Genomic DNA, 115,343 nt, shown 5'->3' on the forward strand with positions numbered 1-115,343 from the left:
CACCTTCTCGCCGGAGATCAAGAAGCTGGCCAACAGCTTCCTGAACAAGCCGGTGCTGATCGAGGTCGCGCGCAGCAACGCCACCGCCGACAAGGTCACCCAGACCGTGTACAAGGTCGAGGAAGACCTCAAGCGCGACGTGGTCGAGCACATCATCCGCGAGCGCGGCCTGAAGCAGGTGATCGTGTTCTCGAACACCAAGATCGGCGCCTCGCGCCTATCGCGCCACCTGGAGCAGAAGGGCATCAAGGCCTCGGCGATCCACGGCGACAAGACCCAGCAGGAACGCATGGCGGCGCTGGACGCCTTCAAGGGCGGCGCGGTCGAAGTGCTGGTGGCGACCGACGTCGCCGCGCGCGGCCTCGACATCTCGGACCTGCCCTGCGTGATCAACTACGACCTGCCGTACAACGCCGAGGACTACGTGCACCGCATCGGCCGCACCGGCCGCGCCGGCGCCTCGGGCGACGCCCTGTCGGTGTACTCGGACAAGGACGAGCGCCTGCTGGCCGACATCGAGAAGCTGATCAAGCAAACCATCCCGCGCGGCGAACTGGCGGGCTTCGTGGCGCCGTCGAGCCGTGGGCGCGAGGGTGCGCGTGAAGGGTCGCGCGACGGCGGCCGTGAATCCGGACGCGAGTTCGGCGGCGAACGCCGCGGCCGCCGCGACGAGGCGGGCGGACGTGGTTCGGAGCGCGGCGAGCGTCCGGCACGTGGCGGCTACAACAATGGCTACAGCCCGACGCCGCGCCGCGAGAAGGTCGATCCGTGGTTCCTCAAGCCCTACGAGCCGTCGACCGCCGCGCGTCGCGAGACCGTCACCGCGCCGGCGGCGCCGGCCAAGCAGGGCAAGCAGAAGCTGGCCTTCCTGCTCGGTGGCGGGCCGCGTACCACGGCCTGACGGCTGCATTTCCGTAGGGTGGGCGGGTCCCCCGCCCACGCGGTGATAGTTGGGAGTTGAGAAGCCGCACGGGAAGCATCACCGTGATTCGAATCCCGATTCCGGTTCGGGCGTAATCAGGCGGCGCGGCGCCCGTGCAGCGCCGCATGCACCCGATCCAGCAGCTCCTGGTGGTCGTAGGGCTTGGCCAGCACCTCCAGCGCCTGCCCTTTCGAGCCGCGCGCCGGCAATTCGTCCATATACCCCGTCGTCACCAGTACCGGCATGCTTGGCGTGGTCGCGTGCACCTGCTCGATCAGCTGCAGCCCGTTCATCCCGCCCGGCATGATGACGTCGGTGAACAGCAGGTCGACCGATTCCCGTTGCAACAGCGCCAGCGCGGTCTCGCCGCTGGGCGCCGACACCACCTCGTAGTCGGCCGCGGCCAGCATGGCTTCGGCCAGTTCGCGCACGTCGGGGTTGTCTTCCACCACCAGGATGCGGCACTTGCGGCCGGCGGCGTCGGCCAGGCTGGCGAGGTCCGTGCCGCCGTCCTCGTCGCGGGCTTCGTGGCGCGCCACCGGGAACATCATGCGCACCCGCGTGCCCTGGCCAGGCTCGCTGTCGATCTCGAGCCGGCCCTGCGACTGCTGCACGAAGCCGTGCACCATCGCCAGGCCCAGGCCCGTGCCCAGGCCCTTGGTGGTGAAGAAGGGTTCGGTGGCGCGCTTGGCGACGTCCGGCGTCATGCCTTCGCCCTCGTCGGCGATGCAGACCGACACATAGTCGCCCGGCGGCAGCCGGTTGGCCCCGCGCCGCGCTTCGCTCACGACCGAGGTGCCCACCGTCACCACGCCGCCCTGCGGCATGGCGTCGCGCGCATTGATGACGACGTTCAGCAGCGCCATCTCGAGGTAGGTCGGGTCGAGCGAGCAGGTCGGCAGGCCGGGGCGCAAATCGAGCCGCAGCTCGACTTCCTTGCCGAGCGTGCGCACCAGCATGTCGGAAAACTCCATCACCAGGCTGTTCAGGCTGATCGGCTTCTGCTCGAGGCGCTGCTTACGCGCGAAGCTGAGCAGTTGCTGGGTGAGCTTGCCGGCCTGCATGGTGGCGCGCTGGGCGCGCCGGATCGGTTCGGCGGCGGGGGTCTTGCCGGCCGTGAGGTTGGCCAGTTCCAGGTTGCCGTTGATGACCTGCAGCAGGTTGTTGAAATCGTGGGCCATGCCGGCCGAGAGCTGGCCGATCGCTTCCATCTTCTGCGCCTGCAGGTTCGATTCCAGCGCGCTGCGGCGTTCGGTGATGTCCATCTGCGAGGCGAAGAAGTAGAGCAGCTTGCCGTGCTGGTCGAAGATGGGGCCGATGAACAGGGCGTTCCAGAACGCTTCGCCGTAGGCCTTGTAGTTGAGCAGGTCGACCGAGACGGCGCGCTGTTCCTCGAGGGCCTTGCGCACCTCGGCGACGGTGGCGCGATCGGAATCGGGGCCCTGCAGGAAGCGGCAGTTGCGCCCCAGGACTTCTTCTTCCTTGTAGCCGGTGAGGTCGAGGAAGGCGCCGTTGACGAACACGATCGGGTTGTCTTCCTGGTTGGGGTCGGTGACCACCATCGGCATGCGCGTCATCTCGACGGCGGCGAAGAAGATGTTGCCGCGGTCGTCGAGGCCGGGCGCGCCGATGTAGCTGGCCTGCCAGTGGTTGATGCCGGGGCCGCCGGTCGGCGTGACGGAATTGCCCTCGACCTCGCCGCGCGCGTGCACGCCGGCGCTCTGGCCGTCGCCCTGCACGTCGAGCGGGCTGTCGAGGTGTTCGTCCTTGTCCTGTCCGGTTGCCATTGGGGAATCCTGGGAAGCGCCGCCCGCCGCGCAATAGCGACGGGGCTGTCACGCTTTCACTTTACCCGGACGCCGCCTTGTACTCCGTTCGTGACTTCACACAGCCTGCTGGGCTCGTGGCGGATCAAGGCGACTGCGGCGGCGCGGCGTCGAAGATGGCGATGTCGGTGATGCCGATGCCGAGGGTGCGCACGTCGCCCATCCCGGTCAGCGCACGCGGCGACGCCGCTTGCGGCACCGTGATCGCCAGGCCGCGCCGGGCGCCGTCGGTCCGCACGCGGAACTGCACTTCCTGGGGAGATGGGCCGACCCGGAAGCTGCGGGTCTCGCTCCCCACCTGCAGGGTGAAGGGCAGGGCGGTGTTGGGGCCGAAGGCCTGCACCCGCATCACGAGCAGCGCCTCCCGCGGCAGCGGCCGGCTGAAATCCAGCTCGACCCGGCCGGCATCCGACCAGCGGCCCCAGGGCTCGGCGTAGGACAGGCCGCGCGCCGCGCTCACCAGGCCGCCGAAGGGCTGGGCCATGGCGAAGCTGCCTACTAGCGGGGCGCGGTTGCGCGGCAGGCGCACCAGCGCAAAGCCGGGGCCGGTCTTCCACGGCGTCACGCCGGCCGGCAGCGGGTGCTCGCCGATCACCAGCAGCCAGCGCTTGCGCACCGGCAGCTGGTAGTCCTGGATCGGCGCGCCAGGTTCCAGCTCGAGCATGCCGGAGTCGGGGGCGTCGACGTGGAACTGGGCGCGCATCAATTCGAGGATGCCGGTGGCGGCGACCGTGATGTCGTTGCGCTCGCTGGCCGGAACCTGCTGGTGGGCGAAGCGGCCGCCATGGTCGGCCGGCCAGCCGCCGCGCAGCTGGCCGAGGAAGGCGTCGCTCGCGCGCGCGCCCTGGAACAGCAGCAGCGGCAGCGCCAGGAACAGGTAGATGCGCGCCGCATGGCTGCTGCCGCGCGCCCACAGGATCAGCGCCACCGCGCTCACCAGCACCAGCAGCTGGCCGGCGCCGCCCTGCAGGCTGACGCCGGCCAGTTCCGGCGCGTCGACCGGGCTGACCACATAGGTCGGCAGGCGCCAGACGGCGAAGGCGAGCACGCCCAGCAGGCCGGCGGCGACCAGCCAGGCGGTGCGGCGCGCGCTGGACGGCAGCGGCGCGCCCGGGCGCACCAGCACCACCGCCGCCAGCGTGAACAGCAGCGGCAGCACGAAGTTGTAGTAGCGCAGGTGCAGGCGCAGCGCCTCCGCCGGGTTCATGGCCGAGATCGACGCGGTGAACGCGACCGTCAGGCCCGCGGCCGAGCCCAGCATCAGGAAGGTCCACAGCTGCAGGCGCGCCAGCGGCGCATCCGTCCGCCGCAGGGCCGCATGGCTGAGCAGCAGGTGCAGCAACATCGCCAGCGGCAGGCTGGCCAGCACGGTCAGCGCCATCAGGTGGCCGCGGAAGTTGATGAAGGCCGGCGCCAGCAGGCGCAGCGCCGAGCCCTCGCCCGAGGGCGAGGCGGCGCTGGCGTACAGGCTGCCGAACAGGTTCAGGGCCGGCGCGCCCGCCAGCAGCCAGCCGAGGCCGAACTTCACCGCCAGGCCCGCCAGCGGCGCGGCCAGCGCGGCGCCCAGGGCTTGCCGCAGGCGCGCCGGGCCGCCGGCCAGCCACGCATCCAGCGCCAGGAACAGCGCGAGGGCCGGCATCAGGAACAGGGCGTGCACTTTCACCAGGCTCATCAGGCCGACCACGAGGCCGGCCACCAGCGCGCGCCGCAAAGGCGTCCAGGTCGACGGCCGCAGGGCCACCCAGCTGAGGGCGGCGAAGCCGAAGTAATAGCTGGCTTCCGGCATGAACAGGGCGGTGTACACATTGGTCGGCGCCAGCAGGCCGGCCACGGCCACACCCAGCGCCGCCAGGCGTGGCAGGACCGTGCGCGCGGCCAGGTAGAACAGCAGGCCGCCGCCCACGAAGAACAGGGCGTTGCCGATCCGGACGCAGTCGAGGAAGCCGTCGCCGCACACCAGCGTGGTGCGGAACAGCCACAGGTAGAGGTAGGACGGCACCACGGCCTCGGACAGCGGCTGCAGGCGCGCCATCCGCGAGTAGTACCACTCGTCGGCGAAGATCGCCGGGTTCAGGCCGAGGTTGCGGTGCAGCAGCCAGGCGAACACCGCCGCCAGCGCCAGCGCCAGCAGCAGCCTGGCCTGGCGCGGTGCGCCGAGGCTCAACGCGCCGCGTGCACCGTGCGGGTGCCGTCGGTGATGGTGATCTCGGCGATGCCGATGCCGAGCTTGCGCGGGTCGCCCGGGTTGCCGCGTTCGGCCGGCGACACCGGCTTGGGCACCTCGATCACCAGGGTGCGCGCGCTGCCGTCGGTGTCGAAGTGCAGGCCGATTTCCTGCAGGTGCCAGCCGATCCGGAATTCCTTCTCGACCCCGCCCAGCGTGGCCTTGAAGGGCAGGTCGGCGTTGTCGTCGAAGGCGCGGGCGTTGAGCACCACGCCGACGCGGCGCGGCAGCGGCTCGGCGAAGTGGATCACGACCTGCTTGGCGTCCGACCAGCGGCCCCAGGGTTCGGCATGCGACAGGCCTTCCAGCTTCGTCACGAACTTGCCGTCCGGCTCGGTGGAGAGCGGCATGCGGCCGAGCGCGGGATCCGGGTCGGGCAGGCGCACCACCGTGTAGTGGGGCGTGCGCAGGGCCGGCGTCAGGCTGGTCGGCAGAGAGTTGTTGGCGCCGAGCAGGACGATCCACTTCTTGTTGATCGGCATCAGGTATTCGGGCAGCGGACCCGGCTTGTCGAGCAGCATCGGCACGCTGTCCGGATGGTCGATCTGGAACTGGGCGCGCATGATCAGGCCCATGTCGTCGCCGGCTACCACCACGCTGCCGCGTTCGGCGCGCGGGACCACGCTGCTGACGTACTTGCCGGCCAGGTCGGCCTGGCCCGGCGGGCGGTGCGCCTGCAGGTATTTATCGGAGCCCACGTGGCCGGCCCACAGCGCGGCCGGCAGCGCCACGAACACGAACAGGGGCGCGGCGATGCGCTTGCGCGCAGCCCAGGTCACCAGCAGGGCCAACTGCAGCGCCATCAGGATGCGGCCGGCGGGGCCGGTGAGGTCGATGCCGCCGATGTCCGGGCCGTCGACGGTGTTGAGCGCATAGGTGTGCAGGCGCAGCAGCGCGAACACCAGCAGCGCCGCCATCACCAGCACCAGCGCCCAGCGCAGGCGCGGCCATTCGCGCACCGCCGGGGCATCGGGGGCGCGCACGTGCATGGCGGCGGCCGCGACGATGTACAGCAGCGGGAACACGAAGCTGTAGTAGCGCAGGTGCATGCGCAGGCCTTCGTTGCTGCCGGGCGCCGCCAGGCTGGCGGTGTAGACCACGGTCAGGCCGGCGGCCGCGCCCAGGGTCAGGAACACGAACACGTGCAGCAGATTGCGGGCGTCGCCGCGCGCGCGCAGGGATCGGGTGCACAGCTCGTACAGCAGGATCGCCAGCGGCACGCCGTACAGCATGGTGAGGATCGCCAGGTGGGCGCGGCCGTTGATGAAGGCCGGCGCGATCAGTTTCAGGCGCGAGCCGCCGCCCACGCCGCCCTGGTAGAAGGGCCCGAGCAGGCTCAGGCCCGCCTCGCCGGCCAGCAGCCAGCCGAGGCCGAATTTCATGGCGAAGGTGGCCGCCGTGGCGACGAGCGCCATCAGCACGCCGCGCAGGAACCAGGCGCCGCCGCGGTCCCAGCTGGCGTACAGCAGGAAGGGCACGATGGCCGGCAGCAGGAAGATGGCGTGCACCTTCACCAGGCTCATGGCGCCCAGCACGACGCCGGCCGCCAGCGCGTACAGGACCGGATGCCAGCCGGTGCGCGTCAGCGCGATCCAGGCCAGCACGCAGAAGCCGAAGTAATAGGTCGCCTCCGGCATGAAGTAGGCGGTGTAGACGTTCAGCGGCGCCAGCGCCGCCAGCAGGGCCAGGAAGAAGGAGACGGGGGCAGAGGTGAAGCGGCGCGCGGTCAGGTAGACGAAGGGCGAGCCGGCCAGATAAAAGGCGAGGTTGCCGGCGCGGACGCATTCGAGGAAGCCGTCGCCGCAGGACGCGCTGGCGCCGAAGATCCACAGGTACAAGTAGGAGGGCACGATCGCATCGGCCAGCGGCACCAGGCGCGCCATCCTGCTGTAGTACCACTCGTCGGCGAAGACCGTCGGGTGCAGGCCGTGGTTGCGCTGGTAGACGAACCAGGCCACGACGGCCAGCGAGAGGAGCAGGGCCAGTGGCCAGGTGGGGCTGCGCCGGGTGGCGTCGTTCGGGATCATCGGTGTGAGCCTCTTGCTATGCATTAGGTGGAAAGGGTGGTGCGCCAGGCTGCCAATGCCGACTGCATCTCGGGCCAGGTGAAGAACTTGCGCTTCTCGTAGTACAGCGCGCCGGCATGCGGCCGCTCGTTCAGGCGCGCGGGGTCGACACCCTGCACCTGCTCGACGCCGCGCAGCAGGTAGTGCAGCAGCACGAAGGGGAACAGGCCCAGCCAGGTATTGCGCTGCGAAGGATAGGACAGACAGGCTTTCAGGTGCCGCCGCCGTTGTGCCCAGGGGATGCGAATGGCCTGGGCCGGACCGTTCTCGAGGAGCGGCGCCAGCACGCGGAACCAGGGTCCACCCAGGTTCTTGGCCTGGTACAGCGAGAACTGCCAGGTGCGCGCCAGCAGGCCGCGCCGGGCGGCCAGGGTCACGGTGAGCGCATGCAGGGCATCGTGGTCGTGGTGGCCGCCCTCCCAGGCGGTGACGTGGACCGCCTCGATCGCGGTAAAGCTGTCGAACCAGCGCCCGATCCAATCGGCCGCTGCTTGCAGATTCAGCGGCAGGCGGGCGTCGCCGATGCCCAGCTCGCCGCCGGCGAAGAACACGTCGCTCGCCTCCACCCCGAGCCTGGCCAACACGGCGAGCGACTCCGCGTTGCGCTGCGCCGCGCTGGCGCTGGCGGTCTGGCCGTCGGTCAGGTAGGCGCAGGCCACCCGCACGCCGCGCGAGCGGTAGTCGAGGATGCGCTGGAATACGCCGAACTCGTCGTCCTGGTGGGCGAACAGGAACAGCGCCACCGGGGCCGTATCAGTAGGCATCGAAGTCGAGGAAGGTGAACTGGATGCGCGCCGGGTCCAGCTGGGGCGTGCGCGGGGTAAATGCGCGCCAGATCAGGTTCAGCGGCGAAGGACGCAGGCGCTGCGGGATGCTGGCGTAGTTCCAGTAGCTGGCCGCGGCGTCCGGCGCCAGGCCGATGAAGAGGCGCAGCGGCGAAGCCGCGGGGCCGTGGCCGTCGACGGTGCCCGCCGGGAAGCTGCGCGCATCCAGCTCGGCATAGGCCGGCACAACGCCGACCGCGGCCGCGTGGAACTGCAGGCGCGCGCCGCCGTTGCGCCGCGCGACCCGGTTGTGCGGATTGGCGCAGCGCCAGGCCAGCGCTTCCGGGCTCCAGCTGCGCTCGAACGAGAGCGTGGCCGCCTGCGCCTTGGTGGTATGGCCCAGCGATCCGAGCCCGATGCGCGCCTCCAGCGGCCGCACCAGCTGGAAGCCGAGTTTGCGCACGAAGCCCGGCGTGCTGTTGGCGTTGGCGACCCCATACACGCCGTCGAAGCCCTGGGCGGCGCCGGCCTCGTAGGTCATCGCGGCCAGCTTGGTGAACAATCCCTTGCCCTGGTAGTCGGGATGGGTGGCCGTGTTCAGCGACAGCAGCACCCGCACTTCCTGCCCCTCGACCCAGGCGCGCGCCGGCACGCAGACGTAGTGGGCCGCCAGGCGCTCGCCGTCCCAGGCGTCGTAGCCGACCGCCGCGCCGTCCGGGTTGGCGAGGTACAGCCAGTCGAGGTAGGCGGGGGTGAACTTGTCGGTGCCGGGGAAGCAGGCGGCGAACAGGGCGCCGTACTGCGCCAGGATGGCGGGGTCGTGCTGGACGGGTGCGAAGCGGAATACCATCACTTGAAGATCCAGTATTTGCCGAGCAGGTAGCCGTTCGCCGCCACCAGCGGCAGCGAGACGATCTTCCCGACCAGCGGATTGTCGAAGATGGCCTGTCCCAGCGCTACACAAGCAATGGTCAGGAGGTAATTGACACCGACCACGCACAGATAGCGCGCGAAATTCGCCGGATTGGCCGCAGCATTGAAGGTAACACGGCTGTGGAAGGCGTAGTTGACCAGCAGGCCGGCCGCGAAGCCGGCGGTGGCCGCGGCGGTGGCCGGCACGCCGGACCCGATCAGGAGCTGCATCAGGCCGACGTCGGCCAGCGCGCAGATCAGGCCGCCCGTCACGAAGAGGGCGAACTGGCGCGTCATGAACTTGGAAGCGAGCGAAGCGGCGGTCATGGCTTGCTGCGGAACAGGGTCTTCTTGTGCAGCGGACGGCGCGGCACGGCGGCGATGTCGTAGGCCAGGAAGGCCAGGATCAGCTGCACGCCCATGATCACCGGCAGGGCGGCCAGCATCACGGTGCCGGCCGGCGTCTCGACGTTCGAGCGCGCCGAGGCGATCCAGTGCATCACGCCATACACGGCGCCGAAGCCGGCCAGCAGGATCCCGAGCGGCAGCTCGAGCGAGGCCAGCGACATATTGCGCAGGTAGTAGTTGTAGAAGATGCGCTTGCCGAGGTTGCGCACGTGCTTGCCGAAGAATTCGGTGACGACCTTCGACACCTTCAGGTTGCTGACCTCGTCGCCGTAGACGGCGTCCATCGGCACGTCGGTGACCACCGCGCCCAGGATGTTCAGGCGGAACAGCATGTCCGACTCGAAGAAGTAGCGCTTGCTGATCTTCTCGAAGGGCAGGAAGCGCGCGGCGTCGGCGTGGATCGCGGTGTAGCCGTTGGTCGGGTCGAACAGGTCCCAGTAGCCGGAGGACAGCTTGGTCATCAGGGACAGCACCGCGTTGCCGAACAGGCGGATCGGCGGCATCGCGCCCAGGCGCTCCAGGTTGAAGAAGCGGTTGCCCTTGGTGTAGTCGGCTTCGCCCGCCAGGATCGGCGCCACGAAGGCCGGGATCAGCGAGCCGTCCATCTGGCCGTCGCCGTCGATCTTGACGATCACCTTCATGCCGTCGGCGATCGCGGCGCGGTAGCCGGTCATGACGGCGCCGCCCACGCCCTGGTTTTCAAGATGTTCGAGCACGGTCACGCGCGGGTCCTGGCAGTTGGCGCGCACGTAGTCGCCGCTATGGTCGGGGCATTTGTCGTCGACCACGTAGATGCGCGTGACTTCCGGCCCGACGCCGGCGATCACGCCGAGGATATGGCGGGTGACCTTGTAGCTCGGGATCACCACCGCGATCGGGGCGGTGTGGGTAGCGGCGGGAGCGTTCACGATTGGGGGAGCGAGTGAGTTCATGGTGAGTTGGGAAGTGCGGGCACGCAGCGCAGCGGGCCGTCGATGTAGCGCCAGCCGTGCATGCTGGTCACCTGCGGCAGGTCCGGCGCCAGCGCCGTGCCCGCGCCACATGCATTCGGATTGGCGTCGTTGACCAGCGTCTTGATGATGGCATCGCCCTGGCGGTAGGTATAGACCTGGCCCGGGCTGATGGTGTTGTTGTCCTGGCGGGTGGCGCGCTCGCCGAAGATTTCCGGTTCCGGGTGGTAGAACCGCGGCGCGTGCGCCAGCACCAGGCGCGCGGCCGGGCTGAAGTCGATATAGCTGTAGCTGCCGCCGTGCAGCATCGCCGCCAGCTGGATCGCCGCCACGGCGCCGAGCAGGACGCGCGGCCAGCGCGCGAGGTCGCGCAGGAGCGCCAGCAGCGCGAACACGAAGGCCATGCTGGCCCAGAAGGCGTAGCGCATGACGCCGGCCGCGCCCGAATTCCAGTTCAGGACCGCCATCGTCGGCAGCGCCAGCGCCAGGGTGAACAGCAGCGCCACCAGCGGCAGCCCGGGGGCGCGCCGGCCCAGCCACAGCAGCGCCAGCGCCACGCCTGGAATCCCGATGATCATGCCCTGGTTCAGGTCGAAGTAGAAGGAGACCAGGCGCGTAGGGCCGATCAGGCTCGCATCCGAGAACAGCTTGGCGATGATGTTCGGCACGCCGAACTGCCACAGGTTGAACATTGGCGGCATCGCGAACACGGCGATGCCGGCCGCCAGTCCCGCAAGCGTGCGGCGGGTGAGGAGGGCGCGCAGGTTGGCATTGAAGCCGAGCGCACGGTCGTAATCGAGCGCCAGCTTGAACAGCGGCGCGAAGCCGAAGAACAGGAAGATGGTCGGGTTCTGCTGGGCGGCGATCCCCGCCAGCACGCTGCCGACCATGGGCGCGCCGCTGCCGAAGAACAGCAGGCCCGCTAGTAGCAGCGAGGCGCTGACGAATTCCGGATTGATCCAGCGAAGGTAAAGCACGCCGCCGGACAGCATGAACAGCGCGACGCCGATCCAGGCGCGCAGGTCGGACCGCAGGAAACGGCGCAGCGCCAGGCCGAGCACGAACAGCGCCGCCGCATGCAGGGCCACGAAGGCCTTGAAGGGCGGCAGGCCGAGCGCCTCGAACAGCTTGAAGGGCGCGGCCGCCAGCAGCGGGTAGCCGAAGAAGTGGATCGCGAAGACGTCGCCATCGCGGCCGCGCACGAAGCCGGTCAGCAGCGGCGCCGCCGCGTCGCGCAGGCCCTGTTCGAGCTGGTCGTAGGGCTCGACGAAGAGGCCGGGCAGCAGCGTGCGCATGCGCGCCACGTCCTGGGTCCGGATGTCGGGCGTGCCGTGGTCGGCGATGGCGACGGTGTTCACCATGTACTCGACCACGTCGCCGTAGTACAGCGGATCGACGCGCGCGGCCAGCGCCGCCAGCACCAGGGCCAGCAGGACGGGGAAGCGCCAGGCGTGGCGCGGCCGCTGCGTCGTCATCGTCATGGCGTGGCAGCCGCCTGCGGGAACAGCGTACGCACCAGCTCTTGTGCATTGTCGGCCCAGCTGCGCGCCGGGATGCCGTGCGGCGCAGGATGGCCGCCGTCCGCATGCAGGCGCAGCCAGTCGCGCAACGCCGCGGCCAAATCGGCGCCCGCGCTGCCGCTGAAGTAGTGGGCGTGCTCCCCCGCCACTTCGCGGAACACGGGGATGTCGCGCGCCAGCAGCGGCACGCCGTGGCGCGCCGCCTCGATCAGCGGCAGGCCGAAACCTTCACCTTCGCTGGCGAACAGCAGGCAGGCGCCGGCCGCATACACGCGATCCAGGTATTCGTCGCTGATGCCCTGCAGCCAGACCAGGCGCTTGCCCAGTTCCGGATGGTTGCGCAGGCGTTTGGCGATCGCCGGGATGGTGCGGCGGCTGGTGTCCGGCAAGCCCTTCCAGCCTTCGTGGCCGACGATCACCAGGCGCACGTTCTCGCCATCCGCCCATAGCTGCTCGAAGGCGTCGAGCGCCTGGGCGTGGCCCTTGCGCGGCTCGACGGTGCCGACCATCAGGAAGCTCGGCGAGCTGGCGATGTCGGCCAGCACCTTGTCCGCATCCGGCGGCAGGCCGGTGCTCGGCTGCGAAGCAGTGATGTCGGCGCCGTGGTGCAGCACCTGGAATGCCGGCAGCGGACGTCCCAGGTCCTGGCCGGCCAGCCAGTCGCGGGTTTCATCGGCGACCGCCGCGCTGATGCAGACCAGCACGTCGGCCTCGCCGCCGACCGCGCGCAGCCAGCGCGCGAAATCGGCATCCGCCCCGGGCGGGAAGAAGTCGGGACGCAGCACCGGCAGGATGTCGTGCACCAGGAAATGCACGCGCACGCCCTGTTCGCGCCAGCGCCGGTACAGGCCCAGGCGCGCGGCTTCGGCCATCGGGCCGGGGAACACGTCCGGGCTGTAGAACACGTCGCCGCCGGAGACGTGGACTTCCTCGTCGTGCACGCCGTCGCCGACGGTGCCGACCAGCTGGTGCAGGTAGCGCCGCGCATAGCGGTAATGCCAGTAGCCGCCCTCGTCGCTGAGGTAGATCGGCAGCACCTGGTAGTCGCGGCCCTGCCCGCGCAGCAGTTCGAGCAGCTGGGCGCGCACCACGCGCTGGATGCCGGTCTTGAGGTCTTCGCGCACCATGGCCGAGACGTCGACCAGCAGCTGCGGCGCCATCTTCTCGCCGCCGGCCACCGCGTGGTGGCGGTTGTACAGCACCGCTTCCATCAGCTGGCGCGCGCTCTGGCGCCAGGTCAGCCACGGCATTTCCTTCGACGGCGGCGCCTTGCCGGCCGCGTGCAGCGCCAGCCAGGCTTCGATGGCCTGCGCCAGGTCTTCCGGCTTGCCGCCCTCGAAGTAGAAGGCGTGTTCGCCCGCCACTTCGCGGAACACGGGAATCCCGCGCGCGATGATCGGCAAGCCCTTCTGGGCCGCCTCGATCAGCGGCAGGCCGAAGCCTTCGCCTTCGCTGGCGGCCAGCAGGGCGGCGCTGTGGTCGTACAGTTTCAGGAGCATTTCGTCGGAGACGCCGTTGAACCAGAACAGGCGCTGCTCGCGCTGCGGGTGCTTTTCCAGGCGCTCGGCCAGCGCGTCGACCAGCCAGCCGTTCTTGCCGACGATGACCAGGTTGACGTCGACGCCTTTGGCCCACAGCAGCTCGCAGGCGGCCAGCGCCTGGGCCTGGCCCTTGCGCGGCTCCAGCGTGCCGACCATCACCAGCGACGGCGCGGCGCGCATCGCGGCGAAGGCGTGTTCGGCATTGTCCGGCATGCCGGTGCTGGGCACGCTGTTGTCGATGTCGGCGCCCAAGTGGAACCACGACAGTTTTAACGGAGACAGGCGCCGGTTGGGGCGGCCCGCCAGCCATTCCTGGGTCTCGTCGGCCACCGCGCGCGAGATCGTGACGATGCCGTCGGCGACCAGCGAGATGGTGTCGATGAAGTCGCCGTAGTACTTCTGCGCGCCGAAGGGGAAGCAGTCGGGGCGCAGCAGGGGCAGCAGGTCGTAGACTGTGAACCAGATCGCCACGCCCTTGCGGCGCAGGCCGAGCAGCTGCTGCTGGTTCTGGGTCGTCATATTGGTGGCGAGGTCCAGGCCCAGGAAGGTGTCGCCGGGACGCGCTTCGATCGGCGCGTCCTCGATGGTCAAGGCGGGCGCACCCAGCATGGCGCAGCTGAAGCGGCGCGCGTAGCGGTAGGCGCGGTTGCCGCCGTCGCTGTACACCGGCTCGATGCGGTAGCCCGGCGGCGGTTCCTTGACCAGCGCCAGCACGATGCTGCGCACCACGCGCTGGATGCCGGTTTTGTAGTCGGCCTGCACCAGCGCCGAGATGTCGACCAGCAGCTGGCGCGGCGCGCTCGCCGGGGTGTTCGCGGCGATCATGGCGGCGGTGTCGACCAGGGCGGCGTCGTGCGGCGGACGCGGGGCGTCCGGCGCGGCCAGGGTCGCGACCAGCTGGCGGCGCAGGGCCGGCGCGCTGGTGCGCGCAAAGGCTTCGATGGCCTCGACGTAGAGCGCGCCGACGGCGCCTGGCGCATGGTGGCGCGCGATGTGGGCGCGGCCGGCCGCGGCCAGCGCCTGGCGGCGCTCGGTCGATGCGTGCAGGTCGCCCAGGGCGGCGGACAATTCCGCGTCTTCGAAGCTGTCCTGCAGCATGCACAGCGTATCGGGCGGCAGGTCGGCGCTGGCGCCGTGCGCATTGACGATCGCAGGCAGGCCGTGCATCAGGCAATCGAGCACCGAGGCCGAGGTCTCGCCGCGGGTCTGGGTGCGCAGCTGGACCGCGCAGTCGCTGGCGGCCAGCCAGTGCTGGTAGTCGGCGGCGCTGACGAAACCCGTGATGGTGATGCGGGCGGCGGCTTCGCTGGCGGCGATTCTCCGCAGCAGTTCGATGCCGTACTGGCCCGGATCGTTGGCGCCGACGAACACCAGCTTGCAATGCGGGTCGCGCGCCAGGGGCGAGGCCAGGAAGGCGTCGAGCAGGCGGTGATTCAGCTTGGTCGGGCCCAGCATGCCATAGGAGCTGACGACGTAGTCGCCTTCGGCCAGGCCGAGGTGGGCGCGCGCCTGGGCGCGTGCTGCCGCATGGTCGGCGTCCTGCGCCACCTGGCCGCGCAGCAGCGGGATGGTGCGCCAGCCGTCGGCGGCGCCCGGGCCGTACCACTGTTCGGCGAGGCGGCAGGAGAAGTCGCTGTGGACGATCACGCCGGCGGCGCGGTCCAGCACTTCCTTGTTGCAGGGGTACTGCCAGATGCTTGGGTTGCGGCCGTGTTCCGCGTGGTAGTGCAGGCCAGTGTAGCCATGCGAGGCATACAAGGCCTGGAGGAAGGCTTCCGGCACGTCGCCGTCGCGTTCCATATTGTCCAGCACACCGCTGAGGTAAAAGTCGTGCAGGACCACGGTTCCCGGATGGCGGCGCAGCAGCGCGAACATGTGCTTGTGCACGTTCGAATTGCCGAAGTGGTAGAGCACGCGGTCGTAGGACCCGCCATGGCGCTCGAAGTACGCGGCGTCGCGCTGGGGGAAGCGCGCGAGGGAAGGGTCCGGCGTGGCGCCAGGGGTCAGCACCAGCTCGACCTCGTAATGGCGTTCCAGCTCCAGCAGCAGTTCGGAACTGTAGTCGGCGATGCCGGAGTGCTCGGGCGGCAGCGGCGAGACCAGGGCCAGGCGCGCTCTGGCGGGTTTGTCGGGCGCGGGCAGGGACGCCGGTGTCTTCTCGAGCGCGCGCCAGACGGCGGCGACATCGTCCATGCCGACCACCGGCGCCGGCGCCAGCGCGGCGTCCAGGCGGCGCGCGGATTCCGCATCCGGCGCCAGCACCAGTGCGGCGGCGCGCAAGCAGGCCTGCTGCTGGCGCGTGGCGCCCAGCACGGCCGCCGCGTCGGCGACGCCCAGCACGTTCGTGGCGCCGCCATCGGGCTGCCACATGCTGACGACGAGATCCGCATGCAAGGCGGCCAGGAAGCCGGCGCGCAGCGTCGCCGCGCTATGGCGCGCGAAGGGATCGGCGCCGTTCGGCTGGGCGTAGACGTGGAAGCGCCCCGCCGCCAGCACGTTCTCGAAGGCGTGGCGCAGCACGTCGACGTCGCTCGGGTGGCGGCTGCTGACGGCCACGTGGATGTCGTGCTGGTCACGGCCCTGGTACTGGCCGCGCGACAGGGATTGCGCGAGGTTGAGCGCCAGGGTGCGCAGCAGCGCCGTGTCCTGGGCGGGCGCGGCTTGCGGGGCGTGGAAATCGAAAATCAGGCGCATGTCAGCGTGTCATTCACTAGTCGGTTCGTAGGCGCGGCGCAGCTGCTCGAGGGCGTCGCGCGCCGATTGCGGCAGTTCGCGCAGGGCGGCCGGGACGGCCGGGCCGGCGGCTGCGCCTTCGGGCGCGGTGGCCTGCTTGGCGGCGGCGAGCGTCTGGGCGACCAGGGCTTGCAGCCTGGGCGAGCGCATGATCAGCGGCAGCAGGGCGCGGCGCAGGGCTTCGCGCGTGGTCAGCCATTTCAGCGCGCGGCGCGCGGCGCCCTTGGCCTTGCGGCGGGCGATCGCGGCCGGGCTGTGTTCGCCGCGGCGCGCGATGAAGCGCAGCGGCGCGGTGATGCGCCACGAGGTGCTGTTCAGGGTCGCGACCAGGCGCGTCTCCAGGTCCTTGCCCCAGGCCGCGGATTCGTGCAGCTGGGCGGTGAGGCTCTGGGCCTGCAGGTCGAGCTGCTGGGCGTGCAGTTCGCTCTCGCGCAGCTGCTGGCGCAGCTGGGCGCCCAGCGCTTCCAGGTGCTGCACCGCCTGCTCGTGGCGCGCATGGGCGGCGGCGCTCTCCTGTTCCAGTTCCTGCGCGCGGCGCGCGGCTCCCTGGTGCAGCGCATCCAGTTCGATCGCCTGGCGTTCCATGGCGGCGGCCTGCTCCCAGCCCTTGCCGGCCTGCTCGCGCAGCTCGTCGAGCTGGCGCCACGCGTGGTCGAGGTGGGACGGGATGTAGTCGTCGAAGACGTTCGGCTGGATGTCCAGGTGGGCCAGCAGCTCGGCGTGTTCTTCCGCCACGTAGTAGCGGTTCAAGCCGTCGAACCAGGCGTAGCGGTAGCCCTGGCTCGTCACCAGGTGCTCCCACGCGCCATGATTAAGGGCACGGCTGTTCGGCAACGTCGCCTCGATCACCAGCACCCACGGGCGCCAGCGCCGGAAATCCATCCCGCGCAGCACTTCGCCCTCGAAGCCCTCGACGTCGATTTTCAAAAAGTGGATTTCGCTGTCGACGTATTCCTCGCAGACCGAGGCCAGGGTACGCACCGGCACCGTGATCTCGGCCACCTCGTGGCCGTCAAGGCGGTGCAGCTCGGCCACCGACTGCTCGGGCGAGGCCCAGCCGCGCACGGCCGGCACGTCGTACAAGGTCAGCTCGCCGTTCTCGGCGCCGGCGGCGATCGCCAGGTTGACGTCGCGCGGGCGCTGCTCCAGGAAGGCAGCGTGGAAGGAGGGCAGCGGCTCGATGCTGATGCCGCGCCAGCCGGCGTCGTAGAAGGCCTTGGTGACTGAGTGCTCGACCGGGTCGTTGGCGCCGACGTCGATGTAGAAGCCGTTCGTGACGTGGCCGAGCGCGCGCCACAGCAGCACGTCTTCCAGGTTCTGGGCGTAGGAGATGAGTTTCATGGGCGTTGGATGTCGACGGCCGGATCGAGCCAGGCCGAGCCTTCGAAGTGCGGGCGGCGCATGTTCATCACGGTGAACACCAGCGCCAGGTCGCGCCACTCGTAGTTGTTGACCAGGTGGGTCTCGGTGCTGACGATCGCGGTCGCGACCGAATAGGTGCCGGGCCCCAGGTTCATCGGGAAGGCGAAGCGGTACACGACCTCTTCGCCGGCCGCGACGTCGTCCAGCGGCAGCCCCTTGAGGTGGGTATTGGTGCCGTACATCGGCTGGCCGAGGCGGTCCTTGATCATGTAGCCGAGCACCATGCGCGGGATCGGCGCCTTGACCTGCACCTTCACCTCCAGGGTCACGGCCGCGCCGACGTCGACCACTTCAACGCGCTGGCCGGCGTCGTCCAGCAGGGCGATGTCGGCCACCGTCGCTTCGCCGGTGCCGGAGATGGTCTGGACCTTGCCGTCGGCGGTCTCGTTCAGGCGCACGGTTTCGTTTTCGCGCTCGGCGATCATGGCGTTGTAGTAGTCCATGATCTCTTCCGGCTTGCCTTCCTTCGCCAGGCGCCCGCCATCGAGCAGGATGGCGCGGTCGCACACCGACTGGATCGCCTGCTTGTCGTGCGAGACCAGCAGCAGGGTAGTGCCCTCCTTGCGGAACTGGCGGATGCGGTCGAAGGACTTGTGCTGGAAGTAGGCGTCGCCCACCGACAGCGCCTCGTCGACGATCAGGATGTCCGGACGGCGCGCGGTGGCCACCGAGAAGGCCACGCGCATCTGCATGCCGCTCGAGTAGACCCGCACCGGCTGGTCCATGTACTCGCCGATCTCGGCGAAGGATTCGATCTGCGGCATCAGCGCCGTGATCTCGTCGGCCGACATGCCGAGCAGCTGGCCGGCCATGTAGACGTTCTGGCGGCCGGTGAAATCGGGATGGAAGCCCATGCCCAGTTCTAGCAGGGCGGCCACGCGCCCTTCCATCCAGACCGAGCCGGTGGTCGGCATGGTGGTGCCGGTGATGAGTTTCAGCAGCGTGCTCTTGCCCGCGCCGTTGATGCCGATCAGGCCGACGGCTTCGCCGGGCGAGATCCGGAAGTTGATGTCAGTGAGCACCCACTTGAGCTTGTGGCGCGGCCCGCGCAGGGGCAGCAGCCATTCGCCCAGGCGCGACCAGCGCGTCGGGTACTGTTTATAGGCCTTGCCCAGCTGTTGTACGACGATCGCGCCCATCAGAGTTCATCCACCATTTCGCCGGAGCGCTTGCGGAACAGGCGCAGGCCGAGAATGCACAGCAGCAGCGCCAATAAAAACGCCGGGATCATCGCGTTCCAGTCCGGCATCCGGCCCTCGACCAGGATCGCCTGGTAGGCCTGGATCACGGCCGCCATCGGGTTGTAGGCCAGCAGCGGGCGCACCGACTCCGGCAGGATGGTGGCCGGGTAGACGATCGGGGTCAGCCAGAACCAGAACTGCATGGCGATCGTCACGAACTGGCCGACGTCGCGGAAGAACACGTTCAGGATGCCGGTCACCATGCCCAGGCCAATGGCCAGCAGGATCTGCAGCGCCAGCACCGGGAAAATGGCAAAGAACACCAGCCCCGGGAAATTGCCCGAGACGAGGAGGAAGACCAGGAACAGGCCGAAGATGATGCCGAAGTTCACCAGCGCATTCATGACGACGATGATCGGCAGGCAGATGCGCGGGAAGCTGATCTTCTTGATCAGGTTCGCCTGCTCGAGAAACATGTTCTGCCCGCGCGCGACGATCTCGGCGAACAGGCCCCAGGTCAGGATGCCGGCACACAGGTAGATGGAATACGCGGCGCTCGAGGAATGACCGGGGAGCTTGGAACGCATGACCTCGGAAAAGATCACGGTGTACACGAGGATCATCGCGAGTGGGCTGAGAACCGACCAGACGGCGCCCAGCATCGCATTCACGTATTTCGACTGGAATTCGCGTTTGACGCTGCCCAGCACGAAACCGCGGTAGGCCCACAGGCCGCGCAGCATCATTGGGGAAATCATGGGGCGGCCCGCTCTGGCAGCGCCCCGTTCGGGTGCGTCAAGGTAATGTGCATTTGGAAAGGCTGAGCCGGATGAGCCCAAAATTATACTTCATCCAATACGCCGTTCCTTGTTACAGATGTAACTACTTGTCCTAAGTCAATCGAGAAATGTAATGCGCATGAGCTTGCGCAAAGCAAGAGAATTTGAACCTTCGGTTTGCGGGGTGGGGACGTCAGGCGTTCAAGCGGCGTAGGGTCGGTCGGGTGGACGGCTCCACACGACAATTCAATGACTACGCTGCCATCGCGCCGTCCGCGCGTTCAAGCAGTGGACGAACAAACGCGCAGGCCGCAGTACCGAAGTTTGAACGCGCGGTCGGCAAAGCGTGCTCCAGCCTACTGGACTGGCCCACCGCGACAAATCAGCTGCCGAGATGGGTGAAGATGCCGACGGCCAGCTCGGCCCAGCAGTAGAGGAAAGCGAGACCAACGACGCCGGCGGCAATGACGCGCGACTTGGCCGTGCGCAACCTGCGCAGGGCAGCCACCAGCACCAGGCCGGCAAAGGCCAGCAGCACGCCGGCGGCGACGAAATCGGAACCGGTCCATACGACTTCGCGCGTAAATTGCATCGCCACCAGCGGGATCATCAGGATGGCGGCCGTCACCACGGCGACGGCCAGCAGGGACTTGCCCAGGTGGGGTTTGACGAGGGCGTTGCCGGTCAGCGTGCTCATGGATGTCTCCGGGATGATGGAATCAGTATGACAATACTCTAGCATGCCGCCGGATGCAGGTGGGTGCTGTTAATAGCTGTTCAGGATCCCTGCACCAGCTTCTGCAACGCATCCGGCTTCACGATAATGAGCCGATGCGCATCCTTCTGCACGATCCCCTGCTGGGTCAGCGCCGTCAGCGCACGCGTCACGGTCTCGCGGCTGGTGTTGATCATGTTGGCGATGTCTTGGTGGGTCGGCAGGTTCTCCACCACGGCCGGGGCGCCCGGCTCGTCCTGCTTGTTCTTCTGCATCAGCACCAGGTAGGTGTAGATGCGCTTGGCCGTGTTGTTGATGCTGAGCAGCGAGCGGAATTCGGAATCGCGCTGGATCTTCTGCGCCAGGTGCTTGAGCATGTGGGTCGCCACCGAGGGCGCGTGCGCGAACAGGTGCATGGCGGTCGCGGCCGGCAGGAAGGCGACCAGCGCGTCCGACATCGCCACCACCGAGGCCGAGCGGGTCGAGTTGTTGATCAAGGCGATCTCGCCGAAGAAGTCGCCCGGCGCCAGCATGCGCAGGCCGATGGCGCGGCCGTCCTCGGTCACGTCGATCACCTGCAGCTGGCCCGACAGCAGGAACATCAGCCCGTCGCCATGGCCGCCCTTCTGCAGCACGATGTCGCGCTTGCTGTACTGGCGGATGCGCAAGTCCTGCTTGACGCGGATGATTTCCTCGTCCGACAGCTCGGCCAGCAGCGGGATCTTGCGCAGGTGGATCTGAACGTGGCGTTCTTCCGGTGCGGCGGCGTCGCTGTCGGCGGTGGTCTTGCGGGCGGAGGATTTGGCGGTTGCGGTCATTGACTCTCTGAACGAGAACTTCAGAAAAATTACATACGGATCCGTTGCGGAGGCGACGAAGGCATTCCCTTCGAGAATGTCCAACAGCCGTGATTGTATACGGTCGAGCCTGCTTAAGGTGGTCCGGCGGCCGCTCCCAGGCCGCGCAAGCGCCAAGGTGGCGCGTGCCCGCAACGAAGCGTGGACAGCTTGTTATCGAAGCGCCTGACGGACAGCCCCCTGTGTAGGAACTGCAACAATTCGTGAGATTTCTCTTGGCGTACTTACGTTGCCTATTGGCTATTGATACAATAGGATACATTAGGTTACATAAGTAAATATTTGCCAAGAGCGCGGCGTACGTATGCCGGCTTCCAGGCAAATTTCAGGAGACATCGCCGTGTTCAGCGCATTCGCCCAGCCATTCCGGCGCCCGGGCGCAGTACCCCAAGTCACCATCGGCATGGGCATTTCACGCAGGCAGGGACGTGTGCCCTATGTCCGCGAACTCATCAAACTCAAGCTCCGTTCCCTGGCCCATCCGCGCGCGACGCGGCGCTGGCTGCGCCTGCTGAACTCGCACCCGGCCTTCGCCGAGTACGTGCGCCACAGTCCGCGCCTGATGTACAAGATCTACCGCCCCTACATGACCCTGCAGCTGCCGATGGAAGCGCGGCTGGCGGCCCTGGCCGTGCACTACACCACCGTGTTCGAGCGCGGCCTGGACGGGATGGTGGCGCTGGCGGCCGCGGCGCCGCTGCCGCTGGTGCGTTTCGAAGGGCGCGACGGCGGCGAGTACGACATTGCCCTGCGCGCCATCACCCCGCTGGAACGCGAGGGCGAGCTGGTGCTGCAACTGCGCGAGGCCGGCATGCCGCTGTACGCGGTGGCCTTCACCTTCGCCGAGCGCGACGGCAAACTGGCGGTGAACATCGGCTGCATCCAGGGCGCGAAGGACGAGGGCACGCGCGAGGCGATCCGGCGCGCCACGCGCCAGCTGCATGGCCTGCGTCCCAAGCAATTATTGGTAACTGTGATTCGCCACCTGGGCCACGAATTCGGCTGCGGCGAGCTGCGCCTGGTGGCCAACGCCAACCGCGTGGTGCGCAGCGCCATCCGCAACGGCACCGTGCACGCCGACTACGACCAGCTGTGGGACGAGATGGGCGCCTCCAAACGCGCCGACGGCGACTTCAGCCTGCCCTGTGCGCCCTTGGCGGAACCGGATCTCGAGGGTGTGCCGTCGAAGAAGCGCTCGGAAGCGCGGCGCCGCCATTCGATGCTGGCTTCGTTGTGCATTGCGGTGGCCGCCGGTTTCGGTGGCGCCGCCTTGCCTGAAGCAATCCAGGCCGAAGAAGTGGCTGTGGCCGGTCGGGCACGTGTTTGACGCTATTCACTGTAACGAACAGGAGGCTATGCATGCTGCATTGTCGGTTTTCTTTACAGTAAGAATGAATATATATTCATTGCCAACTACAAGTTCTTGATTTCTATAAATTTTTGCAATCTGGCATCAAAGTTGCTTATGTGAAGGTATCGTTCATTTACCGGTACCTTCATGAAATCCATTTACGCATCCGCCATCGTCCTCGCCCTGTCCGCCGTCACCGCCCAGGCGCAAGCATCGATCCTGATCACGTCGAACGACTTCCAGAACGGAAAAACCGCAGGCTGGAACTATGCGGCGAACACCAGCAAGTTCGTGTCCGCAACCGACGACCCGAGCAACAAGGTGCTCCAGTTCACCGGCAACTCGAACAGTGCCGTTACGACCAGCTTCAAGAGCCATGACGACGACCTGATGGTGTCTTTCGACTTTTCCTACAGCGGTGTCATGTCCGTGAACAGCTTCGTGGGCGTGTCCTTCGGTGGCCTGCTCAGCTCGCCGAGCATCGGCATCAAGTCCAACTGCGACGACAAGACCGGCGCCTGCAAGAACGATGTGTTCGTGCGCATGAGCGATTCGAACACGGTCATGATGCTCGACAGCGACCTGGCTGCAAACACCACCTACACGATCTTCGGCCGCCTCTACAAGGACAACGGCAGCGCGACCTACAACCGCTTCGACGCCTGGCTGAACCCGACCGCCGCCGAAATGCAATCGCTGACCGGCTGGAACGCGAGCGCCACAGGCACGACCAGCATCACTTCGGTCGACAAGCTGGGCATCCGTACTGCCAACATCGACAGCAAATCGGCGCTGCAGATCGATAACCTGCAAGTGAGCGAAGTACCGGAACCGGCCACCATGTCTCTGCTCGGCCTGGCGCTGGCCGGCCTGGCGGTCAGCCGCCGCAAGCGCGCCTGACCAGGCGTTGATGCAGAAAGCCGGCGCCACGCAGGGCCGGCCTGCAGGGGGGGGCGCCAGTACGCCCCATTCTCCATCCCCATCCCCATCCCCATCCTGTCGCGCTTTTGCCCCGCATCCCGAGTTATGCATGTTGCATCTCCAGGCAATCCATCGTAGCCTGTAAATACAACTATAGAGGTGGGGCATGGAGACAGGCATCGGAACCGATGGCAGCGCAGCGGCGGAACTGCTGCGCGCACAGGAAATGTCGCGCTACCATATCGCGCAGGACGACCCGGATCCGAAACTGCGCCTGCTGGCCCAGCTGGCGGTCAAGGCGACCGGGATGGACATCGGCGGCATCACCCTGATCCACCATGCGTATGCAGCCGTCGTCACCGGCGCCGGCATCGCCCCGCAACGGCTGGACCGATCCGATGCGATCTGCTCGCATGCGGTCGATGCCCAGTCCGCCTTCTTCGAGGTGCCCGACCTGCATGCCGCGCCGCGCTTCGTCACCAGGCAGTTTCCCGAGATGCGGCACTACGCGGCCGCCACCCTGTTCGGCCGGCGCGGCTATGTGCTCGGCACGCTGTGGGTCATGTCCTGCGCGCCAGGAAGGCTGGACGAATCGCAGCGCCTGCTGCTGCAGGGTCTTGGCCGGCTGGCGGTCGATGCCCTGGAGATGTACTACTACGACGGGACGACCGGCATGCACAACCGCACCGCGCTGGTCCAGCAGGTGCAGGACAAGGTGGCGCTGGCCGATGCCTCCGACGTGCTGGTCGGCTACATCGACCTGACGGGCTTTCACCAGATTAATGAGATCCACGGCCGCGATACCGGCGACTACCTGCTGGCCGAGTTCGCCCACCGGCTGCAGCGCTGGATCGGCGCGGACGGGATGGCGGGCCACTTCGGCGGCGACCGCTTCGGTTTCGCCCTGGAGGGACCCGTTAGCAGCGAGCGGCTGGACGCCCTGCGGCTGGCGATCGACGCGCCCTGTTCCTTGCCCGACAGCCGCCTGCATGCGCTCAGCGCCCGTATCGGCATCGTGCGCGAGGCCCTGCCGACCCGGCTGAGCGCCGGCGCGCTGTTCGACATGGCCGAGACGGCGGCCGCCATGATCGGCGCCATGCATGGATTCTCGGTCGTGCGCGAATACGGCGGCGTCCTGCGCGACCGTTCGCGCATGCTCCAGGCCCTAGTCGAAGTGCTGGAAGATGCTCCCGGCGCGGGCGAGCTGACCGTGTTCTACCAGCCGCAGGTGAATTTCGGCGACGGCAGCCTGATCGGCTTCGAGGCGCTGGCGCGCTGGCGCCATCCGCAACTCGGCATGGTGCCGGCCCAGACCTTCGTCGCGCTGGCCGAAAGCAGCGGCCACTGCTTCGAGCTGGACATGCGCATCGCGCGCATGGTCTGCCGGATGGTGCGGCGCTGGCGCGACGCGGGCCTGCCCGCGGTGCCGGTGTCGCTGAACCTGTCGCGCGCTTCGCTGGTCAATCCGCGCTTGCCGGATGCGGTCGCGGCGCTGTTGGCCGAGCACGGCCTGCCGGGCGCGTCGCTCGAGGTCGAGGTCACGGAAGGACAGTTGCTGGATGCGCCGCAGGCCCTGCACGCCTGCGTCGAGGCGCTGCGTGCGCTCGGCCTGCGCATCGCCATCGACGATTTCGGCATCGGTTACTCGAACCTGGATGCGATCGCCACCCTGCGCTTCGACCGCCTGAAGGTGGACCGCCGTTTCGTCCACGGGGTGGCCGACAGCGACACCACCGCCAGCCTGTTCCAGCTGATCCAGGGCGTGGCCCGGGTATCGGGCGCCGAGCTGCTGTGCGAAGGACTGGAGCGCGAGAAAGATCTCGACTGGCTAAGGCAACACCATGCCTACTGCGTGCAGGGCTGGTACTTCTGCAAGGCCGAACCGGCCGAGCGGGCCGAGCACATGCTGCGCGGCTGGCAGGGCAGGCTGTGCGAGACGGCGCCAAGGGCCGACCTGCGCAGCCTGTTCGTCTGAACTAAGCCGCGGCGGCGAAGGAATCGTGGGAGGGGAATCGGGCGCGCATCCAGTCGCGGCCCAGGCCCAGCGCGTCGACGACCTCGCCGGGCAGGGTGTCGAGAATGGCGGGATCGTCGCTCGGCGTATCGGCCAGCAGGCTGGCGAGGTGGACCACGCCGGCCAGCTTGCAGAAGGGCAGGGCGGCCATCGGATCGGAGGAGCGTTCCACGGCGCTGACGATACGGAGCGGGAAATTCCAGCGGCGGCACAGCTCGGCCGTGATCTCGCCCTCGGCCAGTCCCAGCAAACGCTGTTCGCGTTCCCAGCGGGCGCCCGGCAGGTGCGGCATCTCTTCGATTTCGGCAAAGGCGGCGGGCGCGACCTGGTAGATCAGCAGTTCGCCCAGGCGCATGACCATGCCGGCCAGCCAGGCATCGCTGGCATCGGCGCCCGCGCCATTGGCCAGCCACTTGGCGTAACCGGCGCAGGCCATGCTGCTCTTCCAGAATTCATCGCTGTCCAGGCCCGGCAGCTGCGGGAAGGAATCGGCGAAGCAGGCCGCCAGCGCCAGGGTACGGATGTGCGCCATGCCGGCCAGCGCAATCGCATCGTCGAGCGAGCTGACATTGCGGCTGGAGCCGAAGCGGGCGCTGTTGGCCAGGCGCATCAGCTTGGCGGTCAACGCCGGATCGCGCGCGATGATGGCGGCGATGCTTTTAGCCGAGGCATCCTCGTTGTCGAGGGTGGCGATGAGGGCGTGTGCGACTTCCGAGATGGTCGGCAGGCGGACGTTTTCGAAAAAACTGGCGAGGCTGATCATGGGCATTCCGGCGGACGGTCGCCCCGGCGGGGCGGCTACGGTGATTTTTAGTGTAATTCCGGATGGAAACCAAAAACCATCCGGTGTGTGAATTTTCACGTCGGCGTTGCAGGAACGCAGCATTCCGGCCACAACGCGGCGGTTAAAAGCCGGGAAAAGCTCCTTTGCGCTGCCTGAGCTAGCACCTGGAGGCGATGTTGCGCGAAAGCCTTGGCGATTTTACATAGTCAGCTGATCGCGTCATTTTGCTGGCTATAATTGACTTACATAAACAAGTTTTGCACAAAGGTTATTTGAAGGGAATCAGAACGGAGCGAGATGATGAACGGGTTGAAAGGCTGGAAGCGTCTGGTGGTTGTCGCTGTCATGCTTGGTACGCACCATGGCGTCGCCGCCAGCATGCCGCCGCAAGCAATGAAAGCCGACACACTGGTACAGGACATCCTCGACGTCGAAAGGAAACGCATGGAAGCGGTGACCGGCGGCGATGTGGAAACGCTCAAGCGTCTCATCAGCCGCCAGTACTACCACGTCGAGAGCAATGGCCGGCTGCGTACCCGCACCGCCTTCCTGCAAGCGGTGGCGGAGCACACTTTTTCGACGGGCAACTACCAGATCGATGACAGCGAGGTGCAGGTTGCGCCCGACGGCGGGTCCGCAGTCGTGGTCGGCACATTCAACGCTGTATCGAAAGCCGCGGACGCGCGACGGATCCGTGCCCACTACGTCCGGGTCTGGGTCAGGCAGGGGGCGTCCTGGGTCAACACCGTTCATCAGAGCACCGAGATCACGCCGGCCGGCGCGGCCGCCGGCGTGCGGCCCGTCCGCTGACCGGGGTGCGCTAGGAGACCGTGGCGGCCCTCGCGCTGTCGCGCCCCAGCCAGCGGCGCACGGCGCGCAGCGCCGGCCGTTCCACCAGGTGCCAGCTCAGCATGGCCAGCGGAATCACCAGCGCCAGCGCCACCACGGTCAGGCGCTTCGGCCCCATCGGCGGCAGCGCCTCGCGCAGCATGACGATCACCGGCCAGTGCCAGATATAGATGCCGTAGGAGTAGTCGTGGCGCTGGATGTGCGCGGCCCAGGCCGGCAGCTGCCGGCTGCCGACGCACAGCGCCAGCGTCACCGCCACCAGGGCGATGCCGAACCAGGTCAGCGGGCTCGGGGTCTGGTCGGCCGAGCGGGTCCAGTTGAGCAGGGCCAGCGCCAGCGCGCAGGCCACGTGGCGCCAGCCGATCCGCACTTCCGGCGCCAGCGTCTGCAGCACGATCCCGGTCAGGAACAGCGACCACATGCGGGTCTCCCAGACGTAGCCGCTTACCACTTCCGGATACACGTTCGCGGCCAGCAGCAGGAACAGGGCGACGCCGCGCATCCAGCTGCGCAGCGGCAGCGCGGCGGCCAGGCCGATCAGCGCTACCATCACGTACATCCGGCCTTCCCAGTACAGCGTCCACAGCGGCCCGTTCAGCGGCTGGCCGCCGAGCACGCCCTCGATGCGCAGGTGCTCGGGCGGGATGTGGTAGACCAGGCCGTGCAGCACCGTGTTGCCGAAGATGTAGCGCCACGGCGCGCTGTCGAATAAACCGCGCGCGCCGAAGGTCGAAAAGAAGGCCACCGCCACCACCGTCGTCGCCAAGAGGCAGGCGAACAGCCCCGGCACGATGCGCGCCACGCGGCGCGCGGCGAAGCGGCCCAGGTGCGGGTCGCCCATCCAGCTGCGCGCAATGAACATGCCGCTGATGACGAAGAACACGCCGACGGCCACCGCGCCCAGGTCGGTGTTCGGGGTGAGGAAGCGGGTGACCGGGTCGCGCATCGGCTCGGCCACGTTCATCATCCAGGTGTGGTACACGACCACCGCCAGCGCGCACACCAGGCGCACCAGGTTGAAGCCGTTGTCGTGGGTGCCGATCGCCGCTTCCAGCGTGCGGCCTTGGGAATGCTGTGCCATGGAGGATCAGGGAAGCTGCCATTGCCAGCTGAGCTGGAGTTGGCGGTTGTTGTACTGGAAGATCGAGATGTTTTCCTGGTTGCGCACCAGGCGCCCCTCGAGCACCAGCGATTGCTGCTTGTCGATCGCGTAGCTGACGCTGCCGCGCAGCACCTGGGTCGCCTGGTCGCGCACCTGCTCGATCAGGCCGGGCGAATAGGCGCGGCTGCCGTGCCAGGTCTGGCGCGAGTAGCCGAGTTCGGTGTTGACGCCGCGCCCGAGGCTGCGGCGCAGCAGCAGGTTGGCGAAGCTGCCGTTGCGGTTACCGCCGGGGCGGTGCGCGAGCGCATGGTCGTTCTGCCAGCCGAGCGTGGCGCCGGCATAGTTCGGGCCCTTGCGCCAGGACAGGTGGCCGCGCAGCTCCTGGGTGCTCGAATCGAAATTCGTCAGCGAGGGGAAGGTGTTGTAGGTGACGCCCGCCACCACGTTGAACTGCATCGTCTGCGGCAGGCGCAGCGGCGGCACCACGCGCGCCTGCAGCTGGGCCTGGCGTTGATAAAGGTCGCCGCCGAGGGTCACCAGGCCGACGGTTGCCGTGGCGCGCAGACGCCAGCCGCCAAAGCGGTAGGGCGCTTCCAGCCCCGCGAACAGGGAACTGGTGTCGTACTGGTGCAGGCGGTCGTTGTGGCGGATCTGGTACTGGGCGAAGCCGAGCATGCCGTTCGGTGTCACCTCGCGCATGTACTCGCCCGAGACCTGCGTGTACTGGTCGTGGCGCGGTGTGAAGTCGCCCGACAGCTCGTATTCGACCTGGCCGTCGGGCGCGTCGACCACGTAGCGGTTGGTGCGCGCGCCCTGGTTCACGTTCTGGTCGATGCCGCGTCCCGCCGTCACCACCGCGCTCGAAAACGCATCCCAGCGCGAGCAGCCTTCCTCGCGGGTTTCGGCGATCAGCTGCAGGATGGCCTGCGAGGGCTTGAAGCGGGTCTCGATGGTGGCGAACAGGCGCTCGGCCTCGTCCGAATTGCCGAGCGAGCACTGGGTCAGCGCCAGCTCGAGCCAGGCGCCGGCGTGCTCGGGCGCCTGCTCGATCAGGCGCCGCAGCTCGGCCGCCGCATCGGCGCGCCGGCCCTCGGCGATCGACTGCAGCGCCTGCAGGTAAAGGTCCTGGTCGGGCGGGGCGGCCACATCCTGAGCGCGCACCGCGCCGCCCAGCAGCAGGAGAGTAAGCGCGCACGCGGCGCGCAGCGAAACGGACATCATGTGCCGAGCAGTGGTAAACGGTAGGGTGGGCGGTCCTCCGCCCACGCGGTGATAGTTGGAATGTGAAGAGCCGCGCAGGCTGCAGCACCGTGATTTGAACGCGCGGACGGCGGAGCCGCCTTTCGTGGCCCGGTCCACCCTACGAACGGCGTCATGCGCTGCCTTTCTCGGCAACGGCCGCCATCGACTCGGCCACGCGCGACAGCGGAAAATCCCGCGGCGCAAACAGCGCGGTCGCCTTGCCCTTGCCCCGCAGCCTGCGCTCGCCCAGCGCCACGAAAGCATGCCGCCGCGCCCGTTCCACCGTGCCCGCACCGACGATCACATCGTGCGGAAAATCGCGCGCCGCCTGCTCCAGCCGCGAAGCGGTGTTCACGCTGTCGCCCACCGCCGTATAAATGCTGCGAAAACTGGTGCCGAAATCGCCCGCCACCGCCGGCCCGCTCTCGATGCCGATGCGCGCGCGCAGCGGCGGATAGCCCTGCGCCTCGCGCGCGTTCGACAGCGCATTCACCCGTTCCACGATCGCATGCGCCGCGTCCAGCGCCAGGTCGGCGTGCTGCTCGATCGGCAGCGGCGCGCCCCAGAAGGCGACCAGGCCGTCGCCAGTGTACTTGTCGAGGGTGCCGCGGGTGGCGATCACGGGGCCGGTCAGGCAGTCGAGGAATTCGCGCGTCAGGCGTGCCGATTCTTCCATCGACAGCGACTCGACCTGGGTGGTGTAACCCTCCATGTCGGCGATCAGGGTCGTCACGTCGAGCTGGCGCGGGGCCAGCGGGTCTTCCAGGTCGCTGCGCAGCAGTTCCTGCACCACCGACGGCGCCACGTACTGCTGCAGGGTGCCGAGCAGGCGGCGCGAGCGGCGCTGCGCCTGCTGCCACTGGTAGGGCACCGCCACCGCCAGCAGGAACAGGTTGCTCGCCAGCGGCGCGGTGGTCGAGAACAGCGGGTCGTGCGGCGCGATGGTATAGGCCGCGCCAAGCCACAGCAGCGACGACAGGCCGAGCAGCGCGACGCAGGCCCAGGCCTGCAGGCGCGGGAAGGCGAAGGTTGCGAGCAGGGCTGAGAACAGGGCGAAGGCGCAGGCGATCAGGCGCCCCGGCCACGGCGCCGGGGTCTTGCCCTCCTGGCGGTCGAGCAGGCTCGATAACACCTCGGCCTGCACCCCCAGTCCCGGGCGCTTGGCGGCGTGCGGCGTGGTGACGCGGTCGCCCAGGCCGAGCGAGGACGAGCCGACCAGCACCAGCCGTCCCTTGGCGCTGGCCGGGTCGATCGTCTCGTTCAGGATGTCGGTGGCGCTGGCCAGCGTGAACGCTTCCCAGTCGCGCTGGAAGGGGATGCGCATGTGGGCGGCGTCCGGCAGGGCGGGCAGGGGCGCGCCGCTGCAGCAGTCGACCAGGGCGAGCGTGAGCGCCGGGTAGTCGCGGCCCTGGAACCGGGTGACCAGCGGCACGTGGCGCAGCACACCGTCCGGGGCCGGCACGAAGCCCATATTGCCGACGTGGCGGGCGCTCGCAAAGCCGGCGTGGTTGGCGATATAGCCGTCGGCCGGCCGGGCCTGCGGCTGCAGGCGGGGCAGGGCGCCGGCCGGCACGCCCTCGCGCAGCGGCGCTGGGCGCTTGCCCTCGTAGTCGAAATCGAACATCTGGCCCAGCACCAGCGGGCCGTGGGTGGCCAGGGCGGCCAGGCGCATGTCGCCCTCGGCGTCGCTGGCGTTGGAGCGCACGATGTCGAGCGCCACGCCACGCGCTTCGTAGCGGCTCAGGAGGATTTCGACCAGGTCGGCGATGCGGCTGCTGGTCCAGGGCCAGGGGCCCTCGGCCGCCAGGCTGGCTTCGTCGATGTCGACGACCAGGATGCGCGGTTCCGGTTCCGTGGTGGCGCGCCAGCGGATGAACTGGTCGCGCAGGATCTCGCTGCCGAAAGAGATGTTGTTCGCATACGACAGCTCTTTGTTTGCTCCCCACTGGACGAGCACGGTCAGCAGGACCGCGGCGAACGCGATCAGCGTGCGCGCCAGCCGCGCCTGCCGGCCCGGCGCCAGCTTGTGCACACTCTTGTTAGTAGGGAGATCGGCCACGCCGTGACGAAGAAAATGGATCGGAAGAAACGATCAGTATAACGTGGAAGTGTTGCTCAGCGGGCAAGTGATACAAATTGTAAGCACAGCGGGTAATACCTGAGTTTGCCTTAAAATGTGACGGCCGTCACGGAAAGCGCGCGCCTGGCCCGGATAATTGCGCGAAAAGGGGAAAACCATGTTGCGTCCAATACTAACGATGAGCCTGTTTGCGCTGGCGGCCCAGCTGCACGCGGCCGAGGCTGGCAAAGTCATCTTTGCCGCCGGCGCCGCGCAGGTGGCTGACAAGGCCGGCGCCGAAGGCACGCCCGTGCAGGAGGGCGAGCTGCTCTCCACCGGCGCGGACGGCTTCCTCTACGTGAAGACGATCGACAACGGCCTGTTCATCCTGCGTCCGAACACCAAGGCGAAAATCGTCTCCTACCACGTGGACGCGAAGAACCCCGCGAATACCCGCATCAAGCTGGAACTCATCAGCGGCATCGCGCGCAGCAAGTCGGGCGATGCCGTCAAGCAGGCGCGCCAGAACTTCCGCTTCAACACCCCGGTGGCGGCGATCGGCGTGCGCGGCACGGACTTTACCGTGTATACAGACCAGGATTCCTCGCGCGTGACGGTGCTGACCGGCGGCGTGGTGGTCAGCGGCTTCGCCGACGGCTGCCGTCCGGAAGGCGGCGGCCCCTGCGAGGGCGGGGCTAGCCGCGAGCTGTTCGCGGCCCAGCGCGGCCAGCTGCTGCAGGTCAAGCGCGGGCAGACCGCGCCGCAGCTGATGCAGGTCAGCGGCAACGGGCCGGACCAGGTGTCGCCGCCGCGGGCGGATGAGCCGGTGGCCAAGACCGGTGGGTCGGCGACGCCGAGCCTGGATGCGCGTAAGGGCGAAACCATTGAGAAGCTGGCGAATCAGATTCAGCAGCAGAACAGCAACAAGCCGGATCCGGTCGTGATTCCGCCAACTCCGCCGGTGGAGAACAAGCCGCCAGTGGTGGAAGTGCCGGTGGTGGTGCCGGTGGAGCCGCCAAAGCCGGAGGTGCCGCAGCTGCCTGAGCGGAAGATCGAGTGGGGGCGTTACGCGACGATCGGTAACAGTGGTCCGACCATCGCCGACACTACTCCTGATGGCTCCGACAGCGTGCGCTTGGGTGGCTACATAGTCTATCGTACTGCTGGACGCGAATATGTTGCTCCAGAACGCGGCAATGCGAGTTTCGTGCTTCAGGGCGGTGAGGCAACCATCCGTACCGCCGATAACGCGATTGCCACGACGACGACCGACCTGAAAAACGGTTTGCTGGCGGTTGATTTTGGAAAAGCCAGCTACACCACCAGCTTCGATGTCGTCAGTGGCGCCGAGACTTTCAGTATGAAGGCGGATGGTTATGTCACCCCGGGTGGGCGTTTTGGTAACTTCACGACGGATCAATACACACGTCCGAACACCAACAATATGGAAGTGACGGGCTTCCTGAGTAATCAGAATGGTGGAGCGGCGGCCTACCACTTCAAGCGCACCTTGCAAGACAACCGCAATCTAGAAGGTGTCACTGTATGGGGTGCGAACAAGTAACGCATTCTGGCTATGAATTAAATGCCCTGCGAGACAACGTGCTCGCAGGGCATTTTGTTTATATGGATTGCAATCGAAATCCTGAAAATTCGGTTGTCGATTCAATACCCACGCTGGGTAAGGAAGAGCGTTCGGACTACCTCTTTGTAGGTTGATGATTTAGCAAATAATCATATTTAGTTTGGGAGTTGAAGACACGTGGGTCCTCTTCTGCGTGCCCAGTGAAATTCTGCAATTTATGCCACACGCCGTGATTAACAATACGATCTTGCACAAGCATGGCGCTTCTCTGATAATGACCGGCCACAAAAGGCTGATGAAAATTTACAACTGATCGACAAAAATGTGTGTTTCGTGTGACGCCCGTCACACGAACGTGCGACTTGCGTCTGTCATCATTCGCCCCGTTGGATTGCAGGAGTCGATCGAGCGACTGCAAATTACACATCCCGAAACCTAGGAGTATTAAATGGCTGTTTATACCGAAGCAATTCAGAAGCTGTATGTTGCCTACTTCAACCGCCCAGCGGACTATGAAGGTCTGGCACACTGGGAACGCGTCCTGACCAACAACAACGGCAACATCAACTTCGTCTCGAGCTTCTTCGCTCAGTCGAACGAATACAAAGACCAGAACGTCGGCAAGTCCTACTTCCAGATCGTCAACCAGATCTACCAAAACCTGTTCAACCGCGACGCGGACGTGGGCGGCCTGGAATTCTGGGCTGACAAGCTGCGCACCGGCACCTTCACCGTCGACCAGATCGTCAAAGTCATCGCTGACACCGCTTCGGACGCTGGCATCGACAAAGACAAGACCACCTACGCCAACAAGGTCAAGGCTGCTACCGCCTTCACCGCCGAACTGAACACCGCTTCGGAAATCATCGGCTACGGCGGCACCGCTGCCAACAACGCTGCTAAAGTGTGGCTGTCGGGCATCGGCACCGACGCATCGCTGACCGCTGCAACCCAGCCGGCAGCCCTGGCAGCAACCGTCACCGCCATCGCACAGACCGGCACCCAGGCTGGCGGCACCTCGTACACCCTGACCAAGGGCCTGGACAACTTCCTGGGCACTTCGGGCAGCGATACCTTCGTCGCTTCGATCGACAACACCAATGCCGAGCTGAACACCCTGAGCAGCATCGACATCATCAACGGCGGCACCGGCATCGACTTCCTGAAAGTCCAGCACGCAGGCGGCGCAGTCACCCTGGGCAACCTGTCGAACGTCGAGATCGTCCAGATCGACAGCGCTTCGAGCACCGGCGTGGAAGTCGACAGCACCAACACCACCGGCGTGACCGAACTGGCGATCCTGAAGTCGGCTGGCTCCGTCAAGGCAACCGCAGGCACCGCAACCGACATCACCCTGTCGGCACGTGAGCTGAGCGCTGCTGGCGCACACCAGATCATCGGCGGCAAGAACGTCACCGTGACCGCTACCGAAATGGGCGCTGCAGCTGACGCAGACACCATCACCGTCGGCACCGGCACCGCGGCCACCGGCAACGTCGTCGTGAACGCCGCAGGCAAGGCATACGACGCAGCAGTTGGCAACCTGACCATGGGCGCCATCAAGGTTACCGGCGGCACCACCATCACCGTGAACCAGACGGCCGCTACCAGCATGACCGCTGCCGCAGCCGACACCACCGCCTCGAAGATGACCCAGGGCGCGGTCGACGTCATCACCAACGCAGCGACCACCACCGTCAACGTCAAGCAGACCGCTGATGTCGCAGCTAAAAACGGTACCGCAGCTTCGGTTGGCGGCGCCAACGAAGTCGCAACCGTCAAGTTCGGCGCGCTGAAGAACGGCGATTCGATCACCATGAACGGTCTGACCTTCAAGGCCAACGCCGACCTGACCGCCAACGAAGTGGCTGCCGCGTTTGCCAACCTGGTCGCGAACACCCTGCCGGTCGCAGGCGACACCCAAGCCGGTGGCGCCTTCGCCAAGGGCACCTACACCAACGTGTTCGACACCACCAAGTGGACCAGCGGCGCCGCTACCGGCGACACCGTCGTGTTCACCTCGGCAAGCAAGAACACCAACGTTACCGACCTCAACGACGCATCGCTGGTGACCTTCACCAACACCTCGACCAACTCGACCGCTCCGACCTTCACCATCGTGCAGGGCGTGGCAGCCACCGCTACCGGCGCAGTGACCGGCGGCGTGATGGGCGTGGAAACCGGCAAGGTCGTCATCGATGCTTCGAGCGCTGCAGCCCTGAAGACCGTGACCGTCGACGGCTACACCGCAGCTGATTCGAAGATGATGGGCACCGGCTCGACCGGCCTGGCAACCCTGAACCTGCTGAACGGCGGTGACTTCGGTGTCGGCCAGTTCGCCGAGACCTTCGCCATCAACCTGACCAATGTTGGCATGTCGACCGACGTGGCATCGCTGGATCTGGACAGCTCGCTGAACAAGACCCTGAACGTCACCAGCAACGGCGCCAACTTCGCCAACCTGGACCTGGGCAGCTCGACCCTGACCAACGCCCTGAACGTCTCGGGCACTGGCCTGCTGACCGCTACCGGCTCGACCCTGGCCAACGTCGCGACCATCAAGGTCACCGGCTCGGCCGGCCTGGATCTGGGCTCCGTCACCGCACGCACCAACGTGACCTCGGTCGACACCACCGGCACCACCGGCGACACCACCATCTCCATCAACGGCACTTCCAGCTATGCTGGCGGCGCAGGCAAGGACATGGTCACCATCGCCAACGCTACTGCCGCGATGGGCAAATCGATCAACCTGGGCGCTGGCGACGACACGCTGAACATCACCACCGTCGGCACCATCGCTATCCCGACCGTTGATCTGAAAGGTGGCGATGGCCGCGACACCATCATGATGTCGGCTGACAACGCAATCGCCCTGTCGAAGAACGGCGACTTCGCTGCCAAGATGGACGGCTTCGAAGTCCTGAGCATCGACAAGGCCAACACCAGCGGCACCATCAACCTGGCAAACCTGGACAACATCAACTACGTCATCAGTGGCAACTCGGCAGGTTCGACCGCTACCAAGTCGACCTTCTCGCTGACCGTCACCAACGGCGCAACCGCTGGCGACCAGATCACCTTCGATGGCAAGACCCTGACCGTGGTTGGCAATCCGACCGCAGCGCAACTGGCTTCGCAGCTGGCTGGCCTGACTTTCCCGACCTGGGAAGCCACCGGTTCGTCGAACGGTGTGATTACTTTCGTGGCCAAGACTGCTGGTACCAGCACTGTGGTTCCTGTCGCTGGTGATTTCACCTTCAACGATGCGGACAACAGCGGCACCCCTGCTACCTTCGGCATCTCGCAAGGCGTCAACGGCGTTGCAGCCGGTGCGGCAGCTGCGCTGACCATCGATAACTTGGCAAGTGGCGGTACCCTGGAGCTGACCGCTGCTGGCTCGGGCGCCATGGTCAATATCAAGGATGCAGGCACCGGCACCGCCGACGTGCTGAACATCGTTGCCAAGGCTACCGGCCTGGGCACCGTGACCGCAAACAACGTGGAAACCATCAACATCGCAGCTGACGCAGCATCGTCGCTGACCGTGGCTGGCAACTCCTCGCTGACCGCGATCAACGTGACCGGTTCGAAAGCACTGGGCCTGACCCTGGCTGCAACCGACACCAACGTTGCTACCGTCAACGCTAGCGCAGCAACCGGCGCGCTGACCCTGGATCTGTCGGCACACAACGGCGTCGCCGTGACCGTGACTGGTGGTTCGGGCGCCGACAAGCTGACCGCTTCGGCTGGTGTGAACGGCCACGCTGACGTCCTGATCGGCGGCGCTGGTACCGACACCCTGGTGGCAGGCAGCAACGGCGCCCGCCTGACCGGCGGCGCAGGCAACGACCTGTTCATCCTGTCGGCCGGCACCAAGGAAGCCAACACCTACAGCATCATCACCGACATGCAAGCCGGCGATCTGCTGCAGCTGAAAGCTGGCGCAACCGCAAGTGCAGCTGGCACCACCAATGTGTCGGTCTTCGCTAAGCTGTCCGCTTCGCTGAACGAGTCCACCTCGGTGTTCTCGAACTACGTTGACGCAGCAATCGCGCAAGCTAAGGTCGGCGAAGCTGTCTGGTTCGCCTTCGGCGGTAACTCGTACGTCGTCATCGATAACGGCACCCCGGCCGGCGGCGGCGTGTCCGAAGTCACCACCTTCGAAAACGGCGTTGACGCGATCATCCAGATCGCCGGTGTCAACACCCTCGACGGCGTGTCGTTCAACAGCACCTACGGCACCATCGGCCTGGTCTAATCGACCCGGCATCAGCACCCGCCTCGGCGGGTGGCTGAGATGAGATCGAGACCCCAGCCCTCGCAAGAGGGGTGGGGTTTTTTTATTCAGAGCCAAAAAAACCTTGTCATCATCCTCCGAGCCGAGTGATACCATGTGAAATCTTTAAATTTTGCTGGGAGACACTATGTCGGATTGGACCGGTGGCTACGTCGCCGAGATCGGATACACAGCTGGCTACTACGCCGAACTCAATCCCCTGCGCATCAAGCTGGCCTTCCTGGCCGCAGGCTATGCCTTCCCCGAAGCCGGAACTGCCTGCGAGCTCGGCTTTGGTCAGGGCGTCAGCACCAACGTCCATGCCGCGGCATCTGTCACGAGCTGGTACGGCACCGATTTCAATCCAGCCCAGGCGGGCTTTGCCCAAGAGCTGGCGGCGGCCTCCGGCGCCGACGTCAAGCTATACGATCAGGCTTTCGACGAATTCTGCAACCGAGCCGATCTTCCCGAATTCGATTTCATCGGACTGCACGGCATCTGGAGCTGGATCTCCGACGCCAACCGCCACGTCATCGTCGATTTCATCCGCCGCAAGCTGAAGGTCGGCGGTGTGGTCTATATCAGCTACAACACCCAGCCGGGATGGGCCGCCATGGTCCCCTTGCGCAACCTGTTGACCGAGCATGCCCAGCTGATGGCGGCGCCGGGGCAGGGCATCGTGCCGCGCATCGACGCCTCGCTCGATTTTGCGGAAAAAGTCCTCAGCAGCGGCGCCTTGTATGGGCGTGCCAATCCGCACGTCGCAGAACGCCTCGGTGCGCTGAAGGGACAGAACCGCCAATACCTTGCGCATGAATATTTCAACCAGGACTGGGTGCCGATGTCGTTTTCCAGCCTGCGCAACTGGTTCGAAGAGGCGAAGCTGACCTATGCGTGTTCGGCGCACTATCTCGATCATGTCGATGCCATGAATCTGACGGCCGGGCAGCAAGAATTGCTCAATGAAATTCCCGACCGTATGTTCCGTGAAACGGTGCGGGACTTCATGGTCAACAGTCTGTTCCGTCGAGACTACTGGGTGCGCGGTGCTCGCCAGCTGAACATGGTGCAACGTGTCGAAGGGTTGCGCGAGCTGCGCTTCGCCATGGCTACCCCGGTCGACCAGATAACGCTCAAGGTCAAGGGCATCCTCGGAGAAGCGGATATGAACGAGGCCGTCTACAGACCGATCCTCGACTGCTTCAACGGCTATCGCATCTTGTCGTTCAAGGAATTGGAAGACGCTGTTCGACCAGCAGGGGTCAGCCTGGAAGCATTGGCGCAGGCCCTGCTGATCCTCGCCTCCAGGTCCATTTTGCATCCGGCGCAGAGCGATGCGGTGATCAAGACGACATTGCCGGCTTGCAAGCGACTCAACCGCATGCTGTGCGAGAAGGCGCGGTATTCGGACGAAGTGCTGGCGATGGCCTCGCCTGTCACTGGCGGCGCGATCCACATGAACCGGGTCGACAAGCTGCTCCTGCTGGCGGGAGCGAAGGGCTCGAAAGACCCTGAAACGTCGGCGCGTTTCGTTATCGCCAACCTGGCTCTGGGCGGCTCGCGCATCGTCAAGGAGGGCAAGCCGCTGGACACGCCGGAGGCGGAACTCGACGAGGCGATCAGGATGGCAACTGCCTTCAACGAAAAGATGCTGCCGATGTTGAAAGCCTTGCGCATCGAATGCTGATGCAAGCTAAATAACAGGCGGACCTATTGCAGTTCGCCTGTGGCCCGTGCGCCACGCCTAACGTAAAAACGGAGGGCTAGCGTTTCCAAAATATCTCGAAATGTGATGTGCATCACATTTCCCGCAGGATTTGAGCGATAATGTTCGCTCGCTCCTGTCGAGTCCGCTTGACGAACGAAAGGGGCGAATCTCCCACGCGTTCTTCACGGACCCAATGAATACCAAACTCTTCAACAAGAAAAACGAAATCGAACAGGCCCTGCTCGGTTTCAAGAGCACCTTCTGGACGGTCGGCACCTTCAGCGCCATCACCAACCTGCTGATGCTGGTGCCGTCGCTGTACATGCTGCAGGTCTACGACCGCGTGCTGGCCAGCCGCAACGAGTTGACGCTCGTGATGCTGACGGTGCTGATGCTGGGCGCCTACCTGCTCATGACCGGCCTCGAGCTGGTGCGTTCCTACGTGCTGGTCCGTGTCGGCGCCCAATTCGACATGAAGCTCAACAAGCGCGTGTACACCGCGGCCTTCGAGCAGAACCTGAAGCAGGCGGGCGCCAACGCCGGCCAGTCGCTGAGCGACCTGACCACCTTGCGCCAGTTCCTGACCGGTAACGCGCTGTTCGCCTTCTTCGACGCGCCGTGGTTCCCGATCTACCTGGCCGTGATCTTCATGTTCGAGCCGGCGCTGGGCTGGTTCTCGGTGGGCGGTACCGTCATCCTGATCATCCTGGCCTTCGTCAACGAACGCACCACCAAGGCGCCGCTGACCGAAGCCAACAGCATGGCGATCGCCGCCAACACCATGGCGACCAACAACCTGCGCAATGCCGAAGTCATCGAATCGATGGGCATGCTGCCGAACCTGATCCAGCGCTGGTTCAAGACCCATGGCAAGTTCCTGAGCCTGCAGGCCGAGGCCAGCGAAAAGGCCGCCAAGATCGCCTCCGCCACCAAGTTCGTGCAGATCTCGCTGCAGTCGCTGGTGCTGGGCTTCGGCGCGCTGCTGGTCCTCGAAAACAAGATGACCCCGGGCATGATGATCGCCGCCTCGATCCTGGTCGGCCGCGCCCTGGCGCCGGTCCAGCAGGTGATCGCGGTATGGAAGTCGCTGAGCACCACCCGCAGCGCCTTCGAGCGCCTGACCAAGCTGCTGGAAGCCAATCCGGCGCGTGAAGCCGGCATGGAACTGCCGAAACCGAAGGGCGCGCTGTCGGTGGAAGCCGTCACCGCCGGTCCGCCGGGTGCCAAGATGCCAGTGATCAAGGGCCTGAGCTTCGCCATCCAGCCGGGCGACGTGCTCGGCGTGATCGGCCCGAGCGGCTCCGGCAAGTCGACCCTGGCGCGCCTGCTGGTGGGTGTGTGGCCGTCCATGATGGGCAAGGTGCGCCTGGACGGCGCCGATATCTACCAGTGGAACAAGGGCGAACTCGGCCCGCACATGGGTTACCTGCCGCAGGACATTGAACTCTTCAGCGGCACGGTTGCCGAAAACATCGCCCGCTTTGGCGAAGTCGATTCCGACAAGGTGGTGCAGGCGGCCCAGCGCGCCGGCGTGCACGACATGATCCTGCACATGGCGAACGGCTACGACACCAAGCTGGGCGACGGCGGCGCCGGCCTGTCCGGCGGTCAGAAGCAGCGTATCGGCCTGGCGCGCGCCATGTACGACGACCCCGCGGTGATCGTGCTGGACGAGCCGAACTCGAACCTGGACGACGTTGGCGAACAGGCCCTGGTGCAGGCGGTGCTCGACCTGCGCCAGCGCGGCAAGACCATCGTCCTGATCACCCACCGCACCACGGTGCTGGGCGTGACGACCAAGCTGCTCCTGATGCGTGACGGTGCGGCCCAGGCCTTCGGTCCGACCAAGGAAGTGATGGCGGCGCTGCAGGAGGCGCAACAGAAAATGATCCAGCAACAGCAAGCAGCGCAACAGCAGAACCAACAGGCGGCCCAGCAGCAGGCCGCGGCCCAGGCGGCTGCGCAGCAGGCAGCCATGCAGCAACAGCGCGCCCAGGCGGAGGCGCAGGCAGCCGCGAACGCCGCGGCAGGGGAGAATAACTGATGCAACTCGTGAAAAAGGAAACCGCGGACGTCGTCGCACGTGACGTGACCCCGGTGGAAGTGAGCACTGACGCGCGCAGCTTTGCGCGCATTGGCTGGATCGTGGTCATCGTCGGCTTCCTCGGCTTCGTGCTGTGGGCCTCGCTGGCCCCGCTCGACAAGGGCGTGCCGTTGTCGGGCACCGTGGCCAAGGAATCGAACCGCCAGACCGTGCAGCACCTGAGCGGCGGCACCATCCAGGAAATCCTGGTGAAGGATGGCGACACCGTCAAGAAGGGCCAGGTGCTGGTGCGCATGAACCCGGTGATGGCGCAGGCAGGCTTCAGCACGACCGAGGCGCAGTACCTGAGCGCGCGCGCCGTCGAAGCCCGCCTGATGGCCGAGATGGGCAACAAGAAGAGCATCGCCTTCCCGCCCGAACTCGCGTCGCGCCGCAACGACCCGCGCGTGGCCGAGATCATGTCGCTGCAGGAGCAGCTGCTGATGTCGCGCCAGATGTCGCTGCAGAGCGAGCTGTCGAGCGTCGACGAAAGCATTGCCGGCCTGAAGCTGCAGATCCGCGGCCTGGAAGAGTCGCGCGACAGCAAGAAGGAGCAGGTCGGCTTCCTGAAGGAGCAGCTGGCCGGCATGCGTGACCTGGCCAAGGATGGCTACGTCGCCCGCAACCGCCTGCTCGACCTGGAGCGCACCTATGCCCAGCTGGGCGGCGCGATCTCGGAAGACATCGGCAACATCGGCCGCTCGCAGCGCCAGGTGATGGAACTGAGCCTGCGCCGCACCCAGCGCATGTCGGACTACCAGAAGGAAGTGCGCACCCAGCTGACCGAGGCGCAGAAGGAAGCCGAAGCGCTGGCCGGCCGCATGGACGCCCAGAAGTTCGAACTGGCCAACGTCGAAGTGAAATCGCCCGCAGACGGCGTGGTGGTTGGCTCGACCGTGTTCACCAACGGCGGCGTGGTCCCGCCGGGCCACAAGATGATGGACATCGTCCCGAGCGGCGACCCGCTGGTGGTCGAGGGTCAACTGCCGGTCAACCTGGTGGACAAGGTGCACCCGGGCCTGCCGGTGGAGTTGATGTTCTCGGCGTTCAACACCAATAAGACCCCGCACATCGAAGGCGAAGTGACGCAGGTGTCGGCCGACCGCTCGGTCGACCAGCATACCGGCATGCCGTACTACACGGTGCGCGTGAAGGTGTCGCCGGAAGGCGCGAAGAAAGTGGCGGCGCACAAGATGAACATCGTCTCGGGCATGCCGGTGGAACTGTTCGTCAAGACCGGTGAGCGCACCATGATGAATTATCTGCTGCGTCCGGTGTTCGACCGCGCCCAGTCGGCCGTGGGTGGAGACTGATCACGATGAGCGCAACCCGACGCATCCCGGCGCGCCTGCGCGCCCTCGCCGTGGCGGCCGCCGCGCTGGTGGTTGCCGGCCAGGCCGGCGCGGTCACCCTGCAGCAGGCCTACGAGGCCGCCTTGAAGAACGATCCGACCTACCGCATGGGCATCCAGGCGAACGAGGCGGCCAAGGAAAACCGCATCCTCGGCCGTTCGCAGCTGCTGCCGAGCGTGTCGGCGAGCTATAGCCGCAACAAGAACGTGGTGGACCAGGAGCTGACGGATCCGCGTCTTCCAGCGCCGATTCTCAGCCATCCGCGCTACGCCAGTACTTCGGCAGCCCTGCAGCTGCGCCAGTCGATCCTGAACCTGGACGCGGTCCAGCGCTACCGCCAAGGCAAGGTGCAGACCGAAGCCGGCGCCGAGCAGTTCAAGGTCGACACCAATGAAGTCGCGGTGCGCGTGCTGACCGCTTATCTGGACGCCCTGTTCGCCGAAGACCAGCTGGCGCTCTCCCGTGTGCAGCGCGACATGTATGCCGAGCAGCAGAAGGTCAACGAGCGCCTGTTCGAAAAAGGCGAGGGCACCCGCACCGACATGCTGGAAACCAAGGCCCGGCTCGACCTGGCCGAGGCCCAGTTGATCGAGGCGCAGGACCAGGCCGTCGTGCAGCGCAATGTGCTGGAAGGGATCATCGGCGGTCCCGCAGGCAAGCTGGACCAGCTGAGCGAGGCCTTCCGCGTCGGCGATCTGATCCAGGGTTCCTTCGAGGAGTGGAGCAAGCGGGCGATCGACAACAGCCACGAGCTGCAAGTCGCGCGCCTGGGCGTGGAAAACGCGCGCCTGGAGATCGGCCGCATCAAGGCCGGCCACGCGCCGCGCATCGACTTCGTCGCCACCTACAGCAAGGGCGACAACGAGACCATCAATACCCTGAACCAGGACAACCTGAACCGCAGCCTGGGCGTGCAGATCAACTTCCCGATCTACCAGGGCGGCGCCATCAACGCCCAGACGCGCCAGGCCGCGGCCAACTACGAGCGCGCGCGCGCCGACCTCGACGCCCGCACCGACAAGCTGCTGGTCGAGGTGCGCCGCGCCCACAGCCTGGTGCAGAGCAGCGTGCGCAAGGTCGATGCCTTGGTCAAGGCGACCGAGTCGGCCAAGCTCCTGATGACGGCGACCGAGCAGAGCATCAAGGGTGGTGTGCGCATCAACCTCGACCTGCTCAATGCCCAGCAGCAGCTGTTCATCGGCCAGCGCGACCTGGCGCAGGCGCGCTATGCCTACCTGATCGCGGTGCTGCGCCTGCGCGCCTTCACGGGCGAAGTCGGCAGCGAAGACATTCGCGCGATCGCGGCGTATTTCCGGTCCTGATCGACCGGCGCTTTTACGCATCCCGACGGGCCGGCTACATGCCGGCCTTGTCGTTTTTATGGCGGCGGCTGCCCGTTTATGCTTCGCAATTTATTGCAGACCTATAACAGGTCCGAGCTCATCCGGCATGTGAAACATGGCCCCTGCTCATCAATTGGAAGCCGCATGGATGCTTGTTTCTGGCGCTTTCTTCCATCTTTTTGCAGGGGCGTTTCTACCCTGTGAAACGCATGCGTTCTGGCAAAACATTTCGCTAAGTAATTGATTTCATTGAGGAATCGCGCACGATTGGATGAGTGATTCTCGCCGTCTTTTTTCTTGTTCCGGTAATATTTTGCTCATTACTTGACAAGGAGGCAGTGATGGCAACTGATTACGTGAATGAAGTGCAAAAGCTCTACGTCGCTTACTTTGGCCGTCCGGCCGACACCAGCGGCATGGGCTTCTGGGTGAACCAGCTGCAGAACAATCCGTCCGGCTACGAGATGATCTCGAACGCGTTCTCGACTTCGCCGGAATACCAGCAGATGTATGGCGGCCAGAGCAACCGCGAAGTCGTGCTGGACATCTACCGTAACGTGTTCGGCCGTGAAGGCGACCAGGGCGGCGTCGACTTCTGGACCGCACGCCTGGATGCCGGCGACATTACCGTGGGCAACGCCGTGGTCGCGCTGGCCCAGTCCGCTGTCAATGCCAACAACAACGATGGCTTCGTGTTCAAGGCGCGTGTGGGCGTGGCGACCGCATTCACCGAGCACCTGAACCTGCCGGCCGAGCAGAACGCCTACGCGGGCCCGGCGGCGATGCAAATCGCCATGGACTACGTCGGCGGCGTGCGCGACATCACCACCGCGGCCCAGCACATGGACCCGGGCCAGATCGACGCCGCCATCGCGCGCATCGTCGGCACGCCGAGCGGCATGGTTGCCGATATGGGGTTTGTCGCCTGAAATATTATTTCAGTAAAAGCGGGTTTTTGAAATTTTATTGCATCAAAAAGCAGTGCCGGTATCGAGCGTCATACGCGCTATAACGCAGGCAGCGTCCTAACGCGGCGCGATAACGGAAACAAAAAAGGCCCAGGTCGCTTCGCAGCGTCCCAGGCCTTTTTGCCATTTTGAACCCGATTACCCTACATCAGGCAGCCGCGGCGCTCTTGCCGGCGCAATGCGGGCACGACACCCCCACCACGAACTCCGGCGACAACTGCTGGCGCGGCGTCACCACGGCGCGGCAGGCGAAGCACTGCACGGTCTCGGTCGGCTCCAGCTTCGGATTGAGCGCGGTACGGTAGTCGAACACGAAGCAGTCGCCCTTGTAGTGCTCGCCGCCGACTTCCTCGAAGTACTTCAGGATACCGCCGTCGAGCTGGTAGACGCGCTCGTAGCCGATGTTCTTCATGTGGATCGCCGCCTTCTCGCAGCGGATGCCGCCGGTGCAGAAGGTCACCACCGTCTTGCCCTCGAGCTCGTCCTTGTGCTTCGCCGCGACCTCGGGGAATTCGGTGAACTTCTCGATGCGGTAGTCGAGCGTGTTCTCGAAGGTGCCGACGTCGACTTCGAAGGCGTTGCGGGTTTCCATCATCACCACCGGCACGCCGTCGTCGTCATGGCCCTGGTCGAGCCAGCGCTTGAGCGTCTTCGCGTCCACCGACGGCGCGCGGCCCAGTTCCGGCTTGATCAGCGGCATGCGCATGGTGATGATCTCTTTCTTGATCTTCACCAGCATGCGCTTGTGCGACTGCTCGGCCGACAGGCTTTCCTTCCACTCCAGGTCCGCCAGGCGCGCGTCGCTGCGCACCCAGTCCAGGTAGCGGTCGATCTGCTCGCGCGTGCCCGACACGAACATATTGATGCCTTCGGGGGTCAAAAGGACGGTGCCCTTCAGGCCGAGCTGCAGGCACTGCGCCTGGTACTGCGTGCGCAGCTCCTCGAGGTTGTCGAGGGTGACGAATTTATAAGCGGCGATGTTGACTTGGGTGGCGTGGGACATGGCGGCGTGGCGAGGAAAATACAACCCGCTATTATAAGCCAGCCCGGGCCGAATGCATTCGCCGGTGTTGGGCCGGCGCAGCGGCAGGGCCTGTTTTCGGCTATCATGTCCGCCATCTTCAAGCAGGGGTAACGAGGACGATGGAATATCTGACGCTGGCAGGCAAGGGCATGGTCGACTACGGATGGCGCATCCTGTACGCCTCCATGATCCTGTTCGTGCTCGAACTGGCGATCGGCTGGAACCGTTACTCGCTCAAGTCGCGCCTGCGCGGCGCCATGTTCTGGGTGGTGTATATCGCCATTACCGTGTCCCTGCTCACCGCCTTCAATATGTTCTGGGGCAAGCTGGGCGTCAAACCGCTGGCCGTCATCAGCGTCGGCGCCTGGTTCGCTTCCGAGAACAAGATCATCACCGTGATCGGCTGGGTCGCCGCGCCGCTGCTGGCGCTGGCCGTCAGCGACTTCTTCTACTACTGGTTCCACCGCGCCCAGCATACCTGGAAATTCCTGTGGGTGTTCCACGCCGAGCACCACGCGATCCGCGAGATGAGCGCCTGGAACAGCAACCACCACTTCAGCGAAGAGCTGCTGCGGATTCCCTTCATGGTGATCCCGATGAGCCTGCTCGTGCAGATGGACCCGGGCTTCGCGCCGGCCATTGTCTGGCTGCTGTTCGGCGTGCACGGCCAGTTCATCCACTCGCACACCCGCCTGTCGTTCGGGCCGCTGCGCTACCTGGTGGCAGACAACCACTTCCACCGCATCCATCACTCGGTCGAGCGCCCGCACTGGAACCGCAACTTCGGCTCCATCACCTCGATCTGGGACACGCTGTTCCGCACCGCCTACTTCCCCAAGCGCCACGAGTGGCCGGACACCGGCATCGACGAGAACGACGAAGCGCAGAACCTGCGCGAATTCCTGTTCCGGCCGTTCCAGAAACTGCGGAGCAAGAGTTAAGCCAGCTTGCCTGGCGTTCAGCCTCACACTGTCGGAAGTCTTTACACTGTGATGCCGATGGCTTGGTGTTTCCTGTCGCTCCTCCTCTGTAACTGCTGGTATGGCACGCTATTTGCATGACAGTCGGTCGGCACATGCCATCACTACAGGGGATATCCATGAAAAAAATTCGTATCGCACTTGCAGCCCTGGCATTCGGCCTGGCTGCCCAATCAGCACAGGCTTCGGTCGTTACCCCGCCGGATCAGACTTTCAGCAACAATGCCAATCCCGCAGCAAGCTTTGCACTGCCTTCGGCTGCGCAAAACGACATCCTGATCGAATTCACGGTCAGCTATACGGGCGTGCTCGGCAATAACGATTTCGCCGTCTTTTATTTTGGTGACAGCAATGGGCCGAACATTGGCCTCAAGGCCAATTGCGACAGTTCCTGCACCAACGACCTGTTCGTGCGCATGTCCGGATCGAACTGGCTGCCGCAGAACTATGTCAATCCTTCCGACATCGCTCCATTGCCGGCCAGCTATACCCTGTTCGGACGCTTGCACAAGACCGGTACCAGCAATAACTACAACCGCTTCGACCTGTGGCTGAACCCGACCGAGCAGGAAAAGGCTTCCCTGACCGGTTGGGACGCTTTTGCCACCGGTAATAGCGGCTTCAGCTCTTTCTCCAACATCGGCGTCCGTACGGCCAATCTCAACGGCGTCACGGTGAATTTCACCGATATCTCGATCACGGACGTGCCGGAGCCAGGCAGCGTTTCGCTGCTGGGCCTGGCAGCTATGGGCCTGATGGCGGTGCGTCGGCGTGGTGCCCGCAAGGCAGCCTGAGCATGCTGCGCGTCTGTAGCCTGGCTTCCTGGCTACAGACCTTCCATGACGGCATGCTGAAAGGCTCGCCGAAAGGCATGTCGGAGCTGCCCTAGCCGTCCCTGTCGCGGTAAAATGTCGGGATGACTTCCCCGATCTTCACCCACCTCCGCATCCACTCCGAATACTCCATCGTCGACGGCCTCGTGCGCATCGACGACGTCGTGGCAGCCGCCGCGAAGGACGGGCAGCCCGCGCTGGCGGTGACGGACCTGGCGAACATGTTCTGCCTGGTGCGCTTCTACAAGGCGGCGCGCGGCAAGGGGATCAAGCCGATCATGGGCGTCGACGCCTGGATCACCAACGACGACAACCGCGACAAGCCGTCGCGCCTGCTGATCCTGGCGAAGAACCGCACCGGCTACCTGCAGCTGTGCGACCTGCTGTCGAAAGCCTGGCTCACCAACCAGTACAAGGGCCGCGCCGAGATCCGCGTCGAGTGGCTGGAAGCACTCGCCACCAGCACCTCCACGCTGGAGCCGGAGGCCGACCAGTCGAACGCCCTGATCGTGCTGTCGGGCGCCGGTTTCGGCGACGTCGGCCAGGCCCTGGAGCAGGGCGACATCGAGCGCGCCGAACGCGCCGCCGAACGCTGGGCGCGCATCTTTCCGGGCCACTTCTACCTCGAGATCCAGCGCGCCGGCCAGGCCAACCAGGAGCAGATCGTGCGCCAGTCGGTGGCGCTGGCCTCGCGCCTGAAGCTGCCGGTGGTGGCGACCCACCCGGTGCAGTTCATCAGCAAGGACGAATTCATCGCCCACGAGGCGCGCACCTGTATCGCCGAAGGCGAGATGCTGGCCAACGCCAAGCGCGTGCGCCGCTTCAACGAAGAGATGTGCTTCAAGTCGCAGGCCGAGATGGCCGAGCTGTTCGCGGACCTGCCGGGCGCGCTCGCCAACTCGGTGGAGATCGCCAAGCGCTGCAACGTCACCCTCACGCTGGGCAAGCCGCAGCTGCCGGACTTCCCGACCCCGGACGGCATGAGCATCGACGACTTCCTGGTCCTGGAAACCAAGAAGGGCCTGGAAGAGCGCCTGGTCCAGCTCTACCCGGACGAAGCCAAGCGCGAAGAGGCGCGCCCGCGCTACGAGGCGCGCCTGGAATTCGAGAACCAGACCATCATCAAGATGAAGTTCCCGGGCTACTTCCTGATCGTGGCGGAGTTCATCCAGTGGGGGAAAAATAACGGCGTGCCGATCGGCCCGGGCCGCGGCTCGGGCGCGGGCTCCCTGGTCGCGTACGCGCTGAAGATCACGGACCTGGATCCGCTGAAGTACAACCTGCTGTTCGAGCGCTTCCTGAACCCGGAACGCGTCTCGATGCCCGACTTCGACATCGACTTCTGCCAGGAGAAGCGCGAACTCGTGATCCAGCACGTAAAAGATTTGTATGGACGTGATGCGGTCTCGCAGATCGCCACCTTCGGCACCATGGCGGCCAAGGGCGCGATCCGCGACGTCGGCCGCGTGCTCGATTTCGGCTACAACTTCTGCGACGGCATCTCCAAGCTGATTCCCTTCAAGCCGGGCAAACCGGTGTCGATCGCGGAAGCCATCGAAGAGGAACCGCTGCTCAAGGAGCGGCTGGAAAACGAGGAAGAGGTCAAGCAGCTGCTCGACCTCGCCCAGCAGGTCGAGGGCATCACCCGCGGCATCGGCATGCACGCCGGGGGCGTGCTGATCGCGCCCGGTAAACTCACCGACTTCTGCCCGCTGTACACCCAGGGCGGCGACGCCGGCGTGGTCTCGCAATACGACAAGGACGATGTGGAAGCCGTCGGCCTGGTGAAGTTCGACTTCCTGGGCCTGACCACCCTGACCATCCTCGACCGCGCGGTGAACTACATCCGCGCGCTCGACCCGCAGGACGCCGAGTTCAATCTCGAGACCCTGCCGCTGACCGACCGGCCGTCTTATAAACTGCTGTCGGATGCGAAGACCGTCGCGATCTTCCAGCTGGAGTCGCGCGGCATGCAGGGCATGCTGAAGGACGCGCGTCCCGACCGCTTCGAGGACATCATCGCGCTCGTGGCGCTGTACCGTCCGGGCCCGATGGACCTGATCCCCGACTTCTGCAAACGGAAACACGGCGAGAAGTTCGACTATCCGGACCCGCGCACCGAGTCGATCCTGTCCGAGACCTACGGCATCATGGTCTACCAGGAGCAGGTCATGCAGATGGCGCAGATCGTCGGCGGCTACTCGCTGGGCGGCGCCGACATGCTGCGCCGCGCGATGGGCAAGAAGAAGGCCGAGGAGATGGCCGAGCACCGCGCGATCTTCCGCGCCGGCGCGGCGAAAGACGGGCTCTCCACCGAAAAGGCCGACGAGATCTTCGACCTGATGGAGAAGTTCGCGGGCTACGGCTTCAACAAGTCGCACGCCGCCGCGTATGCGCTGCTGTCCTACCACACGGCGTATTTGAAGGTGCACCACACCGCCGCGTTCATGGCAGCCAACATGTCGCTGGCGATGGAAGATACGGAGAAGATCAAGATCCTGGTCGAGGATGCGATCGATGTCTGCAAACTCACCATCCTGCCGCCCGACGTCAACGAATCGCAGTTCCGCTTCACGCCGGAGGGCCCGCCGCGCTCCGTCACCGGCAAGCAGGTCGCCAACATCCGCTACGGCCTGGGCGGCGTGAAGGGCGCGGGGCAGGGCGCGATCGAAGCGATCATCGCCGCGCGCAAGGAAGGCAAGTTCAAGGACCTGTTCGACTTCTGCATGCGGGTCGACCGCAAGCAGATCAACCGCCGCACCATCGAGAGCCTGATCCGCGCCGGCGCCATGGACTGCTTCGGCGTCGACCGCGCCGTCCTGCTGGCCTCGGTCGGCTTCGCGATGGAAGCGGCCGGCCAGGCCGCGGCGGCCGCCAACCAGGTCAGCCTGTTCGGCGGCATTGATTCCGACCTGGTCGCCCCGCCGGAGTACGTGAAGGCGACCCCGTGGACCGACCGCCAGAAGCTGGCCGAAGAAAAGATCGCGCTCGGTTACTACCTGTCGGGCCACATGTTCGACTCCTACGCGGGCGAGGTGCGGCGCTTCGCCAAGACCAAGCTGAAGGACCTGGAACCATCGCGCGACCCGCGCATGCTGTGCGGCGTGATCACCGGCGTGCGCACCCAGATGACCCAGCGCGGCAAGATCCTGATCGTCTCGCTGGACGACAAGACAGGCGTGGTCGAGGTCACGATCTACAGCGAGCTGATGGAGCAGAACAAGAACATCTTCAAGGAAGACGAATTCCTGCTGGTGGTCGGCAAGGTGTCCGAAGACCGCTTCAACGGCGGCCTGCGCATCACTGCCGAAAAGGCCTTCGACATCGCCGCCGCGCGCATCCAGTACGGCTTCAAGCTGGAGATGGACGTGTCGTGCGACCTCAATCCCGCCAAGCTGATGGAAGTCCTGCAGCCGCACCGCCTGCAGGACGGCATGCCGGTCAGCCTGCGCATCAAGCCGCAGGGCGTCGAGGCCACGCTGCAGCTGGGCGACGAGTGGCGGGTGGCGCCGTCGGATACGCTCAAGCAGCAGCTGGAGCTGGTGGTGGGGGCGAAGGATGTGGCGGTGGAGTACTAATTCGGACTAATGGCTGCAGTGCGAACTTGGGTTCCCGCGCAGGCGGGAACCCAAGTTTAGCAGCGCACCACCACCGCCTCACCGCAACAGCGGTCTCGTATCCACCATCCGCACACCATCGATCAGGTGCAGCCAGCCTCTCAGCCACCTGCCTTGAGCAAGCCCAAGCAGCCAATCCTCCCCCTCCGTAACAATGCGTGCTGGACCTTTTTCAAAGGTCATCTCAGGAGCCACGCATGTCGAACCCAGCTTCTCCCAAGTCACCGAATCAAGCGCCTGCAAAGCCCACCAGCAAAGCCAAGCCCAAAAAGCGCATCACGGTCAATCTTGCGCTGCAAATCCTGGAGGCGTTCGAAGGCGACGAACGCATTTACAAATTCGAGTGCGTTACCGGCGACGCGCTCAATGCGACGCGGCGCGGCAAGTGGAGCATTTTCCGGAAAGAGCAGGACTACCGCAGCAGGGAATACAAGGTGGATATGGATTATGCTATGTTTTTCTATCAGGGACAGGCAATCCACCAGTACCATGGCCTGATGAATTTCAGCCTGATGCGCAATACCCGCAAGTACGTGAGCGATATGGTGGGATCCGCAGGCTGCGTTCGGCTACGCGAAGCTGATGCGCGTACCTTGTTTTTCTGGGCGCCTTACCAGACAGAGGTGCATGTGGCATGAAGAGCCGGTATCTACCCTTGCTTGTCCTTGTCGCGCTTCTCGGCGGATACGCACTTGGGAATGCGGGCAGGGCAGGGCAGGACGCGCCGGACATCATCCCCGGCACCGTCGTCAGCGGCATCGTACAAGACCACGTGTCGGCGCTGGTGTTCGTGACTGCCAAGGGCACGTTCACGGCGCAACGTTCCCGTGTCGGCGGTCCCTTCGCGGTGCAGGTCACCTTTGCCGATGGCCGCCCCGCCCGGCACTGCACGGCATCGCCCGATTTATCGGGACAGCTGCTGAATCTGTCGACCTTCGAAGCGAAACGACAGCTGTCATTCGAGGCGCGTGCCAAGGACTTCCCGGTGCATGTCGGAAATCTTTTTACCCAGCCGCAGGGCCGCGAGCCGGGCAATGTCGTCATGGTTTATACAAACGAACAGCGGTCCTCGGTTGCCGTCGTGTTCGACCGTTATGCCGTCGAGCTTATCGCTCCACCAGCAGCGTTCGACGGGCTGGAGGCAGGATGCAACGCTTTTGCGCAGTCGGTGGAGTACTAATTCAGACTAATGGCTGCGATGCGAACCTGGGTTTCAAGGTCAGGTAAAGAATCGTAGCAACGCTGTTCTGAGCCACGTCCATCAGCACGTCGTTCCCGCGCAGGCGGGAACCCAAGTTTAGTAGCACGCCAGCACCGCCTCACCGCAACAGCGGCCCCGTATCCACCACCCGCACGTCATGCATCTGGTGCAGGTAGGCTTCCAGGTAGCCCTTGTGCGACGCCCCCACCACCACCAGCATCTTCATCCCCGGCTTCAAGCCCATTACGTCGCGGATATTCCCCGCCATGCGCAGGTTGCGGGTCTCCCAGTAGCCCACGTACTGGCGCCCGAAGCGCTGCGGCGACGGCTCTTCCAGCGCGGCGCCCCAGTCGCCTTGAAACGCCAGCCGCATCTCTTCCGGCGCATTGTAGGCGCGGTACATCGCCAGCACGCCCTCCGGCGTGCCCAGCTTCGCCTGCAGCGCATCGCCCTGCCGGCGGCGCTTCTCCGACGCCGGATTGGTCCAGGCCTTCATGATCGCATCGCCCCAGGCCTTCTCGTCCTCGCTCATGCTGTCGGCGGTGTGGTCGTCCATCGGGTACAGGCGCTCGTGCCCGAGGCGCGCGGCCAGGCGGGCCGCCAGCAGGTAACTTTCGTCGCGGCGGTCCTTCAGCTTGTCCAGCAGCTCGACCAGCCCGTCGTCCAGGCCGTCACCGGCGCGCCGCTCGGCCTGCGGCAGGCGCAGCCACTGCACGACGGCGGAGGCGCGTTCGCCGCCCGCCAGGAACACGGCGGCCAGGCGCCGGCGCTGGCCGGCCGTGGGGTTGGCGGGCCAGGCCTTCAAGAGCTTGTCGGCTTCGGCGGTGGCCGCCGGCACGTCCAGGCCGGTGGCCGCCTGGGCCGGCGCCGGGTCCCAGCAATACGACTTGATCGTGTCCTGGTAGCGGAAGGGATAGCGGCGGATATGGTCGCACTGCGCGCCCGACAACGCCTCGATGCTGATCGCGTCCGGGCGCCAGCCCGCCAGCCGGTCCTCGATGCCGCGCAGGGTGGCCGGGTCGAAGGTCTTCGGGAAGTAGGAGATGTGCGGGGATCCCAGCACCAGCACCTCGTTGGCGGGGCCCTTGGCCGGGCCTTTCAGCTTGCTCGGGTCGAAGTCCGGCCGGTAGGCTTGCGCGCTGGCTGCGCCTGAAACGACTGCTGCGAGAAGAAATGCATACAGATGACGCACGTTGACTTCCTTTCCGGGCAATGGGCAATGCCGACGATCATTGCACGCTCATTCCGGAAGAGCAATCTATGCATGTCCATTCCATGCGCAGCGCATCAACCGGGGAAATTGAAGTCCACCTCGCCCGCATGTTCGCGCAGCCCGCGCACCGCCTGCACCGTCTTGCTGGCGGCGCGCTCGAGCACCACCTTGCGGTTGCTGGATTCCTCGTCGCGCTTGGCCTCGCGGTGCCACAGGTGCAGCACCTCGGTGGCCAGGGCGCCGTCCCTGCGCTTGATCCCGGCGTGGAACAGGCGCAGCACCAGGTCGGAATCCTCGTGGCCCCAGCCGACGAAGCTCTCGTCGAAGCCGTTCACCCGTTCCAGGTCGGCCTTCCACACGCCCAGGTTGCAGCTCTTGATGCGGCGCCAGCTGAAGCCGCGCCGCACGCGGCCCAGGTCGGGCCAGCGCAGCATGGTCTGCAGCACCTTGTTCATGTCGCCGCGCAGGCGGTGGCGCAGGCGCGCCAGCAGCGGCAGGCCGGCGACGTCGATGTGTTCGCGCAGCACGCGCTCGGTCAGGGCTTGGCTCAAGAGGATGCGGCTGCCGGACACCAGGAAGCCCGGATGCGCCAAGGCGCGGTGGCGGGCGATGAAGTCGCGCTGTGGCACGCAGTCGCCGTCCAGGAAGATGATATAGTCGCCCGTTGCCGCGAGCGTGCCGCGGTTGCGCGCCATCGCGGCGCGGAATCCCGCGTCCGGCTGCCACACGTGCCGGAGCGGCATCGGCGCGCGCGCGGCCAGCTGGGCGACGGCGTCCCGCGTGTTGGCAGTGGAGCCGTCATCAGCGATAATGATTTCAAAATTCTTGTCGTCCTGCATGAAACAGGCTTCCACGACCGCCGTCAACGCATCCGGGCGGTTGTAGGTGGTGATCACGACAGAAATGGTCGGGGATTGCTGCATCGAAGTCCAAGAAACACGTGCTGAGGCTCGCAAGAATATCCTACAAGAACATGAATGAACAATAATCCGATGGAAATCGGGGCGCCGGTGCAGCGTTTGATCGGCATCCTGGTCTTCCTGTTCCCCTTCCTCAGCCTCATCACTCCCTCGGGCATCGGCTTCAGCAGCATCGTCTTCCTGCTCGCCTTCCTGTGCCTGCCGCGCAAGGCGTGGACGGCGCTCGCCGCCCACTGGCGCGACATCCGCTGGGTGGTGGCGGCGTTCGCCTTCAACCTGCTGCTGGCGCTGGCCTGTGTGCTGCTGCGGCCGGAGACCGACCTGCGCTTCCTCGACAAGCCGTCGCGCATGCTGCTCGGCCTGAGCGCGGCGGCGCTCGTCGTGCTGGCCCGGCCGTCGCGCTCGACCCTGTGGTGGGGCGTGACCGCCGGCGCGGTGGCGGCGCTGCCCTTCGTCGCCTACCAGCGCGTGGTGCTGGACGTGCTGCGCCCCGGCGGCTTCCTGAATCCCATCACCTTCGGCGACCTGGCGCTGGTCCTGTGCCTGGTGGCGCTGGCCGCCGCCATCGACTACCGCCACAGCACCCGCAAGGCGATCCTGCCGGCGGCCGGCGCGGTGGCCGGTCTGGCGGCGATGATCGTCACGGGAACGCGCGGCGGCTGGGTCGCGCTGGCGCTGGCGGCGATCCTGTTCCTGACCTACGCGCGCCTGCTCAAGAGCCGCCGCGTGCGCCTGCTGGTGGTGGGCAGCTTCGCGCTGTTCGCCTCGACCTTCTTCATCCCGGCCACCGGCATGGCGCAGCGGGTCGGCCAGGGCATCTACGACGTGCAGACCTGGATGGACGGCGGCAGCGCCTTCACCAACGTCGGCATCCGCCTCGAGCTGTGGAGCGGGGCGCGCTACCTGATCGAAGAAAAGCCGCTGTTCGGACGCGACCCGGCGGCGGTGCGCGAAGGGCTGCGCCACATGGTCGAGCAGGGCCGCCTGCAGGACGTGGTGCTGGCGCCCGACCATCTGCACAACGACGCGCTGCAGGCGCTGGCCACCGGCGGCGTGTTCGGCCTGGCGGCCTGGATCGGCATCCTGGCCGCGCCGTTCGCCTTCTTCGCGCGCGCGCTGGGGCGCGGCGCCTATCGCGGCGAGACGCCGCTGAGCCCCCGGGCCGCCCAGCTGTTCGCGCCGGCGCTGGCCGGCATGCTGGTGGTGCTCGGTTACTTCAGCTTCGGCCTGACCGAAGTCATTTTCTGGTCCCTGAAGGGCAGCATGTTCTACGCGCTCATGGTGTTCCTGCTCATGGGCTTCTGCCTGAATGCAAAGGCAACAATGGAAAACCCGCATGGATAACAACATCATCGTCAAGCGCCTGCTGGCGGTCGTCAAGCCCTACCAGACCCGGGCCTGGCTCGCGCTGCTGTCGATGGCGCTCACCGCCGCCACCCAGCCGCTGCTGGGCAAGGCGCTGCAGCTCCTGATCGACCTCGGCTTCAAGGAAAAGGTGCCGTTCAGCCTGTGGTGGATTCCGGGCGTGCTGGTCTCGATCTTCGTCCTGCGCGGCATCGGCACCTTCTCCACCGCCTACCTCAACAACTGGGTCACCAGCCGCGTGCTGAACGACCTGCGCGCGCAGGTGTTCGACCGCGTGCTGCGCCTGCCGGTGGCGCGCTTCCATGAAGAGTCGACCGGCAAGATCATCAACGTGGTGGTGAACGAGGTGCGCCAGGTGGTCGACATGCTGCAGTCGGTGTTCGTGGCCTGCGTGCGCGACACCCTGGTGGTGATCGGCCTGCTCGCCACGCTGCTGTACCTGAACTGGAAGCTGACCCTGGTCGCCATCGTCGTGATCCCGCTCACCGCCGTGATCGTGCGCACCACCACCGGCCGCCTGCGTCGCCTGAACCGCGACAACCTGCGCGTGACGGCCGAGATGACGCAGGTGGTCGAGGAAGCCACGCGCGGCCACCAGGTGATCCGCGTGTTCTCGGGCGAACGCTACGAGCGCGCCCGCTTCCACAAGCGCAGCCAGGCCCTGCTCGGCTTTTCGCAGCGCATGACGGTGGCCTTTGCGGCCACTACGCCGATCACGCAGATCGCCACCGCGATGGCGCTGTCGCTGGTGGTGGTGCTGGCGATCCAGGCCAACATGACGCAGGGCGAGTTCGTGCAGTTCGTGACCATGATGCTGATGCTGCTCACGCCGCTGAAATCGCTGGCCGAGGTGAACGGCCCGATGCAGCGCGGGATCGCCGCGGCCGAGACGGTGTTCTCGCTGATCGATTCGCAGCCCGAGCCCGATACCGGCGCCCTCGACCTGGGGCGCGCGCGCGGCCACCTGCACCTGGAGAACATCACCTTCCGCTATCCGAACACGAACAATGCGGCCTTGTCCGACGTGACGCTCGACGTGCAGCCGGGGCAGACGGTGGCGCTGGTGGGCGTCTCGGGCGGCGGCAAGTCCACCTTCGTCAACCTGGTCACCCGCTTCTACGATCCGCAAGGCGGGCGCCTCCTGATCGACGGCGTGCCCTACCAGGACGTGAGCCTGGCCAGCCTGCGCGCCCAGCTGGCGATGGTGAGCCAGAACGTGGTGCTGTTCGACGACACCCTGGCCGCCAACATCGCCTACGGCGTCGAAGCCATCGACTACGAGCGCCTGGCGGCGGCGGTCAAGGCCGCGCACCTGACGGACGTGGTGGCCAAGCTGGAAGAGGGCGTCGAGACCCGCATCGGCGAGAACGGCATGCGCCTGTCCGGCGGCCAGCGCCAGCGCGTGGCCATCGCGCGCGCGATCTACAAGGATGCACCGATCCTGATCCTGGACGAAGCCACGTCGGCGCTGGACAACGAGTCCGAGCGCGCGGTGCAGGCGGCGCTCGAGACGCTGATGGCGGGTCGCACCACCATCGTGATCGCGCACCGCTTGTCGACCATCGAGCGGGCGGATCGGATCGTGGTGATGGAGCATGGGCGCATTGTCGAACAAGGCACGCATGCGGAGCTGCTGGATGCGAATGGGATGTATGCCAATCTCTACCGCCTGCAGTTCGTCGCTGCCGATGCAGGCTGACGGCTGCTCACGCAAAATTGGGTTCCGGCCTTCGCCGGAAGTCGTAGGCGCCAGTGGCGCGTACGACGACTCTGCCGCTAGTTGCTAGCTCAAAGACCGTCGTCCCGGCGCAGGCCGGGACCCAATTTGACGTTGACCTTAGCTGGCGTAATGCGCCGCCTCCCCCGGCTGCTCCGTATCCCTCCCATGCGCCCGATCCTGCATCGCCTCCACATACCTGCGCAGCGCATCGTCCAGCGACGGCAACATCAACGCCCGCTCGCTCGACAGCGCACTATACTCCGGCCGCCGCGCCGCCAGAGCGCAGCTCTTGCCCGACACGACCTCCAGCCCTGAGGCATCCACCCCCGCCGCCTCGCACGCCCGCTTCGCCAGCTCGGCCCAGCTCAGCGCCTCCGCATTGGTCAGGTGCCACACCCCGCGCTCGCGGTCGATCAGCAGATCGAGCGACACGTTGACCAGGTCCGGCACGTAGGTCGGCGACACCGTCATATCGCCCGCCGCCTGGAACGGCAGCCCCGCTTCCAGCGCGTTCAGCGCCTGGGTCACGAAGTTGTGGCGGTCCCAGGGCCCGAAGAAGGCGCTGGTGCGGATCACCAGGGCTTGCGGGTCGGCGTCCAGCACGCGCTGCTCGGCTTCCACCTTGCTGCGGCCGTAGACGCCGAGCGGGTTGACCGCATCCGACTCCACATAGGCCGCGCCCTTGGTCCCGTCGAACACCAGGTCGGTCGAGAAGGTCATGAAGCGCAGCTGGTGGCGGATGCAGGCCAGGGCCAGGACGGTCGGGCCGAGCGTGTTCTCGCGCATGCAGCGTTCGCTGTCGCCTTCGGCCTCGTCGACGCGCACGTAGCCGCCCGCGTTGATGATGGCCCAGGGCTTGTACTTGCGGATCGCGGCTTCCACCGATTGCGGGTCGGCGATGTCCATCTCCTGGCGGCTCAGGACGCGGTAGGCCAGGTTGCGGTTCTGGCAAATGCGGGCGTAGGCCGAGCCCAGGGTGCCGGTGGCGCCGGTGATCAGGATCGGCTGCACCACGCTCGACTTGAACTGGCTGCGGATCGCGATGTCGGCCACCGCGGTGCGGGTCGCCACCGGCTTGCAGAAGAAGCGGCCCGGGCGGCGCCACCAGCCCTCGCCCTGCAGCACCGGGTTGGTCAGCGGACGGCTTGTCGCCAGTTCGCGCATCAGGGTGGCCACGGCGGTGGGACGCGGCTCGCCGCCGCGCACGTCGTAGGGACCGGGCTCGTAGTAGCCGCGGCATTCGGTGACCAGGCAGTTCCAGTCGTAGGAGCCGAGCAGGGCCCAGACCGTCACGGCGCGCACGTCGGCGCCCTGCTGGCGCGTGCTGCGGGCGGCGTTCCAGATCTCCACCAGCCAGCGCATCTGGTCTTCGCGGTTGGCGTCGATGTGGGCCTCGGTGATCGCGATCGGCAGGCCGTAGCGTTCCCAGGTCTCCATCAGCAGCGGGGCGATGCCGGGCGTCGGCGTGGCCAGCGCGCGCGGGGTCTCGATGTCGGCGTGCGGGATGCCGCGGTAGACGTGGCGGCGGTTCTCCGGATAGCGCTCGGGACGGTGATCCAGCCAGCGCTCGCTGGTGGCGTAGTAGTTGACGCCGATGACGTCGGGCGGGCAGGGGTTGTCGCGGAACCAGAGCAGTTCTTCCGGCGTCGCCTGCGATTCCAGCAGGTAGTCCCACAGCGCGTGGTTGGCGTCGACCTTCCCGCACAGCAGGTCCCAGCCGAGCCAGCGGCGCTCGTTGAAGAAGGTGAGCACCTCGTGCATCTCCGGGGTGCCGTAGGTCTTCGACAGGTCGTCGGTGGCGACCAGCTTGGCACTTGGGTTCACGGCGCGGATCTCGCGCATCGCCAGCACGGTGGCGCGGCATTCGTGGATCAGGGCGCGGACAAAGGTGGCTTCGTCGGAGCCGTGTGGATACCACACGCCTGCCAGGCCGGAAAAGCGCGCCGTGGTCAAGGGTTCGTTGACCGGGGTGTAGTACTCGGCCCAGGGGTAGCGGCGGGCTACCGCGCCGGCGTACTCGGCGAGCTTTTCGGGGAAGGCGGGATCGACCAGGCTGGTATGGCGCGGGCCGCTGCCGTGGTGGACCAGGCCGACGATCGGATTGACGCCGAGGTCGCGCAGCGCCGGCAGGCGTTCGTCGGACCAGGTCCAGTCGGCCGATTCGACGCCGTCCGGCGCGGTGCGTTCCCACAGGACGGGATAGCGGATGGCCTTGATGCCGAGGGAGGCGAAGCGTTCGATGTCCTGCAGGCGTTCGGCGTGGCCGTTGCGGTCCATCTGGCTGAAGTAATTGTCGCGCACACGGTTGACCGTGCATTCGAGACCGCCCCACAGTTCCAGCTCAGGGGCATTGCTTTCTTGGCTCGTGGTCTGGGAATCCGTCTGTGTGTTCATGTTCTGACCCGCTATTTGTGAAGACAGGCTAAAGCCTAAAGGTCAGGTGCGACCGGTTGTGTGAAGTAGCCCACATAAAAAGCCTTTTTCGGACAAATCCTACTTTCTGTAGGCATGTATCTTATTTCTGCTGCTAATTTCTTCAAACTGGAAATTTCACGGTGCATGGAAATGGTGGTCACAGTGCGCCATGGCGGGGCGAAACGGGCGAAAATGGGGCGGACTGGAGGTTGCGATGTATATGGTGTATTGGACGGTCGTCGAGGACGACAGGTGCACGCCGCACGAGAAGCTGTTCGAGACGACGGAGATGGTGGCGGCGATGCAGCACATGGAAGAGCTGCGCAAGCGCCAGCGCGAAGGCGGGGGCGTGCGCTTCATCACGATGGCGTCCGAGCATCCGGACCTGGTGGGGCATCCCGGTGTGGATGTAACGGGACCGGAGTACAACTGGAAGAAGCGCCGGAAGTAGGGTGCACGGCTCCGCCGTGCGCGCGTCCAGCTGCACGATGCTGATTGGCGCATCGTCCATCTTTCGGCTGGCTGAACGCGCGGTCGGGGGACCCGACCACCCTACAGTTTGTGCTTCAGCACCTTGCCGCTGGGAGAAGCCGGCAGCGTCTCCATGAACACGATCCGCGCCGGGCGCTTGTAGGGCGCCAGCCGCGTCACCAGCCACGCCTGCAGGCCAGCCGCGTCGACCGCTTCTCTGGCCTCCACGAACGCCACCACTTCCTCGTTCCCATCCGCCACGGGCCGCCCCACCACCGCCGACTGCAGCACCGCCGGATGGCTGTTGAGCGCCGCCTCGACCTCGGGCGGGTACACATTGAAGCCGGAGCGGATGATCAGCTCCTTCAGCCGCCCCCGGATGAACAGCGCCCCGTCCTCGCCCATTTCGGCAATGTCGCCGGTCGCGAGCCAGCCGCCGGGACGCAGCACGGCCGCCGTTTGAACCGGGTCGCGGTAGTAGCCGGCCATGACGTTCGGCCCGCGCACCCACAATTCGCCATTGCCCTCGATGCGCACTTCGACCCCGGGAATCGAATGGCCGACCGAGGTGTCGGCGCGCGGCGCATCCAGGCGCGTCTGGCACACGGTGGGCGCGCTCTCCGTGAGGCCGTAGCCGTTGTGCAGTGGCAGGCCGAACATGGCCTCGACTGCGCGCTTGAGCCCCGGGTCGAGCGGCGAGCCGCCGGCGTAGCAGAAGCGCAGTCTTGATGCGACCGGTTCCGTGCCCGCCAGGGCCAGCAGGCGCGCATACATGGCCGGCACGCCCTGCACGATGGTGAGTTCGCCCGCGCGGATCTGCGCCAGCAATACCGCCGCATCGAAGCGCGGCGCCAGGTGCAGGCAGGCGCCGGCGTACAGGGTGCCCAGCAGGACGGAGGTGAGGCCGTAGACGTGCGAGATCGGCAGCACCCCGGCCGCGCGGTCGTTCGGAACCAGCCCGCGCAGGCGGCTCGAGGTGGCGGCGACGAACAGCAGGCTCGCGTGGCTCAGCATCACGCCCTTCGGATTGCCGGTGGTGCCGGTGGTGTAGACCAGGGCGGCGATCCCGGCGCCGTCCGATTCCGGCACGGCGTGAGCATCGAGCGGGCCGGCCGTCAAGCCTGCCGGCGTGGCGTGGATCACGCGGCGCGGCGTGCAGTGCGCGCGGATCGCGGCCAGCTCGCCTTCGCTCAAACGCGCGTTGACGTTGACGCTCCAGGCATCGAGCCGCGCAACGGCGAACAGCAGCGCCACCTGCGCCGCGCAGTTCTCGCTGACCAGCATCACGCGGTCGCCCGCGCGCACGCCCAGTCCGCGCAGCCAGGCGGCCCGGCGTTCGGCCTCGTCCCGCAGTTCGCCATAGGTCCAGGTGCGGCCGTTGTCGACGAGGGCGGGCGCGTGCGGCGGGTGGCGCTGCAGGATGTCGCAGATGCGTGCGGGGAGGGTGGCGGGATCGATCATGACGGCCTGCTTTATACCGGCAAGCCAGCCAGCCTGCAAGCGCTAGAGCCCGAACGCGTCCCGGATCGACAGCACCTCGCCGGTGCCGGTGGCGTCATACCCCGGCAACGCCGCCACCAGCCGGTGGTAGGACGGCTCGCGCATCAGGCCGAGCAGCTGCTGCATGGCCGGCCCGTCGAGGGCGTCGCGGCGCAGCGCGAAATAATAGGTCTCGCGCAGCAGCGGAATGAAGTCGAGCTTGAACTGCGCGGCGGCCGCGCGCATGCCCATGCCGGCGTCCGCCATGCCGCTGGCGATGTAGGCGGCCACCGCGGAATGGGTGAACTCGGCGCTGTTGAAGCCATTGATGGCGTCGAAGGCCAGGCCTTCATCGGCCAGCATCATCTCGAGCAGCATGCGGGTGCCGGAGCCGGCCTGGCGGTTCACGAAGCGCACGTCCGGGCGCACCAGGTCGGGCAAGCCGCGCAGGCCGAGCGGATTGCCGCGCGCCGCGATCAGGCCCTGCTCGCGGCCGGCGACCTGCACCAGGCAGTGCTGCTCGGGATCGAGCCAGCGCAGGTACCAGGCCACGGTCGGCGCCCGGAAGCGCCCGATCGGCACGTGGAAGCCGGCCAGGTCGCAATCGCGCCGCGCCAGCGCCATCACGGCGTCGGTGCTGGTGCGGTAGCGCGAATCGACGGGCAGCAGGTCGCGGTCGACGCAGCCCATCAGCGCCGCGACCGCGAAGCCGTGGCTGGCGTCCAGGCGCAGCGGACGGGTGCGGCCGGCGGTGATGCGGCCCAGCTCCACCTCGAGTTCGGAGGCCAGGCTTTGCAGCGTCGGCGACAGGCGCGCGGCGATGCGGCGGTCGGCCCACACCAGCTTCTGCGCCAGCGGCGTGAGCAGGGTGCCGCGTCCGCGTCCGGTGTGCAGCAGCTGCTCGCCGAACAGCTCCTCGGCCGCGCGCAGCAGACCCCAGGCGTAGCGGTAGGACAGCTTCACCGATTTCGCGGCCTGGGCGATCGAACCGGTGTCCTGGATCGACAGCAGCAGGCCGAGCAGGTCGGCGGTATCGAGCGGCGCTTCGCCCTTGACGCTGATTTCCCAGTGCGGGCGGATGTGGATGGTGAGCATATGCTAAAAATAGCCTATTTCTTGCTAAAAAACATCGTGTTAGGCTCCGCCAAACAACAAAAAAATGACAATCCAATATGCTTTTTCGAGCATATTCCGATACCTAAAACAAAGGAGGGGACATGGGTTTTCTGGACAAGGAACACACCATCGCAGGGCCTGGCTTCAACCGCTGGCTGGTGCCGCCGGCGGCGCTCGCGATCCACCTGTGCATCGGCATGGCCTACGGCTTCTCGGTGTTCTGGCTGCCGCTGTCGAAAGCGCTCGGCATCACCGAATCGCTGGCCTGCCCGGCGGACATGGGCTTCTGGGCCCAGATCATGTCCACCAGCTGCGACTGGAAGATTTCGATGCTGGGCTGGATGTACACGCTGTTCTTCGTCTTCCTGGGCCTCGCGGCCTGGCTGTTCGGCGGCTGGCTCGAGCACGCGGGGCCGCGCAAGGCGGGTCTGGTCTCGGCCGTGTGCTGGTGCGGCGGCCTGGTCATCTCGGCGCTCGGCGTCTACACCCACCAGATCTGGCTGATGTGGCTCGGCTCCGGCGTCATCGGCGGCATCGGCCTGGGCCTTGGCTACATCTCGCCGGTCTCGACTCTCATCAAATGGTTCCCGGACCGGCGCGGCATGGCGACCGGCATGGCCATCATGGGCTTCGGCGGCGGCGCCATGATCGGCGCGCCGCTGGCCGACAAGCTGATGAAGCACTTCGCCACCCCGGCCTCGGTCGGCGTCTGGGAAACCTTCCTGGCCCTGGCCGCGATCTACTTCGTCTTCATGGTGGCGGGCGCGCTGACCTACCGCGTGCCCCCGACCGGCTGGAAGCCGGAAGGCTGGACGCCACCGGCGAAAGCCGCCAACACCATGGTCACCACGCGCCATGTGCACGCCAGCCGCGTGTGGGGCATCCCGCAGTTCTGGCTGATCTGGGGCGTGCTGTTCCTGAACGTCTCGGCCGGCATCGGCATCCTCGGCATGGCTTCCCCCTTGCTGCAGGAAGTCTTCGGCGGCCGCCTGATCGGCATCGAGGCCGGCTTCAACGACCTCGACGCGGCGCAGAAGGGACAGATCGCGGCGATCGCCGCCGGCTTCACCGGCCTGCTGTCGCTGTTCAACATCGGCGGCCGCTTCGCCTGGGCTTCCTGCTCGGACTACATCGGCCGCAAAGCCACCTATTTCGTCTTCCTCGGCCTCGGCTTCTTCCTGTACGCGGCGATCCCGTCGATGGCGCACAACGGCCAGCTGGCCCTGTTCGTCGGCTTCATCTGCATCATCCTGTCGATGTACGGCGGCGGCTTCGCCACCGTGCCGGCCTACCTGGCCGACCTGTTCGGCACCCAGATGGTCGGCGCCATCCACGGCCGCCTGCTCACCGCCTGGGCCGCCGCCGGCGTATTCGGCCCCATCCTGATCAACTACATCCGCGAATACCAGATCGAACACGGCGTGCCCAAGGCGCAGGCCTACGACATCACCATGTACGTGCTGGCGGGCCTGGTCGTGGTCGGCATCGTGCTCAATGCGATGATCAAGCCGCTCGACGACAAGTACTTCATGACCGACGCCGAGCTGGCCGCGGAGAAGAAGCTGGCGCAGGAGCGCGATCTCCCGGCCACCAGCGGCGCACGCGCCGGCGGCACTGTCGCCACCGTCAACCCGGCGCTCACGGCGTTTGCCTGGATGTCGGTGGGGATCCCGCTGCTGTTCGGCATCTGGGTCACGCTGCAGAAGGCGGCGGTGTTGTTCAAGTAGGTCACGTACGTTGGCCGTGTCAAGTAGGGTGGGCAGGTTTCCTGCCCACGCGGTCAGCAGAACTTGAACTGCGACACCGCATCTAACAGAGTCAAGCTTTAACAGAACAAGCAGGGACGCACCATGAACCATCCCGTCATCCCGATCGCCCCCGCCGGGGCCAGCCGCCAGCGCAAGCGCGAGGCGCCCAAGGGCCGCCGCGTCGACCCGCAGGCCCTCCTCGACGTGCAGGGCCTGCTCGGCGCCGCATCGCGCCAGCCCGACCTCCTGATCGAACACCTGCACGCCATCCAGGACGCCTTCGGCTGCCTGTCCAGCCAGCACCTGGCCGCGCTCGCGCAGGAAATGCGCCTGGCCCAGGCCGAGGTCTACGAGGTCGCCACTTTCTATCACCACTTCGACGTGGTGAAGGAGGGCGAGGCCGCCCCCGCCGCGCTCACGGTGCGCGTCTGCGCCGGCCTCTCCTGCGAGATGGCCGGCGCACGCGCGCTGCTCGACAAGCTGCCGGCCCTGCTGGGCCGCGAGGTGCGCGTGCTCGAGGCGCCCTGCGTCGGCCGCTGCGAACAGGCGCCCGCGGCGATGGTGGGACAGCACGCGATTCCCCAGGCCACGCTCGAGACCGTGCTCGCCAAGGCCGCCGCCGGCCAGGTGACGGATGCGGTGACGACCCACATCGGCTACGACGACTACCGCGCCGCCGGCGGCTACGCGCTCCTGAGTGACTGCACCGAAGGCCGCCGCGACGTCGAGAGCGTGATCGCCACGATGGAAAGCTCCGGCCTGCGCGGCCTGGGAGGCGCCGGTTTTCCGCTGGGCCGCAAATGGCGCATCGTGCGGGCCGAAGCAGGTCCGCGCCTCATGGCCGTCAACATCGACGAGGGCGAACCCGGCACCTTCAAGGACCGCGTCTACCTCGAGCGCGACCCGCACCGCTTCCTGGAAGGCATGCTGATCGCGGCCTGGGCGGTCGGCATCGAGGCCATCTACATCTACCTGCGCGACGAATACCACGGCTGCCGCGCGATGCTGGAAGCGGAACTCGACAAATTGCGCGCCGATCCGCCCGTGCCGGAGATGCCGCCGATCCAGCTGCGCCGCGGCGCCGGCGCCTACATCTGCGGCGAAGAGTCGGCCATGATCGAATCGATCGAAGGCAGGCGCGGCATGCCGCGCCTGCGTCCGCCCTACGTGGCCCAGGTCGGCCTGTTCGGCCGTCCGACCCTGGAGCACAACTTCGAATCGCTGTTCTGGGTGCGCGAGATCCTGGAGCGCGGCGGCGAATGGTTCGCCAGCCACGGGCGCAACGGCCGGCGCGGCCTGCGCTCGTTCTCGGTCTCGGGCCGGGTGCGCGAGCCCGGTGTGAAGCTGGCCCCGGCCGGCATCACGATCCGCGAACTGATCGATGAATACTGCGGCGGCATGCAGGATGGCCACGACTTCTACGCCTACCTGCCGGGCGGCGCCTCGGGCGGCATCCTGCCGGCGTCGATGAGCGATATCCCGCTCGACTTCGACACCCTGCAGCCCTACGGCTGTTTCATCGGCTCGGCCGCCGTGGTGGTGCTGTCCCAGCACGACAGTGCAGTCGGCGCCGCGCGCAACACGATGGCCTTCTTCAAGGACGAGTCCTGCGGCCAGTGCACGCCCTGCCGCAACGGCACCGCCAAGGCGCTGGCGCTGATCCATCAGCCGCAGTGGGACACGGACCTGCTGGGCGAGCTGTCGCAGGTGATGCGCGACGCCTCGATCTGCGGCCTCGGGCAGGCGGCGCCGAACCCGGTCGACTGCGTCATCAAATACTTCCCGCATGAGTTGAACCCATCATGAACGCTCCCTCTCCCGTCGTCACGTTCGAGCTGAACGGCCGCGAAGTCCAGGCCCTGCAGCACGAAACCCTGATCGAGGTCGCCGCGCGCGAAGGCGTCGAGGTGCCGCGCCTGTGCTACAAGGAAGGCTTCGAGGCGGTCGGCAACTGCCGCTCCTGCATGGTGGAGATCGATGGCGAGCGGGTGCTGGCGCCCTCGTGCTGCCGCCACCCATCCGCCGGCATGAAGGTGAAGACCGACAGCCCGCGCGCCCTGAAGGCCCAGCAGATGGTGCTGGAACTGCTGCTGGCCGACATGCCGGAAGCCGAGTACACCCGCAGGAACGAGGTCGACCTGTGGGCCGAGAAGCTCGGCGTGGGCAAGCCGCGCTTCCCCGCCACCCGCGCGCAGCCGCAACTCGATGCGAGCCACGCCGCCATCACCGTCAACCTCGACGCCTGCATCCAGTGCACGCGCTGCGTGCGCGCCTGCCGCGACGAGCAGGTCAACGACGTGATCGGCCTGGCCTTCCGCGGCGAGGGCGCCAAGATCGTGTTCGACCAGGACGACCCGATGGGGAATTCCACCTGCGTGGCCTGCGGCGAATGCGTGCAGGCCTGCCCGACCGGCGCCCTGATGCCGGCGCGGGGCGTGGCCCTGAACATCCCGGACAAGCAGGTCGATTCGGTCTGCCCCTATTGCGGCGTCGGCTGCCAGCTGACCTACAACGTCAAGGACAACAAGATTCTTTACGTCGAAGGCCGCCAGGGCCCGGCCAACCTGGGGCGCCTGTGCGTCAAGGGCCGCTACGGCTTCGACTATGCGCACCATCCGCACCGCCTCACCAAACCGCTGATCCGCCGCGAAGGCGTGCCGAAAAGCGGCGAGTTCACCATGGACCCGGACCGCGTGCTCGACGTATTCCGCGAAGCGAGCTGGGAAGAGGCCCTGGCGCTCGCCGGCGGCAAGCTGGCCGACATCCGCGATGCCCATGGCGGCGCGGCGCTGGCCGGCTTCGGCTCGGCCAAGGGCAGCAACGAGGAAGCGTATCTGTTCCAGAAGCTGGTGCGCACCGGGTTCAGGACCAACAACGTCGACCATTGCACCCGCCTGTGCCACGCCTCCTCGGTGTCAGCCCTGCTGGAAGGGATCGGCTCGGGCGCGGTGTCGAATCCGGTGATGGACGTGACCCGCGCCGAAGTCATCGTCATCATCGGCGCCAATCCGACCGTCAACCACCCGGTGGCCGCCACCTGGATCAAGAATGCGGTGAAGACGGGCGTCAAGCTGGTCGTGATGGACCCGCGCCGCTCCGACCTGGCGCGCCACGCCCACCGCTTCCTCCAGTTCAAGCCGGACACCGACGTCGCCCTGCTCAACGCGATGATGCACGTGATCGTCCATGAAAAACTGGTGGACGAAGCCTTCATCGCCAGCCGTACCATCGGCTATGCCGAGCTGGAAGCCAACGTGGCCAACTACAGCCCGGAAGCGATGGCGCCGATCTGCGGCATCGATGCCGACACCATCCGCTACGTGGCGCGCCTGTACGCCACGTCAGCGGGCTCGATGATCCTGTGGGGCATGGGCATCTCGCAGCACGTGCACGGCACCGACAATGCGCGCTGCCTGATCGCATTGAGCCTCATGACGGGCCAGATCGGCCGCCCCGGCACCGGCCTGCATCCGCTGCGCGGCCAGAACAATGTGCAGGGCGCCTCGGACGCCGGGCTGATCCCGATGATGCTGCCGGACTACCAGCGCGTCGACAATCCAAGCGCGCGCGCCCGCTTCGAGCAGGCATGGGGCGCCACGCTCGACCCGAAACCCGGGCTGACGGTGGTCGAGATCATGGACGCGATCGATGCCGGGCAAATCCGCGGCATGTACATCATGGGCGAGAACCCGGCCATGTCCGACCCCGACGCCAACCACGCGCGCGCCGCGCTGGCCGCGCTGGAGCACCTGGTGGTGCAGGACATCTTCCTGACCGAGACGGCCTACCTCGCCGACGTGATCCTGCCCGCATCCGCCTTCCCCGAGAAGACCGGCACCTTCACCAACACCGACCGCCTGGTGCAACTGGGCCGCCAGGCCATCGACCCGCCGGGCGAGGCGAAACAGGATCTGTGGATCATCCAGCAGATGGCGAGCCGCCTCGGCCTGCCGTGGAATTACGGCAGCGTGGCGGAGGTGTTCGACGAGATGCGCCGCAATATGGCCAGCATCGGCGGCATCACCTGGGAGCGGCTGGAGAGGAATGGCGCCGTGGTCTACCCCTGCATGAACGAGGGCGACACGGGTGAGCCGGTGGTGTTCACCGAACTGTTCCCGCGCGAAGGCGGCAAGGCGCGCTTCGTCCCGGCCGACATCATTCCGGCCGACGAGCGGCCCGACGCCGAGTACCCGATGGTGCTCATCACCGGCCGCCAGCTCGAGCACTGGCATACGGGCAGCATGACGCGCCGCGCCGGCGTGCTCGACGCGATCGAGCCCGATCCGGTGGCGCTGGTGCATCCGCTCGACATGGAACGTCTGAACGTGAAACCGGGCGACGCCATCACCATCGCCTCGCGCCGCGGCGAAGTGGTGCTGTATGCGCGCGCCGACGACAGCTCGCCGGTGGGCGCGATCTTCGTGCCCTTCTGTTACTACGAGGCGGCGATCAACCGCCTCACCAATGCGGCGCTCGACCCCTTCGGCAAGATCCCGGAATTCAAGTATTGCGCGATCAAGGTCGCGCCGGGCGGGGAGGTCGCACGCCAGGGCAGCTACGGTGGCGGCCAAATCCTGGCCGGCATGGCACAATTGGCAAGATGAGCCATCCGGAATCGCCACGCTACCGCCCTGAACTGTCCCAAGCCAGCGCCCGCCTCACCCACGAGGTGAGCGCGCTGGACGAGCGTGGCCGCGAATCCACCATCGCGATTCCGGCCGAACGCCCGCTGACGGTCTACGTCGACAAGCGCGAGATCGTCACCCTGATGACCCTGGGCGGCGCGCCGGAAGCGCTGGTGCTGGGCTACCTGCGCAACCAGCGCCTGGTGCGGGCCTTGGAAGATATCGTGTCGATCCAGGTCGACTGGTCGGTCGACGCGGTGGCGGTGGTCACGCGAAACGGCATCCTCGACATCGAGGAGCGCACGGCGAAGAAGGTCGTCACCACCGGCTGCGGCCAGGGCTCGGTATTTGGCGGGCTGATGGACGAGGTCGACCAGATCGCGCTCCCCGAGGACGCGCGCCTGCGGCAGTCGGTGGTCTACCGCATCGTCGAGACCATCCGCACCCAGCAATCGATCTACAAGCAGGCCGGCTCGGTGCATGGCTGCGCGCTGTTCTCCGATGCGGGTGAGCTTCTCTACTTCGTCGAAGACGTCGGCCGCCACAATGCGGTGGACGCCATCGCCGGCCTGATGTGGCTCGACGGCGTCGAAGGCGCGGACAAGGTGTTCTACACCACCGGCCGCCTGACCTCGGAGATGGTGATCAAGGGCGCGCAGATGGGCATTCCCTTCCTGCTGTCGCGTTCCGGCACCACGCAGATGGGCCACATGGTGGCCGAACGGGTCGGCATGTCGCTGCTGGCGCGCTGCTCGGGCAAGCACTTCCTGCTGCTGGCCGGCCACGAGCGCCTGGTGTTCGAGCCCGGTCTGCTGGAGCCCCTGAATGCGCCCCGGTCCGTCCCCGCCAGCGTGGCCTGATGTCGCTGCTGGACGCCATCGCGCACGCCTTCCGGCTGCTGTTCTCGGGCGATGCCGCCTTGTGGCACATCGTCTGGGTCTCGCTCAAGACCAGTGTCCTCGGCCTGCTGCTGGCGGCGCCGCCGGCGGTCTTCCTCGGCTACGTGATCGCCATGCACCGCTTCCCGGGCCGGCGCGTGGCGGTCTGGATCGCCCAGGCCGCGCTGTCGCTGCCGACGGTGCTCATCGGCCTGCTGCTGTATCTGCTGCTCTCGCGCCGCGGGCCGATGGGCGGGCTCGAATGGCTGTTCTCGCAGCAGGGCGTGGTGCTGGGCCAGATGGTGATCGGCCTGCCGGTGCTGCTGGCGTTTACCCTGGCCGCGGTGCAGGCGCTCGATCCGCGCTATGCCGAGACGGCCGTGGCCCTGGGCGCCTCGCGCTGGCGCGTGATGACCACCGTGCTGCACGAGGCGAGATATGGCGTGATGGCGGCCGTGATCAGCGGCTTCGGGAGGGTGATCTCGGAAGTCGGCTGCGCGCTGATGGTGGGCGGGAACATCGAAGGACAGACCCGCACCATCACCACCGCGATCGCGCTCGAGACCAGCAAGGGCGAGTTCGCGCAGGGGATCGCGCTTGGCATCGTCCTGGTGACCCTGGCCCTGTTCATGAACGGCGTACTGGTGCTGCTGCAGGGCGAGGCGAATACGGCGGGGGGACGAATTTGAAATCCTTGAGTCTGCTCACCATCCACGGCATGCGCAAGCGCCACGGCGAGCGCCTGCTGTTCGAGATCGATACCTTGACCATCGAAGCCGCGGCCGGCTACGTGCTCACCGGCGTGAACGGCGCCGGCAAGTCCACCCTGCTGCGCATGTTCGCCGGCCTGGAACGGTGCGAGGCCTGCACGGTCGAATTCGATGGCGAGCGGCTGCCGCTGCATCCCTATCCGGCCGCTTTGCGCAAGGCGATCGTCTTCGTGCACCAGCATCCGATCATGTTCTCGACCAGCGTGTTCCACAACATCGCCTACGGCCTGCTGGCGCGCGGCGAGAGTAAACGCGCCGTCGCGCCGGTGGTCGAGGCCGCGATGCATTGGGCCGGCGTCGAGCACCTGCGCGACACCGATCCCACCCGCCTGTCGGGCGGCGAGAAGCAGCGCGTGGCGCTGGCGCGCGCACGCGTGCTGCAGCCGCGCCTCCTGCTGCTCGACGAGCCGACCGCCAACCTGGATGGCCCCGCGCGCGAACAGGTGATGGCCCTGATTCCCACCCTGCTCGATGCAGGGGGCAGCGTGGTGATGGCCTGCCACGACCGCGACCTGATCGGGCTCCCCGGCATCCACCGCCTCAAACTGCGCGATGGACGCCTCGAGTATCGCTAATACTAGGAGAACAACCATGCAACGCCGACCATTCATTACCCTGCTGCTCAGCCTCGCCCTGGCCACGCCGTTCGCGCAAGCCCAGGAAACGCTGCGCCTGTCGACCACCACCAGCACCGAGAACTCGGGCCTGCTGAAATACCTGCTGCCGACCTTCGAAGCCAAGACCGGCATGAAAGTCGCCGTGATCTCGGTCGGCACCGGCAAGGCCCTGGAACTGGGCAAGAACGGCGACGTCGACGTCACCCTGGTGCACGCGCGCGCGATGGAAGACAAGTTCGTCGCCGAGGGTTGGGGTGTGGACCGCCGCGACGTGATGTACAACGACTTCATCGTCGTCGGCCCTGCCAACGACCCGGCCGGCGTCAAGGGCAACAAGGACGTGATCGCGGCCTTCCAGAAGATCGCCTCCAGCGGCAACAAGTTCATCTCGCGCGGCGACAATTCCGGCACCGACGTGATGGAGAAGGGCTACTGGCAGCAGGCAGGAACGAAGCCGGCGGGCGCCAGCTACGTGTCGGCGGGCCTGGGCATGGGCGAGGTGCTGAACATGGCCGCCGAGATGCGCGCCTACACCCTGACCGACCGCGCCACCTATGGCGCCTATAAGGCCAAGACCGGCCTGGCGATCCTGGTCGAAGGCGACAAGCGCATGGTCAACCCCTACGGCATCATCGCGGTCAATCCGGCCAAGCACAAGGGCGTGAACTACAAGGGCGCCAAGCAGCTGATCGAATGGATCACGTCCGCCGAAGGCCAGGCCAGGATCGCCGCCTTCAAGCCGGACGGCGAGCAGCTGTTCTTCCCGACCGCCGCCAAGTAAGAGCAGCCGCGCCGGCCAGCAGCAGGGCGGCCATGAAGGTGATACGCATGCCGCTCGCTGCGTACAACATGCCCATGACCGAGGCGCCCGCCGCCAGGCCGAGATTGCGCGACAGGGCCAGCAGGCCGGAGACCGCGCCGCGCCGGGCGCTATCGCAAGTCGCCATCACGGCGCTGTTGTTCGCGGCTTGGAACAGCGCGTAGCCGGTGGTCAGCAGCATCAGCGGGAGCACATAGCCGGCGATCGTCGCGGGGAGCAGCGCCAGCAGCGCGCAGCCCGCCGCCGCGCATATCAAACCGATGCGGCCGACGCGGGACGCGCCATGGCGGTCCACCGCGCGACCCGCCGGCACGCCGGCCAGCGCCGCCGCCAGCGGCCCGCAGGCCATCGCCAGGCCGACCGCCGCGCTGCCCAGCCCCAGGGTGCGCGCCAGGTGGAAGGGACCGATCACCATGGTCGCCATCACCAGGGCCGACATCGCGCCATTCGCCAGCAGTTCGGCCCACGGCGTCGCTCCTTTGGCCGCGACCGCGGCGCGGCTGGCTTCATGCGGCAGGCTGCGCCAGGCCAGCACGAAGGCAAGCACGCCCGGCGGGACGACGGCCGCGAACAGCGCCGGCCAGCCGAACGCCGCGAGCAGCAGTCCGCCGACGGCGGGGCCGAGCGTGGTGCCGGCGGCGGACATGGTGCCCAGCAGCCCGACCGCGCGGCCGCTGCCGGCGGCGAAGGGCAGGGTGAGGACCAGCATCGTGGACGCGCCGGCGCCCTGCAGCGCCCGCGCCGCCACCAGCAGCGGCAGCGAGGGCGCCAGCGCGCAGGCGGCGGACGCAGCGCAGAACAGGGCGATCCCGGCCAGCAGCACGCGGCGCCGGCCATGGCGGTCGCCGAGCCGCCCGGCCACCACCGCCATTGCCGTGCCGGCGGCCAGGTAGGCCAGCACGATCCACTGGATGCGCGCGTAGGGCGCGGCGAAGTGCGCGGCGAAGGCGGGCAGGCCGACGTTGGCAATGCCGGCGCCGAGCGCGGCGAGAAAGGTCGAGAGGGAGAGGGCGGAGGCGGCGTTCATGTCTCCAGCTTAGGTCGCAGCGAGCGATGGCGGAAGACGCACGGGTTGCAATGAATACCTGCGCGAAACGCCATGATGTAGACTCGCGGGATGGATCAACCGGACTTCAACCTGCTCGTCACGCTCGACGCCGTGCTGACCGAAGGCAGCGTGGCCGGCGCTGCCCGCCGCCTGAACCTGAGCGCCTCGGCCATGAGCCGCGCGCTGGCGCGCCTGCGCGAGACCACCAGCGACCCGCTGCTGGTGCGCGCCGGACGCGGCCTGGTGCCGACGCCACGCGCGCTCGAACTGCGCGAGCCGGTGCACCGCCTGGTCGAGGAAGCGCTGGCGGCGCTGCGGCCGGCCGCGCCGCTCGACCTGTCGACGCTCGCGCGCACCTTCACGCTGCGCACGCGCGAAGGCTTCGTCGAGAATTTCGGCGCCGTGCTGGTCGCGCGGGTTGCCGCGGAAGCGCCCGGCGTGCGCCTGCACTTCATGCCGAAGGCCGACCGCGAAACCACCTTGCTGCGCGACGGGACGGTCGACCTGGAAACCGGCATCGTCGGTGCGGAGGCCGATCCGGAAGTGCGCACCCGCGCGCTGTTTCAGGATCGTTTTATCGGCGTGGTCCGCGCCGGCCATCCGCTCGCGCGCGGCAGGATGACGCTGGCGCGCTACCTGGCCGCCAGCCACGTGCTGGTGGCGCGCCAGGGTGGACGGCAGTCGCCGGTGGACGTGGCTTTGCAAGGCGCTGAACGAAGCATCGCCGCCACCACCGGCAGCTTCGCCGCCGCACTGGCGCTGGCGCGGGCGAGCGACATGGTCGCCACGGTGCCGGCGCGCCAGACCGGTGTGCTGCGCGAGGGCATGCACAGTTTCGATCTGCCGATCGAGGTGCCGCCGCTGACGGTGTCGATGCTGTGGCACCCGCGCATGGACGCCGACCAGGCCCACCGCTGGTTGCGCGGCCTGGTGCTCGAGACCTGCGCCTGACTAGGCGCTGGCGAGGTTGCGCCGCGCCTGCGCCTCGAAGCGCGCGACCATCGTGTCTGTCGTGTAGATGCGCGCGCGGTCGAGGAAGCCGCGCAGGACTTCGCGCCGCTTGACCGCGAACACGTCCGGCGGGACCCAGGCATACTCGGCGCGGATCTGCGCTTCGTACTCGGCGAAGCGCGCTTCGTCGCTGCCCAGGATGGCGAGGTCGATGTCGACCAGGAGCGCGCTGTCCGGCGTACCTGGTGAGGCGGCGGCGCCGTGGCAGGTCGCCATGATCAGCGCCTCGACACGCTCGCAGGCATCCTTCGCCAGGCCGGCGTCACCCAGGGCCTGGACGGCCCACTGCGCCGAGCGCGCCTCGTTGTCGTGCGCACGCACGTCGTAGACGGCGTCATGGAACCAGAGCGCGAGCACGACTTCCTCGGGATGCGTCATCTCCTCGCGCAGTCCATCGGCGAGCGTGAGGCATTCCGTCAGGTGCTGCAGCGTGTGGTAGTGCCGCTGTGGTTCCGACCAGGCGTCGAGGAGCCGGTTGTACAAGCCTGCCGGCTCGGCGACGCCGAGCGTGCGCCATGCGGCAGTCCATCCTTTCGCCGCGCGGCGATCCATGGCGCTGCCTCAGGCGCAAGACAACATCATGGCCGCGCGTTTGCAGCCTGCATGGCGAAGGCCGGCAGGGCCGATTCCGCCTGGCCGAACGCGATCAGCCTGACATCGCCCGCGAGGTGATTCAGGAACGTCCTGACGAACATGATCAGGCCGCACATCTCGAGTCCTTCCTCGATGGTGACGAGCAAGGCATAGGTGAAGTCGTTGCCATAGGATTCGAAATAGGCGCCGTCCAGCAGTTCCATCCCCAGGCAGCCGCTCAGGTAAATGCCGACCGCGAGCAGGAAACTGTCGCGTGTACGGCGTGGCAGGCGCAGGAAGAAGCGCATGAATACCAGGGCGAGGACGCAGACACCCGCAATTCCGGGCACGACCCAGCTGAAGTAGAAAATCCCCAGTTCCCCGCCGCCGAGCATGGCGCGCATCGGCTCGATCATGCCTTCATGGACCTGGAAGGTTTCGTCGTAGGCCAGGAACAGGAAGCCGGCCGCCAGTGCGAACCAGTACTTCGTATCCGGATGGCCTTTCGACCGGGCCGCGCTCGCAGTCAGGAACAGCAGGGCCGCGCTGGAAAGCGCCAGGAGAGAGCTGAAAAAGGTGGGGACGTTCAATTCATTGTCGACGTTGAACAGCTGGACCAATCCCTTGACACTGTCGTACCCGAACTGGAAACGGACGAATTGCCCGGCAACGCTGGCAAGCAAAAGAAGAGCAACGATGAACAACAGGTTGACGACGATCCGTCGCGAATCGATGGACAGTTGGTTTGGCACGGCTCTCTCCCGGTTGACGCAATCCACCAGGCAGACTTGCCTTAGCGAGTTGCACTTTTGTAATATTTTGATAATGACATAATTATTACAAAGATGTCGTACGTTAGAATTCCGTTAAGAAAATGTGTCTGGAAGAGTATTTATTAAGTCAACATGGCAGGATTTCCGTTCCTGCCATGCGAAGGCGAATCAGTACCGGATGCGCATGACGAATGTGGCAGCCCGCACAGGTGAGCCCGGAGCTCAGGCCAGTTTCAATCGCGCAGCCGCGCCGAGCGCGTCGCGCAATCCATGGCTCGCCGTGTCAGCGGCTCCATTGACATAGCCGCGTGCGAACGCCGCATCGTGCGCATGCCCGCTGTTCTCCAGCACCGGCAGCAGCTTGTCCGCCACCGCCAGGTCGTTGAGGTGACCGAGGCGATCCTGCAGCGCCGACAGCGACTTCGCATACGCCTTGACCTCCTTGGCCGGCAGCAGGTCGCCGAAGAACTCGGCCGCATAGCGCGCCTTCTTGGCCGCGATGCGCACGCGGTGGCGTGCCGGCGCGTCGTGCTCGTCCAGCGCCTCGATGCGCTTGCGCAGGCGCTTCTGGGCCTTGCGCACCAGCGGCACCAGGCCATCCAGCGCCCGCTCGGCCAGCGGATCGTGCTTCGGCAGACCCGTCGCGGGACGCCACTGGCGGCCGCGCAGCCAGCCGTTCATCTGCAGCATCAGCTGGGTGTAGCGCGGCGAATGCAGGGTCGGCAGCATGGCCTTGTGCAGGGCGCGCGCGCGTTCCTTTGCCGCCGCCTGCAATGCTTCGGTGTGGATGCCATGGATGGCGGGCAGCGTGGTCTCGGCCAGCACGTCCCAGTCGCGCGTCGCGCCGAGCTCTCCGGACAGCCAGTCCAGGCCTTCCTTCAGCTCCGGCGGCAGCGGCGCCAGGTCGCCGACCATGTCGAGCAGGGCGCGCAGGCGGCGCAGGCCGACCCGCATCTGGTGCAGGCTCTCGACGCTCTGCACCAGTACGCCCGGCACGTTCGATTCGATCTGCGCCATGCAGTTCAAGCCCATGCACAGCAGCGCGTCTTCCATGCGCATCTTGCGCGTCAGGCGCACCTTGGCCGCCTTGACCGGGGCCGGCGCCGCACCCTGCAACAAGGCATAGCCGCGCGCTGCCTTGCTGTCGTTCGCGACCTCCAGCGGAATGTCCTGATGCAGGGCCAGCGCCAGCTCGAACAGGCGGGTCGGGTTGCCGCGCTTGAGTTCCAGTTCCAGTTCGCCCACGTCGACGCTGCGCTCGTTCGCGTCGATGCTGCCGCTGTCGAGCGCGCACTCGACCAGCTGGCCGCCGGGCAGGCCGATGTCCCAGGTGGTGCGGTGGGTGGTGCTGGTGAACACCGGCTGCAGCTGGCCGGTGATCGCGGGCGAGGACAGCACCTCGCGCAGCCGCTGCGGCTTGACCTGGCGCGCCAGCTCGGCCGGATCCGGCTGCGCGTTATCCAGGCTGGATTCCCACTCGCCGCGTTCGTGCAGCGTGGGCGAGCCGGCGGACGCGGTCTTGACGGTCTGGATCCAGGCGTCGCCATCGCGCCGCACGCGCAGGCTCAGGCCGGCGCGCCAGAGGTCGAGGGCCGGGGTGTCGTAATAGGTGTCGGTCAGCTCGTGCTCGCGGCGCGCGGCCTCGGGCAGGTTCGCGAGCAGGGGATGCTCGCGCATGCGCGCCACGTCGGACGCGGCGATCTTCAGTTTGAGTTCGGTTTCCATTGAATTTCCTCGCAAATCATTATTCGTTCTGTCGAGTCCATCTTACTGTGCGCTGTCCGGAATCCCGTTTCGATGTGACATCCGGATGACATCGTCCCGCCGGCAGGCGCGTCATGCGCATATGCCAGGTGCTCACCTTGCTAGAAGCTGATTAGGCGGTCTATCTTGATGAAGAGGCGAGGACACGAGGCCATCATTCAAGGGGGAAGTTGATGTTCATCAAATTGTTGTCTGCCTGCCTGTTGGCCGTCTGCACTGTGCGGCCAGCCTTTGCGGCGCCGGTCTATACCTTGACGCCATATAGCGGCAAGTACTCGTCGGCCATCGCCATGAACGAGCGGGGCGAGGTTGCTGTCAATAACCACGAAGCTACTATTCCGAACCGCGCTTCGCTGAACTGGCCGGGCGGCTATCTCGACTATGGCACACTCGGGGGCTCGAATGCCGAGGTGTACGGCATCAACAATCGCGGCGGCGCCGTCGGCGTATCCGACCTCGCGCACGGCGGGCAGGCCGGCTTCCTCTACTCGGATGGAACGATGCGGGAATTCTTGCCCAGCCGGGACCTGGGTCCGCCTACGCTCATCAACGACCGTGGCGATGTCGCCGGAAGCGGCAATGACCGCCCCTTCCTGTACAGCCAGGGCAAACTCGAACAGTTTGGGACGAGCAATAGCAGCGTGAGCGATATGAACGAATCCGGCGTCGTGGTCGGCGCGCTGAACTTTCCCGGCGGCCGCGGGCATCCTTTCATGTATAGCGAAGGAAAGTTGACCGACCTGGGCACGGTCGGATGGTCATATGGCACTGCTACTGCGATCAACGACGTGGGCGCGATCGTCGGTTATGGGGCGACCGATGCAGGCGTGCCGGGCGCCTTCCTGTTTCAGGATGGCGTCGTGCACAGGCTCGACGATCTTCCCGCAGGCAGCATGCCGTCCGATATCAACAACCTCGGCGACATCGTCGGCATCGCCGGCGAACGACCCTTCCTCTACCGCGACGGGATCTTGTTCGACCTGGATAGCCTGCTGCCGGCAGGCCGGAATTTTGCCCTGCGCGATGCGCTCGACGTCAACGACCGGGAACAGATCCTTGCAGGAGCCTGTTTTACCGGCAACGACGCGGCGTCCGGCTGTTTCGGCGCCGTGCTCACGCCGGTGCCGGAACCCCGGGCCTGGCTGATGCTGCTGGCCGGCATGGTGGCCGTCACCGCCTGCCGTGCGCGGCGCAGCCGCTGAGCGCGCGGCCGGCGCTTCCGTCGCCATCCTGGCGCGTGTCGTGGCGCTCGGCCGGGGACATGTCGCGCCGGAGTGCGGGCACGTATCGCCGGACGATGAATCCATGATGAAGCTGCAGAACACGCAACGCAATGTGCTCCTGATGGCGTTCGTCGGCGCGGCGCTGGCAGCCGGCGGCTTGCTGTCGGCGCTCGGGGACGGCCGCACGGCGGGCGGGGCCTGGGCAGTGGGGGCGGGCGTCGTCCTGCTCGCCGTTCTGGCCGATGCCGCCGTCGCCTTGTGGCGCAGGCAGTTCGGACTCGACCTGATCGCCGTCGTCGCGATCGCCGGCGCACTGGCCCTGCAGGAGAGCCTGGCGGCAGCCGTGATCGCCCTGATGTTTGCCAGCGGCCGCGCCCTGGAAGACTACGCGGAAAAGCGCGCGCGGGACGAGATGTCGGCGCTGCTCGCGCGCGCGCCCCGGTACGCCAACCGCCATGAAGACGGCGCCGTGGTCCGGGTGCCGCTGGCGGCGGTGGCGCCTGGCGACCGCCTGCTGGTCCGGCCCGGCGAAACGGTGCCGGTCGACGGCGCCCTGTCCGGCTCCGCCATCCTGGACGAGTCGAGCCTGACCGGCGAATCGCTGCCGGTGACCCGCGCGGCCGGCACTGCGGTCGGCAGCGGCGCCGTGAACGCGGGGGACGCCTTCGACATGCTGGCCACCAGCACCGCCGAGAACAGTACCTTCAGCGGCATCATCCGCCTGGTCCGGGCGGCACAGGCGTCGAAGGCGCCGGCGGCGCGCCTGGCCGACCGCTACGCGCTCCTGTTCGTTCCGCTGGCCCTGGGGACCGCGGGACTCGCCTGGCTCCTGACAGGGGATCCGAATCGGGCCCTTGCCGTGGTCGTGGTGGCCACCCCGTGCCCGCTGATCCTGGCGGTGCCGGTCGCCATCGTCAGCGCGATGTCGCGCTGCGCCCAGCGCGGGGTGCTGGTCAAGCACGGCGCCGCGCTCGAAAAGATGGCGCAGGTCGAGACCATCTTCTTCGACAAGACGGGTACGCTCACCGGCGGCAGGGCGCGGCTGGCGGCGAGCGCGAACGACCCGGCGCTGCGGCCGGAGCAGGTGCTCGGCCTGGCCGCCTCGCTGGAGCAGCTGTCGGGCCATGCGATCGCGCAGGCCGTGGTGGAGGCGGCGCGCGAACGCGGCCTGCGCCTGGACACGCCCGCCGGCGCCAGCGAGGCGCCGGGCGCCGGCTTGAGCGGCCGTGTCGGGGACCGGGAGGTGCGTGTCGGCAGCTACGCCTTCGTGGCGGGAAATGCGTCCCGCCCCGCCTGGGCGGCCGGCATCCTGGAACGGGCCGGATACGACGGCTCCGCCGTGGTCTGCGTGGCCGTGGACGGCAGCTTGTGCGGCGTGCTCCTGATGGCCGATGCGGCCCGGCTGGATGCGCCCAGGGCGCTGCGGCTGCTGAAGGCCTGCGGCGTGAAGCGGATCGCCATGCTGACCGGGGACCGCCGCGATGTGGCCGAAACGATCGCCAGGTCCTTGGGCATCGACAGCGTCATGCCGGACCAGACGCCGGCATCGAAGCTCGAGGCCATCGCGATGGCGCGGGCGGGCGGGGTGACGATGATGGTGGGTGACGGCATCAACGATGCGCCGGCCCTCGCCGCCGCCGATATCGGCGTGGCGATGGGCGCGCGCGGCGCCGCCGCGGCCGCCGAATCGGCCCAGGTCGTCCTGCTGGTCGACCGGCTGGACCGTCTCGCCTTCGCCGTGCGGATCGCCCGCGGCACGCGCAGGATCGCCCTCCAGAGCGTGGCCGCGGGGATGGGCCTGTCGATCGCGGCGATGATCGCCGCCGCATTTGGCTACCTGCCGCCGGTGGCCGGGGCGGTGCTGCAGGAATCGATCGACGTCGCGGTGATCCTCAATGCGCTGCGCGTGCTGCGCCTGGACATGGCGCGCGCCGGCCGCACCATGGGGCCGGAAGAGGTCGCGAAGCTCAGGGAGGAACATGCCCGGCTGCTGCCGCTGGTCGACCGCGTCGCCTCCCTGGCGGACGGAACCGATGACATGCCGATGCCCGCCTTGATCGCCGAACTCGTCCAGCTCAATGCCGCGCTGCAGGAGCACTTGCTGCCGCACGAGTCGCAGGACGACGCCGCCCTGTATCCGCGGCTGGCGCGCATGATGGGAGGAGAAGACCCGATGGCATCGATGAGCGGCACCCATCGCGAGATCTTCCGGCTCAGCCGCGCCGTCGAGCGCTACGCCACCCTGGGCGCGTGCGACGACGGCGCGTCCAGGATCGCGCTGCGCCGCACCCTGTACGCGCTCGAGTCGATCCTGCGCATGCACTTCGTCCAGGAAGAGGAGATCTACGACGGCCTTTCCGCCTGACGCCCGCCTGCATCAGGATCACATCGTAATTTTTTGATGCTCCATCACCGTCTGATGGCATCGTTCAATTCATGTAAGCCTTTGTTTTATATTGGTTTATTGTCTGTATCGTCCTTTGACGTACCATGATGTCGTCACTAGTATGCCTAGCTAGCGAGCGCATGACGCACGAGCTGACGACGCAGGCCTTATGGCGCGCCTTGAGCCACAAGCGGCCGGTTTCGGAGATCGGCCATTCGGGCCGTGGACCCAGTACTGCACTCCTACCAAGCGCCGGTGGCGCAATTCGACATGCGTACGTCGATGTCGCTTTGCGGTAACTGCGATGACAACGCGCCGATGAAGAGCTTCTGAGACACACTGAAGAATGAACTTGTCCATCATCGCCGCTATACCACCGATGATGAGGCGAGCCCTCGATTCAAGAAAATATTGAAATCTTTTATAACCGACAGCGGCGCCATTCCCGCATCGGCTTTGTTCTGCCAACATTATTCGCCGAATTCTTCAGCGAACAGCGACAGGGGTAAGAAAAGCGTGTCCGTTGCTTACAGCAGACCTGATCCTTCAAAATCTTCCTTTTGCCAGACATTCTTACCGTTCAGCCAACACTTTCTCATGCCAGGTGTGTAGAGGATTTTCATCCTCAAGTCGTTTAGCTCATCACACAACAGTGAGGCAGCGTCAGTCACTGCGCTACGTGCCATTCCTGGCGCATAAAAAAACGGATCCACGTCGAAGTGGATCCGTTGCATCCCTCTAGTCGACCGGGATTACCCGGTCGGTTGCCGGTCAGGGCAAGAAGCGGTCGTGGAACTCTGGTACGCCGATGAAGGCGCCAATGACTGCTTCCTGGGACACGCCGTGCTCGATCTTGTCCATCCAGAAGTCGAAGCCAGCGCTATCCGGAGTACGGCCGAGCAGGCCCGTATACGCCAGTGCCACCGTTACCGTGCCATCCATGTGTGCGATGTTTTCGGCCGACTCGCTCAGAGCAAGCAGGACGTCGCCCCGGCTCGCGCCGTTGTCCATCGACTTCGTCCACGCCTGCAGTTCCGATGCGCCAACCGCGCGGTCCAGGACATTGTGGTACAGCTGCGAAATGAAGCTGGCATTGTCCAGGGCGCCGTAGATCGTCTTGAATTCGGCGCTCTCAGCGAAGCCTTTGGCAACTTCGGCCTGGGTCATGCCGCCTTTCATCGCACCTAGCCAGGCGCTCAGGCCAGCATCGTCCGGCACGCGGTCCATTGCCCCGAGGTACAAGCGGGCCACGGTACCAGCCATGCTTTGGAATTCAGCCGAATGGAGGAAGGCGTTGGCGACCTGTGCACGGTCCAGCGTGCCCTTGTCGATCAAGCCTTTCCAGAAGTCAAGTCCGCCCGATTCCGCCTCGCGGAACAGGGTATCGCGGTACATCTGCATCACGAACAGTTTGCTGCTGCCAAAGACATCGTTGTCCTTCGTGCCGACAGTGAGGCCATTTGCTGCTTCCAGGTGATCCGGGAACTGGTCGTTGTCCATATCGTCCGCCAGCTTGGTCGTGATGCCCCAACCGGCTGCACCCGGGTCAGTGATGATGCCGTCAGCCTTGCCGTCCTCGTCGAACTGGCCGCCATCGGTAATCTTGAAGTCCAGGCGCAGCTTGTTGCCCTCGGCTACCACCTTGCCGCCATATTCTTCGCTCGCAAGGTTGACCCAGTCGCCATACTTGTCGACCTTCCAGTAGCCGTTCACGGCCACCGACTTGTCGACATACAGGCTGAACGACTCGGTGGCGCCAGCCTGGGCGACCTTCGACGTGAAGGCAATCATGCCCATTGGATGGCTCATGCCCACTGGCAAATATCCTGGCGAATCGATTTGCTCGAAGGTCAGCAGCTTCGACAGGCTGCCGGCATCCACCTTGCCTTCGTGCGAGTCGGCCACCAGCGTCACATAGGATTGCATCGCGCTGCCGTCGGCATTCTTGATGTCGTGGCGCACCAGCGGGGCCGAGGACACATTGGCCTGGCGGGTATCAGCGATGCCGTCGCCGTTGCCGTCGCCGGACAGGCCGCCGGTATGGAGCGCGGGCGCCTTCGACTCGGTTGTCGAATCGATGCCGTCGTTATCGTCATCGGTGTCGAGATTGTCGGGGATACCGTCCTTGTCGGTATCCAGGCCCATTTCCTCGTTGTCCGGCTGGCCGTCGTTGTCGCCATCGACCGGGGTCGACGGCGGGCTGAACGGGGCTTGGCTGGCCAGTTTGAACTCGGTACTGGCCGCGGTCCCGCTGGCATCGGTGCCGGTCAGGCGAATTGTCAGGTTGACCGCTTCGCCGGTCTTGCCGCTGAAGGTGCCGGTGGATTCGTCGAAGGTCAACCAGCTTGGCAGTGGACCGGTGCTGCCGTCCGCGTTCACCACTACCGCCGTGATGTGCAGCGGATCGCCATCGCCATCGACGAAGGTGTCGGACGGCAGCTTATAGTCGAGCGCGGTACCAGTGGTGAATTGCGGCGGCACCGGTTGCTTGCCCACCGTCGGCACGTCGTTCAGGTTGCCGCTCAGATTGACGACGAAATCGTCGTAGACTGTTGCGCCCGCGGCATCGGTCACCTTGACACGCACCGTCAGTGGCGACTCGGCTCCTGCCGGCGGATTACCGCTGAAGGTATTGGTCAGCGGGTCGAAGTGCAGCCAGGCCGGGAGCGGCTTGGTTCCGCCGCCGTTGCCGTCGGCCAGGCCGACGGTATAGTCCAGCTTCTCGCCGTCGCCGTCCGTGAAGGTGTTGGTCGGAATCGGGAACGAGAACGTGCCGGAACCATTCTTGGCCTGGTCGGGGATCGGGGTCGTCACCACCGGCAGGTCATTGGTGTCCTTGAAGCTCCAGGTGAAGGTGTCAGTGCCCTTGTTGCCGAACGGGTCGGTCGCGGTGACCTTGATGGTCAGCGTCTTGCCGTCGAGGCCGGCCGGCGGGTTGCCGCGCAGGGTGCCGGTGTCCGGATCGATTTTCAGCCAGGTCGGCAGCGGCGAGCCGTCGTCCAGCGTCGCGCTGTATTTCAGCACGTCGCCGTCGACGTCGACGAAGTTCGACGGCAGTTCCTTCACGCCCGGTCCGTAACCCGGGTCGCCGGCAACCGTGCCCGGCACCGGGCCGCGCGGCGGCAGCGCCGCCGGCGCGTCCTGCACCGAGACCACGTTGATGTGCGAGTAGCCGACGTCGCCCTTGTGGTTGTCGATATCGGTCGACTGGATCGTGATGACGCGCTGGGCCTGGTCCGGATGCTGCGAGGTGTTCTCGTAGGTGATCGCACGCAGGGCGCGCTGGTACAGGCTGGGAGCGATGTCGCCCGACAGCGTGATCGAGGTGGTGCCGTTGCCCGTCACCGTCAGGCCCAGGCCGGTCAGGGTCGTCACGGTCGCCGCCGGAATGCCCAGCGTTTCGCTGCCGGCGTCCTTGACGTTACTGATGGACACGACCACGGATTTCAGGTGGCTATCCTCGTCGGTGATGGTCGAGTCCGCGCTAGCGATGCGCACCGGCGCGTCGTCCTCGGTGTAGGTAGTGGTGTAGATCAGGCCTTCGGCCCCGCCGTTGGTGTCGATCGCCGGCGCCCAGATGTTGTCGATCGTGGTGACCGCGGTGGCGGACAGCGAGTGGCCCGGATCGGTGATCGAACCATCCCTGACCGTGACCGTGACCGTGCGTTCGCCATGGTATGCGTTCGGATTGGCGTTGCGGTAGCTGACGCTCTTGATCGCCGCCTCGTAGTCGGCCCAGGTACCGGCGCCGCTCAGGCTCAGCGACGGCGTACCGTTGCCACTGATGACAATCGTGCCCAGGCTGCCGGCGTAGTTCGCTCCGAACGACGAGTTCAGGGTCTCGTAGATTGCGCCCGACTCGTTATCGATCGCGCCGGAAGTGATCGCCACGGTCGCCGAGGTGATCGTATCCGGCTGGGTGGCGCCCAGCTTGTCCACATCGGCGATTTTCATGGTCGGCGCCGCGATGGCGACCGCATTGCCGCGAATCAGGAAGTCGGCTTTGTAGCCGGTACCCGCCACGTTGGCATCCAGGTCGAGGGTCGGCGCATCGTTGACGTGGGTGACGCTGATGCTGGCCTTGTCGCCGGCCAGCGAGAACGCGGTGGTGCCGCCCCGAACCTCGACGCTGGCCTTGGTGCCGTGCGTGCCGCTCGAGCCGTCCCACAGGTAGTAGTCGAAGGTGGCGATGGCGCCGTTGTCGGTGTCCGGCACGAAGCGGAGCTTGTCGGTCGAGGCCAGCAGCAGGGCCTGGCCGGCCGCCACGGCGCCGACGGCGTTCCAGGTCGTGCCGTTGTCGGTCGAGAACTGCCACGTGCCGCCGTCGGCCGGGCCCTCGTTCTTCAGATTGTAGATGGCCACGCCACCATCCCAGCGCTCGCCCGGAGCGCCGACGGTGCCCTTGGTGGCGAAGTCGACGTCGGTGAAGAAGCTGCGCTCCTCGCCCGCTGCCGGGGTCGAGGCGCCGTCGACCGGACGCACCAGGTCGCCAATCAGGTTGCCGGCGCTGGCGACGTTGTTCTCGTCGATGACGCTCAGATGCGGGGTGCTGGTGCCGGCATTGACCAGCACCGGAGCATCGTTGACCGGAGTGACGTCGATGGTGAGCGTGTTCGGGCTCAGGTCGAAGTCGGCGCCACTGTTGGCGGTGCCGCCGTCATCCTGCACCTGGAAGGTGAAACTGCTGTGGCCCTGGCCATTGGCGTCGGCCACCGGCGCGAACACCAGCTTGCCCGCGCCGATGTCGGCCACCGTGACGCGCTGGCCAGCCTCGACGGCGACGCCGCCGAGGGTCAGCTTGCCTGCCGTTGGGAGGGTCGTGATGGTGACCGAAGCCAGCTGGTTGGCGGTGTTCGACACCGCATCCTTCGGATCGGTGAAGCCGAAATCGGCGGCCTGCAGAGCATATGGGGTGTCTTCCAGGGTGGTAACGACGCCATTGGTGCCGGCGGGGGCGTCGTTCACCGCGGTGATCGACACGCTGGCTTCGCTGACCTTGACGTCGCCGCCGCCGTCGTTGGCATACAGGCTGATCACTGCGCCCGGGGCGCCGTTGTCGTCAAGGGCGCCGGTGTACTTGATCGCTGCCAGGTTCTTGAGGTAGGCGTTGACGTCGCTCATCGAACCTGTCAGTACCAGCGTACCGGTGCCGCTGCCGGTCACGGTCACGCCGGTGCCGTCGGCGGCTGCGAGGGTGCCTTCACTGGCGACCAGTTTGAAGCTGAAGCCGGTGCCGCCGTCGCTGTCGGTGATGTTGACGTTCGAGAGGTCGATGGTGGCTTCGGTGTCCTCGATCACGCTGACGGTCGGCGTAGCGAGCACTACCGGTGCGTCGTTGGCGCCCTTGACGGTGACGGTCAGCACGGCGGTATCGGTCAGGCCGTCACGGTCGACCACGGTGTAGTTGAACGCGTCGATCAGAGAGCTGCCGACGTTCATCTTCTGGACATCGCCCTGGTTCTGGTCGACTTCGTACACGTAGGCCCCCGTGGCCTTGTTCACCGTCAGTGTACCGTAGTTGCCCTGGATTACCAGGAAGGCGCCATCGTCGCGGGCGTCCGAGCCCAGGCCTTCGGAGGAGCCGACGCGCAGCGACTGAATCGCCTTGGTGTCGCCGGCGTTGGCGTCGGTCACCGCGGCGAACAGGTCGCCGGTCGGGTTCTGGCCGCCGGCACTGTTGTTCTGTCCGCCCCTCTCGACCGCATCGACATTGACGTTCGATGCCACCGGTGCGACCGAACCCAGCGCGATCTTCGAACCCGTCGCAGTGGCGGTTTCGGTGGTGTTCTGGTCGTCGGTATAGGTCGCCTTGACGTGAATATGCTTGCCGCCATCGGCATTCGTGATGGTGTAGGTGCTGTACGTGGCACCGTCGATCGCGGTCCAGGTGGCGCCGTTATCGGTCGAGGTTTCCCACTGATAGGTCGGAATGGCGCCGGACAGGCCGTCGATGTCCGACAGCGTGGCGCGCAGCTCGCTGCCCACGGACAGCGAACCGCTGAAGGTCAGGACGCCGGCATCGTTCACGTTGACAACCGGTCCCAGCGCGTTGGCGACCGGGCTTTCCGCCACGCCGCCGCCGTCGAGGTAAAAGGCCTGGACGCGCACCTGCTTGCCCACTTGGGCCTGGCCCAGCGTGAACTGGTCGCCGGTCGCGTTGGCGATGTCGTTCCAGGTCGCGCCATTGTCGCTGGACGCTTGCCACTGGTAGACGACGTTGACGTTCTGGTTGCCGTTGTTGGCATCGGTCACCGTGGCTTTCAGGACGTCGTTCTGCAGCAGGGTGCCGCCGTTCTGGTCGACGATGTTCACCACACCCACGGTGTTGGTGTCGTTGGTGCCGACGGTGGCGGTGTCGGTAACGTCCTGCAGGTTCAGGGTGAAGCTCGACGACGCGGACTTGCCGCCGGCATCGGTGCCGGTGACGACGATGTTCAGGTAAGGCGTGCCGCCGGTTGGGACACCACTGAAGGTATGGGTGGCGGCATTGAACGTCAGCCAGGACGGCAGCGGGCTACCGTCGGCCAGCTTGGCGCTGTAGGCGATGTCGGCGGAAGGGCCATCGGCGTCGTCGAACAGGTCGCCGAAGGTGAAGCTGAAATTGCTCGTATCGGTGTGGGTCTTGTCGCCAAGCGCCTGGCTGCCGATGAGCGTGGGCGCATCGTTGGGATCGACGATGTTCAGGACGACCGGCTGGGTGGCGGAGGTCGCGGCGCCATTCTCGAACGCGGTGACCAGCAGGTTCAACTTGCCTGCCGAGCCGTCCGGCGGGTTGCCCGAGAAGGTACCTGTTTGTTCGTCGAAGTGCAGCCAGGCCGGCAGCGCCGTAGTGCCGTCGGACAGGGTTGCCTTGAAGGTCTGGGCGACGCCAGCCTTGTCGAGCTGGAAGCTCCCCGCCGGCAGCTGGAACTGCTTGTCGCCGGCGCCGGTCCAGGTGTGTTCCGGCACCGGAGTGCCCGCCGTGCTGGTCGGGTGGTTGCCGCGGTCGAAGGTGAGCGCGAAGGTGGTGCTGCTGGTAGTGCTGCCGTCGTTCGCGCGGACTTCAACCAGGTTGGTGTCGTTCGCCGTGGTGCTGTCTCCGGTCAGCTTGCCGGTAAGCGGGTCGAAGCTGAAGGCGGAGGTACCGTTGGCGCCGGTGACATCGAGGCCATTCACCAGCACGGTATAACTCAGCGGATCCCCATCGGGATCGGTGAACGTGGTGTCCGGGATCGATACGGTATAGGCGGGGTTGTCGGCCACGACCTTGGGGGCGATCGGTGCGCTCAGCACCGGCGCGCTATTCCCCACCGTCAGCTTGAAGGTGTCGCTGACGCTGTACTCGCCGTCGCTTGCGGTGACCTTGATCTCGTAGTCGCCGATGTCGGCGCCCTTGGTCGAGAAGGTGCGGCTAGCTGCATCGAACTTGATTTCGTTCGGCAGCGCGCTGCCATCGGCCAGGGTCGCGGTATAGGTCAGGCCAGAGCCTTCGGCATCGGTAAAGGCCGTGGACGGCAGCTGGTAGGCCCAGTCGCTGGTGGTGGCGCTCACGTCCGGCATCTTGCCGGCATGTGCCAGCGGCTTGTCGTTGACGCCCGAGATGTTGACGTCATAGGTCTGCACCGACGAGGCGCCAAGCGAATCGGTAACACGGAACTCGAAATGGTCGATGACGTTCGTGTTGGCCGGCAGTGCGTTGACGGCGACTTCGTTTGGCGTGTAGGTCCAGGCGCCGGATGCCTTGTCGATGCTCAGGGTGCCGTAGAGGCCGGTACGCACGATATGGCCGTGGCCATCGTCGTTGCCGCCGCGGATGCCATAGCTGAACGTATCGCTTTCGACGTCGTGGGCGGCCAGCGTACCGGACATACCGGTACCGGCGGCGGCGATGGCGCCGCCGGCGTCGTAGGCATCGGTGTCGGCCAGGGCGCCGGACGCCGGGGTGGAATCGAAGCGTGGAGCGTCGTTGACTTCGGTCACCGTGGTGCCCAGGCTCACGCCGCCAGCCGATACCGCCGATGTGGCGTCGTCGGTCGTGGTGTCGAACAGCTGCCTGCCCGGTCCGTTGGTATAGGCGCCGGCATACGAACTGTCGACCGCGTGGATGGTCAGGCCCCCCGGGGCGGCGGCGGCGTTGTGCGCCACGCTGCCGCTCGGATAGTCGGCGCCCGGCAGGAAGCGCAGCTTGGCCGTGGCGGCGAGCACCAGGCCGCTGGCGTTGGACACGGCGCCGACGTCGTTCCAGTTGCTGCCATCGGTGCTGTATTGCCACTTGCCTTGCGCCACGCTCGCCGCGTTGCCGGTGATGACGATGCCGCCCAGGCTATCGGTCGGGCTATACGTGTTATCGGCGTCGGTGAATTTGTTGCCGAACAGGCTGCTCACGGTGGCGCCGATCGGGTTGGCGGCGTCCTCCAGCACGCCGGCCAGCATGGCGCCGCCCGTAAAGACCGGCGCGTCGTTGACACCGGCGACATTCAGGGTGGTCGTGGCGGTAGTCTTGGCGCCGTTGCCGTCGGCTGCAGTGATGGTCAGCGTACGGCTCGGCGGCGCGTCATGGGCGGTGTTCTGGTAGGTGATCTGCTGGGCAATGGAGGTCGTGACGGCGTCGGTGACCTTGTTGCCGAAGACCTTGAAATTGTCCACGTACAGCGAGCCGCCGGCCGCACGGCCGCCGGTTGCGTCCCACGTACCCGAGACGAACACGAAACGGTAGTCGCCGCTGGTCGGAACCGTGACGCTGGCGGTAGTCCAGGGAGTGGTCTCGCTGGCATTGGCGCCGGTGCGGTTGAGCACGACGGTAGCCTGGCCGGTCTGGGCATTGAGCAAATAGCCAAATGCATCGAAAGCATCGGAGCCGCCGGCTGCCTTCCAGTCGAAATACAGGACGTCGCCTTTCGACGCTTCGAACACGTTGGACATCGCATACGGGCCGTGGACGGTGTCATAACCCTGTGCCGTCTGCATGTCGCTGTACAGCCGCAACGAGCTGTTGCCGCCACCCGGGCTGGCCGTCGAACCGCCGGCGGCGATTTGCGAATTGAACGAGGCGCTGACAGGCGCTTCGTTGTCGCCACCGGAATTGGGTGCGAAGGTAGTGTCTTCGGGCGACACGAAACCGCCGATCACGGTCGTGCCGAGATTGACCCATTGGTTGCCGATGGTCCAGCCGGTAACGCTGCCGCCGTTCGCCTCGAAGCTCGGGTTGGTGAAGTTGGCCGAGAAGTTGACCTGCAAGGCTTTGCCGTTCACGCCGTTGAAATTGGCGTCGATCGAGCCGATCGCGTCCTTGCCAGTGCCATTCCCGAGGTACACGGTACCGTCGTCGACGGTCACGGCGCCAGCTGCGTTGGCGTTGGCCGCGCTTTGCAGTTGAAGGACATCGGCGCCGTTCGCACTGCCGACCTCGTAGCGGACATAACCACCGCCATACGCGCTACCGCCATTGAAGGTCACGTTATTGTTGACCGCGATGGCTTGGGCGCCTTCGGTATAGGTAATGCTCGGGGCCAGCCCGTTGATGGTCGGTGCCGCCAGCGTCCCTTGCATGGCATTGGCCGCGATGGTCGCGGTCTCGATGCTGCCGGTGCTGGCTTCCAGCGTCCAGTCGCCGCCCAACGACGTGGCTCCGGTAAGGTTGGTGGAAGCGGCGACGTCGGCGCCGGTGGCGGCTGCCAGGGTTGCCATGAATGCCTGGCCGGTCGGACCGGCGGCGACATCGCAACCGTACAGCAGCAGGTCGGCGCCTTGCTTCAGGGAGGCGCGGATAACGGCGAAGTCTGCACTATGAGTATCGAAGCTGTTCAAACCGATGGTAACCGATCCGAGCTGCAGAACGCCGGCGCTGCCGTGGCTGAATATGTGTACGCCCGTGACGTCGCGGTGCTGCGCGAGAGCGGTGGCGATCTGACTCAAGCCATCGATGTTGGCATCGAGGCGAATCACTTCCGCACCTTGCGGTAAGCTGTCGAGGATGGCCTGCACATTGTTGATGGCGGCGTCAATGAAAATGATTTGTTTCGTAACGGCAGTCGTCATGGGGTACACGTAAAGAAAAGGTGGGTATCACTTTCGTCTCGTTGCGACGGTAAGTGATCGGCTGAACAGAGCAGGATAGGTGGTCGGCTCATTAGAGCTGAAAAGGCTGGCTCTCTTTTTACTGGTGACTGTGAAGAATGGTAGCAATCATCTTGCCGCGCAGGAATAGTCCTACAAAAAAATATCGTTACCGAACAACAAAATCTGTAGCAGTATGGTATCAAGCAGCCCCTGTTTTTTGCTTTTATAGCTAGATTGACAAGCTAGGCTAGCAAACAAATATTGTCATTTTATTATGTAAAGTATGCAAGCTGCGTGACATGAAGGATTCCCATCCCATCTGAGGGCAAGGATGCGAGCCTGTGGATTTGCGACTGGGCCAATGCAGCAGACGATCATGAAGATGCCCAATAGCGGTTACAACACCGGTACGCAGGCTCAGATTGTCGTCAGAATGGGTTTGATCCCGAGCGGTATCGTGCGGGTGCGGGGACTCAAGAAAACAACAGGCGTGCTTGTCCTGTTTGTTCTGGCCTACAACTGCATGAGTTACATGGCGCTTGAGAGAATGATGATCAACGGATCAAATTTTTGCGGACTGAACTGCCTAATAGGGCATGACGTGAAATGGAACATCAATCTCTGGCATGCTAATCAGGACAATTGACGGACTGAACGCGCTCTAGCAAGCACTAACAGTCCAGCCCAGTCCGCCGAAAATCGAAAACCTCACATCCGGGCACTGATTGGTACACGTAATACTGTACGAGCCACCACGTCGAGTCGCCAAGTCCTCTACACAGCGCGGTACCGAAACTATCTCATCGTTATTAAGTTTCTGCTTACATCAAAATCACGTCGTATTGTTCCTGGTGATAGCCTTTCTCCACCTGCAACGAAATCCGCTTGCCGATGAAGTCCCCCAGCATCGCCAGGTGCTGCGATTCCTCTTCCAGGAACAGGTCGACCACCTCTTGGGATGCGACGATGCGGAATTCGCGCGGGTTGAACTGCTTGGCTTCGCGCAGCAGTTCGCGCAGGATCTCGTAGCAGATGGTGCGCGAGGTTTTGACTTGCCCCTTGCCGCTGCAGGCCGGGCAGGGCTCGCACAGGATGTGGGCCAGCGACTCGCGCGTGCGCTTCCTCGTCATCTCGACCAGGCCGAGCGCCGAGAAGCCGCTCACCGAGACCTTGGTGCGGTCGCGCGCCAGGGTTTTCTTGAGTTCCGCGAGCACGGCGTTGCGGTGCTCGTTGTTCTCCATGTCGATGAAGTCGAGGATGATGATGCCGCCCAGGTTCCGCAGGCGCAGCTGGCGCGCGATCGCGTGCGCGGCTTCCAGGTTGGTCTTGAAGATGGTGTCGGCGAAGTTGCGGCCGCCGACGTAGCCGCCGGTGTTGACGTCGATGGTGGTCATCGCCTCGGTCTGGTCGACGATCAGGTAGCCGCCGCTTTTCAGGTCGACGCGGCGGCCCAGCGCGCGCAGGATTTCTTCCTCGACGCCGTACAGGTCGAACAGCGGGCGCTCGCCGGTGTAGTGGACCAGGCGCGAGAGCACGCTCGGGGTGTAGACCTGGGCGAAGTCGACCAGCATGTTGAAGTTTTCGCGCGAGTCGACCTGGATGGTCGCGGTCTCGTCGTGGACGAAGTCGCGCAGCACGCGCTGGGCCAGGTTCAGGTCCTGGTAGAGCAGGGAAGTCGGCGGGCGGGTGCGCGCGCCCTGCACGATGGCGCCCCAGGTCTTGCGCAGGTAGTCGACGTCGGCCGACAGGTCCTGGTCCGAGGCTTCCTCGGCCTGGGTGCGCACGATGTAGCCGCCCTTGCCGTCCTTCGGCAGCAGGCCCGCCAGGCGGGTGCGCAGCAGTTCGCGGTCGGCTTCCTTTTCGATCTTCTGCGAGATGCCGATGTGCTGGTCCTGCGGCAGGTAGACCAGCATGCGGCCGGCGATCGAGATCTGGGTCGACAGGCGCGCGCCCTTGGTGCCGATCGGGTCCTTGATGACCTGAACGGTCAGTACCTGGCCGTCAAACAGCAGCTTCTCGATCGGCATCGGCGCCGTAGCCGCGCCCTCGTGGCTGCGCGCTTCCCAGATGTCGGCGACGTGGAGAAACGCCGCGCGTTCCAGGCCGATGTCGATGAAGGCCGACTGCATGCCAGGCAGGACGCGCACGACCTTGCCGAGGTAGACGTTCCCCGCCAACCCGCGCGTCAGGGTGCGCTCGATGTGCAGCTCCTGGACCGCGCCCTGCAGGACCAGCGCCACGCGCGTTTCCTGCGGGGTGATGTTGATGAGGATGTCTTCGTTCATGGCCGGCCGTGCAGTATTGTTCAGAGCGACATGATACACGGTGGGCACATCCGCGGGACGACCGAACCCCGGTTTTCCGTAGGGTGGGCGCTCCCCCGCCCACGCGTTCAACCAGCTCGGATGTCGTCGAAATGCAGGCGTTAAACCGGGTAGCCGGCTTTGCGCAGAAGATTGGCCGTCTCGAACAGCGGCAGCCCCATGATCCCGGAATGGCTGCCCTCGATATGCTCGACGAATAAGGCCGCCAGCCCCTGGATGCCGTAGCCACCGGCCTTGTCATACGGCTCGGTCGTCGCGCAATACGCCCTGATCTGCGCCGGCGTCAGCTTGGCAAACCGCACCTCCGACAGCTGCGTGACCTGCTCCGCCACCCGCTCCGCATGGATCGCCACCGAGGTCAGCACCTGGTGCGTGCGCCCCGACAGGCGCTCGAGCATGGCAATCGCTTCCTTGTGATCGACCGGTTTACCGAGGATCTCGCCGTCGATGGTGACGGTGGTATCGGCCGTCAGCACCGGCCGCAGCGGCTGCCTGCGCTGCTGCAGCATGTTCCAGGCGAACGCGCCTTTTTCCTTCGCCACCCGGGCGACATACACGTGCGGGTCTTCGCCCGGCAGCACGTCCTCGCTGACGTCGGCGGCGCCGCGCGCCGGGTCGCTGCGCAGCATCAGCAACTCGAATTCGACGCCGACCTGGCGCAGCAGTTCGCGCCTGCGCGGGCTCTTGGAAGCGAGGTAGATTTTATTGTCGCGATGTCTCATGTGCTCATGGGGAAGGGAGCGGCCGGTTCAGACGCGGTGGTACGGGTGATTCTGGGTGATCGACCAGGCACGGTACAACTGTTCCGCAAGCATGACGCGCACGATTCCATGCGGCAGCGTCATGCTCGAGATGCGGATCATGCCTTCGGCTTTCGCCTTCAGGGCCGGATCGAGCCCGTCGGCGCCGCCGATCAGGAAGGCGGTGTCGCGCCCCTCCTGCTGCCAGGTTTCGAGCATCTGCGACAGACCGACGCTGGTCAGGTCCTTGCCGCGTTCGTCCAGGGCAATGATGCGCACGCCCTTCGGCAGCACGGCCTCGATGCGCTCGCGCTCGAGCGCCATCGCGGTGGCGGCGGTCTTGCTGCCGGAGCGCTCGACCGGCTTGATTTCCTTGAGCACGATGCGCAGCTCGGGCGGCATGCGCTTGGTGTACTCGCCGAAGCCGGACTCGATCCAGGCCGGCATCTTGTGCCCGACTGCGGCAATGATCAGCTGCATAAGAGACTTATTCTGCAGCCTTCTTCACGCGGCGGATCACCTTCTTCACCGGCTCGGCGTCAAGCGGAGCGGCTTTCGGCGTACGCTTCGGCGGCTTGGCCTTGGTGGCTTCGACGGCGGCGACTTCGCTCTTGCTCGGCGCAACCTTCACGGTCTTGCCGGTTGGGACCTTTTTCGCAGCCGGCTTCTTGGCGGCGGTGGTCGTGGTGGCGGCCGCTTTCTTCGCCGCAGGCTTGCGTTCCTTGACCGGCTGCGCTTCCGGTTCGTCCTTGTTGGCGGCCAGGTGCTTCGACTTGACCTTCGACTCGGCGGCTTCGGCCGCTTCCGGCGTCGACTTGCGCTTGGCGGCGCCCAGCTTGACCGGCTTGTCGCCCCAGATTTCTTCCAGGCGGTAGTACTGGCGGATGGCCGGCTGCATGATGTGGACGATCATGTCGCCCAGGTCGACCAGCACCCATTCGCCGGTGTCCTCGCCTTCCATGCCGACCACGTCGCCGCCGGCGGCCTTGACCTTGTCGCGCACCGAGGCGGCCAGCGCCTTGGTCTGGCGGTTCGAGGTGCCCGAGACGACGGCGATGCGGTCGAACAGGCTGGTCAGGTGCGTGGTGTCGAACAGGACGATTTCCTGGCCCTTGACGTCTTCGAGGGCGTCAACGACGAGGGTCTGCAGTTTCTTGATATCCATTAGCTTTTATATAAGTTATGTTGTTGAATATAGTCTAGCACTCCGCGCGGAACGAGCGCGCCAAGGTCTGTACCTTGATCCGCGCCGGTAGCCGGTTCCTTGCCGAGGGCGTTTCTAATCTGTGTGGCGGAAATATCCACCGCCAGGGTACGGGCCAGGCATACCTTGCCGTGCGACGCGGCGCGCACTTCCCCGGGCGCCGCCAGCCGCCGTGCGAGTTGGTCCGCCACCGCGGGCGGCAGCCGGTCTTCGTCCAGCGCATAGCCGGGACGCGCCGCCACTGCCAGGTTGCACAGCGCGAACAGCTCCTGCCAGTCGCGCCAGGTGTCGAGCTTTTGCAGCTGGTCGGCGCCCATCAGGAAGACGATCGAGGCTGCATCGCCGAGCTCCGCGCGCAATCCGCGCAGGGTCTCGACGGTGTAGGTCGGCGTCCCGCGGTCGATCTCGCGCGTATCGATCACGACATCGAACGATTCGCCGGCGAAGGCCAGTTCCAGCATGCGGATGCGATCGCGCTCGCCGGCCTGCAGGCTGGCCTTCTGCCAGGGCAGGGCCGGCAGGATGCGCAGCTCGTCCGGCCGCAATAATTCGGCGAACAGCGCGGCCAGTGCGACGTGGCCGTGGTGTACCGGGTCGAAGCTCCCACCCAGCAGGGCAACGCAGCGGGTCACGAGGCCAGCCAGTCCCGGTGCGGGAGAAAGTCCGAATACAGCGCCGCTTCAGGGCCGCCGGGTTCCGGATGCCAGTCGTAGCGCCATTTGACGATCGGCGGCATCGACATCAGGATCGCCTCGGTGCGCCCGCCCGACTGCAGGCCGAACAGGGTGCCGCGGTCCCAGACGAGGTTGAACTCGACGTAGCGGCCGCGCCGGTAGGCCTGGAAGTCGCGCTCGCGTTCGCCGTAGGGCTGGTCCTTGCGCGCGTTCACGATCGGCAGGTAGGCGTCGAGGAAGCCGTTGCCGACCTGCTGCACCATGGCGAACGATTGGTCGAAGCCGAGTTCGTTGAAATCGTCGAAGAAGATGCCGCCGACGCCGCGTGCTTCCTTGCGGTGCTTCAGGTAGAAGTACTCGTCGCACCACTTCTTGAAGCGCGGGTGCAGCTCAATGCCGTAGGGGGCCAGGGCGTCGTGGCAGGTGCGGTGGAAGTGGCGCGCATCGTCCATGTTGCCGTAATACGGCGTCAGATCCATGCCGCCGCCGAACCACCAGACCGGGTCCTTGCCTTCCGCGGTCGCTTCGAAAAAGCGCACGTTCATGTGCACGGTCGGGGCGTAGGGGTTACGCGGGTGCAGCACCAAGGAAACGCCCATCGCTTCCCAGGCGCGGCCCGCCAGTTCCGGCCGCGCGGCCATGGCCGAGGGCGGCAGGCTGGCGCCCATCACGTGCGAGAAGTTCACCCCGCCGCGCTCGAACACATTGCCTTCCTCGATCAGCCGCGAAATGCCACCGCCGCCTTCGGGGCGTTCCCAAGTGTCGGTCAGGAAGGGCTTGCCGTCGATCTGCTCCAGGGCTTGCACGATGCGTGATTGCAGGTCGAGCAGCCAGGTCTTGATGGCGGTGGGGGTGGGGGTGGTCATGCGAACGGGTTGGGTCGGAAATGGGACGGATTGTACACCTGCTTCGAGGGTGTACTTATTCTTGTGGTGGATGGAGGAGTTGGTGGCGTGCCACGAACTTGGGCGAAGTGATGCCAGTGGCATCACTTTGGCCTACGCCGGAACGACGGTCTTTGGGCTAACGGTGAACTCAAACAACGTCGTTCCGGCGAAGGCCGGAACCCAATTTTGTGTGAAGACCGACAGCGCTTATTTCAACCCGCGCCAGCCGATATCCCGACGATACTGCGCCCCATTGAAGTGAATCTTCTCCACCGTCTCATACGCCTGCTTCTGCGCCATCTTCACGCTATCCCCCAGGCCGACAACGCACAAGACCCGCCCCCCACTGGTCTGCAGCGACCCCGCCACCTGCTGCGTCCCCGCATGGAAGGTCACGCACTCCGGCGTCTCCGCCGGAATGCCGTCGATGACGTCCCCCTTGCGCGGGCTGTCCGGATACCCTGCCGCCGCCATCACGACGCCCACCGCGGTGCGGCGGTCCCATTCGAGTTCGACGGTGTCCAGGGTGCCGTTGCAGGCGTGGTCCAGCACCGTCAGGAAGTCGCTTTTCAGGCGCGCCATGATCGGCTGGGTTTCCGGGTCGCCCATGCGGCAGTTGAATTCCAGGGTGCGCGGGTTGCCTTCGCTGTCGATCATCAGGCCCGCGTACAGGAAGCCGGTGAACACGATGCCGTCCCTGGCCATGCCCTGGATGGTCGGGTTGATGATCTCACGCATCACGCGCGCGTGCATCGACGGGGTCACGATCGGGGCGGGCGAGTAGGCGCCCATGCCGCCGGTGTTCGGGCCTTCGTCGTGGTCCTTCAGGCGCTTGTGGTCCTGGCTGGTCGCCAGCGGCAGCACGTTCTTGCCGTCGCACATGACGATGAAGCTGGCCTCTTCGCCCGCCAGGAATTCCTCGATCACGATGCGCGCGCCGGCGTCGCCGAAGGCGTTATCGGACAGCATGTGGTCGACCGCGGAATGAGCTTCAGCAAGTGACATGGCCACCACCACACCCTTGCCGGCCGCCAGGCCGTCGGCCTTGATGACGATCGGCGCGCCGTTGGCGTCGATGTAGGCGTGGGCTTGCGCCGCATCCGAGAAGCTCTGGTACTTGGCGGTCGGGATGCCGTGGCGCTGCATGAAGGCCTTGGCGAAATCCTTCGAGCTTTCCAGCTGCGCCGCCTCTTTCGTCGGCCCGAAGATTTTCAGGCCGCGCGCGCGGAACAGGTTGACGATGCCGGCCGCCAGCGGCGCTTCCGGTCCGACCAGGGTCAGGGCCACGCCTTCGGACACCACGAAGTCGGCCAGCGCCGCCGGATCGGTGATCTCGACCGTGACGAGGCGCGAATCCGATGCGGTGCCGCCGTTGCCGGGGGCGACGAAGACGGTCTGGACGCGCTCCGATTGCGCGAGTTTCCAGGACAGGGCGTGTTCACGGCCGCCGGAGCCGACTACGAGGATTTTCATGGAGAACCTTAATTACTCTTCGATGATCGCGTTGGTGTACACGTCCTGGACGTCGTCCAGGTTTTCCAGCGCATCGAGGATCTTCTGCATCTTGACGGCGTCGTCGCCCGTGAGCACGGTTTCGTTGTCCGGCTTCATGATGACTTCCGAGACTTCGGCCTTGAAGCCGGCCTTTTCCAGCGCTTCCTTCACGCCGGCGTAGGCGAACGGGTCGCACAGCACTTCGAAGCCGCCTTCCTCGTCCTGCACCACGTCGTCGGCGCCGGCTTCCAGGGCCGCTTCCATCAGCTTGTCCTCTTCCACGCCCGGCGCGAACTGGAACTGGCCGACGTGCTTGAACATGAAGGCGACCGAACCCTCGGTGCCCATGTTGCCGCCGTATTTATTGAAGGCGTGGCGCACTTCGGCCACGGTCCGCACGCGGTTGTCGGTCAGGCAGTCGACGATGATCGCCGCGCCGCCGATGCCGTAGCCTTCGTAGCGGATCTCTTCGTAGTTGACGCCTTCCAGTTCGCCGGCGCCGCGCTGGATCGCACGGGTGACGTTATCCTTCGGCATGTTCGCATCGGCCGCTTTTTCCACGGCGAGGCGCAGGCGCGGGTTCGAATTGATGTCGCTGCCGCCCATGCGCGAGGCGACGGTGATCTCCTTGATCAGGCGCGTCCAGATCTTGCCGCGCTTGGCGTCGGTGGCGGCTTTCTTATGCTTGATGTTGGCCCATTTGCTGTGTCCAGCCATGTCGAGAATTCCCCAGTTGGTATGCAAGAGTGGCCGACATTCTAACATAGGCCCCTCTTGCAAAATCGCCGCGAGAACGCTGTGACATGTCACGGAAACAACAGTCTGGTGCCCCAGGCGACCATCCCGAGACCGGCCAGGCAGGCGGGCAGGGTGGCGTCGCGCAGCCGCAGTTCGGCCAGCAGCAGCAGGCCCACCGCCGCCACCATCCCCGGGTTGCCGGGCCCGCCCGTCAAGGGCAGCAGCACGATCAGCCAGTAGCAGCCCAGCACCGTGCGCGCATGCTCGGCGCCCTGCCACAGGGCGGCCAGCCGGCCCTTGCTCCAGCCGGACAGCAGGGCGGGGAAGGGCGCGCGGCAGTATTGCAGGCAGGCGTGCTTGGACGAAGTCCATTGCCAGGCGCCGGCCGCCACCAGCACCAGTCCGGAGGCGGCGGGATGGCGCACCGCCAGCGTGGCGTCCAGCATGCCGGCGTCGTGCAGGGTCCAGAACAGCAGCGTGACGATGGCGGCGAAGCCGGTCCAGGCCAGCAGGCAGCCGAGCGCGAACAGCCAGGGCGCGAGGCGCGCTCCAGCCAAGCTGCGGCGACCAGCGATGCGGCTCACCGCGGCCACCGCGACGGCGGCGGCCGGCAGCAGCAGCGCCACGTACAGGGCGGTCCACATGGCGAACACCAGCACCAGCTGGCCGGCGCGCAGCGGCGCCGGCGGCGGGCCGGCCACGGCCGGGCTCGAGAGCTGCACCGGGGCCGGCGGCGCCTGCATGCCCTGGAAGGCCAGCCACGCCCAGCAGGCGCAAGCCAGCAGCGCGGCCCAGGCCAGCGCCATCGCCAGCGGCGGGCCGGGACGTTCGTCCACCACGGAGACATTCATCGCGCGCTCCCGCCGCGCAGCCGCAGGCGTCCGCTCGGCAGCAATGGCAGGCGCGGCGGGGTACTGGTCTGGTTCATGGCGTCCCTCTTCCCATGGTTGAATTGCGCTGTTCGACAGCAAGTTCCCGCCCTTCGTTCTCCCATCCGCTCCAGCCCGCCGCCGGCAAGCGCGGCCATTTCCTCCTACAATCGTAGGATGAACGATGCTTCCTCCAGCCAATCCGCTGCTCCCTTGCCACGCGCCGCCGTCCTCGCCGGACTCTCGATCGCCATCGCCGGCGCCATCCTGTTTTCAACGAAGGCGATCGTGGCGAAACTGCTGTACCGCTACCACATCGACGCAGTTACGTTGATCGCGTTCAGGATGCTGTTCTCGCTTCCGGTGTTTATCGCCGTGGCGGTCTGGAAGATGCGCGTCGGCCCGCCGCTCAGCCCGCAAGACCGCTGGCGCATCGCCGGCCTCGGCCTGGTCGGCTATTACCTGTCGAGCTACCTGGATTTCCTCGGCCTGCAGCACATCTCGGTCGGCCTCGAGCGGCTGATCCTGTTCCTCACGCCGACCTTCGTCCTCCTGATCAACGTGATGGTGTTCAAGCGCCGTGTGCGCCGCATCGAATGGGCGGCGCTGGCGCTGGCCTATTGCGGCATCGTGCTGGTGTTCGTGCACGACCTGGCCGGCGGCGCGGGCAGCACCGTGCTCGGTTCCCTGTTCGTGCTGGGCTCGGCGCTGAGCTACGCCTTCTACCTGCTCGGCACCGGCGAGATGGTGCGCCGCATCGGCTCGCTGCGCCTGGTCGCCTACGCGATGTGCGTGTCGAGCGCCGCCTGCCTGCTGCAGTTCTTCCTGCTGCGTCCCGCGAGCATGCTGGTGCAGCCGGCCGAGGTTTACTGGCTCTCGCTGGTGAATGGGGTATTCTGTACGATCTTCCCCGTGTTCATGACCATGGCCGCGGTGCAGCGCATCGGCGCCGCCACCGCCTCGCAGGCCGGGATGATCGGGCCGGTGTCCACGCTCTTCCTCGGCGCGCTGATCCTCGGCGAGCCGATCACGGGCGTGCAGCTGGCCGGCACGGGGCTCGTGCTGCTTGGGATCTACCTGCTTTCGAAAAAATGACGACGACCACACCCCGGATTGCGCTGATCGCGCACGACAAGAAGAAGGACGACATGATCTCGCTCGCGGGCGAGTACATCGAGTTTCTCAAGATGTGTACCCTCTCCGCCACCGGCACCACCGGCGGACGCCTCGCCAACGAGCTCGGGCTCACCGTCGAGCGCAAGCATTCCGGCCCGGTCGGCGGCGATCTGCAGATCGGCGCCCTGCTGGTCGAGGGCGAGATCGACTGCGTGATTTTCCTGCGCGACCCGATGACCCCGCAGCCGCACGAGCCCGACATCAACGCCCTGGTGCGCGCCTGCGACGTCCACAACGTCGCCTGCGCCACCAATGTCTCCACCGCGCGCCTGGTGCTGTCGCAGCTGATCGCGGCCCGGGCCCAGGCCTGAAGGAGGTCACCACCATGGTGAAAGCCATCCGCATCGCCGCCCTAGGTGGCCCCGAAGTGCTGGAATACGTGGACGTCGAGGTCGGCGAACCCGGCTCGGGCGAAGCGCGCGTGCGCCACCACGCGATCGGCCTGAACTACATCGACACCTATTACCGCAGCGGCCTGTACAAGATGGCCTTGCCGGCCGTGCTGGGCCAGGAAGGCGCGGGCGTGGTGGAAGCGGTGGGCGAGGGCGTCACGCACCTTTCTCCGGGCGACCGCGTCGTGTATGCGGGCGGGGCCGGCGGCGCCTACAGCGAAGCGCGCGTGATGCCGGCAGCTATGCTGGTGCGCCTGCCGGAATCGATCTCGTTCGAGGCCGGCGCGGCCATGATGCTGCAGGGGCTGACGGTGCAGTACCTGTTCCGCCAGACGTATGAGCTGCAAGCCGGCCAGACCATCCTGTTCCACGCGGCGGCCGGTGGCGTCGGCCTGATCGCCTGCCAGTGGGCGAAGGCGCTGGGCGTGAACCTGATCGGGACCGTCGGCTCCGAGGAAAAGGCGGAACTGGCGCGGGCCCACGGCGCGGCCCACGTCATCAACTACAACACCGAGGATGTCGTTGCGCGCGTGCTCGAGATCACTGGCGGGGCCAGGGTTCCGGTGGTGTACGACTCGGTCGGCAAGGACACCTTCATCCGCTCGCTGGACTGCCTGCAGCCGCGCGGGCTGATGGTCAGTTTCGGGAATGCCTCCGGGGCCGTGCCGCCGTTCGCGCTCAGTGAACTGGCGTCGCGCGGGTCGCTTTATATTACGCGGCCGACGCTGTTTGCCTACGCGTCGGATCGCGAGAAGCTGGAAGCCATGGCGGCCGAATTGTTCGGGATGGTCGAGAGCGGGAAGATTACGGTGGAGGTCAAGCAGCGCTTTGCGTTGGCTGACGCGGCCGAGGCGCACCGCGCGCTGGAGGGGCGCCGTACCACCGGTTCGACGGTGCTGCTGCCATGAGGGATACCAACGACGACAACGGCGCCGCCGCGCCCCATGACCCCGGCGTGCCGAAGTTCGGGCGGCTGCTGATCGTGCTGGCCTTTGCGCTGATCCTGATCGTGGCGATCACGTTCGGCTCGGAAGCCTACTTCAGCTGATGTGCGTAGCAGGGGCAGTTCAGCAAAAGCCGTGCTTTTGCATGGCGCCCCTGAGCTCATGCTTGAACGCGGAAAAGTCGACTGCTTTCTGGATGTATTCAATGGCTCCGAGATGATGAGCCCGCAGGCGATCGGCCTCGAGTCCCGAGCCCGAGAGAATGATCGTGGAAATCGGCGGGCGTCCCGCGGACCGCAGCTTCTCGAGTAGATCGAAGCCGTTCACCCGAGGCATCTTGATATCGAGCAGTAGCAGGTCGATGCGGCGTTCCAGCAGTATCTCGTAGGCCTCGGCGCCATCATGGGCGACGCTCAGCTGGTGCGGAATGGCACAGCTCTCAAGCGCGATGCTGGTGAGCATCACGTCGACGTTCGCGTCGTCAACCAGCAAAATTTTTAGCATGGAGCATGGTAGCAGAGCGGGTGTCAATACTCCCGCACGCATGAAAATCGTCTTTTGACGCCGTATCGACAGGCCTGGAGAGGCTTGAGCGGCATCCGAAGGGAAGCAGGACGATCCGGAGCAAAAAAAACGGGGCCGAAGCCCCGTCCTCATCTACGCCGAGCAAATGCTCAGCCTTCCTTCTGCTCCAGCGTCACCCGCCTTGCCACCCCGGAAGGGCCGGGGAAGCCCTGGAACGCGCTCTGCACCAGCGCCGGCATCAGGGCCGGGGTCGACATCTCGCGGCTGGTGTTGTGCACGGTGACGTCGAACAGGCGCTGGCCGTCGCGCGCCTGCTTGATGCCAACCTGCAGCTCGCGGCGGTACTGGTGCTCGATCGAGACCTGGTAGCCCGGGTTCCAGAACGGATCGTAGAACGGGCTGTAGAAGCCGCCGCCCACGTAGCGGCGGTAGATGGCGCCGTTGCGGGCGCGGAAGTAGGCGACGCGCGGGGCGTACATCGGGCCGTAGAACGGCGACATCACCGGTTCCACCACGCGCACCGGCATGTCGGTGGTGGTGAAGCGCATCGACACGGTCAGGGCAGGGGTGGCGCCGTTGGCGTCACGGAAGCCCAGCTTGGCCAGCTCGCCACGGACCAGGTCCTGGTAGGCGCGCCATTCCAGGGTGTCGTCCTGGGGCGGCGGAACTTCGAATACATAACTCTTGTCTTCGATCTGCGCGGGCCACTTGTGGAAGGTGGTCACGTCGCTACGGATCGTGGTAGCGCAACCCGTCAGCAGCAGCGCCGCTGCTGCGCCGGCGGCGATCATCAGGCGTTTCATTGCTATCTCCAATTTGTGTGCGGACTTTTCCGATCCTCAATACTAAGTTCTGTTCATCATTCTCGCAGAATAATTTACACGCGGTTACCACCGCCACATTCCGATACATGCCGAAACGGAGCAAGCGCCCGAAAATCTTGTTGGTAGAATAAGCACCTTCTCGATCCTTAACCTGCCTTCGCGGATTTTCCTATGCGCACCGACACGCCCCAGACGATCTACCGCAGCGACTACACCCCACCGAGCTACCTGGTGGACACCGTGGAACTCGGCTTCGACCTCGATCCCGCCCGCACCGTCGTCGCCAACCGGATGACGATCCGGCGCAATCCCGACAGCGCCCAGCGCGAGATCGAGCTGGTCGGCGAGGACATCGAACTGGTGGCGCTGCGCCTGAACGGCCGCCTGCTGGAAGAGCGCGACTACGCGATCAACGGCACCATGCTGACGATCCCGAACGCGCCCGAGGAAGCCACGCTCGAGATCGAGACCGTCTGCACGCCCGAGCTGAACACGACCCTGAGCGGCCTGTACACCTCGAACGGCAATTTCTTCACCCAGTGCGAGGCCGAGGGCTTCCGCCGCATCACCTACTTCCCGGACCGTCCCGACGTGATGGCCGTCTACACCGTGATGCTGCGTGCCGACAAGGAGCGCTACCCGGTGCTGCTCTCCAACGGCAACCTGGTCGAAGAAGGCGACCTGGGCGACGGCCGCCACTACGCCAAATGGGAAGACCCGTTCAAGAAACCGTCTTACCTGTTCGCCCTGGTCGCCGCACGCCTGGTGTGCCAGGAAGAAACCTTCCGCCTGGCCGACGGCCGCGACGCCCTGCTGCAGGTCTGGGTCGAAGAGGGCAACCTCGACAAGACCGACTACGCGATGCAGTCGCTCAAGCACAGCATCCGCTGGGACGAGGAACGCTACGGGCTGGAGCTCGACCTCGACCGCTTCATGATCGTCGCCACGGGCGACTTCAACATGGGCGCGATGGAAAACAAGGGCCTGAACATTTTCAACACCAAGTTCGTGCTGGCCAACCCGCGGGTGGCGACCGACATCGACTTCCAGGGCATCGAGGCGGTGGTGGCGCACGAGTATTTCCACAACTGGACCGGCAACCGCGTCACCTGCCGCGACTGGTTCCAGCTGTCGCTGAAAGAAGGCCTGACGGTGTTCCGCGACCAGGAATTCACCGCCGACATGATCGGCACCGAGTCCGGCCGCGCGGTCACCCGCATCGACCAGGTGCGCACCTTGCGCCAGGCCCAGTTCCCCGAGGACGCCGGCCCGATGGCGCACCCGGTGCGCCCCGACTCCTTCGTCGAGATCAACAATTTTTATACCGTCACGGTGTACGAGAAGGGCGCCGAAGTGGTGCGCATGTACCAGACCCTGCTCGGCCGCGACGGTTTCCGCAAGGGCATGGACCTGTATTTCCAGCGCCATGACGGCCAGGCCGTGACCTGCGACGACTTCCGCCTGGCGATGGCCGACGCCAACGGGTGCGACCTGAGCCAGTTCGAGCGCTGGTACGACCAGGCCGGCACCCCGGTGCTGCGCTTCGAGGCGCGCTACGATGAGGCCGCCCGCACCTACAGCATCACCCTGTTCCAGTCCTGCCCGCCGACGCCGGGCCAGCCGGAAAAACGTCCCTTCCATATCCCGGTAGCGGTCGGCCTGCTCGACCGCGAAGGCCGCGACATGCCGCTCACGCTGGACGGCAAGAATGCCGGCGCCACCGTCGTGCTGGAACTGACGCAGGCCGAGCAGACCTTCGTGTTCAGCAACGTCGCCGAGCAGCCGGTGCCCTCGGTGCTGCGCGACTTCTCGGCGCCGGTGATCCTGCAGCACGGCTACAGCGACAGCGACCTGCTGCACCTGTTCAGCTACGATTCGGATCCGGTCAACCGCTGGGAAGCCGGCCAGCGCCTGGCGATGGGCCGCCTCCTGAAGCTCACCGGCGAAGCGGCGGTGTCCGACCGCCTGAACCTGGACGACACCTTCATCGAAGCGATGCGCAAGATGCTGACGGACGACTCGCTCGACGCCGCCTTCCGCGAGCAGGCGCTGCTGCTGCCGACCGAGACCATGATCGCCGAGCAGCTCGCCGTGGTCGACCCGCTGGCCGTGCACATGGCGCGCCAGTTCATGCGCGCCAACATCGGCGCCCGCCTGCGCAGCGAACTGCTGGCCCAGTACGAGGCCAACCAGACCCCGGGCGCCTACAGCCCCGATGCCGTCTCAAGCGGCAAACGCGCGCTGAAGAACCTGGCGCTGTCCTACCTGAACGCCGCGCCCGACGAGGAAACCATCGCCCTGGCCCTGCGCCAGTGCCGGGAGGCGGACAACATGACCGACCGCGCGGCGAGCCTGAGCGCCCTGATCCACGCGCGCGCGCCGGAAGCGGACGCCGAACTGGCGCGCTTCTACGAGGAGTTCAAGGACGAGGCGCTGGTGGTCGACAAGTGGTTCGCGATGCAGGCCTCGGCCCCGACCACCGACATCGCCAAGGTGCGCGAACTGATGCGCCACCCGGCCTTCAACCTGCGCAACCCGAACCGCGCGCGCAGCCTGGTCGCGGCCTATTGCATGAACAACCCGGTCGAGTTCCACGCACCGAACGGCAGCGGCTACCTGTTCTGGGCCGAGCACGTGACCCTGCTCGACGCCCTCAACCCGCAGGTCGCCGCCCGCCTGGCCCGCGCCATGGACCGCTGGCGCCGCTACACCCCGGAGCTGCAGCAGCACATGAAGACCGCGCTGCAGCAGGTGGCCGGGCAGCAGCGCCTGTCGAACGACGTGCGCGAGATCGTCACCAAAGCGCTCGCCAACTAACGTAGGGTGGGCGGTCCCCCGCCCACGCGTTCAGACAGTGCGTGAGCAGACGCGTCCACCCACAACAACAAGATTCAAACCAAACCAAAGGAAGTCCATGAAACGCGTCAGTCTGACCCAATACCTGGTCGAGGAACAACGCCTCCGCCAGAACATCAACGCCGAGCTGCGCCTCCTGATCGAGGTCGTGGCCCGCGCCTGCAAGCGCATCAGCTATTCGGTCAGCAAGGGTGCGCTGGGCGAGGTGCTGGGCAGCGCCGACACCGAGAACATCCAGGGCGAAGTGCAGAAGAAGCTCGACGTGATCTCCAACGAAATCCTGTTGGAAGCGAACGAGTGGGGCGGCCACCTGGCGGCGATGGCGTCGGAAGAGATGGAAACCATCCGCAAGATCCCGAGCCGCTACCCGAAAGGCGAATTCCTCCTGATGTTCGACCCGCTGGACGGTTCCTCGAACATCGACGTCAACGTCTCGATCGGCACCATCTTCTCGGTGCTCAAGGCGCCGGAAGGCATGGTCGAGCCGACCGAACAGGACTTCCTGCAGCCCGGCACCCAGCAGGTGGCGGCCGGCTACGCGGTCTACGGCCCGCAGACCATGCTGGTGCTCACCACCGGCAACGGCGTGCACTGCTTCACGCTGGACCGCGAGCAAGGATCCTGGGTCCTCACCCAGAGCAATATGCAGATCCCGGAAACCACCAAGGAATTCGCGATCAACATGTCGAACAAGCGCCACTGGCACCCGCCGGTGCAGCGCTACGTCGATGAAATGCTGGCGGGTTCCACCGGCCCGCGCGGCAAGGATTTCAACATGCGCTGGATCGCCTCGATGGTGGCCGACGTGCACCGCATCCTGAACCGCGGCGGCGTCTTCATGTACCCGGCCGACCTGCGCGACCCGCAATCGCCGGGCAAGCTGCGCCTGATGTACGAAGCCAACCCGATGGCCATGATCGTCGAGCAGGCCGGCGGCGCCGCCACCGACGGGCGTGGCCGCATCATGGAAATCCAGCCGACCAAGCTGCACCAGCGCGTGCCGGTGTTCCTGGGCTCGAAGGCCGAAGTGGACCTGGTGACCGGCTATCACGCCGAATAAGCCGACTTTCCGGCGAAATTGCCGAGTCGGACTAGCAAGTTTGCGGACTTGTTTGCTAGAATACGGCTCTTCGTCCGGTTCGCCCGGCGTAGAGCCGCTGTAGCTCAGTCGGTAGAGCAGCGCATTCGTAATGCGAAGGTCACCAGTTCGATTCCGGTCAGCGGCACCAGAATACAGAAAAGCCCGTGTCCCCCTTCAGGGACACGGGCTTTTTCCATTGCTGGATCAGGCGGCGTGCAGGACCAATGCCCGTTCGCCCGACAAGCTGCCCGCGGCCACACGCTGCGCATCCACCCTGAAGTGCTGCACCAGCACCCCCAGCGCCTCCGCCCGGTCATTCAAGCCCTGCGCCGTCGCCGCCAGCTCCTCCACCAGCGCCGCATTGCTCTGCGTGATCTGGTCGATCTCGCTCACCGCCGCATAGGTCTGCTCGATGCCGGTCGACTGCTCGCGGCTGGCGCCTGCGATGTCGGTCACGAACTGCGCCACCTTGCCGATGCCGTCCACGATCTCGCCCATGGTCGCGCCGGCGTCGCGCGCGAGCTGGCCGCCGTCGCGGATTTCCTCGACCGAGGCCGTGATCAGATGCTTGATCTCGTGCGCCGCCGTGGCCGAGCGCTGCGCCAGGTTGCGCACCTCGCTTGCCACGACCGCGAAGCCGCGGCCCTGTTCGCCGGCGCGCGCCGCTTCGACCGCCGCGTTCAGCGCCAGGATATTGGTCTGGAAGGCGATGCCGTCGATGACGGAAATGATGTCGACGATCTTCGCCGACGTCTCCTCGATCGAGGCCATGCGCTCGACCAGCTGGCCGACCGCCTGGCCGCCGCGGCCGGCAATGCTGACGGTGCCGGCCGCCAGGTCGCTCGCCTCGCGCGCATTGTCGGCGTTCTGCTTCACGGTCGACGAGATTTCTTCCATCGACGCCGCGGTCTCCTCGATCGCACTGGCCTGCTGTTCCGTGCGGCTCGAGAGATCCAGGTTGCCGGTGGCGATCTCGCGTGCATGCTCGCCCAGGACGCCCGAGTCTTCGCGCACCTGGCGCACGATGCGGTTCAGCGAACCGTTCATGTCGGCCAGCGCGCGCAGCAGGTCGCCGGTCTCGCTGCGGTTGGCCTCGTCGACCTCGACTGTGCTGCTCAGGTCGCCTGAAGCGACGGTGCGCGCCAGGCCGACCGCCTGTTCCATCGGCGCCGTGATCGAACGCGCGGTGACATACGCGAAGGCGCCACCGGCCAGCAGCGTGAGGGCGGTCACAGCCACCATCAGGGTCAGCGCGCGATCGTAGGCTTCGGCGGCGATGTGCGCATCATCCACGCTCTTTTTCTTTTGCAGGGTAATGAACTCGCGGATGGTGTCCTGCCATTCGCCGGTGACCGGCCCGGCTTCCTTCAGCAGGTAGCTGATCGCGCCGGCGTCACCGGCCCGGCTCATCTCCATGAAGCGATCGTTCATCGGGAGTACCTTGTCCTGCAGCGCGCGGATCTTCGCAACGAAATCCCTGCCCGCTTCGTCGAGCGGCATTGCAGCGAGCCCTTTTACGGCCACATCGTATTTTTCGCGCGCGGCGGCAATCTTGGCGCTTTCGCGCGCGGCCGCATCCTGGTCCTGGAGCAGGGCGATCGAGCGGATGACACGCGCAACGACATGGACCGCGTCCGACATCTCTTCGAGGTGGTCGATCTTGGCGAGATTGGCCTGGACGATGTGGGTGGTGGCGTCGTTGGCGCGGCCGAGTTCATACATGCCGATGCCGGCGACGAGAACGACGGCGGCGAGGACGCTCGCAAAACCAAGGCGTAGCCGGGTGCGGATGGTGAGATGCGAGAATGTCATGGCAGTGATGTAGTTTAGTGGAAGAATTATTTTGTTTTGGAAATAATAGTGGACTCCTTGCCACAAGTCATCATTTTCGTCATTTTTTGTTGAAATACGACATTGTCAAAATCTCTTCACTCAAGCCATTTACAATCTATCCGCCCGCAAAAACGCCGTACATAAACTTTCTTTTCGGCAATTTCAGCAAAAAAAATGCCGCTAGTGTCAGCGGCATTTTTGCTCATGTGTTCCAGCAGTTTCAGGTCGTCGTAATAGAGGTATTGACGACGCCCACCAGCTCGGCCTTCTCTTCCGACGTCGCGAAGTAGTACAGCACCTCGCCGCGGTCCAGGGCGCCGCGATCCAGGTGGTTCGTCCAGAAGTCGACCTCATTCGCGCTGGCCGTGCGGTGCATCGCCACGTCGTACAGCTTGGTGACGAAGTCGTGGTTCGACAGCGAGCCGAAGTCGGCCTTGCCTTCCGCGCTGGCCATGAAGAAGTGCGCCAGCTGCATCAGCGACATGCCCTGTTCGGCCTTGTCGATCCAGAAGTTGATGCCGCCGGTGTCGGCGTTGCGGTCGAAGGCGGTGCTGTACAGCCGCACCAGGTCCGCGATCTCGCTCTTGTTGAAATCGACCGTGCCGGTCTGGCCCGCGTACTGCAGCAGCTCGACGTTGACGACGGTGTCGATGCCGTCCGCATCCGGCTTCAGGTGCGTCATCACCACCGCGCCATCCTTGATGCGCATGGTGTATTCGGCGCGGCTGGCGCCCATCAGACGGATGGTGTCGGTGCCGGCACCGCCGTCGATGTAATCGTTGCCGGCGCCGCCGAACACGATGGGGCGTCGGCAGGGAATGCGGCGGCGTCGCCATTGGAAAGCTGGAGCATGGGAAGGTGTCTCGGGAATGCTGTGATGACAGCTGGTTGACTGACGAGGCTAAACTTAGGTATTGCTATACGGAAAATGCTATACGTATAGTTAAGCGACCTCAACAACAAGCTGCCCCGATTTGAACAATTTCCCCTTTTTACGTATCGAGGAGATATTGAACTGTCGGGAATGCGCGACGCCGGGGCGATCGCATATTGAAGATCGCTATCGCTCAGTGTTCGCTGATAGGAGGTGGTGGCGGTAGATGGTGATGAAGTCACCATGCCGCTTTCAATAGCGGCATGTCACCTCGGCGATTTTTACTGTCAAACCTTTTCTGTCGCCACTTCCTGCAATCCCCGCACCAGGCTCGACACGCTCGGATTGTCGATGAAGATGCAGCGCTTGCCGGTGCGCTTGCAATGGTCCTTCACGCGCCAGTAGGCGTGGTGGCTGATGCAGCCGGTCTGGCAGATCACCAGGTCGGCCGCGGCCAGGCTGGCATCGAGCTGGCCGGCGCTGTCTTCCAGGCCGCCGTCGTGGTGGGCGAACTGGGCGCCGACCTTTTCGACCACGGTGCGGTAGACCGGCACGCTGCCGCTGCGTCCGCCGACGCACAGCACGCTGCGGTTGACCAGGCGGATCGGGATTTCCACTGGCGCCGCCGCCTCTTCCTCGGGCGCCGGGGCGACCGGCTCGGCGGCGGCGGCGGGGCGGGCCGCCTTCAGCGCCGCCAGCTGGGCCTTCAATGCAGCTTCCCGTTCTTCCATCTGCGCCAGCCGGTTCGCCAGGCGCTTGCGCTCGTCGAGTTCGGGCACTTCGGCTTCCAGGCGCGCCAGGGCGTGGCGCAATTGATAGATGTCGGTGTCCTTGGCGATGCCGGCGGCGCGCGCCTGCATCAGCTGCTGTTCGTGGCGCTCGGCCATCCCGGTCTTGTCCTGCTGCAGCGACTGGCAGCGCTGCTGGGTGCGCACCAGTTCGCGCATCAGGCGCGCGTTGTCGGCGACCAGCGCGTTGTACTTGTCCATGTCGGCGCGCACGCAGGCGCCGGCCTGGTGCTGGACCATGTGGATGTCGCGGCACATGCGCTGCTCGAGGCCGGCGTCGCAGCGCGCGTGGGTCAGGCCGGCCCAGAAGGCGCCGGGCACGTTGCCGGCGGCGACCGCCTTGTCCCACAGGGCGCCGACGTCCCCGGTGGTCTTGGCGGCGCGAAAACGGGCGATGTCGCCGGCGTAGCGCCGTTCCAGTTCCTTCTGCAGCGCTTCCGACAGCGGATTGCGCTGTGCGCATTCGCTGACCGCGCCGACGTGGATGTCGTAGTCGTCGTGCAGCAGCTTGCCGCCCGTGACCCGCTCGACCAGCTTGCGCAGGGCGCCGAGGGGCAGGGCCACGCCCACCAGCGGGCAGTGGCTGGTCGAGCTCAGTTCCCAGACGCGGCGGCGGCGCGAACCGGCGGCGCAGGATTCATGCAGGGAAGCGTGTTTGTCGCACATGCGCGTGTCCTTTCAAGGGCGGCCGGCTGGCCTCAATTGATAATGATTATCATTTGCATTGTAGCGTGGCTGAGAAAGGATGCAAGCGGATTCGCCAGGCGTGCGCAGCCCGGCAGCGGAGCTCTGTTAGTCAACGCACGGTCTTGACTGGCTGGGCATTGTATTTTTTGTATCGCGCCGCAGTTTTCCGACACTGCGCGCGATTCGGACCGCCACAGGCGACCGCTTCGGCAGCGACGGGATGGCCGTTTGCGCCAAGGGTGAAACTTTTGCGCTCGCTTCAGGTCACGACAACGAAGGCGTGACCTCAAGCAAGTGCCCAGGTGCCACATTGAGGTAGCGCATGCCAATCTCGTCCCTTCATTCTGTTTCGGGCGGAATCGAGGAAGAATGTGGTGGATAGTCGGGTAACAGTCTAACTTCGCGTTGGTCTACATTTTTACGAGGGATACATTATGGATAATCAGAAATCTACCGAGGGAAAAGGCAGCGACGCAAGCCGCGAGGGTCTGGGTTCGAACATCGGTAAAAGCCAGAATTCCGGCCTGAGCCAGGCCAGCAGCGCTTCGGGCAGCAGCCAGAGCGGCTCGTCGGGCAGCCTCGGCAGCGCCAACGCCTCGCCGAGCACCGCCAAGCCTGCCACCGGCAGCAGCAGCGGCTCGATCGGCGGCACCAGCAATGCCGGCAGCTCGCAAAGCTCGGGCAACCTGGGCAGCCAGCAGAGCGGCTCCAGCGCAGCAGGCAGCAGCGGCAACCTGGGCAGCACCAGCGGCGGCAACAGCGCGCTGGGCTCGTCGGGCAGCACCTCGGGCAGCAGCACCGGCAGCACCGGCTCGTCGTCGGGCAATAACCTGAGCAGCAGCCTGGGTTCCAGCTCGCAGCAGTCGGACAGCGGCGACCAGTCGTCGTCGCAAGGCGCCCAGAGCGGCATCAAGGCCGCCATGGCCAATGTGTCGCCGGACAAGCTGCACGAGAAGATCGACCAGGTCGCGCAAGGTGCGCAGCCGCTGGTCGACCGCCTGGTCAGCACCGCCCACGCCGGCGTCGACCGCATCAGCGGCATGCTGAGCGGCGCATCGGAAAGCATCGGCCAGCGCAAGGGCCAGCTGGGCGAGACCTACAGCGCCTATTCGGAAAAAGGCACCGAGTACGTCAAGACCAACCCGGGCACCGCCCTGCTGGTCGCCGGCGCCGTCGGCTTCCTGCTGGCCAAGCTGCTGAGCAGCTCGGACAGCGGCAGCAACCGCCGCTACTACCGCGACTATCGCGACTGATACGTTACGGCGTCAGCCAAATGAAAACCCCGGCAAGCTCGCGCTTGCCGGGGTTTTTTGTATGGTGGACAGCTCGATTTGCTCCACTGGACCAAATCACTCCGCGCGTTCAAACAGTGCGTGATCAGTATGGTTCGCATCCGTTCATGCGGGAGTTGAACGCGCGGACGGCAAAGCCGTCCACCCTACTTGACCGGCGCTGCTTCCTTTTCCGGAACATGCGCCGACTTGCGGCGCAGCTTGGCCATGCCGCGCTTCAGCAGGTGCTCGAAGTCGTCGATGTAGGTGAACACCGCAGGGACCACCAGCAGGCTCAGCAGCGTGGAGGTGATCAGCCCGCCGATCACCGCGATCGCCATCGGCGCGCGGAAGCTCGGGTCGCCCGACAGGCCGAGCGCAAGCGGCAGCATGCCGGCGCCCATGGCGATGGTGGTCATCACGATCGGGCGGCTCCGCTTGTGACAGGCGTCGACCAAGGCGTCGAAGCGGTTCATGCCCGCCTCGCGCGCCAGGATCGCGTAGTCCACCAGCAGGATCGAGTTCTTGGTCACGATCCCCATCAGCATGATCAGGCCGATCATGGTCGGCATCGAGAGCGCGCTGCTGGTCAGCAGCAGGGCCACGAAGGCGCCGCCGATCGACAGCGGCAGCGCAGCCAGGATCGTCACCGGCTGCATGAAGTCGTTAAACAACAGCACCAGCACGCCGTAGATGCACAGCACGCCGATCAGCATCGCCACGCCGAAGCTGGCGAACAGCGCCTGCATCTCCTGGGCGTCGCCCAGTTCCGCGATCTGCACGTTCGGCGGCAGGTTCTTGAACACGGGCAGGGCGCGCGCTTCCTCGTTCACCTGGCCCAGCGAACGTCCTTGCAGCTCGACGTCGAGGGTCACGTTGCGGGTGCGGTTCAGGCGGTCGATCTGGGCCGGGCCGCTTTCCATCGTGATGGTGGCGACGTTCGCCAGCAGCACCGGGCCGCGCGCGCCCGGCACCGTCAGGCGTCCCAGCGCATCGAGGTCGGCGCGCACGCTGTCGGGCAGCTTGACGCGGATCGGCACCTGGCGCTCGGACAGGTTCATCTTCGCCAGCGACAGGTCGTAGTCGCCGGCGGTGGCCACGCGCACCGTCTCGCCGATCGCGGCGGCGGTCACGCCCAGGTCCGCTGCGCGCGCGAAGTCGGGCCGCACGATGATCTCCGGGCGCACCAGCGAGGCGCTCGAGCTGACGTTGCCGATGCCCTGCAGGGTGCGCAGCTCGCGTTCGGCCTGGCGCGCGATGGTGGTCAAGGCCTGGGCGTCTTCGCTGCGCAGCACCAGCTGCATCTTGGTGCCGGTGTCGTTGGCGCCGACGTTGAAGCGCGCGCCCGGGATCTGCGACACGCGTTCGCGCAGGGCCTTCTCGATGCTCGAGAGACCCACGTCACGGTCATGGCGGTCGATGGTGGTCACGGTCAGCACCGCGCGGCGCGCTTCGGCCGCCGCGCCGGGCGCGAAGGCGTCGCCGCTGGAGCCCCCGCCGATCGAGCTGAACACGCTCTTCACGCCGGCCACCTGCATGGCAGCCTTGCGGGTCTGCTCGGCCACGGCATAGGTCTCGGCCAGCGTGGAACCCGGCGGCAGCTCGACCGTGATCAGGGTCTGGGAGCGGTCGGCCGGCGGCACGAAGCCGGTCGGCAGCAGCGGGACGAGGGCGATCGAGCCGACGAAGAACACGCCGGCCGCAATCGCCGTGGCCAGGCGGTGGCGCAGGCACCATTGCATCGCCTTCATGTAGCGCCGCATCAGCGGGCCGTCCTTCTCTTCGCCGTGGTGCTTCGAGGGCTTCAGGATGTAGGCCGCCATCATCGGCGTCAATAGACGCGCGACGACCAGCGAGGCCAGGATCGCCAGCACCGCAGTCCAGCCAAACTGCTTGAAGAATTTACCCGGGATGCCGCCCATGAAGGCGGTCGGCAGGAACACCGCGACCAGGGCAAAGGTGGTGGCGATCACCGCCATCCCGATCTCGTCGGCCGCCTCCAGCGCCGCCTGCATCGGGGTCTTCCCCATGCGCAGGTGGCGCGAGATGTTCTCGATCTCGACGATGGCGTCGT

82 protein-coding genes, 1 tRNA gene and 1 pseudogene (2 of these 84 cut by a window edge) are annotated in these 115,343 nt (G+C 66.0%); 40 read left to right on the forward strand and 44 right to left on the reverse strand.

Going from position 1 to position 115,343, the window contains the following annotated elements:
* Positions 1 to 901, forward strand: the 3' portion of a protein-coding gene (locus LQ564_RS03000; protein WP_231057360.1) for a DEAD/DEAH box helicase. Its footprint begins 620 nt before the window's first position; the window shows 901 of its 1,521 coding nt (coding positions 621–1,521); its start codon lies beyond the left edge, outside the window; its stop codon occupies positions 899 to 901.
* Positions 902 to 1,017: 116 nt separating this feature from the next.
* Here LQ564_RS03000 and LQ564_RS03005 read toward each other — a convergent pair whose 3' ends face one another.
* The 14 genes from LQ564_RS03005 to LQ564_RS03070 form a co-directional block, all read right to left on the reverse strand.
* Positions 1,018 to 2,709: a response regulator gene (locus tag LQ564_RS03005; protein ID WP_231056590.1), complete on the reverse strand. Its 1,692-nt coding sequence runs from the start codon at positions 2,707 to 2,709 to the stop codon at positions 1,018 to 1,020.
* Positions 2,710 to 2,833: 124 nt separating this feature from the next.
* A complete protein-coding gene (locus LQ564_RS03010) occupies positions 2,834 to 4,912 on the reverse strand; it encodes a DUF7024 domain-containing protein (RefSeq protein ID WP_231056591.1) in 2,079 nt (692 codons plus the stop codon).
* Positions 4,909 to 6,999, reverse strand: a complete 2,091-nt coding sequence (locus tag LQ564_RS03015) for a DUF7024 domain-containing protein (RefSeq protein WP_231056592.1) — start codon at positions 6,997 to 6,999, stop codon at positions 4,909 to 4,911. The genes LQ564_RS03010 and LQ564_RS03015 overlap by 4 nt, the downstream gene beginning before the upstream one ends.
* Before the next feature lie 23 nt (positions 7,000 to 7,022).
* Positions 7,023 to 7,802 carry a PIG-L deacetylase family protein gene (locus LQ564_RS03020; protein WP_231056593.1) on the reverse strand — a complete coding sequence of 260 codons (780 nt, stop codon included), beginning with the start codon at positions 7,800 to 7,802 and terminating at the stop codon, positions 7,023 to 7,025.
* Positions 7,792 to 8,652, reverse strand: a complete 861-nt coding sequence (locus LQ564_RS03025; RefSeq protein ID WP_231057361.1) for a GNAT family N-acetyltransferase — start codon at positions 8,650 to 8,652, stop codon at positions 7,792 to 7,794. The genes LQ564_RS03020 and LQ564_RS03025 overlap by 11 nt, the downstream gene beginning before the upstream one ends.
* The gene (locus LQ564_RS03030) at positions 8,652 to 9,041 is read right to left on the reverse strand and encodes a GtrA family protein (RefSeq protein WP_231056594.1); all 390 of its coding nucleotides are present in this window, start codon (positions 9,039 to 9,041) and stop codon (positions 8,652 to 8,654) included. The genes LQ564_RS03025 and LQ564_RS03030 overlap by 1 nt, the downstream gene beginning before the upstream one ends.
* On the reverse strand, positions 9,038 to 10,054 hold the full coding sequence (locus LQ564_RS03035) for a glycosyltransferase (RefSeq protein ID WP_231056595.1): 1,017 nt from the start codon (positions 10,052 to 10,054) through the stop codon (positions 9,038 to 9,040). Before LQ564_RS03035 ends, LQ564_RS03030 begins: the two co-directional genes overlap by 4 nt.
* Positions 10,051 to 11,553 carry a hypothetical protein gene (locus LQ564_RS03040; protein WP_231056596.1) on the reverse strand — a complete coding sequence of 501 codons (1,503 nt, stop codon included), beginning with the start codon at positions 11,551 to 11,553 and terminating at the stop codon, positions 10,051 to 10,053. The genes LQ564_RS03035 and LQ564_RS03040 overlap by 4 nt, the downstream gene beginning before the upstream one ends.
* The gene (locus tag LQ564_RS03045) at positions 11,550 to 15,827 is read right to left on the reverse strand and encodes a glycosyltransferase (protein ID WP_231056597.1); all 4,278 of its coding nucleotides are present in this window, start codon (positions 15,825 to 15,827) and stop codon (positions 11,550 to 11,552) included. The genes LQ564_RS03040 and LQ564_RS03045 overlap by 4 nt, the downstream gene beginning before the upstream one ends.
* 9 nt (positions 15,828 to 15,836) lie before the next feature.
* Positions 15,837 to 17,207, reverse strand: a complete 1,371-nt coding sequence (locus tag LQ564_RS03050; RefSeq protein WP_231056598.1) for an FkbM family methyltransferase — start codon at positions 17,205 to 17,207, stop codon at positions 15,837 to 15,839.
* Complete coding sequence (locus LQ564_RS03055; RefSeq protein ID WP_231056599.1) at positions 17,204 to 18,427, reverse strand: ABC transporter ATP-binding protein; 1,224 nt, start codon at positions 18,425 to 18,427, stop codon at positions 17,204 to 17,206. The genes LQ564_RS03050 and LQ564_RS03055 overlap by 4 nt, the downstream gene beginning before the upstream one ends.
* A complete protein-coding gene (locus LQ564_RS03060) occupies positions 18,427 to 19,227 on the reverse strand; it encodes an ABC transporter permease (protein WP_272492076.1) in 801 nt (266 codons plus the stop codon). The genes LQ564_RS03055 and LQ564_RS03060 overlap by 1 nt, the downstream gene beginning before the upstream one ends.
* 403 nt (positions 19,228 to 19,630) lie before the next feature.
* Positions 19,631 to 19,945 (reverse strand): hypothetical protein, encoded by a 315-nt coding sequence (locus LQ564_RS03065; protein ID WP_231056600.1) that lies wholly within the window; start codon positions 19,943 to 19,945, stop codon positions 19,631 to 19,633.
* Between the two features lie 80 nt (positions 19,946 to 20,025).
* Positions 20,026 to 20,781 (reverse strand): Crp/Fnr family transcriptional regulator, encoded by a 756-nt coding sequence (locus LQ564_RS03070; protein WP_231056601.1) that lies wholly within the window; start codon positions 20,779 to 20,781, stop codon positions 20,026 to 20,028.
* Between the two features lie 379 nt (positions 20,782 to 21,160).
* Here LQ564_RS03070 and LQ564_RS03075 point away from each other — a divergent pair, with 379 nt between their 5' ends.
* From LQ564_RS03075 to LQ564_RS03085, 3 genes are all read left to right on the forward strand, one after another.
* The gene (locus LQ564_RS03075) at positions 21,161 to 22,147 is read left to right on the forward strand and encodes a DUF535 family protein (RefSeq protein ID WP_231056602.1); all 987 of its coding nucleotides are present in this window, start codon (positions 21,161 to 21,163) and stop codon (positions 22,145 to 22,147) included.
* A gap of 171 nt (positions 22,148 to 22,318) precedes the next feature.
* Entirely contained in the window at positions 22,319 to 23,071 is a 753-nt protein-coding gene (locus LQ564_RS03080) for a PEP-CTERM sorting domain-containing protein (RefSeq protein WP_231056603.1), read from the forward strand.
* 187 nt (positions 23,072 to 23,258) lie between these two features.
* On the forward strand, positions 23,259 to 25,067 hold the full coding sequence (locus LQ564_RS03085; RefSeq protein ID WP_231056604.1) for a putative bifunctional diguanylate cyclase/phosphodiesterase: 1,809 nt from the start codon (positions 23,259 to 23,261) through the stop codon (positions 25,065 to 25,067).
* A 1-nt stretch (position 25,068) separates the two neighbouring features.
* Here LQ564_RS03085 and LQ564_RS03090 read toward each other — a convergent pair whose 3' ends face one another.
* The gene (locus LQ564_RS03090) at positions 25,069 to 25,869 is read right to left on the reverse strand and encodes an HDOD domain-containing protein (RefSeq protein ID WP_231056605.1); all 801 of its coding nucleotides are present in this window, start codon (positions 25,867 to 25,869) and stop codon (positions 25,069 to 25,071) included.
* Positions 25,870 to 26,187: 318 nt separating this feature from the next.
* Between LQ564_RS03090 and LQ564_RS03095 the strand changes: the two genes are divergently transcribed.
* On the forward strand, positions 26,188 to 26,700 hold the full coding sequence (locus tag LQ564_RS03095; RefSeq protein WP_231056606.1) for a nuclear transport factor 2 family protein: 513 nt from the start codon (positions 26,188 to 26,190) through the stop codon (positions 26,698 to 26,700).
* Positions 26,701 to 26,710: 10 nt separating this feature from the next.
* Here the strand turns inward: LQ564_RS03095 and LQ564_RS03100 are convergent, their stop codons facing one another.
* The 3 genes from LQ564_RS03100 to LQ564_RS03110 form a co-directional block, all read right to left on the reverse strand.
* Positions 26,711 to 27,820 (reverse strand): acyltransferase family protein, encoded by a 1,110-nt coding sequence (locus tag LQ564_RS03100; protein ID WP_231056607.1) that lies wholly within the window; start codon positions 27,818 to 27,820, stop codon positions 26,711 to 26,713.
* A gap of 6 nt (positions 27,821 to 27,826) precedes the next feature.
* A complete protein-coding gene (locus LQ564_RS03105; RefSeq protein WP_231056608.1) occupies positions 27,827 to 29,062 on the reverse strand; it encodes a tetratricopeptide repeat protein in 1,236 nt (411 codons plus the stop codon).
* Between the two features lie 151 nt (positions 29,063 to 29,213).
* Positions 29,214 to 31,142 carry a CHASE2 domain-containing protein gene (locus tag LQ564_RS03110; protein ID WP_231056609.1) on the reverse strand — a complete coding sequence of 643 codons (1,929 nt, stop codon included), beginning with the start codon at positions 31,140 to 31,142 and terminating at the stop codon, positions 29,214 to 29,216.
* Between the two features lie 199 nt (positions 31,143 to 31,341).
* On the opposite strand from LQ564_RS03110, the gene LQ564_RS03115 reads away from it, so the two are divergent.
* The 7 genes from LQ564_RS03115 (at position 31,342) to LQ564_RS03145 (ending at position 44,421) form a co-directional block, all read left to right on the forward strand.
* Positions 31,342 to 32,706: a FecR family protein gene (locus tag LQ564_RS03115; RefSeq protein WP_231056610.1), complete on the forward strand. Its 1,365-nt coding sequence runs from the start codon at positions 31,342 to 31,344 to the stop codon at positions 32,704 to 32,706.
* A 469-nt stretch (positions 32,707 to 33,175) separates the two neighbouring features.
* Complete coding sequence (locus LQ564_RS03120; protein ID WP_231056611.1) at positions 33,176 to 36,988, forward strand: beta strand repeat-containing protein; 3,813 nt, start codon at positions 33,176 to 33,178, stop codon at positions 36,986 to 36,988.
* A 166-nt stretch (positions 36,989 to 37,154) separates the two neighbouring features.
* Positions 37,155 to 38,693 carry a class I SAM-dependent methyltransferase gene (locus LQ564_RS03125; RefSeq protein ID WP_231056612.1) on the forward strand — a complete coding sequence of 513 codons (1,539 nt, stop codon included), beginning with the start codon at positions 37,155 to 37,157 and terminating at the stop codon, positions 38,691 to 38,693.
* Between the two features lie 214 nt (positions 38,694 to 38,907).
* Positions 38,908 to 40,758 carry a type I secretion system permease/ATPase gene (locus tag LQ564_RS03130; protein WP_231056613.1) on the forward strand — a complete coding sequence of 617 codons (1,851 nt, stop codon included), beginning with the start codon at positions 38,908 to 38,910 and terminating at the stop codon, positions 40,756 to 40,758.
* Positions 40,758 to 42,110 carry an HlyD family type I secretion periplasmic adaptor subunit gene (locus tag LQ564_RS03135; protein ID WP_231056614.1) on the forward strand — a complete coding sequence of 451 codons (1,353 nt, stop codon included), beginning with the start codon at positions 40,758 to 40,760 and terminating at the stop codon, positions 42,108 to 42,110. The genes LQ564_RS03130 and LQ564_RS03135 overlap by 1 nt, the downstream gene beginning before the upstream one ends.
* Before the next feature lie 5 nt (positions 42,111 to 42,115).
* Positions 42,116 to 43,471, forward strand: coding sequence for a TolC family outer membrane protein (locus LQ564_RS03140; protein ID WP_231056615.1), 1,356 nt, complete (start codon positions 42,116 to 42,118; stop codon positions 43,469 to 43,471).
* Positions 43,472 to 43,833: 362 nt separating this feature from the next.
* On the forward strand, positions 43,834 to 44,421 hold the full coding sequence (locus LQ564_RS03145) for a DUF4214 domain-containing protein (protein ID WP_231056616.1): 588 nt from the start codon (positions 43,834 to 43,836) through the stop codon (positions 44,419 to 44,421).
* Between the two features lie 187 nt (positions 44,422 to 44,608).
* On the opposite strand, the gene LQ564_RS03150 is transcribed toward LQ564_RS03145, so the two are convergent.
* Positions 44,609 to 45,463, reverse strand: coding sequence for a sulfurtransferase (locus tag LQ564_RS03150; RefSeq protein ID WP_231056617.1), 855 nt, complete (start codon positions 45,461 to 45,463; stop codon positions 44,609 to 44,611).
* A 140-nt stretch (positions 45,464 to 45,603) separates the two neighbouring features.
* On the opposite strand from LQ564_RS03150, the gene LQ564_RS03155 reads away from it, so the two are divergent.
* From LQ564_RS03155 to LQ564_RS03175, 5 genes are all read left to right on the forward strand, one after another.
* Positions 45,604 to 46,425 (forward strand): sterol desaturase family protein, encoded by an 822-nt coding sequence (locus LQ564_RS03155; RefSeq protein WP_231056618.1) that lies wholly within the window; start codon positions 45,604 to 45,606, stop codon positions 46,423 to 46,425.
* A 158-nt stretch (positions 46,426 to 46,583) separates the two neighbouring features.
* The gene (locus tag LQ564_RS03160) at positions 46,584 to 47,258 is read left to right on the forward strand and encodes a PEP-CTERM sorting domain-containing protein (protein ID WP_231056619.1); all 675 of its coding nucleotides are present in this window, start codon (positions 46,584 to 46,586) and stop codon (positions 47,256 to 47,258) included.
* Positions 47,259 to 47,380: 122 nt separating this feature from the next.
* Positions 47,381 to 50,875: a DNA polymerase III subunit alpha gene (gene dnaE / locus LQ564_RS03165; RefSeq protein ID WP_231056620.1), complete on the forward strand. Its 3,495-nt coding sequence runs from the start codon at positions 47,381 to 47,383 to the stop codon at positions 50,873 to 50,875.
* Between the two features lie 236 nt (positions 50,876 to 51,111).
* Entirely contained in the window at positions 51,112 to 51,552 is a 441-nt protein-coding gene (locus tag LQ564_RS03170) for a L,D-transpeptidase (protein WP_231056621.1), read from the forward strand.
* The gene (locus LQ564_RS03175) at positions 51,549 to 52,094 is read left to right on the forward strand and encodes a hypothetical protein (RefSeq protein WP_231056622.1); all 546 of its coding nucleotides are present in this window, start codon (positions 51,549 to 51,551) and stop codon (positions 52,092 to 52,094) included. Before LQ564_RS03170 ends, LQ564_RS03175 begins: the two co-directional genes overlap by 4 nt.
* A gap of 139 nt (positions 52,095 to 52,233) precedes the next feature.
* On the opposite strand, the gene LQ564_RS03180 is transcribed toward LQ564_RS03175, so the two are convergent.
* Both LQ564_RS03180 and LQ564_RS03185 read right to left on the reverse strand, forming a co-directional pair.
* Positions 52,234 to 53,307, reverse strand: a complete 1,074-nt coding sequence (locus LQ564_RS03180; protein WP_231056623.1) for a DUF5694 domain-containing protein — start codon at positions 53,305 to 53,307, stop codon at positions 52,234 to 52,236.
* A 95-nt stretch (positions 53,308 to 53,402) separates the two neighbouring features.
* The gene (locus tag LQ564_RS03185) at positions 53,403 to 54,251 is read right to left on the reverse strand and encodes a glycosyltransferase family 2 protein (RefSeq protein ID WP_231056624.1); all 849 of its coding nucleotides are present in this window, start codon (positions 54,249 to 54,251) and stop codon (positions 53,403 to 53,405) included.
* 54 nt (positions 54,252 to 54,305) lie between these two features.
* Here LQ564_RS03185 and LQ564_RS03190 point away from each other — a divergent pair, with 54 nt between their 5' ends.
* Positions 54,306 to 55,592, forward strand: a complete 1,287-nt coding sequence (locus tag LQ564_RS03190; protein WP_231056625.1) for an O-antigen ligase family protein — start codon at positions 54,306 to 54,308, stop codon at positions 55,590 to 55,592.
* Complete coding sequence (gene msbA / locus LQ564_RS03195; protein WP_231056626.1) at positions 55,585 to 57,312, forward strand: lipid A export permease/ATP-binding protein MsbA; 1,728 nt, start codon at positions 55,585 to 55,587, stop codon at positions 57,310 to 57,312. The genes LQ564_RS03190 and msbA overlap by 8 nt, the downstream gene beginning before the upstream one ends.
* A 138-nt stretch (positions 57,313 to 57,450) precedes the next feature.
* Here the strand turns inward: msbA and LQ564_RS03200 are convergent, their stop codons facing one another.
* Positions 57,451 to 59,727, reverse strand: a complete 2,277-nt coding sequence (locus LQ564_RS03200) for a family 1 glycosylhydrolase (RefSeq protein ID WP_231056627.1) — start codon at positions 59,725 to 59,727, stop codon at positions 57,451 to 57,453.
* 235 nt (positions 59,728 to 59,962) lie between these two features.
* Here LQ564_RS03200 and LQ564_RS03205 point away from each other — a divergent pair, with 235 nt between their 5' ends.
* On the forward strand, positions 59,963 to 60,199 hold the full coding sequence (locus tag LQ564_RS03205) for a hypothetical protein (RefSeq protein WP_231056628.1): 237 nt from the start codon (positions 59,963 to 59,965) through the stop codon (positions 60,197 to 60,199).
* Positions 60,200 to 60,300: 101 nt separating this feature from the next.
* Here the strand turns inward: LQ564_RS03205 and LQ564_RS03210 are convergent, their stop codons facing one another.
* Together LQ564_RS03210 and LQ564_RS03215 are read right to left on the reverse strand one after the other, a co-directional pair.
* Positions 60,301 to 61,680, reverse strand: coding sequence for a class I adenylate-forming enzyme family protein (locus tag LQ564_RS03210; protein ID WP_231056629.1), 1,380 nt, complete (start codon positions 61,678 to 61,680; stop codon positions 60,301 to 60,303).
* 42 nt (positions 61,681 to 61,722) lie between these two features.
* Positions 61,723 to 62,793 carry a substrate-binding domain-containing protein gene (locus LQ564_RS03215; RefSeq protein WP_231056630.1) on the reverse strand — a complete coding sequence of 357 codons (1,071 nt, stop codon included), beginning with the start codon at positions 62,791 to 62,793 and terminating at the stop codon, positions 61,723 to 61,725.
* A 122-nt stretch (positions 62,794 to 62,915) separates the two neighbouring features.
* Between LQ564_RS03215 and LQ564_RS03220 the strand changes: the two genes are divergently transcribed.
* The 7 genes from LQ564_RS03220 to LQ564_RS03250 all read left to right on the forward strand — a co-directional run bounded on the left by LQ564_RS03220 (position 62,916) and on the right by LQ564_RS03250 (position 72,233).
* Positions 62,916 to 64,541, forward strand: a complete 1,626-nt coding sequence (locus tag LQ564_RS03220) for an OFA family MFS transporter (RefSeq protein WP_231056631.1) — start codon at positions 62,916 to 62,918, stop codon at positions 64,539 to 64,541.
* A gap of 123 nt (positions 64,542 to 64,664) precedes the next feature.
* Positions 64,665 to 66,368, forward strand: a complete 1,704-nt coding sequence (locus LQ564_RS03225) for an NAD(P)H-dependent oxidoreductase subunit E (protein WP_231056632.1) — start codon at positions 64,665 to 64,667, stop codon at positions 66,366 to 66,368.
* Positions 66,365 to 69,166 (forward strand): formate dehydrogenase subunit alpha, encoded by a 2,802-nt coding sequence (fdhF, locus tag LQ564_RS03230; protein WP_231056633.1) that lies wholly within the window; start codon positions 66,365 to 66,367, stop codon positions 69,164 to 69,166. The genes LQ564_RS03225 and fdhF overlap by 4 nt, the downstream gene beginning before the upstream one ends.
* Entirely contained in the window at positions 69,163 to 70,047 is an 885-nt protein-coding gene (locus LQ564_RS03235; protein ID WP_231056634.1) for a formate dehydrogenase accessory sulfurtransferase FdhD, read from the forward strand. The genes fdhF and LQ564_RS03235 overlap by 4 nt, the downstream gene beginning before the upstream one ends.
* Positions 70,047 to 70,754, forward strand: coding sequence for an ABC transporter permease (locus LQ564_RS03240; protein ID WP_231056635.1), 708 nt, complete (start codon positions 70,047 to 70,049; stop codon positions 70,752 to 70,754). The genes LQ564_RS03235 and LQ564_RS03240 overlap by 1 nt, the downstream gene beginning before the upstream one ends.
* A 29-nt stretch (positions 70,755 to 70,783) precedes the next feature.
* Positions 70,784 to 71,410: an energy-coupling factor ABC transporter ATP-binding protein gene (locus LQ564_RS03245; protein ID WP_231057363.1), complete on the forward strand. Its 627-nt coding sequence runs from the start codon at positions 70,784 to 70,786 to the stop codon at positions 71,408 to 71,410.
* Positions 71,411 to 71,426: 16 nt separating this feature from the next.
* Positions 71,427 to 72,233 carry an ABC transporter substrate-binding protein gene (locus tag LQ564_RS03250; protein WP_231056636.1) on the forward strand — a complete coding sequence of 269 codons (807 nt, stop codon included), beginning with the start codon at positions 71,427 to 71,429 and terminating at the stop codon, positions 72,231 to 72,233.
* Here the strand turns inward: LQ564_RS03250 and LQ564_RS03255 are convergent.
* On the reverse strand, positions 72,187 to 73,299 hold the full coding sequence (locus LQ564_RS03255; RefSeq protein WP_231056637.1) for an MFS transporter: 1,113 nt from the start codon (positions 73,297 to 73,299) through the stop codon (positions 72,187 to 72,189). The two genes, LQ564_RS03250 and LQ564_RS03255, sit on opposite strands and share 47 nt — an antisense overlap.
* Positions 73,300 to 73,389: 90 nt before the next feature.
* Between LQ564_RS03255 and LQ564_RS03260 the strand changes: the two genes are divergently transcribed.
* Entirely contained in the window at positions 73,390 to 74,271 is an 882-nt protein-coding gene (locus tag LQ564_RS03260) for a LysR family transcriptional regulator (protein ID WP_231056638.1), read from the forward strand.
* Here the strand turns inward: LQ564_RS03260 and LQ564_RS03265 are convergent, their stop codons facing one another.
* The 3 genes from LQ564_RS03265 to LQ564_RS03275 all read right to left on the reverse strand — a co-directional run bounded on the left by LQ564_RS03265 (position 74,272) and on the right by LQ564_RS03275 (position 77,402).
* Positions 74,272 to 74,883 (reverse strand): HD domain-containing protein, encoded by a 612-nt coding sequence (locus LQ564_RS03265; protein ID WP_231056639.1) that lies wholly within the window; start codon positions 74,881 to 74,883, stop codon positions 74,272 to 74,274.
* A gap of 26 nt (positions 74,884 to 74,909) precedes the next feature.
* Complete coding sequence (locus LQ564_RS03270; RefSeq protein ID WP_231056640.1) at positions 74,910 to 75,656, reverse strand: DUF8692 domain-containing protein; 747 nt, start codon at positions 75,654 to 75,656, stop codon at positions 74,910 to 74,912.
* 243 nt (positions 75,657 to 75,899) lie between these two features.
* Positions 75,900 to 77,402, reverse strand: coding sequence for a CYTH and CHAD domain-containing protein (locus LQ564_RS03275; protein WP_231056641.1), 1,503 nt, complete (start codon positions 77,400 to 77,402; stop codon positions 75,900 to 75,902).
* Positions 77,403 to 77,614: 212 nt separating this feature from the next.
* Between LQ564_RS03275 and LQ564_RS03280 the strand changes: the two genes are divergently transcribed.
* From LQ564_RS03280 to LQ564_RS03290, 3 genes and pseudogenes are all read left to right on the forward strand, one after another.
* Positions 77,615 to 78,643 (forward strand): hypothetical protein, encoded by a 1,029-nt coding sequence (locus LQ564_RS03280; protein ID WP_231056642.1) that lies wholly within the window; start codon positions 77,615 to 77,617, stop codon positions 78,641 to 78,643.
* Positions 78,644 to 78,746: 103 nt separating this feature from the next.
* A complete protein-coding gene (locus LQ564_RS03285) occupies positions 78,747 to 81,029 on the forward strand; it encodes a heavy metal translocating P-type ATPase (RefSeq protein WP_231056643.1) in 2,283 nt (760 codons plus the stop codon).
* Positions 81,030 to 81,181: 152 nt separating this feature from the next.
* Positions 81,182 to 81,559 (forward strand): annotated as a pseudogene (locus LQ564_RS03290) (integrase core domain-containing protein); the annotation flags it as partial.
* A gap of 262 nt (positions 81,560 to 81,821) precedes the next feature.
* Here the strand turns inward: LQ564_RS03290 and LQ564_RS03295 are convergent.
* Positions 81,822 to 91,067 (reverse strand): putative Ig domain-containing protein, encoded by a 9,246-nt coding sequence (locus LQ564_RS03295; RefSeq protein ID WP_231056644.1) that lies wholly within the window; start codon positions 91,065 to 91,067, stop codon positions 81,822 to 81,824.
* Positions 91,068 to 91,464: 397 nt separating this feature from the next.
* Here LQ564_RS03295 and LQ564_RS03300 point away from each other — a divergent pair, with 397 nt between their 5' ends.
* A complete protein-coding gene (locus LQ564_RS03300; RefSeq protein WP_231056645.1) occupies positions 91,465 to 91,734 on the forward strand; it encodes a hypothetical protein in 270 nt (89 codons plus the stop codon).
* Positions 91,735 to 91,909: 175 nt separating this feature from the next.
* Here the strand turns inward: LQ564_RS03300 and rng are convergent, their stop codons facing one another.
* The 9 genes from rng to LQ564_RS03345 all read right to left on the reverse strand — a co-directional run bounded on the left by rng (position 91,910) and on the right by LQ564_RS03345 (position 100,000).
* Positions 91,910 to 93,373, reverse strand: a complete 1,464-nt coding sequence (gene rng, locus LQ564_RS03305; RefSeq protein WP_231056646.1) for a ribonuclease G — start codon at positions 93,371 to 93,373, stop codon at positions 91,910 to 91,912.
* 140 nt (positions 93,374 to 93,513) lie between these two features.
* Complete coding sequence (locus LQ564_RS03310) at positions 93,514 to 94,134, reverse strand: Maf family protein (RefSeq protein WP_231056647.1); 621 nt, start codon at positions 94,132 to 94,134, stop codon at positions 93,514 to 93,516.
* 27 nt (positions 94,135 to 94,161) lie between these two features.
* Positions 94,162 to 94,632, reverse strand: a complete 471-nt coding sequence (rlmH, locus tag LQ564_RS03315; protein WP_231056648.1) for a 23S rRNA (pseudouridine(1915)-N(3))-methyltransferase RlmH — start codon at positions 94,630 to 94,632, stop codon at positions 94,162 to 94,164.
* Between the two features lie 7 nt (positions 94,633 to 94,639).
* Positions 94,640 to 95,317 carry a ribosome silencing factor gene (gene rsfS / locus LQ564_RS03320; protein WP_231056649.1) on the reverse strand — a complete coding sequence of 226 codons (678 nt, stop codon included), beginning with the start codon at positions 95,315 to 95,317 and terminating at the stop codon, positions 94,640 to 94,642.
* Positions 95,317 to 95,988 carry a nicotinate-nucleotide adenylyltransferase gene (locus LQ564_RS03325; RefSeq protein WP_231056650.1) on the reverse strand — a complete coding sequence of 224 codons (672 nt, stop codon included), beginning with the start codon at positions 95,986 to 95,988 and terminating at the stop codon, positions 95,317 to 95,319. Before LQ564_RS03325 ends, rsfS begins: the two co-directional genes overlap by 1 nt.
* A complete protein-coding gene (gene hemF / locus LQ564_RS03330) occupies positions 95,985 to 96,896 on the reverse strand; it encodes an oxygen-dependent coproporphyrinogen oxidase (RefSeq protein WP_231056651.1) in 912 nt (303 codons plus the stop codon). Before hemF ends, LQ564_RS03325 begins: the two co-directional genes overlap by 4 nt.
* 228 nt (positions 96,897 to 97,124) lie before the next feature.
* Complete coding sequence (gene purD, locus LQ564_RS03335; RefSeq protein ID WP_231056652.1) at positions 97,125 to 98,390, reverse strand: phosphoribosylamine--glycine ligase; 1,266 nt, start codon at positions 98,388 to 98,390, stop codon at positions 97,125 to 97,127.
* A gap of 12 nt (positions 98,391 to 98,402) precedes the next feature.
* Positions 98,403 to 99,128: a YebC/PmpR family DNA-binding transcriptional regulator gene (locus LQ564_RS03340; protein WP_231056653.1), complete on the reverse strand. Its 726-nt coding sequence runs from the start codon at positions 99,126 to 99,128 to the stop codon at positions 98,403 to 98,405.
* 89 nt (positions 99,129 to 99,217) lie between these two features.
* Complete coding sequence (locus LQ564_RS03345) at positions 99,218 to 100,000, reverse strand: DUF2182 domain-containing protein (RefSeq protein ID WP_231056654.1); 783 nt, start codon at positions 99,998 to 100,000, stop codon at positions 99,218 to 99,220.
* A 195-nt stretch (positions 100,001 to 100,195) separates the two neighbouring features.
* On the opposite strand from LQ564_RS03345, the gene LQ564_RS03350 reads away from it, so the two are divergent.
* From LQ564_RS03350 to LQ564_RS03365, 4 genes are read left to right on the forward strand one after another with little or no spacing between them, the layout of a single operon-like run.
* The gene (locus LQ564_RS03350) at positions 100,196 to 101,113 is read left to right on the forward strand and encodes a DMT family transporter (RefSeq protein ID WP_231056655.1); all 918 of its coding nucleotides are present in this window, start codon (positions 100,196 to 100,198) and stop codon (positions 101,111 to 101,113) included.
* Entirely contained in the window at positions 101,110 to 101,505 is a 396-nt protein-coding gene (locus LQ564_RS03355) for a methylglyoxal synthase (protein WP_231056656.1), read from the forward strand. The genes LQ564_RS03350 and LQ564_RS03355 overlap by 4 nt, the downstream gene beginning before the upstream one ends.
* Before the next feature lie 14 nt (positions 101,506 to 101,519).
* On the forward strand, positions 101,520 to 102,494 hold the full coding sequence (locus LQ564_RS03360; protein ID WP_231056657.1) for a quinone oxidoreductase family protein: 975 nt from the start codon (positions 101,520 to 101,522) through the stop codon (positions 102,492 to 102,494).
* Entirely contained in the window at positions 102,491 to 102,634 is a 144-nt protein-coding gene (locus LQ564_RS03365; RefSeq protein ID WP_231056658.1) for a hypothetical protein, read from the forward strand. Before LQ564_RS03360 ends, LQ564_RS03365 begins: the two co-directional genes overlap by 4 nt.
* A gap of 19 nt (positions 102,635 to 102,653) precedes the next feature.
* On the opposite strand, the gene LQ564_RS03370 is transcribed toward LQ564_RS03365, so the two are convergent.
* Together LQ564_RS03370 and LQ564_RS03375 are read right to left on the reverse strand one after the other, a co-directional pair.
* Complete coding sequence (locus LQ564_RS03370) at positions 102,654 to 103,034, reverse strand: response regulator (protein ID WP_231056659.1); 381 nt, start codon at positions 103,032 to 103,034, stop codon at positions 102,654 to 102,656.
* Positions 103,035 to 103,204: 170 nt separating this feature from the next.
* Entirely contained in the window at positions 103,205 to 103,858 is a 654-nt protein-coding gene (locus tag LQ564_RS03375; RefSeq protein WP_231056660.1) for a DUF4136 domain-containing protein, read from the reverse strand.
* Positions 103,859 to 104,050: 192 nt separating this feature from the next.
* Between LQ564_RS03375 and pepN the strand changes: the two genes are divergently transcribed.
* From pepN to LQ564_RS03390, 3 genes are all read left to right on the forward strand, one after another.
* Entirely contained in the window at positions 104,051 to 106,696 is a 2,646-nt protein-coding gene (pepN, locus tag LQ564_RS03380; protein ID WP_231056661.1) for an aminopeptidase N, read from the forward strand.
* Between the two features lie 97 nt (positions 106,697 to 106,793).
* The gene (locus tag LQ564_RS03385) at positions 106,794 to 107,795 is read left to right on the forward strand and encodes a class 1 fructose-bisphosphatase (RefSeq protein ID WP_231056662.1); all 1,002 of its coding nucleotides are present in this window, start codon (positions 106,794 to 106,796) and stop codon (positions 107,793 to 107,795) included.
* Between the two features lie 93 nt (positions 107,796 to 107,888).
* Positions 107,889 to 107,964, forward strand: a tRNA-Thr gene (locus tag LQ564_RS03390).
* Between the two features lie 56 nt (positions 107,965 to 108,020).
* Here the strand turns inward: LQ564_RS03390 and LQ564_RS03395 are convergent.
* From LQ564_RS03395 to LQ564_RS03405, 3 genes are all read right to left on the reverse strand, one after another.
* Positions 108,021 to 109,628: a methyl-accepting chemotaxis protein gene (locus LQ564_RS03395; RefSeq protein ID WP_231056663.1), complete on the reverse strand. Its 1,608-nt coding sequence runs from the start codon at positions 109,626 to 109,628 to the stop codon at positions 108,021 to 108,023.
* Positions 109,629 to 109,869: 241 nt separating this feature from the next.
* Positions 109,870 to 110,448, reverse strand: a complete 579-nt coding sequence (locus LQ564_RS03400) for a DUF4214 domain-containing protein (protein WP_231056664.1) — start codon at positions 110,446 to 110,448, stop codon at positions 109,870 to 109,872.
* 362 nt (positions 110,449 to 110,810) lie between these two features.
* Positions 110,811 to 111,977, reverse strand: a complete 1,167-nt coding sequence (locus LQ564_RS03405; RefSeq protein ID WP_231056665.1) for a DUF2325 domain-containing protein — start codon at positions 111,975 to 111,977, stop codon at positions 110,811 to 110,813.
* Positions 111,978 to 112,432: 455 nt separating this feature from the next.
* Between LQ564_RS03405 and LQ564_RS03410 the strand changes: the two genes are divergently transcribed.
* Positions 112,433 to 113,251 (forward strand): ElaB/YgaM/YqjD family protein, encoded by an 819-nt coding sequence (locus LQ564_RS03410; protein WP_231056666.1) that lies wholly within the window; start codon positions 112,433 to 112,435, stop codon positions 113,249 to 113,251.
* A gap of 185 nt (positions 113,252 to 113,436) precedes the next feature.
* Here LQ564_RS03410 and LQ564_RS03415 read toward each other — a convergent pair whose 3' ends face one another.
* Positions 113,437 to 115,343, reverse strand: partial view of an efflux RND transporter permease subunit gene (locus LQ564_RS03415; RefSeq protein WP_231056667.1) — the 3' portion only. It continues 1,204 nt past the right edge of the window; only the last 1,907 of its 3,111 coding nucleotides appear in the window; its start codon lies off the right edge, out of view; it ends in the stop codon at positions 113,437 to 113,439.

This window comes from Massilia phyllostachyos, from assembly GCF_021044825.1.
GTDB classification, from domain to species: domain Bacteria; phylum Pseudomonadota; class Gammaproteobacteria; order Burkholderiales; family Burkholderiaceae_D; genus Telluria; species Telluria phyllostachyos.

Excerpts from the sequence above, each read along its gene's own strand:
- LQ564_RS03030 (WP_231056594.1), bottom strand. The coding sequence starts at position 9,041 with ATGACCGCCGCTTCGCTCGCTTCCAAGTTCATGACGCGCCAGTTCGCC.
- LQ564_RS03125 (WP_231056612.1), top strand. The coding sequence starts at position 37,155 with ATGTCGGATTGGACCGGTGGCTACGTCGCCGAGATCGGATACACAGCT.
- LQ564_RS03015 (WP_231056592.1), bottom strand. The coding sequence starts at position 6,999 with ATGATCCCGAACGACGCCACCCGGCGCAGCCCCACCTGGCCACTGGCC.
- LQ564_RS03265 (WP_231056639.1), bottom strand. The coding sequence starts at position 74,883 with ATGGATCGCCGCGCGGCGAAAGGATGGACTGCCGCATGGCGCACGCTC.
- LQ564_RS03365 (WP_231056658.1), top strand. The coding sequence starts at position 102,491 with ATGAGGGATACCAACGACGACAACGGCGCCGCCGCGCCCCATGACCCC.
- LQ564_RS03215 (WP_231056630.1), bottom strand. The coding sequence starts at position 62,793 with ATGCTCACCATCCACATCCGCCCGCACTGGGAAATCAGCGTCAAGGGC.
- LQ564_RS03360 (WP_231056657.1), top strand. The coding sequence starts at position 101,520 with ATGGTGAAAGCCATCCGCATCGCCGCCCTAGGTGGCCCCGAAGTGCTG.
- LQ564_RS03280 (WP_231056642.1), top strand. The coding sequence starts at position 77,615 with ATGTTCATCAAATTGTTGTCTGCCTGCCTGTTGGCCGTCTGCACTGTG.
- LQ564_RS03040 (WP_231056596.1), bottom strand. The coding sequence starts at position 11,553 with ATGACGATGACGACGCAGCGGCCGCGCCACGCCTGGCGCTTCCCCGTC.
- LQ564_RS03240 (WP_231056635.1), top strand. The coding sequence starts at position 70,047 with ATGTCGCTGCTGGACGCCATCGCGCACGCCTTCCGGCTGCTGTTCTCG.
- LQ564_RS03130 (WP_231056613.1), top strand. The coding sequence starts at position 38,908 with ATGAATACCAAACTCTTCAACAAGAAAAACGAAATCGAACAGGCCCTG.
- LQ564_RS03385 (WP_231056662.1), top strand. The coding sequence starts at position 106,794 with ATGAAACGCGTCAGTCTGACCCAATACCTGGTCGAGGAACAACGCCTC.
- LQ564_RS03135 (WP_231056614.1), top strand. The coding sequence starts at position 40,758 with ATGCAACTCGTGAAAAAGGAAACCGCGGACGTCGTCGCACGTGACGTG.
- LQ564_RS03045 (WP_231056597.1), bottom strand. The coding sequence starts at position 15,827 with ATGCGCCTGATTTTCGATTTCCACGCCCCGCAAGCCGCGCCCGCCCAG.
- LQ564_RS03170 (WP_231056621.1), top strand. The coding sequence starts at position 51,112 with ATGTCGAACCCAGCTTCTCCCAAGTCACCGAATCAAGCGCCTGCAAAG.
- LQ564_RS03095 (WP_231056606.1), top strand. The coding sequence starts at position 26,188 with ATGATGAACGGGTTGAAAGGCTGGAAGCGTCTGGTGGTTGTCGCTGTC.
- LQ564_RS03105 (WP_231056608.1), bottom strand. The coding sequence starts at position 29,062 with ATGATGTCCGTTTCGCTGCGCGCCGCGTGCGCGCTTACTCTCCTGCTG.
- LQ564_RS03395 (WP_231056663.1), bottom strand. The coding sequence starts at position 109,628 with ATGACATTCTCGCATCTCACCATCCGCACCCGGCTACGCCTTGGTTTT.
- LQ564_RS03050 (WP_231056598.1), bottom strand. The coding sequence starts at position 17,207 with ATGAAACTCATCTCCTACGCCCAGAACCTGGAAGACGTGCTGCTGTGG.
- LQ564_RS03115 (WP_231056610.1), top strand. The coding sequence starts at position 31,342 with ATGAGCCTGTTTGCGCTGGCGGCCCAGCTGCACGCGGCCGAGGCTGGC.
- LQ564_RS03250 (WP_231056636.1), top strand. The coding sequence starts at position 71,427 with ATGCAACGCCGACCATTCATTACCCTGCTGCTCAGCCTCGCCCTGGCC.
- LQ564_RS03260 (WP_231056638.1), top strand. The coding sequence starts at position 73,390 with ATGGATCAACCGGACTTCAACCTGCTCGTCACGCTCGACGCCGTGCTG.
- LQ564_RS03080 (WP_231056603.1), top strand. The coding sequence starts at position 22,319 with ATGAAATCCATTTACGCATCCGCCATCGTCCTCGCCCTGTCCGCCGTC.
- LQ564_RS03060 (WP_272492076.1), bottom strand. The coding sequence starts at position 19,227 with ATGATTTCCCCAATGATGCTGCGCGGCCTGTGGGCCTACCGCGGTTTC.
- pepN (WP_231056661.1), top strand. The coding sequence starts at position 104,051 with ATGCGCACCGACACGCCCCAGACGATCTACCGCAGCGACTACACCCCA.
- rng (WP_231056646.1), bottom strand. The coding sequence starts at position 93,373 with ATGAACGAAGACATCCTCATCAACATCACCCCGCAGGAAACGCGCGTG.
- LQ564_RS03375 (WP_231056660.1), bottom strand. The coding sequence starts at position 103,858 with ATGAAACGCCTGATGATCGCCGCCGGCGCAGCAGCGGCGCTGCTGCTG.
- LQ564_RS03120 (WP_231056611.1), top strand. The coding sequence starts at position 33,176 with ATGGCTGTTTATACCGAAGCAATTCAGAAGCTGTATGTTGCCTACTTC.
- LQ564_RS03255 (WP_231056637.1), bottom strand. The coding sequence starts at position 73,299 with ATGAACGCCGCCTCCGCCCTCTCCCTCTCGACCTTTCTCGCCGCGCTC.
- LQ564_RS03020 (WP_231056593.1), bottom strand. The coding sequence starts at position 7,802 with ATGCCTACTGATACGGCCCCGGTGGCGCTGTTCCTGTTCGCCCACCAG.
- rsfS (WP_231056649.1), bottom strand. The coding sequence starts at position 95,317 with ATGGATATCAAGAAACTGCAGACCCTCGTCGTTGACGCCCTCGAAGAC.
- LQ564_RS03205 (WP_231056628.1), top strand. The coding sequence starts at position 59,963 with ATGTATATGGTGTATTGGACGGTCGTCGAGGACGACAGGTGCACGCCG.
- LQ564_RS03370 (WP_231056659.1), bottom strand. The coding sequence starts at position 103,034 with ATGCTAAAAATTTTGCTGGTTGACGACGCGAACGTCGACGTGATGCTC.
- LQ564_RS03295 (WP_231056644.1), bottom strand. The coding sequence starts at position 91,067 with ATGACGACTGCCGTTACGAAACAAATCATTTTCATTGACGCCGCCATC.
- LQ564_RS03185 (WP_231056624.1), bottom strand. The coding sequence starts at position 54,251 with ATGCAGCAATCCCCGACCATTTCTGTCGTGATCACCACCTACAACCGC.
- dnaE (WP_231056620.1), top strand. The coding sequence starts at position 47,381 with ATGACTTCCCCGATCTTCACCCACCTCCGCATCCACTCCGAATACTCC.
- LQ564_RS03160 (WP_231056619.1), top strand. The coding sequence starts at position 46,584 with ATGAAAAAAATTCGTATCGCACTTGCAGCCCTGGCATTCGGCCTGGCT.
- LQ564_RS03310 (WP_231056647.1), bottom strand. The coding sequence starts at position 94,134 with ATGAGACATCGCGACAATAAAATCTACCTCGCTTCCAAGAGCCCGCGC.
- LQ564_RS03300 (WP_231056645.1), top strand. The coding sequence starts at position 91,465 with ATGAAGATGCCCAATAGCGGTTACAACACCGGTACGCAGGCTCAGATT.
- LQ564_RS03345 (WP_231056654.1), bottom strand. The coding sequence starts at position 100,000 with ATGAATGTCTCCGTGGTGGACGAACGTCCCGGCCCGCCGCTGGCGATG.
- LQ564_RS03005 (WP_231056590.1), bottom strand. The coding sequence starts at position 2,709 with ATGGCAACCGGACAGGACAAGGACGAACACCTCGACAGCCCGCTCGAC.
- LQ564_RS03150 (WP_231056617.1), bottom strand. The coding sequence starts at position 45,463 with ATGTCCCACGCCACCCAAGTCAACATCGCCGCTTATAAATTCGTCACC.
- LQ564_RS03085 (WP_231056604.1), top strand. The coding sequence starts at position 23,259 with ATGGAGACAGGCATCGGAACCGATGGCAGCGCAGCGGCGGAACTGCTG.
- LQ564_RS03055 (WP_231056599.1), bottom strand. The coding sequence starts at position 18,427 with ATGGGCGCGATCGTCGTACAACAGCTGGGCAAGGCCTATAAACAGTAC.
- LQ564_RS03340 (WP_231056653.1), bottom strand. The coding sequence starts at position 99,128 with ATGGCTGGACACAGCAAATGGGCCAACATCAAGCATAAGAAAGCCGCC.
- LQ564_RS03035 (WP_231056595.1), bottom strand. The coding sequence starts at position 10,054 with ATGAACTCACTCGCTCCCCCAATCGTGAACGCTCCCGCCGCTACCCAC.
- LQ564_RS03070 (WP_231056601.1), bottom strand. The coding sequence starts at position 20,781 with ATGACCGCAACCGCCAAATCCTCCGCCCGCAAGACCACCGCCGACAGC.
- rlmH (WP_231056648.1), bottom strand. The coding sequence starts at position 94,632 with ATGCAGCTGATCATTGCCGCAGTCGGGCACAAGATGCCGGCCTGGATC.
- LQ564_RS03220 (WP_231056631.1), top strand. The coding sequence starts at position 62,916 with ATGGGTTTTCTGGACAAGGAACACACCATCGCAGGGCCTGGCTTCAAC.
- LQ564_RS03145 (WP_231056616.1), top strand. The coding sequence starts at position 43,834 with ATGGCAACTGATTACGTGAATGAAGTGCAAAAGCTCTACGTCGCTTAC.
- LQ564_RS03065 (WP_231056600.1), bottom strand. The coding sequence starts at position 19,945 with ATGAGCACGCTGACCGGCAACGCCCTCGTCAAACCCCACCTGGGCAAG.
- msbA (WP_231056626.1), top strand. The coding sequence starts at position 55,585 with ATGGATAACAACATCATCGTCAAGCGCCTGCTGGCGGTCGTCAAGCCC.
- LQ564_RS03410 (WP_231056666.1), top strand. The coding sequence starts at position 112,433 with ATGGATAATCAGAAATCTACCGAGGGAAAAGGCAGCGACGCAAGCCGC.
- LQ564_RS03025 (WP_231057361.1), bottom strand. The coding sequence starts at position 8,652 with ATGGTATTCCGCTTCGCACCCGTCCAGCACGACCCCGCCATCCTGGCG.
- LQ564_RS03245 (WP_231057363.1), top strand. The coding sequence starts at position 70,784 with ATGCGCAAGCGCCACGGCGAGCGCCTGCTGTTCGAGATCGATACCTTG.
- LQ564_RS03190 (WP_231056625.1), top strand. The coding sequence starts at position 54,306 with ATGAACAATAATCCGATGGAAATCGGGGCGCCGGTGCAGCGTTTGATC.
- LQ564_RS03155 (WP_231056618.1), top strand. The coding sequence starts at position 45,604 with ATGGAATATCTGACGCTGGCAGGCAAGGGCATGGTCGACTACGGATGG.
- fdhF (WP_231056633.1), top strand. The coding sequence starts at position 66,365 with ATGAACGCTCCCTCTCCCGTCGTCACGTTCGAGCTGAACGGCCGCGAA.
- LQ564_RS03285 (WP_231056643.1), top strand. The coding sequence starts at position 78,747 with ATGATGAAGCTGCAGAACACGCAACGCAATGTGCTCCTGATGGCGTTC.
- LQ564_RS03355 (WP_231056656.1), top strand. The coding sequence starts at position 101,110 with ATGACGACGACCACACCCCGGATTGCGCTGATCGCGCACGACAAGAAG.
- purD (WP_231056652.1), bottom strand. The coding sequence starts at position 98,390 with ATGAAAATCCTCGTAGTCGGCTCCGGCGGCCGTGAACACGCCCTGTCC.
- LQ564_RS03275 (WP_231056641.1), bottom strand. The coding sequence starts at position 77,402 with ATGGAAACCGAACTCAAACTGAAGATCGCCGCGTCCGACGTGGCGCGC.
- LQ564_RS03405 (WP_231056665.1), bottom strand. The coding sequence starts at position 111,977 with ATGTGCGACAAACACGCTTCCCTGCATGAATCCTGCGCCGCCGGTTCG.
- LQ564_RS03090 (WP_231056605.1), bottom strand. The coding sequence starts at position 25,869 with ATGATCAGCCTCGCCAGTTTTTTCGAAAACGTCCGCCTGCCGACCATC.
- LQ564_RS03100 (WP_231056607.1), bottom strand. The coding sequence starts at position 27,820 with ATGGCACAGCATTCCCAAGGCCGCACGCTGGAAGCGGCGATCGGCACC.
- LQ564_RS03140 (WP_231056615.1), top strand. The coding sequence starts at position 42,116 with ATGAGCGCAACCCGACGCATCCCGGCGCGCCTGCGCGCCCTCGCCGTG.
- LQ564_RS03350 (WP_231056655.1), top strand. The coding sequence starts at position 100,196 with ATGAACGATGCTTCCTCCAGCCAATCCGCTGCTCCCTTGCCACGCGCC.
- LQ564_RS03200 (WP_231056627.1), bottom strand. The coding sequence starts at position 59,727 with ATGAACACACAGACGGATTCCCAGACCACGAGCCAAGAAAGCAATGCC.
- LQ564_RS03235 (WP_231056634.1), top strand. The coding sequence starts at position 69,163 with ATGAGCCATCCGGAATCGCCACGCTACCGCCCTGAACTGTCCCAAGCC.
- hemF (WP_231056651.1), bottom strand. The coding sequence starts at position 96,896 with ATGACCACCCCCACCCCCACCGCCATCAAGACCTGGCTGCTCGACCTG.
- LQ564_RS03225 (WP_231056632.1), top strand. The coding sequence starts at position 64,665 with ATGAACCATCCCGTCATCCCGATCGCCCCCGCCGGGGCCAGCCGCCAG.
- LQ564_RS03175 (WP_231056622.1), top strand. The coding sequence starts at position 51,549 with ATGAAGAGCCGGTATCTACCCTTGCTTGTCCTTGTCGCGCTTCTCGGC.
- LQ564_RS03210 (WP_231056629.1), bottom strand. The coding sequence starts at position 61,680 with ATGATCGATCCCGCCACCCTCCCCGCACGCATCTGCGACATCCTGCAG.